This window comes from Vibrio sp. YT-15 (assembly GCF_033337445.1).
GTDB classification, from domain to species: Bacteria; Pseudomonadota; Gammaproteobacteria; order Enterobacterales; family Vibrionaceae; genus Vibrio; species Vibrio alginolyticus.
The window spans coordinates 115,343-230,685 of record NZ_JAWOQR010000003.1; the positions used below are offsets into that span (position 1 = coordinate 115,343).

General features: G+C 44.5%; 111 protein-coding genes, 1 tRNA gene, 1 riboswitch and 1 other annotated feature (2 of these 114 running past the window's edge). Of the genes, 77 read left to right on the forward strand and 35 right to left on the reverse strand.

From position 1 onward, the window contains the following. The 21 genes from aspS to R7D93_RS07600 all read left to right on the forward strand — a co-directional run. Positions 1 to 1,401: the 3' portion of an aspartate--tRNA ligase gene (aspS, locus tag R7D93_RS07500; RefSeq protein ID WP_225495529.1), read on the forward strand. 378 nt of this gene lie to the left of the window's left edge; only the last 1,401 of its 1,779 coding nucleotides appear in the window; the start codon falls outside the window, past its left edge; it ends in the stop codon at positions 1,399 to 1,401. 143 nt (positions 1,402 to 1,544) lie between these two features. Next, positions 1,545 to 2,291: a YebC/PmpR family DNA-binding transcriptional regulator gene (locus R7D93_RS07505; protein WP_005378402.1), complete on the forward strand. Its 747-nt coding sequence runs from the start codon at positions 1,545 to 1,547 to the stop codon at positions 2,289 to 2,291. A gap of 92 nt (positions 2,292 to 2,383) precedes the next feature. Next, on the forward strand, positions 2,384 to 2,905 hold the full coding sequence (gene ruvC, locus R7D93_RS07510; protein ID WP_005387909.1) for a crossover junction endodeoxyribonuclease RuvC: 522 nt from the start codon (positions 2,384 to 2,386) through the stop codon (positions 2,903 to 2,905). Between the two features lie 67 nt (positions 2,906 to 2,972). Continuing rightward, positions 2,973 to 3,584, forward strand: a complete 612-nt coding sequence (gene ruvA / locus R7D93_RS07515; protein WP_017820041.1) for a Holliday junction branch migration protein RuvA — start codon at positions 2,973 to 2,975, stop codon at positions 3,582 to 3,584. A gap of 287 nt (positions 3,585 to 3,871) precedes the next feature. After that, positions 3,872 to 4,876: a Holliday junction branch migration DNA helicase RuvB gene (gene ruvB / locus R7D93_RS07520; protein WP_005378312.1), complete on the forward strand. Its 1,005-nt coding sequence runs from the start codon at positions 3,872 to 3,874 to the stop codon at positions 4,874 to 4,876. A 461-nt stretch (positions 4,877 to 5,337) separates the two neighbouring features. Next, positions 5,338 to 6,924 carry a cytochrome ubiquinol oxidase subunit I gene (gene cydA, locus R7D93_RS07525; protein ID WP_213868327.1) on the forward strand — a complete coding sequence of 529 codons (1,587 nt, stop codon included), beginning with the start codon at positions 5,338 to 5,340 and terminating at the stop codon, positions 6,922 to 6,924. Positions 6,925 to 6,941: 17 nt separating this feature from the next. Continuing rightward, positions 6,942 to 8,078 carry a cytochrome d ubiquinol oxidase subunit II gene (gene cydB / locus R7D93_RS07530; RefSeq protein WP_005387923.1) on the forward strand — a complete coding sequence of 379 codons (1,137 nt, stop codon included), beginning with the start codon at positions 6,942 to 6,944 and terminating at the stop codon, positions 8,076 to 8,078. Between the two features lie 12 nt (positions 8,079 to 8,090). Continuing rightward, positions 8,091 to 8,198, forward strand: coding sequence for a cytochrome bd-I oxidase subunit CydX (cydX, locus tag R7D93_RS07535; protein WP_000270284.1), 108 nt, complete (start codon positions 8,091 to 8,093; stop codon positions 8,196 to 8,198). Then, a complete protein-coding gene (gene ybgE, locus R7D93_RS07540; protein WP_005378304.1) occupies positions 8,191 to 8,493 on the forward strand; it encodes a cyd operon protein YbgE in 303 nt (100 codons plus the stop codon). The genes cydX and ybgE overlap by 8 nt, the downstream gene beginning before the upstream one ends. Before the next feature lie 172 nt (positions 8,494 to 8,665). Further along, complete coding sequence (gene ybgC / locus R7D93_RS07545) at positions 8,666 to 9,085, forward strand: tol-pal system-associated acyl-CoA thioesterase (RefSeq protein ID WP_017820044.1); 420 nt, start codon at positions 8,666 to 8,668, stop codon at positions 9,083 to 9,085. Continuing rightward, positions 9,075 to 9,773, forward strand: a complete 699-nt coding sequence (tolQ, locus tag R7D93_RS07550) for a protein TolQ (protein WP_005378301.1) — start codon at positions 9,075 to 9,077, stop codon at positions 9,771 to 9,773. The genes ybgC and tolQ overlap by 11 nt, the downstream gene beginning before the upstream one ends. Positions 9,774 to 9,776: 3 nt before the next feature. Next, entirely contained in the window at positions 9,777 to 10,220 is a 444-nt protein-coding gene (locus R7D93_RS07555; protein ID WP_005378298.1) for an ExbD/TolR family protein, read from the forward strand. A gap of 13 nt (positions 10,221 to 10,233) precedes the next feature. Then, on the forward strand, positions 10,234 to 11,301 hold the full coding sequence (tolA, locus tag R7D93_RS07560) for a cell envelope integrity protein TolA (protein WP_213868328.1): 1,068 nt from the start codon (positions 10,234 to 10,236) through the stop codon (positions 11,299 to 11,301). Positions 11,302 to 11,313: 12 nt separating this feature from the next. Then, on the forward strand, positions 11,314 to 12,666 hold the full coding sequence (tolB, locus tag R7D93_RS07565; RefSeq protein ID WP_213868329.1) for a Tol-Pal system beta propeller repeat protein TolB: 1,353 nt from the start codon (positions 11,314 to 11,316) through the stop codon (positions 12,664 to 12,666). Between the two features lie 30 nt (positions 12,667 to 12,696). Then, a complete protein-coding gene (gene pal / locus R7D93_RS07570) occupies positions 12,697 to 13,221 on the forward strand; it encodes a peptidoglycan-associated lipoprotein Pal (RefSeq protein ID WP_005378293.1) in 525 nt (174 codons plus the stop codon). Positions 13,222 to 13,236: 15 nt separating this feature from the next. Further along, positions 13,237 to 13,989, forward strand: a complete 753-nt coding sequence (ybgF, locus tag R7D93_RS07575; RefSeq protein ID WP_225495531.1) for a tol-pal system protein YbgF — start codon at positions 13,237 to 13,239, stop codon at positions 13,987 to 13,989. A gap of 251 nt (positions 13,990 to 14,240) precedes the next feature. Then, the gene (gene nadA, locus R7D93_RS07580) at positions 14,241 to 15,302 is read left to right on the forward strand and encodes a quinolinate synthase NadA (protein ID WP_017820046.1); all 1,062 of its coding nucleotides are present in this window, start codon (positions 14,241 to 14,243) and stop codon (positions 15,300 to 15,302) included. Positions 15,303 to 15,420: 118 nt separating this feature from the next. Further along, positions 15,421 to 16,464, forward strand: a complete 1,044-nt coding sequence (locus R7D93_RS07585) for a potassium channel protein (protein ID WP_017820047.1) — start codon at positions 15,421 to 15,423, stop codon at positions 16,462 to 16,464. Further along, complete coding sequence (locus R7D93_RS07590) at positions 16,464 to 16,880, forward strand: DUF350 domain-containing protein (RefSeq protein WP_005378281.1); 417 nt, start codon at positions 16,464 to 16,466, stop codon at positions 16,878 to 16,880. The genes R7D93_RS07585 and R7D93_RS07590 overlap by 1 nt, the downstream gene beginning before the upstream one ends. A gap of 8 nt (positions 16,881 to 16,888) precedes the next feature. Beyond that, complete coding sequence (locus R7D93_RS07595; protein WP_025766906.1) at positions 16,889 to 17,458, forward strand: DUF1190 domain-containing protein; 570 nt, start codon at positions 16,889 to 16,891, stop codon at positions 17,456 to 17,458. 8 nt (positions 17,459 to 17,466) lie between these two features. After that, positions 17,467 to 18,633 carry a glutathionylspermidine synthase family protein gene (locus R7D93_RS07600; protein ID WP_042522104.1) on the forward strand — a complete coding sequence of 389 codons (1,167 nt, stop codon included), beginning with the start codon at positions 17,467 to 17,469 and terminating at the stop codon, positions 18,631 to 18,633. Between the two features lie 73 nt (positions 18,634 to 18,706). Here R7D93_RS07600 and R7D93_RS07605 read toward each other — a convergent pair whose 3' ends face one another. Then, positions 18,707 to 19,318: a YecA family protein gene (locus R7D93_RS07605; RefSeq protein ID WP_005378278.1), complete on the reverse strand. Its 612-nt coding sequence runs from the start codon at positions 19,316 to 19,318 to the stop codon at positions 18,707 to 18,709. A gap of 51 nt (positions 19,319 to 19,369) precedes the next feature. Here R7D93_RS07605 and R7D93_RS07610 point away from each other — a divergent pair, with 51 nt between their 5' ends. The 3 genes from R7D93_RS07610 (at position 19,370) to R7D93_RS07620 (ending at position 22,974) form a co-directional block, all read left to right on the forward strand. Beyond that, the gene (locus tag R7D93_RS07610) at positions 19,370 to 21,790 is read left to right on the forward strand and encodes a hybrid sensor histidine kinase/response regulator (RefSeq protein WP_225495533.1); all 2,421 of its coding nucleotides are present in this window, start codon (positions 19,370 to 19,372) and stop codon (positions 21,788 to 21,790) included. Between the two features lie 502 nt (positions 21,791 to 22,292). Continuing rightward, complete coding sequence (locus R7D93_RS07615) at positions 22,293 to 22,742, forward strand: L-alanine exporter AlaE (RefSeq protein ID WP_005378276.1); 450 nt, start codon at positions 22,293 to 22,295, stop codon at positions 22,740 to 22,742. Positions 22,743 to 22,886: 144 nt separating this feature from the next. Next, positions 22,887 to 22,974, forward strand: a tRNA-Ser gene (locus tag R7D93_RS07620). A gap of 273 nt (positions 22,975 to 23,247) precedes the next feature. Here the strand turns inward: R7D93_RS07620 and R7D93_RS07625 are convergent. The 3 genes from R7D93_RS07625 to R7D93_RS07635 form a co-directional block, all read right to left on the reverse strand. Continuing rightward, complete coding sequence (locus R7D93_RS07625; protein WP_256902832.1) at positions 23,248 to 23,376, reverse strand: hypothetical protein; 129 nt, start codon at positions 23,374 to 23,376, stop codon at positions 23,248 to 23,250. 350 nt (positions 23,377 to 23,726) lie between these two features. Beyond that, the gene (locus R7D93_RS07630) at positions 23,727 to 24,719 is read right to left on the reverse strand and encodes a cytochrome d ubiquinol oxidase subunit II (RefSeq protein WP_132936546.1); all 993 of its coding nucleotides are present in this window, start codon (positions 24,717 to 24,719) and stop codon (positions 23,727 to 23,729) included. A 2-nt stretch (positions 24,720 to 24,721) separates the two neighbouring features. Next, positions 24,722 to 26,053, reverse strand: coding sequence for a cytochrome ubiquinol oxidase subunit I (locus R7D93_RS07635; protein ID WP_225495534.1), 1,332 nt, complete (start codon positions 26,051 to 26,053; stop codon positions 24,722 to 24,724). An 816-nt stretch (positions 26,054 to 26,869) separates the two neighbouring features. Between R7D93_RS07635 and R7D93_RS07640 the strand changes: the two genes are divergently transcribed. Continuing rightward, the gene (locus tag R7D93_RS07640; protein WP_005378271.1) at positions 26,870 to 27,118 is read left to right on the forward strand and encodes a hypothetical protein; all 249 of its coding nucleotides are present in this window, start codon (positions 26,870 to 26,872) and stop codon (positions 27,116 to 27,118) included. A gap of 5 nt (positions 27,119 to 27,123) precedes the next feature. On the opposite strand, the gene R7D93_RS07645 is transcribed toward R7D93_RS07640, so the two are convergent. Further along, on the reverse strand, positions 27,124 to 28,113 hold the full coding sequence (locus R7D93_RS07645) for a Solitary outer membrane autotransporter beta-barrel domain (RefSeq protein WP_167415112.1): 990 nt from the start codon (positions 28,111 to 28,113) through the stop codon (positions 27,124 to 27,126). A 774-nt stretch (positions 28,114 to 28,887) separates the two neighbouring features. Here R7D93_RS07645 and R7D93_RS07650 point away from each other — a divergent pair. The 4 genes from R7D93_RS07650 to R7D93_RS07665 all read left to right on the forward strand — a co-directional run bounded on the left by R7D93_RS07650 (position 28,888) and on the right by R7D93_RS07665 (position 35,938). Next, on the forward strand, positions 28,888 to 30,525 hold the full coding sequence (locus R7D93_RS07650) for a methyl-accepting chemotaxis protein (protein ID WP_225495536.1): 1,638 nt from the start codon (positions 28,888 to 28,890) through the stop codon (positions 30,523 to 30,525). A gap of 466 nt (positions 30,526 to 30,991) precedes the next feature. Next, positions 30,992 to 32,131: an efflux RND transporter periplasmic adaptor subunit gene (locus R7D93_RS07655; RefSeq protein WP_053349487.1), complete on the forward strand. Its 1,140-nt coding sequence runs from the start codon at positions 30,992 to 30,994 to the stop codon at positions 32,129 to 32,131. Between the two features lie 2 nt (positions 32,132 to 32,133). After that, positions 32,134 to 35,295: an efflux RND transporter permease subunit gene (locus R7D93_RS07660; RefSeq protein ID WP_225495537.1), complete on the forward strand. Its 3,162-nt coding sequence runs from the start codon at positions 32,134 to 32,136 to the stop codon at positions 35,293 to 35,295. Positions 35,296 to 35,482: 187 nt separating this feature from the next. Beyond that, a complete protein-coding gene (locus R7D93_RS07665) occupies positions 35,483 to 35,938 on the forward strand; it encodes a MarR family winged helix-turn-helix transcriptional regulator (RefSeq protein ID WP_017635039.1) in 456 nt (151 codons plus the stop codon). 44 nt (positions 35,939 to 35,982) lie between these two features. Here R7D93_RS07665 and R7D93_RS07670 read toward each other — a convergent pair whose 3' ends face one another. Then, the gene (locus R7D93_RS07670) at positions 35,983 to 36,939 is read right to left on the reverse strand and encodes an AEC family transporter (protein ID WP_005388415.1); all 957 of its coding nucleotides are present in this window, start codon (positions 36,937 to 36,939) and stop codon (positions 35,983 to 35,985) included. Between the two features lie 601 nt (positions 36,940 to 37,540). On the opposite strand from R7D93_RS07670, the gene trpS reads away from it, so the two are divergent. After that, positions 37,541 to 38,563: a tryptophan--tRNA ligase gene (gene trpS / locus R7D93_RS07675; RefSeq protein WP_213868359.1), complete on the forward strand. Its 1,023-nt coding sequence runs from the start codon at positions 37,541 to 37,543 to the stop codon at positions 38,561 to 38,563. 84 nt (positions 38,564 to 38,647) lie between these two features. Here trpS and R7D93_RS07680 read toward each other — a convergent pair whose 3' ends face one another. Beyond that, on the reverse strand, positions 38,648 to 39,604 hold the full coding sequence (locus R7D93_RS07680; RefSeq protein WP_225495539.1) for an ATP-dependent dsDNA exonuclease: 957 nt from the start codon (positions 39,602 to 39,604) through the stop codon (positions 38,648 to 38,650). After that, entirely contained in the window at positions 39,601 to 40,929 is a 1,329-nt protein-coding gene (locus R7D93_RS07685) for a sphingomyelin phosphodiesterase (protein WP_213866925.1), read from the reverse strand. Before R7D93_RS07685 ends, R7D93_RS07680 begins: the two co-directional genes overlap by 4 nt. 291 nt (positions 40,930 to 41,220) lie before the next feature. On the opposite strand from R7D93_RS07685, the gene R7D93_RS07690 reads away from it, so the two are divergent. Together R7D93_RS07690 and R7D93_RS07695 are read left to right on the forward strand one after the other, a co-directional pair. Then, a complete protein-coding gene (locus R7D93_RS07690; RefSeq protein ID WP_005388970.1) occupies positions 41,221 to 41,487 on the forward strand; it encodes a hypothetical protein in 267 nt (88 codons plus the stop codon). Positions 41,488 to 41,642: 155 nt separating this feature from the next. After that, positions 41,643 to 43,271, forward strand: coding sequence for a methyl-accepting chemotaxis protein (locus R7D93_RS07695; protein ID WP_017634953.1), 1,629 nt, complete (start codon positions 41,643 to 41,645; stop codon positions 43,269 to 43,271). 125 nt (positions 43,272 to 43,396) lie between these two features. Here R7D93_RS07695 and miaE read toward each other — a convergent pair whose 3' ends face one another. Together miaE and R7D93_RS07705 are read right to left on the reverse strand one after the other, a co-directional pair. Continuing rightward, entirely contained in the window at positions 43,397 to 44,167 is a 771-nt protein-coding gene (gene miaE / locus R7D93_RS07700) for a tRNA isopentenyl-2-thiomethyl-A-37 hydroxylase MiaE (protein ID WP_213866924.1), read from the reverse strand. Positions 44,168 to 44,264: 97 nt separating this feature from the next. Next, a complete protein-coding gene (locus tag R7D93_RS07705; RefSeq protein WP_005378247.1) occupies positions 44,265 to 45,029 on the reverse strand; it encodes a hypothetical protein in 765 nt (254 codons plus the stop codon). A gap of 313 nt (positions 45,030 to 45,342) precedes the next feature. Between R7D93_RS07705 and cysB the strand changes: the two genes are divergently transcribed. Next, positions 45,343 to 46,317, forward strand: a complete 975-nt coding sequence (gene cysB, locus R7D93_RS07710; protein WP_005378244.1) for an HTH-type transcriptional regulator CysB — start codon at positions 45,343 to 45,345, stop codon at positions 46,315 to 46,317. Between the two features lie 53 nt (positions 46,318 to 46,370). Next, positions 46,371 to 47,567, forward strand: coding sequence for a methyltransferase (locus R7D93_RS07715; RefSeq protein WP_213866923.1), 1,197 nt, complete (start codon positions 46,371 to 46,373; stop codon positions 47,565 to 47,567). Between the two features lie 93 nt (positions 47,568 to 47,660). Here the strand turns inward: R7D93_RS07715 and ald are convergent, their stop codons facing one another. After that, on the reverse strand, positions 47,661 to 48,785 hold the full coding sequence (ald, locus tag R7D93_RS07720) for an alanine dehydrogenase (protein ID WP_005378241.1): 1,125 nt from the start codon (positions 48,783 to 48,785) through the stop codon (positions 47,661 to 47,663). 156 nt (positions 48,786 to 48,941) lie between these two features. Between ald and lrp the strand changes: the two genes are divergently transcribed. The 9 genes from lrp to R7D93_RS07765 all read left to right on the forward strand — a co-directional run bounded on the left by lrp (position 48,942) and on the right by R7D93_RS07765 (position 58,006). After that, positions 48,942 to 49,436, forward strand: a complete 495-nt coding sequence (gene lrp / locus R7D93_RS07725) for a leucine-responsive transcriptional regulator Lrp (protein ID WP_005378234.1) — start codon at positions 48,942 to 48,944, stop codon at positions 49,434 to 49,436. A gap of 152 nt (positions 49,437 to 49,588) precedes the next feature. Continuing rightward, positions 49,589 to 52,636, forward strand: a complete 3,048-nt coding sequence (locus tag R7D93_RS07730; RefSeq protein ID WP_213868361.1) for a DNA translocase FtsK — start codon at positions 49,589 to 49,591, stop codon at positions 52,634 to 52,636. 61 nt (positions 52,637 to 52,697) lie between these two features. Next, entirely contained in the window at positions 52,698 to 53,324 is a 627-nt protein-coding gene (gene lolA / locus R7D93_RS07735) for an outer membrane lipoprotein chaperone LolA (protein ID WP_005388103.1), read from the forward strand. Then, complete coding sequence (locus R7D93_RS07740) at positions 53,325 to 54,680, forward strand: replication-associated recombination protein A (protein WP_242531367.1); 1,356 nt, start codon at positions 53,325 to 53,327, stop codon at positions 54,678 to 54,680. A gap of 91 nt (positions 54,681 to 54,771) precedes the next feature. Continuing rightward, positions 54,772 to 56,079: a serine--tRNA ligase gene (gene serS, locus R7D93_RS07745; RefSeq protein WP_005378225.1), complete on the forward strand. Its 1,308-nt coding sequence runs from the start codon at positions 54,772 to 54,774 to the stop codon at positions 56,077 to 56,079. A gap of 203 nt (positions 56,080 to 56,282) precedes the next feature. After that, positions 56,283 to 56,513, forward strand: coding sequence for a hypothetical protein (locus R7D93_RS07750; protein ID WP_225495542.1), 231 nt, complete (start codon positions 56,283 to 56,285; stop codon positions 56,511 to 56,513). 2 nt (positions 56,514 to 56,515) lie between these two features. Beyond that, the gene (locus tag R7D93_RS07755) at positions 56,516 to 57,184 is read left to right on the forward strand and encodes an N-acetylmuramidase family protein (protein WP_225495544.1); all 669 of its coding nucleotides are present in this window, start codon (positions 56,516 to 56,518) and stop codon (positions 57,182 to 57,184) included. Beyond that, on the forward strand, positions 57,159 to 57,602 hold the full coding sequence (locus tag R7D93_RS07760; protein ID WP_225495546.1) for a hypothetical protein: 444 nt from the start codon (positions 57,159 to 57,161) through the stop codon (positions 57,600 to 57,602). Before R7D93_RS07755 ends, R7D93_RS07760 begins: the two co-directional genes overlap by 26 nt. A gap of 137 nt (positions 57,603 to 57,739) precedes the next feature. After that, positions 57,740 to 58,006: a DksA/TraR family C4-type zinc finger protein gene (locus tag R7D93_RS07765; RefSeq protein WP_213868364.1), complete on the forward strand. Its 267-nt coding sequence runs from the start codon at positions 57,740 to 57,742 to the stop codon at positions 58,004 to 58,006. Positions 58,007 to 58,070: 64 nt separating this feature from the next. On the opposite strand, the gene bioA is transcribed toward R7D93_RS07765, so the two are convergent. Next, positions 58,071 to 59,351, reverse strand: a complete 1,281-nt coding sequence (gene bioA, locus R7D93_RS07770; RefSeq protein ID WP_225495548.1) for an adenosylmethionine--8-amino-7-oxononanoate transaminase — start codon at positions 59,349 to 59,351, stop codon at positions 58,071 to 58,073. Between the two features lie 130 nt (positions 59,352 to 59,481). Here bioA and bioB point away from each other — a divergent pair, with 130 nt between their 5' ends. Genes bioB through bioD form a run of 4 tightly spaced genes read left to right on the forward strand, consistent with a single transcriptional unit; the run spans position 59,482 to position 63,176 of the window. Further along, the gene (bioB, locus tag R7D93_RS07775; RefSeq protein ID WP_005378222.1) at positions 59,482 to 60,534 is read left to right on the forward strand and encodes a biotin synthase BioB; all 1,053 of its coding nucleotides are present in this window, start codon (positions 59,482 to 59,484) and stop codon (positions 60,532 to 60,534) included. Further along, positions 60,521 to 61,672 carry an 8-amino-7-oxononanoate synthase gene (gene bioF, locus R7D93_RS07780; RefSeq protein WP_213868366.1) on the forward strand — a complete coding sequence of 384 codons (1,152 nt, stop codon included), beginning with the start codon at positions 60,521 to 60,523 and terminating at the stop codon, positions 61,670 to 61,672. The genes bioB and bioF overlap by 14 nt, the downstream gene beginning before the upstream one ends. Then, positions 61,672 to 62,493: a malonyl-ACP O-methyltransferase BioC gene (bioC, locus tag R7D93_RS07785; RefSeq protein WP_054575126.1), complete on the forward strand. Its 822-nt coding sequence runs from the start codon at positions 61,672 to 61,674 to the stop codon at positions 62,491 to 62,493. The genes bioF and bioC overlap by 1 nt, the downstream gene beginning before the upstream one ends. Further along, complete coding sequence (gene bioD / locus R7D93_RS07790) at positions 62,490 to 63,176, forward strand: dethiobiotin synthase (protein WP_005378217.1); 687 nt, start codon at positions 62,490 to 62,492, stop codon at positions 63,174 to 63,176. Before bioC ends, bioD begins: the two co-directional genes overlap by 4 nt. Before the next feature lie 82 nt (positions 63,177 to 63,258). On the opposite strand, the gene R7D93_RS07795 is transcribed toward bioD, so the two are convergent. After that, positions 63,259 to 63,426 carry a hypothetical protein gene (locus R7D93_RS07795; RefSeq protein WP_005378215.1) on the reverse strand — a complete coding sequence of 56 codons (168 nt, stop codon included), beginning with the start codon at positions 63,424 to 63,426 and terminating at the stop codon, positions 63,259 to 63,261. A 509-nt stretch (positions 63,427 to 63,935) separates the two neighbouring features. Here R7D93_RS07795 and htpX point away from each other — a divergent pair. From htpX to R7D93_RS07840, 9 genes are all read left to right on the forward strand, one after another. Further along, entirely contained in the window at positions 63,936 to 64,805 is an 870-nt protein-coding gene (gene htpX / locus R7D93_RS07800) for a protease HtpX (protein WP_005388085.1), read from the forward strand. A 210-nt stretch (positions 64,806 to 65,015) separates the two neighbouring features. Beyond that, a complete protein-coding gene (locus R7D93_RS07805; protein ID WP_005378211.1) occupies positions 65,016 to 65,435 on the forward strand; it encodes a nuclear transport factor 2 family protein in 420 nt (139 codons plus the stop codon). Then, positions 65,432 to 66,157: an SDR family oxidoreductase gene (locus R7D93_RS07810; RefSeq protein WP_130546650.1), complete on the forward strand. Its 726-nt coding sequence runs from the start codon at positions 65,432 to 65,434 to the stop codon at positions 66,155 to 66,157. The genes R7D93_RS07805 and R7D93_RS07810 overlap by 4 nt, the downstream gene beginning before the upstream one ends. 12 nt (positions 66,158 to 66,169) lie before the next feature. Then, positions 66,170 to 67,480, forward strand: a complete 1,311-nt coding sequence (locus tag R7D93_RS07815; RefSeq protein WP_130546651.1) for an NAD(P)/FAD-dependent oxidoreductase — start codon at positions 66,170 to 66,172, stop codon at positions 67,478 to 67,480. A gap of 1 nt (position 67,481) precedes the next feature. Beyond that, the gene (locus R7D93_RS07820) at positions 67,482 to 68,300 is read left to right on the forward strand and encodes a DUF1365 domain-containing protein (protein WP_025766884.1); all 819 of its coding nucleotides are present in this window, start codon (positions 67,482 to 67,484) and stop codon (positions 68,298 to 68,300) included. Beyond that, a complete protein-coding gene (locus R7D93_RS07825; RefSeq protein ID WP_213868367.1) occupies positions 68,294 to 69,550 on the forward strand; it encodes an SAM-dependent methyltransferase in 1,257 nt (418 codons plus the stop codon). The genes R7D93_RS07820 and R7D93_RS07825 overlap by 7 nt, the downstream gene beginning before the upstream one ends. 6 nt (positions 69,551 to 69,556) lie before the next feature. Then, positions 69,557 to 70,069 carry a DUF2878 domain-containing protein gene (locus tag R7D93_RS07830; protein ID WP_005378203.1) on the forward strand — a complete coding sequence of 171 codons (513 nt, stop codon included), beginning with the start codon at positions 69,557 to 69,559 and terminating at the stop codon, positions 70,067 to 70,069. Further along, positions 70,029 to 70,622 (forward strand): chalcone isomerase family protein, encoded by a 594-nt coding sequence (locus tag R7D93_RS07835; RefSeq protein WP_017821712.1) that lies wholly within the window; start codon positions 70,029 to 70,031, stop codon positions 70,620 to 70,622. Before R7D93_RS07830 ends, R7D93_RS07835 begins: the two co-directional genes overlap by 41 nt. Beyond that, positions 70,622 to 71,155, forward strand: coding sequence for a DUF3833 domain-containing protein (locus R7D93_RS07840; protein WP_137281853.1), 534 nt, complete (start codon positions 70,622 to 70,624; stop codon positions 71,153 to 71,155). The genes R7D93_RS07835 and R7D93_RS07840 overlap by 1 nt, the downstream gene beginning before the upstream one ends. Before the next feature lie 133 nt (positions 71,156 to 71,288). On the opposite strand, the gene purB is transcribed toward R7D93_RS07840, so the two are convergent. The 3 genes from purB to mnmA form a co-directional block, all read right to left on the reverse strand. After that, positions 71,289 to 72,659 carry an adenylosuccinate lyase gene (gene purB, locus R7D93_RS07845; protein WP_005378198.1) on the reverse strand — a complete coding sequence of 457 codons (1,371 nt, stop codon included), beginning with the start codon at positions 72,657 to 72,659 and terminating at the stop codon, positions 71,289 to 71,291. 153 nt (positions 72,660 to 72,812) lie between these two features. Next, on the reverse strand, positions 72,813 to 73,430 hold the full coding sequence (hflD, locus tag R7D93_RS07850; protein WP_005378194.1) for a high frequency lysogenization protein HflD: 618 nt from the start codon (positions 73,428 to 73,430) through the stop codon (positions 72,813 to 72,815). A gap of 10 nt (positions 73,431 to 73,440) precedes the next feature. Next, the gene (gene mnmA, locus R7D93_RS07855; protein ID WP_005378192.1) at positions 73,441 to 74,565 is read right to left on the reverse strand and encodes a tRNA 2-thiouridine(34) synthase MnmA; all 1,125 of its coding nucleotides are present in this window, start codon (positions 74,563 to 74,565) and stop codon (positions 73,441 to 73,443) included. Between the two features lie 188 nt (positions 74,566 to 74,753). Here mnmA and R7D93_RS07860 point away from each other — a divergent pair, with 188 nt between their 5' ends. Both R7D93_RS07860 and R7D93_RS07865 read left to right on the forward strand, forming a co-directional pair. Next, positions 74,754 to 75,023 carry a hypothetical protein gene (locus tag R7D93_RS07860; protein ID WP_005378190.1) on the forward strand — a complete coding sequence of 90 codons (270 nt, stop codon included), beginning with the start codon at positions 74,754 to 74,756 and terminating at the stop codon, positions 75,021 to 75,023. Positions 75,024 to 75,140: 117 nt separating this feature from the next. Then, the gene (locus R7D93_RS07865) at positions 75,141 to 76,445 is read left to right on the forward strand and encodes an inosine/guanosine kinase (protein WP_005378187.1); all 1,305 of its coding nucleotides are present in this window, start codon (positions 75,141 to 75,143) and stop codon (positions 76,443 to 76,445) included. A gap of 127 nt (positions 76,446 to 76,572) precedes the next feature. On the opposite strand, the gene R7D93_RS07870 is transcribed toward R7D93_RS07865, so the two are convergent. After that, entirely contained in the window at positions 76,573 to 76,980 is a 408-nt protein-coding gene (locus tag R7D93_RS07870) for an H-NS family nucleoid-associated regulatory protein (protein ID WP_005378185.1), read from the reverse strand. 583 nt (positions 76,981 to 77,563) lie between these two features. Continuing rightward, a riboswitch (Lysine riboswitch) is annotated at positions 77,564 to 77,746 on the forward strand. A gap of 109 nt (positions 77,747 to 77,855) precedes the next feature. On the opposite strand from R7D93_RS07870, the gene tet(35) reads away from it, so the two are divergent. Then, positions 77,856 to 79,457, forward strand: coding sequence for a tetracycline efflux Na+/H+ antiporter family transporter Tet(35) (tet(35), locus tag R7D93_RS07875; RefSeq protein ID WP_005378182.1), 1,602 nt, complete (start codon positions 77,856 to 77,858; stop codon positions 79,455 to 79,457). 324 nt (positions 79,458 to 79,781) lie between these two features. Here tet(35) and R7D93_RS07880 read toward each other — a convergent pair whose 3' ends face one another. Then, the gene (locus R7D93_RS07880; protein WP_005388056.1) at positions 79,782 to 80,735 is read right to left on the reverse strand and encodes a sigma-54 interaction domain-containing protein; all 954 of its coding nucleotides are present in this window, start codon (positions 80,733 to 80,735) and stop codon (positions 79,782 to 79,784) included. Between the two features lie 369 nt (positions 80,736 to 81,104). Then, positions 81,105 to 81,242 (forward strand) — a sequence feature (His leader region). A gap of 53 nt (positions 81,243 to 81,295) precedes the next feature. On the opposite strand from R7D93_RS07880, the gene hisG reads away from it, so the two are divergent. The 8 genes from hisG to hisIE all read left to right on the forward strand — a co-directional run bounded on the left by hisG (position 81,296) and on the right by hisIE (position 88,470). Next, positions 81,296 to 82,192 (forward strand): ATP phosphoribosyltransferase, encoded by an 897-nt coding sequence (gene hisG / locus R7D93_RS07885; RefSeq protein ID WP_005378180.1) that lies wholly within the window; start codon positions 81,296 to 81,298, stop codon positions 82,190 to 82,192. Positions 82,193 to 82,197: 5 nt separating this feature from the next. Then, positions 82,198 to 83,496 carry a histidinol dehydrogenase gene (gene hisD / locus R7D93_RS07890; RefSeq protein WP_054575132.1) on the forward strand — a complete coding sequence of 433 codons (1,299 nt, stop codon included), beginning with the start codon at positions 82,198 to 82,200 and terminating at the stop codon, positions 83,494 to 83,496. Positions 83,497 to 83,508: 12 nt separating this feature from the next. After that, positions 83,509 to 84,549: a histidinol-phosphate transaminase gene (hisC, locus tag R7D93_RS07895; RefSeq protein WP_042522058.1), complete on the forward strand. Its 1,041-nt coding sequence runs from the start codon at positions 83,509 to 83,511 to the stop codon at positions 84,547 to 84,549. Positions 84,550 to 84,618: 69 nt separating this feature from the next. Beyond that, entirely contained in the window at positions 84,619 to 85,692 is a 1,074-nt protein-coding gene (gene hisB, locus R7D93_RS07900) for a bifunctional histidinol-phosphatase/imidazoleglycerol-phosphate dehydratase HisB (protein WP_005389832.1), read from the forward strand. A 26-nt stretch (positions 85,693 to 85,718) separates the two neighbouring features. Beyond that, positions 85,719 to 86,333, forward strand: coding sequence for an imidazole glycerol phosphate synthase subunit HisH (gene hisH, locus R7D93_RS07905; protein WP_005389830.1), 615 nt, complete (start codon positions 85,719 to 85,721; stop codon positions 86,331 to 86,333). A 12-nt stretch (positions 86,334 to 86,345) separates the two neighbouring features. Next, a complete protein-coding gene (gene hisA, locus R7D93_RS07910) occupies positions 86,346 to 87,083 on the forward strand; it encodes a 1-(5-phosphoribosyl)-5-[(5-phosphoribosylamino)methylideneamino]imidazole-4-carboxamide isomerase (protein ID WP_213868368.1) in 738 nt (245 codons plus the stop codon). After that, complete coding sequence (gene hisF / locus R7D93_RS07915; RefSeq protein WP_004749837.1) at positions 87,065 to 87,838, forward strand: imidazole glycerol phosphate synthase subunit HisF; 774 nt, start codon at positions 87,065 to 87,067, stop codon at positions 87,836 to 87,838. The genes hisA and hisF overlap by 19 nt, the downstream gene beginning before the upstream one ends. Further along, positions 87,835 to 88,470 (forward strand): bifunctional phosphoribosyl-AMP cyclohydrolase/phosphoribosyl-ATP diphosphatase HisIE, encoded by a 636-nt coding sequence (gene hisIE / locus R7D93_RS07920; protein ID WP_005533681.1) that lies wholly within the window; start codon positions 87,835 to 87,837, stop codon positions 88,468 to 88,470. The genes hisF and hisIE overlap by 4 nt, the downstream gene beginning before the upstream one ends. Before the next feature lie 275 nt (positions 88,471 to 88,745). Here the strand turns inward: hisIE and R7D93_RS07925 are convergent, their stop codons facing one another. The 4 genes from R7D93_RS07925 to R7D93_RS07940 form a co-directional block, all read right to left on the reverse strand. Beyond that, positions 88,746 to 89,261: a YchJ family protein gene (locus tag R7D93_RS07925; protein ID WP_033905094.1), complete on the reverse strand. Its 516-nt coding sequence runs from the start codon at positions 89,259 to 89,261 to the stop codon at positions 88,746 to 88,748. Between the two features lie 80 nt (positions 89,262 to 89,341). Further along, positions 89,342 to 90,556 (reverse strand): EAL and HDOD domain-containing protein, encoded by a 1,215-nt coding sequence (locus tag R7D93_RS07930; protein WP_005378158.1) that lies wholly within the window; start codon positions 90,554 to 90,556, stop codon positions 89,342 to 89,344. Between the two features lie 98 nt (positions 90,557 to 90,654). Further along, entirely contained in the window at positions 90,655 to 91,392 is a 738-nt protein-coding gene (lpxH, locus tag R7D93_RS07935) for a UDP-2,3-diacylglucosamine diphosphatase (protein WP_005389817.1), read from the reverse strand. 60 nt (positions 91,393 to 91,452) lie between these two features. Further along, positions 91,453 to 91,947, reverse strand: a complete 495-nt coding sequence (locus tag R7D93_RS07940; protein ID WP_005378156.1) for a peptidylprolyl isomerase — start codon at positions 91,945 to 91,947, stop codon at positions 91,453 to 91,455. A gap of 202 nt (positions 91,948 to 92,149) precedes the next feature. On the opposite strand from R7D93_RS07940, the gene cysS reads away from it, so the two are divergent. Together cysS and R7D93_RS07950 are read left to right on the forward strand one after the other, a co-directional pair. Beyond that, the gene (gene cysS, locus R7D93_RS07945; RefSeq protein WP_005378155.1) at positions 92,150 to 93,532 is read left to right on the forward strand and encodes a cysteine--tRNA ligase; all 1,383 of its coding nucleotides are present in this window, start codon (positions 92,150 to 92,152) and stop codon (positions 93,530 to 93,532) included. A gap of 87 nt (positions 93,533 to 93,619) precedes the next feature. Then, positions 93,620 to 94,198 carry a thymidine kinase gene (locus R7D93_RS07950; RefSeq protein WP_005378154.1) on the forward strand — a complete coding sequence of 193 codons (579 nt, stop codon included), beginning with the start codon at positions 93,620 to 93,622 and terminating at the stop codon, positions 94,196 to 94,198. 60 nt (positions 94,199 to 94,258) lie between these two features. On the opposite strand, the gene R7D93_RS07955 is transcribed toward R7D93_RS07950, so the two are convergent. The 3 genes from R7D93_RS07955 to R7D93_RS07965 are packed head-to-tail and all read right to left on the reverse strand — an operon-like array spanning position 94,259 to position 96,618. Beyond that, positions 94,259 to 94,897 (reverse strand): YdcF family protein, encoded by a 639-nt coding sequence (locus R7D93_RS07955; protein ID WP_017821723.1) that lies wholly within the window; start codon positions 94,895 to 94,897, stop codon positions 94,259 to 94,261. Next, a complete protein-coding gene (locus R7D93_RS07960) occupies positions 94,894 to 95,721 on the reverse strand; it encodes an NAD-dependent epimerase/dehydratase family protein (RefSeq protein WP_213868369.1) in 828 nt (275 codons plus the stop codon). The genes R7D93_RS07955 and R7D93_RS07960 overlap by 4 nt, the downstream gene beginning before the upstream one ends. Positions 95,722 to 95,739: 18 nt before the next feature. Then, on the reverse strand, positions 95,740 to 96,618 hold the full coding sequence (locus tag R7D93_RS07965) for a LysR family transcriptional regulator (RefSeq protein WP_213868370.1): 879 nt from the start codon (positions 96,616 to 96,618) through the stop codon (positions 95,740 to 95,742). A gap of 89 nt (positions 96,619 to 96,707) precedes the next feature. Here R7D93_RS07965 and R7D93_RS07970 point away from each other — a divergent pair, with 89 nt between their 5' ends. Continuing rightward, positions 96,708 to 97,154 carry a PACE efflux transporter gene (locus tag R7D93_RS07970; RefSeq protein WP_154204695.1) on the forward strand — a complete coding sequence of 149 codons (447 nt, stop codon included), beginning with the start codon at positions 96,708 to 96,710 and terminating at the stop codon, positions 97,152 to 97,154. Between the two features lie 43 nt (positions 97,155 to 97,197). On the opposite strand, the gene R7D93_RS07975 is transcribed toward R7D93_RS07970, so the two are convergent. Then, positions 97,198 to 97,431: a TIGR02647 family protein gene (locus R7D93_RS07975; RefSeq protein ID WP_005387662.1), complete on the reverse strand. Its 234-nt coding sequence runs from the start codon at positions 97,429 to 97,431 to the stop codon at positions 97,198 to 97,200. Between the two features lie 300 nt (positions 97,432 to 97,731). On the opposite strand from R7D93_RS07975, the gene focA reads away from it, so the two are divergent. Further along, positions 97,732 to 98,592: a formate transporter FocA gene (focA, locus tag R7D93_RS07980; RefSeq protein ID WP_005378146.1), complete on the forward strand. Its 861-nt coding sequence runs from the start codon at positions 97,732 to 97,734 to the stop codon at positions 98,590 to 98,592. 85 nt (positions 98,593 to 98,677) lie between these two features. On the opposite strand, the gene R7D93_RS07985 is transcribed toward focA, so the two are convergent. Together R7D93_RS07985 and R7D93_RS07990 are read right to left on the reverse strand one after the other, a co-directional pair. Next, on the reverse strand, positions 98,678 to 98,815 hold the full coding sequence (locus R7D93_RS07985; protein WP_005378145.1) for a hypothetical protein: 138 nt from the start codon (positions 98,813 to 98,815) through the stop codon (positions 98,678 to 98,680). Positions 98,816 to 99,146: 331 nt separating this feature from the next. Then, positions 99,147 to 99,959 (reverse strand): ABC transporter permease, encoded by an 813-nt coding sequence (locus tag R7D93_RS07990; RefSeq protein ID WP_047100766.1) that lies wholly within the window; start codon positions 99,957 to 99,959, stop codon positions 99,147 to 99,149. A gap of 462 nt (positions 99,960 to 100,421) precedes the next feature. Between R7D93_RS07990 and torE the strand changes: the two genes are divergently transcribed. The 4 genes from torE (at position 100,422) to R7D93_RS08010 (ending at position 106,263) form a co-directional block, all read left to right on the forward strand. Continuing rightward, on the forward strand, positions 100,422 to 100,601 hold the full coding sequence (gene torE / locus R7D93_RS07995; protein ID WP_005378141.1) for a trimethylamine N-oxide reductase system protein TorE: 180 nt from the start codon (positions 100,422 to 100,424) through the stop codon (positions 100,599 to 100,601). Between the two features lie 50 nt (positions 100,602 to 100,651). Then, positions 100,652 to 101,836, forward strand: a complete 1,185-nt coding sequence (gene torC / locus R7D93_RS08000) for a pentaheme c-type cytochrome TorC (protein ID WP_005378139.1) — start codon at positions 100,652 to 100,654, stop codon at positions 101,834 to 101,836. Positions 101,837 to 101,862: 26 nt separating this feature from the next. Beyond that, positions 101,863 to 104,325 (forward strand): trimethylamine-N-oxide reductase TorA, encoded by a 2,463-nt coding sequence (gene torA, locus R7D93_RS08005; protein ID WP_005378138.1) that lies wholly within the window; start codon positions 101,863 to 101,865, stop codon positions 104,323 to 104,325. 198 nt (positions 104,326 to 104,523) lie between these two features. Further along, entirely contained in the window at positions 104,524 to 106,263 is a 1,740-nt protein-coding gene (locus tag R7D93_RS08010; protein WP_225495550.1) for a glycoside hydrolase family 36 protein, read from the forward strand. A 76-nt stretch (positions 106,264 to 106,339) separates the two neighbouring features. Here the strand turns inward: R7D93_RS08010 and R7D93_RS08015 are convergent, their stop codons facing one another. Beyond that, a complete protein-coding gene (locus R7D93_RS08015; RefSeq protein WP_171344588.1) occupies positions 106,340 to 107,554 on the reverse strand; it encodes a putative manganese transporter in 1,215 nt (404 codons plus the stop codon). A 186-nt stretch (positions 107,555 to 107,740) separates the two neighbouring features. On the opposite strand from R7D93_RS08015, the gene R7D93_RS08020 reads away from it, so the two are divergent. Both R7D93_RS08020 and R7D93_RS08025 read left to right on the forward strand, forming a co-directional pair. Next, positions 107,741 to 108,646 (forward strand): manganese-dependent inorganic pyrophosphatase, encoded by a 906-nt coding sequence (locus tag R7D93_RS08020; protein ID WP_005387655.1) that lies wholly within the window; start codon positions 107,741 to 107,743, stop codon positions 108,644 to 108,646. A 68-nt stretch (positions 108,647 to 108,714) separates the two neighbouring features. Continuing rightward, positions 108,715 to 109,104: a DUF2750 domain-containing protein gene (locus R7D93_RS08025; protein ID WP_005378129.1), complete on the forward strand. Its 390-nt coding sequence runs from the start codon at positions 108,715 to 108,717 to the stop codon at positions 109,102 to 109,104. A gap of 82 nt (positions 109,105 to 109,186) precedes the next feature. Here R7D93_RS08025 and R7D93_RS08030 read toward each other — a convergent pair whose 3' ends face one another. The 6 genes from R7D93_RS08030 to pspF all read right to left on the reverse strand — a co-directional run. Beyond that, complete coding sequence (locus tag R7D93_RS08030; RefSeq protein WP_005393308.1) at positions 109,187 to 109,978, reverse strand: ATP-binding cassette domain-containing protein; 792 nt, start codon at positions 109,976 to 109,978, stop codon at positions 109,187 to 109,189. Next, positions 109,975 to 110,970 (reverse strand): oligopeptide/dipeptide ABC transporter ATP-binding protein, encoded by a 996-nt coding sequence (locus R7D93_RS08035; protein ID WP_005378126.1) that lies wholly within the window; start codon positions 110,968 to 110,970, stop codon positions 109,975 to 109,977. Before R7D93_RS08035 ends, R7D93_RS08030 begins: the two co-directional genes overlap by 4 nt. After that, the gene (locus tag R7D93_RS08040) at positions 110,970 to 111,857 is read right to left on the reverse strand and encodes an ABC transporter permease subunit (RefSeq protein ID WP_005378123.1); all 888 of its coding nucleotides are present in this window, start codon (positions 111,855 to 111,857) and stop codon (positions 110,970 to 110,972) included. Before R7D93_RS08040 ends, R7D93_RS08035 begins: the two co-directional genes overlap by 1 nt. Further along, positions 111,844 to 112,806 carry an ABC transporter permease gene (locus tag R7D93_RS08045; RefSeq protein WP_005378122.1) on the reverse strand — a complete coding sequence of 321 codons (963 nt, stop codon included), beginning with the start codon at positions 112,804 to 112,806 and terminating at the stop codon, positions 111,844 to 111,846. Before R7D93_RS08045 ends, R7D93_RS08040 begins: the two co-directional genes overlap by 14 nt. Continuing rightward, positions 112,806 to 114,425, reverse strand: coding sequence for an ABC transporter substrate-binding protein SapA (sapA, locus tag R7D93_RS08050; RefSeq protein WP_017820870.1), 1,620 nt, complete (start codon positions 114,423 to 114,425; stop codon positions 112,806 to 112,808). The genes R7D93_RS08045 and sapA overlap by 1 nt, the downstream gene beginning before the upstream one ends. Positions 114,426 to 114,630: 205 nt before the next feature. Continuing rightward, a protein-coding gene (gene pspF, locus R7D93_RS08055) for a phage shock protein operon transcriptional activator (RefSeq protein ID WP_017820869.1) crosses the window boundary here: on the reverse strand, positions 114,631 to 115,343 show its 3' portion. Its footprint extends 295 nt past the window's final position; 713 of the gene's 1,008 nt are visible here — the last part of the coding sequence; its start codon lies beyond the right edge, outside the window — the gene reads right to left on this strand; it ends in the stop codon at positions 114,631 to 114,633.

Genomic DNA, 115,343 nt, shown 5'->3' on the forward strand with positions numbered 1-115,343 from the left:
CTAGATCTACGTCGTCCAGAAATGAGCGACCGCATCAAGCTACGAGCTAAAGCGTCTAGCTTTGTTCGTCGTTTCCTAGATGACAACGGTTTCCTAGACATCGAAACGCCAGTACTAACAAAAGCGACTCCAGAAGGCGCTCGTGACTACCTAGTACCTAGCCGTGTTCACAAAGGCAGCTTCTACGCGCTTCCTCAGTCTCCACAGCTATTCAAACAGCTTCTAATGATGTCTGGTTTTGACCGTTACTACCAAATCGTTAAGTGTTTCCGTGATGAAGACTTGCGTGCTGACCGTCAACCAGAATTCACTCAGATCGATATCGAAACGTCATTCATGACGGCTGACCAAGTTCGTGCAACGACTGAGAAAATGGTTCGTGAAATGTGGCAAGAGCTACTAAACGTTGACCTAGGTGAATTCCCAGTAATGCCGTTCAGCGAAGCGATTCGTCGTTTCGGTTCTGACAAGCCAGACCTACGTAACCCACTGGAACTAGTAGACGTTGCTGACCTAGTGAAAGACGTTGAGTTCAAAGTATTCTCAGGTCCAGCAAACGACGAAAAAGGCCGAGTTGCCGTTATTCGCGTTCCAGGTGGCGCTTCTCTGACTCGTAAGCAAATTGATGGCTACGGTGAATTCGTTGGTATCTACGGTGCGAAAGGTCTAGCTTGGATGAAGGTTAACGACCGTGCAGCGGGCATGGAAGGTATCCAATCTCCAGTCGCTAAGTTCCTAAATGAAGACGTGATCAACGGCATTCTAGATCGTACTCAAGCGGAATCTGGTGACATTATCCTATTTGGCGCTGATAAAGCGGGCATCGTTGCAGAAGCAATGGGTGCGCTACGTTTGAAACTAGGTAAAGACCTAGAGCTAACGGATGAGTCTGCATGGGCTCCACTATGGGTTGTTGACTTCCCAATGTTCGAAGAAGATGACGAAGGCAACCTACACGCGATGCACCACCCATTCACATCGCCTCTAGGTGTGACTGCAGAAGAGCTAAAAGCAAACCCTGCTGCGGCAAATTCTAACGCTTACGATATGGTTCTAAATGGCTACGAAGTGGGCGGCGGCTCTGTTCGTATCCACAACGCAGATATGCAAGAAGCCGTATTTGATATTCTAGGTATCACACCTGAAGAGCAACAGCTTAAGTTCGGTTTCCTGCTTGATGCGCTGAAATTCGGTACGCCTCCACATGCTGGTCTTGCATTTGGTCTAGACCGTCTAGTAATGCTGCTATGTGGTACAGAGAACATCCGTGATGTTATCGCGTTCCCTAAAACAACAGCAGCGGCGTGTCTACTAACAGACGCACCAAGTATTGCGAACCCAGCAGCGCTAGAAGAGCTAGCAATCGCAGTAACTGCAGCGAAAGAAAAAGACGCAGAATAAGCGCACAACATTTGAAGAAAACTCCCGCAACTGCGGGAGTTTTTGTTTAAATAAACCCAAGAAACTTCCAAAGCAATTTCCCAAGCAACGCTTTTTAGAACATGTTTTGTTATTAAGCGTCAAAATACATTAAAAGGTGAATTATGGCTGGTCATAGTAAATGGGCGAATATTCGTCACCGTAAAGCAGCGCAAGATGCGAAGCGCGGCAAAATCTTTACTAAATTAATTCGTGAAATCGTTGTTGCGGCAAAAGAGGGGGGCGGTGAGCCAGAAAATAACCCACGTTTGCGAGCAGCAATTGATAAAGCACTGTCTAACAACATGACACGTGACACTGTCAACCGCGCTGTCAGCCGAGGTGCTGGTGGTGAAGGCGACGACAACATGGAAACCGTGATCTATGAAGGTTATGGTCCAGGTGGTACGGCGGTCATGGTCGAATGTATGACGGATAACCGAAATCGTACGGTATCTGGCGTACGCCATGCATTCTCAAAGTCAGGCGGTAATCTGGGGACGGATGGTAGCGTCAACTATCTTTTCGACAAGAAAGGCGTGATTTCATATGGCCCAGGTTTAGATGAGGATGCGGTAATGGAAGTGGCATTAGAAAGTGGTGCTGATGACATTGAAACGGCAGAAGATGGCTCGATTGATGTCTACACGGCCCCAGGTGACTTTGGACTCGTAAAAGATGCCCTTGATGCCGCAGGTTTTGAGGCAGAGAACGCGGAGGTGTCGCTGATCCCATCTACGAAAGCAGATTTGGACGCGGATACTGCGCCAAAACTACTTCGTTTGATTGACGCTTTGGAAGATCTGGACGACGTTCAAGAGGTTTATCACAATGGTGATATCTCTGACGACGTTGCGGCTACGCTAGATTAAACTCAAGGTGTCGGGAGCGGTATTTGCTCCGAAGTTAGCAAGTAATAATAAAAAGACTGAGGCCGAATTAGGCCTCATTTTTAGGAACATTCATGTCAATTATTTTGGGCATTGACCCAGGTTCGCGCATTACCGGCTATGGGGTCATTCGTCAAAATGGACGCCACTTGCAATACCTTGGTAGTGGCTGCATTCGTACTTCAGAAAAAGAACTTCCGGGTCGGCTTAAACAGATTTATGCAGGCGTCACGGAAATCATTACCCAGTTTCAACCGGACGTTTTCGCGATCGAGCAAGTGTTTATGGCCAAAAACGCGGATTCAGCGCTAAAACTTGGCCAAGCTCGTGGCAGTGCAATTGTTGCTGCGGTGAATGCGGAGTTGCCGGTATTTGAATACGCGGCTCGTCTTATTAAGCAAGCTGTCGTAGGCACTGGTGGCGCGGACAAAGCGCAAGTTCAGCATATGGTTCAGCAGATGCTTAAATTGCCCGCCAAGCCTCAAGCGGATGCGGCCGATGCTTTAGGTGTGGCGATTTGTCATGCCAATACTAACAAGACTCTCGTTGCCTTAGCGGGCAAAGCAACCAGTGCCAGAAAAGGGCGCTATCGATAAAATTAACTGGATGTCTATCCAGTTCTTTATTATCCTGTCGCAAATTCATTTCCAAAGAGTATTTATAGTGATTGGACGTCTTCGTGGCATACTGATTGAAAAGCAACCACCTGAAGTATTAATTGAAGTTAATGGCATTGGCTATGAAGTCCAGATGCCAATGAGCTGTTTTTACGAACTGCCAAATGTTGGCGAAGAAGCCATTATTTATACTCACTTTGTTGTCCGTGAAGATGCGCAATTGCTATATGGTTTCAACACGGTAAAAGAACGAGCACTTTTCCGTGAAGTGATCAAAGCCAATGGCGTTGGTCCTAAACTCGGTCTTGGTATTCTCTCTGGTATGACAGCAACGCAATTTGTTACTTGTGTGGAACATGAAGACGTTTCTACGCTGGTTAAGCTTCCAGGCGTTGGCAAGAAAACCGCAGAGCGATTGGTTGTTGAAATGAAAGACCGCTTGAAAGGGTGGGGCGCAGGCGATCTATTTACACCATTTACGGATGCTGCTCCTGCGGATTCTAGTGCGACATCCAACAACGCGGAAGAAGAGGCAATCAGTGCGCTTCTAGCTCTAGGTTACAAGCCGACTCAAGCGTCGAAAGTGGTATCTCAGATCGCTAAACCGGACATGAGCAGTGAGCAAATGATCCGTGAAGCTCTAAAATCAATGGTGTAACGCTGGTTGCACAGTGAACATTTGTTCAAGATAACTCATTCTCTAAGGTTAATGCCAATCGCTTAACGATGTTTTTTTGTGTCATTTCAGCGAGCCTGGCGAGACTGGGAATCTAATAGCAGCACGCTGAGCGGTTAATGAAACAATTTGACCATAAATCGCTCGGATAGAAGATCCTGTATCACGCTCCTTCGTCGCTGTACAGGATGACGAGATATAGAAATATGCCACTTGCTGTTAAACGAGCGGCATTATTCTCTCAGGTAACCATTTTTCAAGGTAAAAAGATGATTGAAGCCGATCGTTTAATCGCGCCAGAAAACCCTGCCTTTCGTGATGAAGATGTCATTGATCGTGCTATTCGGCCAAAAAAATTAGCGGATTACCAAGGTCAGGACCATGTCCGTGACCAAATGGAGATCTTCATTAAAGCTGCTCAGTTACGTAGCGAAGCACTTGATCACCTTTTGATTTTTGGTCCCCCAGGTTTGGGTAAAACCACACTTGCGAATATCGTTGCCAATGAAATGGAAGTGAACATTCGCACTACTTCAGGCCCTGTACTTGAGAAAGCAGGCGATTTGGCCGCGCTGTTAACCAACCTTGAAGAAAACGATGTGTTGTTCATCGATGAGATTCACCGCTTGAGTCCGATGGTTGAAGAGGTGCTGTATCCGGCGATGGAAGATTATCAACTGGATATTATGATCGGTGAAGGTCCGGCCGCTCGTTCTATTAAGATCGATTTACCACCGTTTACGTTAATTGGTGCGACGACCCGAGCGGGCTCTTTAACGTCACCATTGCGCGACCGCTTTGGTATTACTCAGCGCCTTGAGTTTTATAAGATAAAAGACCTCCAAGATATCGTGCAGCGAAGCGCGGATTGTTTAGGTTTATCAATGGAACCTGAAGGTGCATTGGAAGTGGCAAGACGTGCGCGTGGCACACCACGTATTGCTAACCGTTTGCTACGTCGTGTTCGTGATTATGCGGAAGTAAAAGGCAATGGTCACATTTGTGCCGATGTTGCCGATAAGGCGTTGAATATGCTTGATGTGGACGCCGAAGGCTTCGATTACATGGACCGTAAGCTACTACTCGCGATTATGGAAAAATTTGGTGGTGGTCCGGTCGGGCTCGACAACATGGCAGCGGCGATAGGTGAAGAAAAGGACACTATTGAAGACGTTCTTGAACCTTATCTTATTCAGCAAGGTTATTTACAACGCACTCCGCGTGGAAGAATCGCGACAGATCGTGCGTATTTGCATTTCGGAATTGAAAAATAAGATTCCCTCGCTGGGCCTTTGTTGCCCAGCGCTTCATTAAAGTTGACCAAACTCACATTTTTTGAATTTTTTCTCATACTGGTTTAGTAAGTAAAAAGCATTGATTGTTAACTCGATGTTTGCTTGCAACTGGTTAATTTCTCTCCTGATTACTCTCTCTTAACATCCGTATCCAATACTGGTTGATCTAGATCAATGTGATGGATTTTTGTGCAAATTCCGCGCATAAACATTGATGTATATCAAAGCGCGTTACGGCTATAAACCTTTTGAAACAATCTGTTTTTACAAGTAATATTAGCCCCAGCTATATTAGCTGATGCTTAACAATTAACTAACCAATGAAGCACATTTTTGCAACAATGAGTTGTGATAATTCAACATTTTTCAAGTGTAAATAACACCTGAATATGGATTGCAATATGTAGAGAGTGTCATTCAGCCGACACATAGGAGTTACCATGATTGACGTAGTTGATCTATCGCGGTTGCAGTTTGCACTGACAGCGATGTATCACTTCCTATTCGTACCATTGACCCTTGGTATGGCCTTCCTTCTGGCCATTATGGAATCGATGTACGTAATGACGAACAAGCAAATCTATAAGGACATGACCAAGTTCTGGGGTAAGCTATTCGGTATTAACTTTGCACTTGGTGTGGCGACAGGCCTTACCATGGAGTTCCAGTTTGGTACGAACTGGTCTTACTACTCCCACTATGTAGGTGATATCTTCGGTGCACCGCTAGCGATCGAAGCACTTGTCGCATTCTTCCTGGAGTCAACTTTTGTTGGTCTATTCTTCTTCGGGTGGGATCGTCTATCTAAACGCCAACACTTAGCGGTTACCTGGCTTGTGGCACTAGGCTCTAACTTCTCTGCTCTTTGGATTCTTATCGCAAACGGCTGGATGCAAAACCCAGTAGGCGCAGATTTCAACTTCGAAACCATGCGAATGGAAATGGTGAGCTTCTCTGAGGTTGTACTAAACCCAGTTGCTCAGGTTAAGTTCGTGCATACGGTTGCTTCTGGTTACACTTGTGGCGCAATGTTTATTCTAGGCATCAGTTCATACTACCTATTAAAAGGTCGTGACATTGCGTTTGCTCGTCGTTCGTTTGCTATTGCTGCTTCTTTCGGTATTGCAGCTATCTTATCTACCATCGTTCTTGGTGACGAATCTGGCTACGAGCTTGGTGAAGTTCAAAAAGTGAAACTCGCTGCAATTGAAGCAGAGTGGCACACTGAACCTGCACCTGCCGCATTTACGTTATTTGGTGTTCCTAACCAGGAAACGATGCATACCGATTACGCAATTAAGATCCCTTACGTAATGGGTATTATCGCGACACGCTCTTTTGATGAGCAAGTAACAGGTCTTCGTGATTTACGTGATGAACACGTCGATCGTATTCGTGACGGCATGTACGCTTATGAACTTCTAGAGAAGCTTCGTGCGGGCGACAAGTCAGAAGAAAACATGACTGCGTTTGATGAAGTGAAAGGTGACCTAGGTTACGGTCTACTTCTAAAACGCTACACAGACAATGTTGTTGATGCAACAGAAGAGCAAATCCAAGCTGCTGCGGACGACTCAATCCCAACAGTATGGCCGCTATTCTGGTCATTCCGTATCATGGTTGCTTGTGGCTTCATCATGTTGTTTGTCTTTGGTGCGGCGTTTATCCAAACGTGTCGTCAGAAGATTGAGCAGAAACCATGGATTCTAAAAGCTGCACTATTTAGCATTCCACTACCTTGGATTGCAATTGAAGCGGGTTGGTTCGTCGCTGAGTACGGCCGTCAACCTTGGGCTGTAGGTGAAATTTTACCAGTGCATGTTGCAGCTTCTGCACTAACTGCAGGTGAAATCTGGACTTCACTCTTCGCAATTCTGGCGCTATACACGGTATTCCTGATTGCAGAAGTCTACCTAATGTTGAAATTCGCTCGTAAAGGCCCAAGTAGCCTGAAAACGGGTCGCTACCACTTCGAGCAAAATGCTGACTCTGTTGAAGACAAAGTTAGTCGCCAAGTAGAAGCGTAAGGTAAGGAGATAACAAGATGTTTGATTACGAAATCTTGCGACTCATCTGGTGGGTACTAATCGGTGTTCTACTAGTTGGTTTTGCAGTAACAGACGGCTTCGATATGGGTGTAGGCGCGCTTGTACCTATCATCGGTAAAAACGACACGCAACGCCGTGTCATGATTAACTCAATTGCTCCTCACTGGGATGGTAACCAAGTTTGGCTTATCACTGCTGGTGGTGCACTGTTCGCAGCTTGGCCTTTGGTTTACGCAACGTCATTTTCAGGCTTCTACTTAGCGATGATTTTGACACTAGCAGCGCTATGGCTTCGTCCTCTTGGCCTAGACTACCGCTCTAAAATCGAAGATCCAAAATGGCGCAATAGCTGGGATATCTGTATCTCAATCAGTGGTTTTGTTCCGCCAATCATCTTTGGTGTAGCGTTTGGCAACCTTCTACAAGGTGTACCATTCCAATTGAGTGAGTTCTTGATGCCAACATACCATGGCTCATTCTTTGGTCTACTAAACCCATTTGCACTGTTGTGTGGTCTAGTAAGCTTGTTCATGATTTTGATGCAAGGTTCTACTTGGCTACAAATGAAAACAACAGGCGAAGTGCATGTGCGTGCGCGCAACGTTGCTCAGTTGGCTGGTTTACTGACGGTTGCTGCGTTTGTAGCGGCTGGTTTCTGGATCCAAAATATCGATGGCTACGTCATTGTTGGCGGTATCGACACTAACGCAGCTTCTAACCCTCTAAACAAAGAGGTTATCCGTGAAGCTGGTGCGTGGATGAAGAATTTTGAAAACTACCCATTACTATGGGCTGCTCCTGTACTAGGTGTTGCAATGCCGCTTCTCGCTGTATTGGCATCTCGTCTTGAAAAATGTGCGATTTCGTTCATTACTTCAAGCTTGGGTGTTGCTGGTGTTATCTTTACTGCAGGTTTTGCGATGTTCCCATTCATCATGCCTTCAGACTTAATGCCAAGCCACAGCTTAACAATGTGGGATGCAACGTCATCTGAGCTGACTCTGAACCTAATGACAGGCGTTGCGTTTGTTATGGTGCCAATCATCCTTGGCTACACATCTTGGACTTACTACAAGATGTTTGGTCGCCTTGATGACCAGTACATTGAAGACAACAAAAACTCACTTTACTAAGGAGCATTTACTATGTGGTATTTCGCATGGATTCTAGGTGTACTACTTGCTTGTGCATTCGGTATCATCAACGCTCTTTGGCTAGAGCACTCAGAAATGATGGATAAAGACAGTGAGTAACCTCGCTGATAAGGTAGCGAAACTTCACGCACCAATGGATAAGACTCTGCTACGAGTCTTATCTCTCATCCTTGGCTTTATGCACGTAGGATTGGTGATGTGGGACCCTGAAGCTTACCATCAAGCAATTGGTGGTTTTAACTCAATCATCGCACCAGCACTGATTTGGTCTGTATGTTCAAGCATGGTGTATGGGGTGGGCTTCAAGCCAAGAAACTGGTACTGGCAAGTTTTGTTTAGTCCTTATTTCTCGTTAGCTATCTTAATTTATCTAACGGCACTTTATTTCATTTAGGCTGAAATATGCTGTAATAAAGTCGGTTACTAAATCATCGAATAAAAGCTAGGTATCTCGCCTAGCTTTTATTTTTTCTACAAATTTCAAAAATATTTCCTTAGCTCGGTACCAATTGCTGTCGCTTCAGTTATAGTAATTACTTTAAAGAATTGAATATATTGGTACTCCCTTGCAAGGCACATCAAATCTCTTTCACTGGCCGATCACCGTGTACTATGAAGACACTGATGCGGGCGGTGTTGTATATCATTCTAATTATCTAAAATTCTTTGAGCGCGCACGGACAGAGATGTTACGTGCTAAAGGCATTTCTCAACATGTGTTACTGGAACAAAATATCGGCTTTGTTGTCCGACACATGGATATCGATTTCAACCAAGGGGCTAGGCTGGACGAGCATCTGACAGTCGTAACCCGAGTGTCAGAAATAAAACGTGCTTCTCTGCAATTCTGTCAAGAGTTGGTCAATGATCAAGGCAAGATATTGTGCAAGGCCTCGGTTAAGGTAGCATGTATCGATAATAAGAAAATGAAACCAATAGCTATTCCAACCTTTATAAATTCGGAGCTAACAAATAGTGACTGCTGATATTTCCATTTTAGATCTCTTTCTTCAGGCCAGTCTGTTGGTAAAGCTTGTGATGCTGACGTTGCTTGGCATGTCAATTGTGTCATGGGCAATGATCATCAAGCGCAGCAAAGTGCTTTCTCAAGCATCAAAAAATGCAGAGCAGTTTGAAGACAAATTTTGGTCGGGTACTGATCTTTCTCAGCTTTACCAAAAAGTAAAAGCGCGTAAAGACGAAATTGAAGGCACAGAAGAAATCTTCTACGCAGGTTTTACAGAGTTTGCTCGCCTACGTAAGAGCAACGCAAATTCACCAGCTTACATCATGGAAGGCACTGGCCGCGCAATGCGCGTTGCTGTTTCTCGTGAAGTAGATGAGCTAGAAACAAGCTTACCGTTTTTGGCAACAGTCGGTTCTATAAGCCCTTATATCGGCCTATTTGGTACCGTTTGGGGCATCATGCACGCCTTTATTGCGCTGGGTGAAGTAAAGCAAGCTACGTTGTCTATGGTTGCACCGGGTATCGCCGAGGCACTTATCGCGACAGCGATGGGGCTATTTGCGGCTATTCCGGCAGTAATGGCGTACAACCGCCTAAGCAATAAAGTGAGTAAACTAGAGCACACTTACGCAACATTTTCTGAAGAATTCCACAGCATCCTTCATCGTCAAGCGATGGCTGGCCGAGACAGCGCGGATAAGGAATAAAGCATGGCGGGTTATCAACCTAAAAAGCGAAAAATGACAGCGGAGATCAACGTTGTTCCGTATATCGACGTAATGCTCGTACTGTTGATCATTTTTATGGCGACCGCTCCATTTGTGACTCAAGGCGTCGACGTTGATCTTCCGAAAACATCGACCGCAGAATCTATGCAAGACCTTGCTGGCGAGACTGACAGTAGCTTTATTATCATCGAAATTGATAGCGAGGGTAATTTAGGCCTAAGCGTAAATGATGAAGAAGTTCAGCGAGGTTTGTCGTTGCAAGATGTTATTGTGCGAGTGAAAGCGGAGCGAGAGGTTAAGCCGGACTCACCAGTTGCGGTAGGTGGCGACGCGGCAACACCATATGCCGATGTTGTTCTATTGCTTGATGAACTAAGTCGAGCTGGTATCCCTAAGGTAGGTCTAATGACCGATATCAGGGAATAGACATCAATTATCTATGAAAGATCACAAGAAGAAACCCAACCAATACGCCAAACCGATAGCAATATCGGTTGGTTTGCATGCAATTCTAGTTGCAGCCCTGCTTTGGGGGACGGACTTCAACATGTCTAAACCAGAGCCTACAGGGCAAATGGTTCAAGCTGTTGTCATCGATCCAAAACTTGTGCAGCAACAAGCGAAAGAAATTCGCCAGCAACGCGAAAAGGCAGCGAAAAAAGAACAAGAGCGTCTTGATAAACTGAGACGCGAAGCAGAGCAGCTAGAAAAAAACCGCAAAGCTGAAGAAGAGCAAATTCGCAAGTTGAAAGAGCAGCAAGCGAAAGATGCTCAAGCGGCGCGAGAAGCAGAAGCTGCACGTAAGAAAAAAGAGCAAGAGCGCAAGCAGGAAGAAGAACGTGTTCGCAAAGAAAAAGAGCGAGCTGCTAAGCTAGAAAAAGAGCGCAAGGAAAAAGAAGAAGCCGTGCGTAAAGCTGAGCAGGAGCGTTTAGCAAAAGAAGCGGCTATAGCAAAAGCTGAGCAAGAACGTTTGGCTCGTGAAAAAGCAGCAAAAGAAGCGGAAGAAAAAGCACGTAGTGAGCGTGAAGCTGCTGAAAAAGCTGAACAAGAGCGCATTGCAAAAGAGAAAGCGGCAAAAGAGGCAGCGGAGCGAGAGCGTAAAGCGAGAGAAGCAGCTGAGCGTGCCGAGCGTGAGCGTAAAGCTCAAGAAGCCGCGTTAGATGATATTTTTGCGGGTCTCGAGGATGAGGTCAGTAAAAACAGTGCTGCGCGCAATCAATTTATTGACGACGAACTTTCTCGTATGTCATCCATCTATACTCAAAATATTCAGCAAAAGCTGATTAAGGATGACTACTTGCTGGGAAAGGAGTGTAGGGTAAACATCAAATTGATTCCGACAGGAACTGATATGATGGTCTCTGGTGTTACCGTTTTGAGTGGCGATACTCGAGTATGTGCTGCGGCGAAGCGAGCAATAGCTCAGGTAGGGACGTTCCCTAAATCTTCAGAATCAGCGGTCAATGAAAGACTAAAAGACATCAACATAACTGTTGCTTTGGACTAAAAGGAATAAGACGTGATTAGACGCCTTTTACTAGGAATGTTTGTACTGTTTAGCAGTATGACAAATGTGGCGAATGCCGCATTAGAGTTGGTCATTACCGATGGTATTGATTCAGCACGACCAATTGCTGTTGTTCCGTTTAAGTGGGAGGGCACACAAGCGCTTCCAACGGATGTTTCTGCTGTTATCGCCTCGGATTTACAACGTAGTGGTAAATTCAGCCCAGTTCCAACGAGCAAAATGCCACAAACACCGTTCAGTGAATCAGAAGTTAATTTTGATGCTTGGACCAATTTAGGTGTGGATGCGCTATTGACTGGTTCAATCAAGCAAAACGACCAAGGTGACTACGTTATCAACTATCAACTTGTTGATATTGTGCGTGGTCAGTTAACAGGTGGGAAGAGTAAGGCGCTTGGTAGTGACGGTGAATTAGTCCTGTCAAAAGATCATGTGCTGTTCAATAAAGTAGCCACTGTTCAAGGGCCTCGTATGCGTGAGTACGCTCACCGTATCTCTGATTTGGTGTATGAGCAGTTAACTGGCGACCGTGGCGCTTTCATGACTCGTATCGCATATGTGGTAGTGAACGATAAAGACCGTTTCCCTTACCAACTTCGAGTCGCTGATTACGATGGCTACAATGAGCGTCTGGTTTTACGCTCTAAGCAACCATTAATGTCACCAGCGTGGTCACCCGATGGTAAAAAGCTTGCATATGTTAGCTTCCAAAATGGCCAAGCAGAAATCTTCATCATGAACATCTACACCGGTGAACGTGAGAAAATTACTTCATACCCACGTCACAATGGTGCGCCAAGATTTTCGCCAGATGGCAATAATTTAGCGATTGTTCTTTCTAAAACAGGCTCGCTTCATGTTTATACGTTTGACCTTAACACTCGTAAGCTGACGCAAATTACGCGTGGCAGATCAAATAATACGGAACCGTTCTGGCATCCGGATGGAAAATCGTTGATTTTCACATCGGATAGGGGTGGTAAACCACAGATTTATCAAGTAAATTTGGGCAGCGGTTCTATTGACCGTTTGACTTGGCAAGGCAGCCAAAATTTGGGTGGTCAGATTACTCCTGATGGGCGATTCCTAGTTATGGTGAACCGCAGCAACGCAGGATTTAATTTGGCGAAACAAGATTTGGAAACTGGTGCTCTTCAAGTCTTAACTAAGACCTTGCTTGATGAGTCTCCTAGTATTGCCCCAAACGGTGGCATGGTTGTGTATAGCTCGATTTACAACAAGAAAAACGTACTATCGATGGTGTCAATTGATGGTCGATTCAAAGCTAGATTACCGGCAACAAATGGGCGTGTTCGAGCGCCTGCATGGTCACCGTTTTTGTAGTAATAAGTTTGATTAATAAAGGAAAATAAGATGCAACTGAACAAGGTTCTAAAAGGGCTACTAATCGCGCTTCCTGTAATGGCTGTTACAGCGTGTAGTTCAAGCGACGACGCTGCTTCTAACACTGGTGCAGCAACAAACAACAATGGCGCAGTGGAAACAACAGTAGCTACGCCAATTGATCAAAGCGGTCAGTTGACAGAGCAAGAGCTAAAAGAGCAAGCGCTACGTGAAACTCAAACAATCTACTTTGCTTTTGACAACTCAACAATTGCAGCAGATTACGAAGAGATGCTAGCGGCTCACGCTTCTTACCTAAGCAAGAACCCAGCACTTAACGTAACTATCGAAGGTCACGCTGATGAGCGTGGTACTCCTGAGTACAACATCGCTCTAGGTGAGCGTCGTGCACAAGCAGTAGCGAACTACCTACAAGCACTAGGTGTTCAAGCTGACCAAATCTCAATCGTTAGCTACGGTGAAGAGAAGCCACTTCTTCTAGGTCAATCAGATGAAGTTTACGCTAAGAACCGTCGCGCGGTTCTAGTATACTAATTCGAGGTAATCCTCATGTTCAGTAACACTAAGCGCGCTGTTGCGCTTACGTTACTGGCAAGTGCAGCGAACTTTGCGTTCGCTGCACCAGCTCCAGTATCCGATCTCAACAGCACATCATCCGTCTCTAAGAGCCGTTCATCTGAAACGGAAGTAGAGCGTCTAGAGCGCTTGCTACAAAACCGCAATCGCGTTCAGCTCCAAATGCAACAGCAAATTGACCAAATGTCACAAGAGATCAGTGAATTGCGTGGTCAATTAGAGCGAAATGGCTACGAAATGAAGCAAATGTTGCAACGTCAACGTGAGTTGTTTGTCGAGCTGGATCGTGTTCGTGGAGAGATAAAATCCGCGCCTGCGCAAGAAGCGAAACCGGCTAAAACAGGTGGTCAGTACACACCAAATGTTGATGAGCAAACGGCATACCAAAATGCAGTCGACCTCATCCTTAAGAAACGTGACTACACTGGCGCAATTGCAGCGTTCCAGCAGTTCCAGAAAGATTATCCTGATTCTACATATTCAGCGAATTCTCACTACTGGCTAGGTCAGTTGTACTTCGCTAAAAAGCAGGATGAGGATGCAGTGAAAAGTTTTGCCGCTGTGGTGTCTTACAAAGACTCCAATAAGCGAGCCGATGCGTTGCTTAAATTAGGCGAAATCGCTGAGCGTAATAACAATGCAGCTCAAGCGAAAAAGTACTACCAACAAGTGGTTGATGAATACCCAGGTAGTGCATCTGCAAAACTTGCCAGCTCTAAGCTGTAAGACGTTATGTTTTGAAAAGGAAGCCTCGGCTTCCTTTTTCTTTTCCATTTTCTGTTGGTGCAGAACGGCTAAGTCGATAGCAATGATGCAGAGCCTCTGACCTTGTGTTGCACCGAATTTCGCTACTCGGAAATGCTACCTGTAACAAAGATATACGGCTAGACCGCTAGAAATCCCCGCGACAAGTTGGTTTTTGAAAATTAACGAGGTTACAATACTCGGATTAAAGGAAGTTGCGTAGAGCAAGAGCAATGAGCCATATATTAGATAAAATCGACACTGTTTACCCATTCCCACCGAAACCAGTTCCATTAAGCGAAGAAGAAAAAGCATCTTACATTGAGCGTATTAAAAAGTTACTCAAAGAAAAAGATGCGGTACTTATCGCGCACTACTATACCGACCCTGAGATTCAAGCCCTAGCTGAAGACACTGGCGGGTTTGTTGGTGACTCGTTGGAAATGGCGAAGTTTGGTAATCGTCACCCTGCAAGTACATTGATTATTGGTGGTGTTCGCTTTATGGGCGAGTCGGCCAAAATTCTGACACCAGAAAAGCGCATTCTAATGCCAACGTTGGAAGCGGAATGTTCGCTTGACCTTGGCTGTCCTGCGGATAAGTTCAGCGAGTTTTGTGATGCTCACCCTGATCATACGGTTGTAGTTTACGCAAATACTTCAGCAGCGGTTAAAGCCCGTGCCGACTGGGTCGTTACATCGAGCATTGCGCTTGAAATCGTGGAACACTTAGACGCTGAAGATAAGCCAATTATTTGGGGACCAGACCGTCACCTAGGATCGTACATCGCTAACAAAACTGGCGCAGATATGCTGCTTTGGCAGGGTGAGTGTGTGGTTCATGATGAGTTCTCTGCTGATGCGCTACGAAAAATGAAGAGCGTGTATCCAGATGCGGCTATTTTGGTTCACCCTGAGTCACCAGCAAGCGTCGTAGAACTTGCCGATGCCGTTGGATCAACGAGTCAGCTGATCAAAGCAGCGAAAGAGCTTCCTCACAAACAAATGATCGTTGCGACAGACAAAGGCATTTTCTTTAAAATGCAGCAACTTGTGCCAGAGAAAGAACTTATCGAAGCGCCAACCGCAGGTGCAGGCGCAACATGTCGCAGCTGTGCACACTGTCCTTGGATGGCAATGAACGGTTTGAAAGCAATTGAGAAAGCGCTTAGTGAAGGTGGTGAAGAGCACGAAATTTTTGTTGATGAAGCGCTACGTGTGAAATCACTTATCCCACTGAACCGCATGCTAGATTTTGCTGAGCAGCTAAATATGCAAGTGAAAGGTAATGCTTAAAAAGTAGGCGTAACTGAAAGTAAATCTCAAAAACCAGCCGAATATGGCTGGTTTTTTTGTGTCTTACTATCAATGAGTTACTATTGATGCAATCAATGAATATCGAGGTCATAAATTTATGGCGGTGTGGTTAGTAGTTAAAAAGTGGCTTAGTTCCCACCTTTTTAAATTGAGCAACCGAAGCCTTCTCATCTTTAGTGGCTTATATGTGAGCCTTTCATGGTGGCTGCTGGTTCTCGCTGGTGAAACAGCATTAACAGACAGTTTCGCTAACTTTATCTATTACCTCATGGTTACGGCGAGTACGGTGGGTTATGGCGACCATTCTCCAGTAACAGATATGGGTAAATGGGTTGTCGTACTATTTGTAATCCCCGGCGGTTTGAGCTTATTCGCCGCATTATTGGGGCGTGTCGCTGGAGCAGCGATGGACTATTGGCGAGCGGGTATTTTAGGAAAACGGAGAGTAAGAGTGGAAAACCATATTGTATTGTTGGGCTGGAATGGATCGAGAACGATGCACCTTATTCGCATGTTACAACATGAAGAAGAGGGAAAGCGTCCGATTGTTTTATGCAGCCGTTCAGAAATAGAGAACCCGTTACCTGGCGAAATCAGTTTTATCAAAGTGACCAGTTATACCGATTCGCAAGAAATGAAAAACGCCAATATTGCCGAAGCCGCTTGCATTATTGTGGATAATCTCTCGGACGACATTACCTTGTCAGCCGCTCTATACTGCGCATCTGTAAACCCTTCCGCTCATTTGGTCGCTTACTTTAAAGATGAAGCGCTAGGCCGACTTCTAAGTCAGCATTGCCCGAAAGCGGAATGCATACCTGCTGTTGGCGCAGAAATGTTGGCAAAAGCGGCGGTTGACCCGGGCTCAAGTGCGCTTCATCAGGAGCTTTTGGCTTCAACACGAGGTATGACGCAATACTCAGTTATTTATCCCGAGGGTCAGTCTGCCACCACTATTGAGAATCTCTTCGTTTTTCTCAAAAGACGCCATCATGCCACGCTGATTGCTTTTGATATTGGCGATGGTATTCAACTCAACCCAGATTTAGATGCTGAAGTACCCGCGAGTACCAAGCTGTTTTACATTGCAGATGAACGTATTGAAGATTTTGCCTGGAAAGAAATGAACAAGGAACAATAATGCACATGATTGCTGGCCTGTTAGCAGGCTTCCCAAACTTTTTACTCTATTTCTCTGTTTCTATTATTTTTGTATTGGCGTTTAAGTTCATCTACGTCAAGTTGACGCCATACGATGAGTGGCATCTGATCAAAGAAAAACAAAATACAGCAGCAGCGATTGCGCTAAGTGGGGCCTTCCTTGGTTACTGTCTCGCGATTTCGGGGGCGGCAAAAAACTCAGTCAATATCGTCGATTTTATGGTATGGGGCGTTGTTGCAATGCTTGCTCAAATTATTGCATTTGCAATTGTACGCTTTATTTTACTTCCGAAAGTGGCAGAGCGTATCGAAAAAGATGAACTGCCAGCCGGTATTGTATTAGCAGCAGTTTCTGTTTCCGTTGGCGTATTGAATGCCGCGTGCATGACCTACTAGGAGGAACGATGAAGCGGAGTTCTAACGTTAAACGTTCTTCCATGGACAAAAGCTTAAAGCTTGGGAAAATTCTTCCCTTTGCTGCCTTTGGTGGTATTTTCTTCTTTGCTACGTACGAGTCAAAAACAGAAGGGTACATTTTTTCTGATGCTGATGAGTGTAAATCTAACTCGCCTGAGTTTAGTGAACAGTGTGACATTGCATACCAAGAAGCTTTAGCTCGTGCCGAACAAAATGCCCCTCGCTACCGCAGCGAGTTCGAATGCGAGAATGATTTCTACGAGGATGATTGTTACTACAGTTCCAGTTCCCGAGCTTATGTACCTAACTTTGGCGGTTTTTTTTACAGTCGCTCATTAAGCGGGTTGAAAGGTTATAACAAGAGCTATTACTCAGAGCCGATGTACCGTTATAAATCCAAATTCTATAATGGAGCAGGACAATTCTTTGGCTCCTACCGAAATCAGCCGACCAAAGTTGCGACGAATAGCCTTAATAAACGTGGTGGCGGCACCATTGGCAGGGCGATGTCTCGAGGCGGGTTTGGTAAAGCGGTGTCGGTCAGTCGAGGCGGTTAAAAAGCACTATGTTTCGACGAGAAATACAAGAGCGCGAAAACTGGCGTGAATTAGCACGCCAGTTTGGTTTTGGTTTCCATACCATGTATGACCAACCGTATTGGGATGAGAGTGCTTACTATCAATTCACGCTGGAGCAAATTGAGCGCGATATAGAAGCGCCCACTGAAGAGCTGCATCAGATGTGCCTGGCTATTGTGGATGAAGTCGTTCGGAGTGAGCGGTTGCTGACGCAATGTGCGATCCCTGAATCTATGTGGGAGCAGGTCGCTTCTTCATGGAGACGAAGCGAACCTTCGCTTTATTCGCGGCTGGATTTCGCGTACAACGGGACCTCGCCAGCAAAATTACTGGAAAACAATGCGGATACGCCAACCAGCTTGTTTGAAACTGGCTTTTGGCAGTGGGTGTGGCTAGAAGATGTTGTAAATAAAGGTCGAGTTCACCAGAGCGCGGATCAATTCAATATTCTTCAAGACTTTTTGATCGAGCGCTTTGCCGAAATAGCAAAATACCAACCAGGACAAACACTTCACTTTAGCTGCTGCAAGTACACTGAAGAAGATAAAGGGACTGTCCAGTATTTAGAGGATTGCGCGCGAGAGGCAGGGTTAGCAACGGCATTCGTGCATGTCGAAGATATTGGAGTGACGGAAGATGGTCTGTTTGTGGATGCTGACGACAGAGCGATTCGTTGGATGTTTAAGCTTTACCCTTGGGAGTTTATGTTTGAAGAGGAATATGCGAAGTACTTAGCGACTGCGAACGTAAACTGGTTAGAACCGATGTGGAAGTCGATTCTATCCAATAAAGCACTTTTACCGTTATTGTGGGAGCGCTTTCCTAATCACCCGAACCTTTTGCCCGCTTATTTTGCTAACGATTCAAAAGCGAACACTATGAGAGATTATGTCATCAAGCCACTATTTTCTCGAGAGGGCGCGAACATCGAGATCGTCATCGATGGAAAACGTTTTGTTAAAACGTCAGGGCCTTATGAATCTAAATTCAATATCGTCCAGCAATACCATCCACTACCTAAGTTTGGGCACAACCATACGTTAATTGGCAGTTGGTTGGTCAATGATAGAGCTGCCGGTATTTCGATTAGGGAAGACAGTAGCTTAGTGACTCAAGATATGGCGCGGTATATTCCACATGTAATTTTAACATGATCAAAAAAGCTCTCCATTTGGAGAGCTTTTTGTCTATTCAGCCGTTCAATCTTGATGGTCGACAGCGTTGCGTCTATTGTTCTTCAGCTAATGCAACACCGCGCTGGGTAAGACCACATAACATCACTGGCATTGCATTGAAGATCTCTTCAAACTGCTCTAAGCCTTCCATACCTTGTTCGGCCAATGTTTCAATGGTTGTTTCTGGGTCGTAAAGCATAGTAAGAGAAAGTAAAACACCACCGAGTAGGGCATTATCTTCGCTATCCTCAGGCATCAACGTTTCCCAGTCATCACGCGCAAGTTGCCAGCCTTGTAATACACCTTCACAGAAATCGCGAGCCTGACTTGTTACAATGTCTTGCTCATCTAGCGCGCACCCTGCAGGCCACTGCCAAGTGCCTTCTAGGAGAGCGGGACGAGTTTGGTTCCACATTTGTACAATCTCGTCAATGTACTGCTCTAGTTGTTCACCGTCAGTAAATGGCGCTGTTTCTTCTCCACCCCATAAGAATGGCAACCACTCTTGAGGCATTAATACGTTTGGCGCTGCAGCCATCGCTGTTACAAAGCCTTGAGTTTTTGCTAGGTTTAGTAGTTTACCGTCAAGTTCTGGGAGAGAAAGGATGTCTTGTAGTTTCAAAATAGAATACCATTTGTTAATGGGCTGGTTGATTGCGCTCATCTTACCAATCAATTAGTGATAAATCGATATTAGGGAATGATTCACACATCTATGGAAATTCGCTCATCACTTAGAAAAAAAAGCATTCTCGCCCTAACACTTTACCTGTGCTTCTTTATCGCCACTATCGGTTCTGTCGCCTATTTGGTTGTTGAGCCACCGGTTAGACAAAAGCTAGAGCAAAACCTAGAGTTACGTACCCAACTCCTGGCTCTTGAGATAAAAGAGCCCCTCCTCAGTTCTACAGGTGTATTGAGCAGCTTAGTAGGGCTAGCCCAAGGGACTGAAAATATTCAATCTCTCAACACAATAATTCCACATATTCTTCAATTGAGTGACAAGATGCTTGTTAGTGGTGGCGTATGGCCTAAACCCGAACTCAAAGCAGAACAATGGAGATATAAAAGTCTATTCTTCAATAAAAACAGTGATAGTGGTATTGACCAAATTCACTCCTACAATAACCCCGAATCTGGCGGTTATGATAATGAACCCTGGTATGTCGCTGCCGCCGATGCTCCGGTAGGTTCTGTTAGTTGGTCTACGGTTTACATCGATACCTTTACTCAGGTCCAGATGATTACCGCGTCTTCTCCGTACTACCAAAACGGTCGATTCGCTGGAGTTGTAACGGTAGACCTATCACTTGATGCACTTTTTCAGTTTATTCGAGAGCACACGAACCAGCATTCTTTGGGGGTAGTGGTTCGCGATGCTGACTCAAACGTGATTATTGAACACAACTTTCAACTGACGGACGAAATTTATGTCAGCGAGCTTGATTTCGGAGAGTTCGACTGGCGCATGGAAGTTGTCAATGCAAAAGCTAAAGTCGCCGATCAAGTGTTTGAACAAGTGATGAGCGTTGAGGGGAGGATCATTCCATTTTTGCTCTTGTGTGTCTTGGTCGGTTACTACTTACTGAATCGCTATATTGTTGAACCAATTGTTCGCATTGCCGCTAAGATTGATGACTCGAAAACTGGTGGGATCATAGATATTGACTACGATAGCGATGACGAAATCGGACAGCTTATCGAGAAGTTCAATGAAAAGACGATCTATTTAGAGCAGGAGAGAATAAAAGCTCAGGCTTCGACAAACGCTAAAACGGCATTCTTAGCCACATTGTCCCACGAGATTCGCACACCAATGAACGGTGTACTAGGAACTGCCCAGATACTGTTAAAAACACCACTTACCGATGAGCAGCGTAAGCACCTGAGAACACTTTATGATTCAGGTGATCACATGATGACATTACTCAATGAGATTTTAGATTACTCAAAAATTGAACAAGGGCATGTTGAGTTTGAAAATAAGCCTTTCCCAATTGAGTCGATTATCGGCAGTATCAAGAGTGTTTATCAAACTCTATGTGCAGAAAAAGGTCTTCGCTTTAGAGTCGTCTCGCATTTACCAACGGGTCGTTGGTACAACAATGACAAAGCCCGTTTGCGTCAAGTACTGTTCAATCTACTCAATAACGCTGTTAAGTTCACCGATCGTGGCATCGTAGAGGTAGAGCTAGCCGAGAAATCGAGTAAGGCAGGCACCAAGCTGATACTAAAGGTAAAAGATACAGGAATTGGTATTTCAAAAGAGGCACAAAAACGCATTTTTCGTCCTTTTGAGCAAGCGGAGTCATCAACGACTAGACGGTTTGGTGGTACAGGGCTTGGTTTAGCAATAGTCAAAGAAATCGCGGAACATATGGGTGGGCAAGTGGTTGTAGAGAGTCAGAAGGACGCTGGAACGACTTTTACTGTCGAAATTGCCCTTACACCTTGCAAGCCAGGTAAAGTAGAGTCAATCAATACACATAAATTGAACTGTAAAGGGTTGAAAGCACTCATTGTTGAAGACAACCGAACAAATGCGATCATTATGGAAACTTTCCTCCGAGCCAAGGGCTTTGAGTGCACAAGTGTCGAAAATGGTCAGCTTGCAGTCGATGAGGTTGCGATCAAACCATTTGATTTGATACTGATGGATAATCATATGCCTGTTCTAGATGGCGTTGGGGCCATATCAGCCATTCGAGCAATGAGTTCACCTGCTAAGTCGGTACTGATTTTTGGCTGTACAGCGGATGTGTTCAAAGAAACACAAGAGCGTATGATTAATGTAGGAGCAGATCACATAATAGCGAAACCAATAGTGGAGTCTGAATTAAATGATGCACTGTATCTTCATGCGACACAGTTATATCAGTACCAATCGGACTTTGATGGAAATGCAGCAGATAGCTTTAATGCTGAAAAGTGGTTACTCAACTTCTATGTCGCTCTAGATAATGGACATCTTAATGAAGCACTTGAGGCTATTTCAGCGATCATTGCGGAGGCTCCCCTTGAACTCAGTGGCGACGTTTCTTCAGTCGCCGAACGGATAAGAAGTAACTTAAAGCGTCAGCAATCCCCAGACCAAGATGATATCGATACATTAACGATTTTGCTGGCCTCACCATAATTTAATCAATATGGCGCAACTGTGAATTGTTCTTACTATTCATACGTCATCCAGCTTCGTGACAAACTCTTCTAACCCGCAATGAACACGCTTGCAGTTTTACTTTTACGAGTAAAACTGCAAGACCTTCTACTGTGATTATATCGGTAATACTCTGAATTTTCGCAGCTTGGTAGCATAAGCTATAGGAGTGACTGTTTTCGGTCCGAGTTTTGTTCTAACTTTACGTCGAAATAATTATCGTAACCCCTTTTTATGTAAGTGAAATCCGTGTTTTTGTACCATTTTTACGTGATTTTAGGCGTTTTTACTCGCCATTGGTGAAAAAAACTACTTTTACTTTAAAAGTTGGTTATAAATTTACAACTTAATTTTAAATACAGAACCATAAGCTAGTTTTTGTGTGCTCTAATTGCATCATTAACTGGCTTGGTGTCTTTTTAGTGGTTAATAGTTTTATTATTTTTATTAATTGCAGTGTTTGATTTTAAGGGTTTTGTAAATGAAGTCTCGTGGACCATTTTGTATTCGTCACGCCGCAGCGGATACCTTTGCTATGGTTGTTTTTTGCTTTATCACAGGGATGATTGTCGAGATTTTGATTTCAGGGATGACATTTGAGCAATCTCTAGCATCGCGTACGCTATCGATTCCAGTGAATATCGCCATTGCTTGGCCGTATGGGGTTTTTCGTGATTGGGTGCTGCATCAAGGTAGTAAGGTGTCGCCGTCTTCCTTTATGAAGAACATCTCTGATCTGGTCGCTTATGTACTATTTCAATCTCCAGTTTATGCGGGTATTTTATTCGCAGTTGGCGCGTCTACAGATCAAATTGTGACCGCAGTGGCAAGTAACGCTGTTATTTCTTGTGGCATGGGTGTGTTGTATGGGTACTTCTTGGACATGTGCCGCCGTTGGTTCCGTGTTCCCGGTTATTCTCAAAGCATGTAAATGCCCCGGTTTTGCTCAATTTAGTTACTTAGTGAGCAATCGATTCGAAAAGGGCGCTTTTTTTTATGTTTAGCCTTGACCATCAGGCACATAATCATTAAATTAGCGCCTCGTTAGCCAATGATGCTAACCAAAATTTGATTCGGTGAGTTGTCCGAGTGGCTGAAGGAGCACGCCTGGAAAGTGTGTATACGGCAACGTATCGAGAGTTCGAATCTCTCACTCACCGCCACATTCTAAAAGGTCTGATTTATCAGGCCTTTTTTCATATCTGCACTAAAGTAATGCGTCATTGAAAGTACATAAGAGTACTCAGAGTGCAAACGCAACTCTATCTACAAGCCAACTGTTCATATCTCACCTCGATACAACGCCAAAATTGAAGAAGCTATACAGAGGCAGCCATAATCTGATTGGTGCGGGTTAGCCCATCCGCTTTAATCTAGAATTTAGCACCCATATCACATGAGGTATGAATACGGCCACAAGAATGAACGTATTGCTACTAGATGCTAAGCAAAACAGCCATGAACACGAATACAACAGCAATCATAACAAAGAGATCTGTGTTTGGATTGAGGTCATCTGGGTTAAATTTTTCAATGCTTTGCGTCGTTTTGCATCTTATCTTCATGTTCTTGTCCTTATTTCATGTACTATTTCAACAGCAACATAACATGCAATTGAGTGTTCACAAGTCATAAAAAGCATAAGTATACTTGCACCTCATTGAGCGCAAAAAAAATACTCAAAGCGTTTTAAAGTGGCGGTCTACCTTTTGTAACATCAAATGTTCTTTCTGTTTTTGTGCCTGTATCGCTATAGTTGAGAAACGGTTATCTCGTTCTAGTTAGGAATAAACTACTGGCTGCCGCTACATTCTCTCAGCGTTCCCACTCAGTCGCTTTGGGTAGATACTTTTGTCGTGAGTACTGCAAAAAAAACGCCGCATGAGCAGCGGCGCTTCGTTGAGGAATTCCCTTCCTACTTGTAGCTAAGTTCTGTCGCTTTGCCTTTGAAGATCCGGTATACCACAAAGGTGTAAAGCAATATCACCGGCATAACAATCATTACACCGTAGCCCACGATTATTAATGTCGCAGGTGAGGAGGCCGCTTGTTGTGCGGTCATCAACCCCGGCACAACTTCTGGGAAGAAGCTGTACGCAAGACCTAGAAAGCTCAACGCGAAAATGACGGTGACACCAAAGAAAGGCCAGCGCACACCCAGATCATTCACCATTGGAACCTGACGCAAATAGCGATCAACTAGGAAGATGGTTGCCAATACAATTAACGGAACTGGGGCAAGCAACAAGATTTCTGGGAAGCTGAACCAACGCAAGGCAACTTGTTGATTTACAATTGGGTTTACAACACTCACTACCAAGATACCCAGAGCCGCTAACCAACCAGCACGGCGAGACCAACGCGCCGAGCGTATTTGCAAATCACCTTCCGTTTTCAGTACCAACCATGCGCCACCGATGTAAACGTACGCCGCTGTTACACAAAGTGCGCTTAACCATGCAAAGCCAAATGCTTCGGTTGATTGCTCAAACCCCATGATGTAACGACCCACCATGTAACCCTGAGTTAGTGCGGTGATTAGCGAGCCAATTCGGAAGCACCAATCCCAATGAGGCTTATGATCCGAGTTGGCTTTGGCTCGGAAGTCGAATGCCACGCCACGCATGATCAGTGCGATAAGCATGATGGCGGTCGGCATATAAAGCTCCGTCAAAATCAAGCTATGAGCGGTAGGAAAGGCAATCAGCAGAATACCGACGGCTAACACCAACCACGTTTCATTCGCGTCCCAGAAAGGGCCGATAGATGCTATCATTCGGTCACGTTGCGCTTCATTATCACTTGGCAACAGGATACCGACGCCAAGGTCGTAGCCGTCGAGCACGGCATACATAAAGACCGAGAAGCCAAGCAGCAGAAGATAAATTTCTGGTAGATAGTCGAGCATGATTAGGCCTCTTGTTGTGTCAGTGGGACTTCATGGGCAGCAACGTCTTTGCGCGCCAAATAGAACAGGGTATGGATGTACGCAACCAGTAATGCAGCGTAAATGGCTAAGTACATAATGAGCGAAGTCATCACACTGCTGCTCGCTACCGTGGTGACTGCTTCTGATGTACGCAATACACCGCTGACTAGCCAAGGCTGTCGACCAATCTCAGTAACATACCAACCCGCAAGTGTGGCAATCCAACCAGAGAACGTCATGGCTAATACCGTGTACAGGTAAGGTTTAGGTAGCGTTTTTTTGCGTGCTAGTTTCACCGCGCCATACCAGCTAACCAGCAGCATAAGAACACCCACACCGACCATCACGCGGAAACCAAAGAACAAGGGCTTCACTGGCGGGTGATCAGGTGCAAACTCGTTAAGTCCTTGGATTTCCCCGTCTAAGTCATGCGTCAGAATCAAACTCGCTAACTTCGGGATGCCCACTTCAAAATCATTGCTGCGAGTTTCTTCATTTGGCATCGCAAACAGAAGAAGAGGCGCGCCTTGCTCGGTCTCCCACACGCCTTCCATCGCTGCGATTTTTGCAGGTTGATGTTCAAGCGTGTTTAACCCGTGAAGGTCACCGACAAAGATTTGTACCGGGATGAACCCAGCCGCCACGAACAGCGCGACTTTTAGGCCAAGTTTGGCTGAGCGGTGATCTGACTTTTTCATTATTTGATAAGCCGAGATACCTGCAATCAAGAAGCTGGCAGTCAGCGCCGATGCTAATAGCGTGTGTAGAAGACGGTACGGTAAAGAAGGATTGAAAATAACTTCCTTCCAACTGGTTACATGCACAATACCGTCAATCACTTCATAGCCACTTGGTGTGTGCATCCAGCTGTTAAGCACCAGAATCCAAAATGCGGACATACTTGTCCCAACAGCAACCAGAACGGTGGCGAGAGTATGAACCCATTCCGGTACTCGTCCTCGTCCAAAAAGCATTACACCCAGGAAGGTGGCTTCCATAAAGAAGGCGGTCATCACTTCGTATCCGAGCAATGGTCCAGCTACGTTTCCGACTCGTTCCATAAAGCCTGGCCAGTTGGTACCAAACTGGAAACTCATCGTAATGCCGGATACCACACCCAAGGCGAAAGTGAGAGCGAATATCTTGACCCAGAAGTAATAAACATCGAGCCATACGGGGGCTTGTGTGCGGTTATATCGCCATTTGAAAAACACCAACATCCATGCCAACGCAATGGTGATGGTCGGGAAGAGAATGTGAAAGCTGATATTGGCCGCGAATTGGATCCGCGACAGCATGAGGGTATCTAACATCTTGGTTCCTCAAAAACGTGCCATACTAAAAATCGTGTCTATCTGTAATTTAGTTACGAAAAGTCGGGCAGTTTGGATTCATGTATCGAGAAATACAGGTGATTCTGTTTTCTTCTAACCATGATTTATATCAACTAAGACAAAGAAAGGAGTGTAGGAAATTGTCTCAAAATGCCACTAATAGTCGCGAGAAGTGAGTAAAAGAAAGCAAATGTAACTGAAGGAGCATGGATTAAGATTAGTTCGAATTATCCTTATGATGGTTTCGATAATACTGAAATAAAATTACAGAAACAATATTTTTAGTAAGGAAATTTGCCTTGCCTTCTCTTTGAACCTCCATACTATTTATACACTAGTCATGTCGAGATCATCTCAAACACAGCAAGCTTACTGACAGTTAAGGTGGGAAACTTTAGCTAATTGATAAACTCAAAATTGCGCCGTTAATGACATATGCATCATAAGTTCGTTAGCACTCGACCAGAAGTGCGATAGGCTACATTTTTATACTAGCGAACGATTTAGCACTAGGTAATTCGGCTTTCACTAAATCAACAAGTCGACTGCGGACCATTTTCGATTCCTGATGAGTTTCAATCCAAACTGACACTTACTTTTCAGCAAGTGTGCTAGTGTCTTTCTTGTTATTTATTAAATAATTAATAAATGCCGATATGGTAAAGAGAGTTGTGGACAGCTATCTCGAGCAGTAGACTGACGCTAGCCAGAGAGTCTGACTTTGAGGGGGGCATTCTACATGAATCTTGGATTCTGCCACCGCAAATCTGATATTGAATTTGATGGAGATGGATAATGAACGACAGTTGGGCTAATTTCTTTCCTTACTTTGCTGGAGCTTTTAAGCTTATTGTATTAGGGATAGGAGCCTACTTAGCCATTAAATGGCATTTTGACGAAGAGCGAAGGGTAAGAGAAGCGGAAGGTGTGGTGTTTGATAACCCAAGTCTCATGAAAAAGTTTGCGAAGACGCTAACTCTGCCATTCCTTTTGTGTCTTCTAGTTCTTCTTGTTATATATGCTACCAACTGGTTCCTGTACTGACGGCTTTATTGTTTGTTGTAGTAAAGTTGAATGCTGCCACCTCTGAGAGTCGAGCCGTAGTTGAAGTTAACGCCTATGCCGAAATTGTCCAACCAATCAAAGGGCTTTGGTGCATAAAATAGCCATCCTATAGAAGCTTCGTAGTAATGCGGACTTCCAAGTTCGTCGCTTAAATCATGCGAAAGGTCGACTCTTTTAATCCCAGTAAATAAAGCTTGCTCACCGTGATAAATATTGTAGTAACCGGTGATTTCATTAGATAGGTACCAACCTTTAGGGTTGCCTATATTGCCGTTATTTGCGCTTCCCCAGCTGTGCCCAATGAATGAATTCAATGTCGAACTGGCATGCCATTTCCCCCAACTTGTGGGAGACGTGTATTTGGCTTTAATGGATGGTTGAACTATTGCCGCCCATGCTGAAACGTTAACGGCACGGCCGTCTAGGATTCTTCCAATGATGGATGAAAGTTTATTATCGGTAGAGAATGAGTTTTTATAACGCATAAGGTGAGTCGTCGTTCTGGTGCTAAGGGTGACGTTTTCACTTGCTTTGTATAGATACCCATAACCAATCGATGCACCGTATGTCCTTTCCTTGAGAAGATCCTTACTTGTGCCGAATAGTTTGAGATCATTCTCTGTTTGTATCGTAAATGCCTTAAACGACAGCTCATGTAAGTCCTCGCTGCCCTCTATGTCAAAGTTAGTCGTGTAAGGGAGAACATATACGGATTTGCTTCGACGTTCATTGATTGACTCGTCAGTCCCGAACTCTGGGTTGGCGGTATCAAATAATGCATTCGGATCAAAGTCGCCAATACCAAACGCAATTGCGTCAGTGTCGGACAGCAACACCGCGATAGAAAAACGTTGTTGGAGAAGGTTGCTAATTTCCTTATCTAGTGGATCCGCTTGAGCAGTGTGAGGAAGAGAGAGTAGGAGAGCGAGCGAAACGACTCGCCACTCCACTGAGGCGAAGTTGGGTTGGAACATTTTGGCTCTTTCAAATGGTTCATGCATGGAGTTTTCGGACGTACCGGTACGCTAACATTAGTTTAATCGTTGAATGGTCGGTGTAACTTTGAGAAATCTATGTTTTCTCATATTGATATGAAAAAGTTCCTTAAACGAGTTTAGCTTCAATGTGTATGCTGCACCAGATTTGTTTAGCAACATCATTCTTTTCTGAAGATGTAGCAAGACTTTGTGACTAGGTTGCATTATTTTCTTTAATGTGTCTCTTGAGAGGAAAATAGCAAACTTTTTTATTGCCTTGGCGCTCAAGAAAATCTGAATCGTTCACTGTGCTACTGGTTAACTTCGAAAACTTGTAAGCATCCTGTCTGCCAACATCACGACTAACATCATCAAGGAGTACCCTTAAATACGTCAGATAAACAATGGTTTTTTTGAGCTTTAGAAGAAATGTTCGGACCTTTGCATATTCCGCGGTGGTGCTCAATCCAAGAACTGTGTTTTGTATGTGTCCTCAGTAAATCATTGAGTCGATCTATTCTTCAAAATGTGGTCCCTTTAAATTCACTTTCTGTTACATATTTTTCGTTTTGAAAGAGCATTTTAATTTGCATCTTTTGAAAAGATCTATTTGTTAAATTTTGTATAAAATCAACTAATTGTTGAAATTAGAACCCTTGTCAAAAAGTCATTAGATTTCATGTTGAATAGCCTCTTTTACCTAATGGTATACTCTATTTGTTTGATATAATTTCCGGCAGTTTGTATACCATAAATAAAGAGAGTCTATTCATGTTCCAGAACTTAACGATCAAGCAGAAGATAGTGATTCCGCTGTCATTGATTATTGGATTGTTTATTGTGAGCTCTGTATTAAACGTTATGACAAGTTGGAAGCAATCTGAATTGAGTGAGACACTCAACGAACAGATCGTGCCGAACTTGTTAACGATTGAGGATGCTTATCGCGATCTTTACCAAGCAACATCTGCAATCCAAGGTGTTGCACTTTCTGATACTCAAAACGATATTGATCATCACATCGGTGAATACAAAGACAACGCCTACAAAGCACTGCCACGTATGGAACGAATGATTGAGCTATCACAAGCCGGTGTGATGCCTTCTACACATGGTAATGAAGTTCGAACGCTTGTCTCTTTGGGTGAAAAGTGGTTAGCAAGTTATGAGGCGATGCTACGTTTACCTCAATCTCAATGGCGTGGTTACTACAATGAGCACAAACATACCTTTGAAGACCAATTTATCGAGGTTAGAGCGCAGCTTAACGTTGTAAAAGATGCAATAGAAGAAAAGCAAAGCCAATTGAAGGACGAAATATCAGCGGCTGCAACAAGAGCAGAACTCATTCTTGAGGCTGGCATTGTGATTGTTATTTTTGCCGCTATCGCGATGGCTTTTTTGTTGTTACAAACGGTTGTGAAGCCTATCAATGATATTAAAAATGCGATGACAGAAATTGCGTCCGGTGAAGGTGATCTAAGTCAGCGAATCGATGTAAAAACACAAGACGAAATTGGCAATTTAGCAGACGCATTTAACCAGTTTGTGTCCAAAATTCAAATGACAGTCGCTCAGGTAATTGAAAGCTCAAATACCTTACGTAACGAAATGGCAAATCTTAGCTCGTTGACCACGACCATCGCGAACTCGACCGTTTCTCAGCAAAAAGATAGCGAGGCGGTAGCGGCGGCAGTGCATGAAATGCAAGTCACCAGCAGAAATGTAAGCGATAGCGCTAACGAAGCTGCGGTTGCGAGCCAAACAGCGAATGATGAACTTACCAATACCAATGTTATTTTGGATCAAACGGTTAGCTCAATTCGTAGCCTCGCAAGTGAAATCGAAAGCGCAAGCCACGTCATTAACACATTGGATCATGATGTGAGTAACATTGCGTCCGTACTGGATGTAATTCGTGGTATTGCCGAGCAAACAAACTTATTAGCGCTTAACGCAGCCATTGAAGCGGCTCGCGCTGGAGAGCAAGGGCGAGGCTTTGCTGTGGTAGCGGACGAGGTTCGTTCTTTAGCCAGTCGTACGCAACAGAGTACGGGAGAAATCCAAACCATGATTGAAAAGCTACAATCTGGTGCAGGACAAGCTGTAGAAGTGATGCGCGGTAGCCAAAATAGCAGTGATGAAACGATCAAGTCCGCTGGCCGAGCGAGTGAATCCCTTTCTGAAATCTTGAACGCGATTTCACGTATGAACGAGATGAATACACACATTGCAACGGCTGCGAGCCAGCAAAGTACAGTAAGTGACGAAGTAAATAGCAACGTACAAGGCATTGCAGACAGTAGCACTTCAATTGTGGAAATCGTAAACCAAGCGCAAGCTTCTTTAGCCATGTTGTCAGAGCAAACTCAACGTTTAGATCATCAGGTCAGTCAGTTCAAAGTATAAGCTTGAGAACAGCAATCTCACTGACGAAATAACCCGCTTCTTAGCGGGTTATTTTTTAGATAAGTGGCGAACCTGACTTGTGAAATTTCGACTATATTTACATTCCTTTCTCACTTTAGTTCGTATACCAGAGTGGGCAAATAACCCTAGACAGCGGTAACAAACTCTGTACAGCGTGATGATGTTTTTATCATCACTTTTGCTGCTTTTTAACCATTGCAATTGCACACAGGAAAATGTGATTTCCAACCCAAAATCTTCAAATTTGAGAACTTCATAACACCTTTACCATAAACGTTTTTCGTAAGCGTATAGAACTGTAAATTTTGTTGTATGTACAACACTGGGTATTTATCATCCTAATTAATTTGTTCTGGATATACATCCGTTAGTCATTATTAAGTCATTCTAGAAGCTTTTAATAAGGAATCTTGAAGGCTTGTCGGTAGATAAGAGAGAAAAATTCATGAGACGTAAAACCACGCTATCTCTGCTGATTGCGTCGAGCCTTTTTGTGGTTGGATGTCAACCTAGCGAAGAAGGATCGAGCCAAGGTGGTGGTCCTGCGCCCGCAACCGAAGTAGAAGTGTTAACAGTGCAGCCAACGCGCCAAGCATTGACAGTAGAGTTGCCGGGTCGTAGCCGAGCATTCAAAGAAGCAGAAGTTCGTCCGCAAGTTACTGGCATTATTTCGGAACGAAATTTTGTTGAAGGTGGATTTGTTGAACAAGGACAGTCGCTATATCAAATTGATGATTCGTCATTTCAGGCGGATTTGCTGAGCGCTGAAGCGGAATTAATCCGTGCGCAAGCTGCGGCAGAGTCGACCTATGCCACGGTGAAGCGTTACAGAACCTTGATCACCAAAAAATCCATCAGCCAACAAGACTTGGATGAAGCAGAAGCGGCATACAAAGAAGCGAAAGCGCAGGTCCTAGTCGCAAAAGCCAAGATCAACACAGCAAAAATCAACTTAGATTATACGCAAGTCAAAGCTCCGATTAGCGGGGTGATCGGTAAATCGAGTGTGACAGCGGGTGCGTTGGTTACGGCTAACCAAGCTGCCAAATTAGCGACCATTCAGCAGCTTGACCCTATCAATGTTGATATTGTGCAATCATCCGCGCAACTGCTGCGTTTGAAAGCATCACTCTCCCAAGGCCATATGCAAGAAGATGACTCTGCGCAAGTTACATTGATGCTTGAAGATGGCAGCACTTACGAACACAAAGGCACAATGAAATTTACTGAGGTCAATGTGAACGAAAGTACGGGCAGCGTGACGCTTCGTGCCGAATTCCCAAACCCTGACGGTTTGTTGCTACCTGGAATGTTTGTTCGTGCGACGGTCATTACTGGTGTCGACCCTGATGCGATTCTAATACCACAAAATACGGTATCTCGTGATGCGACAGGTAAAGCGACAGTGATGACGGTTAATGGCGAGAACAAAGTGGAAGCGAAACCAGTGAAGACTGCTGAAGCGATCAATAGCCAATGGCGCATTATTGATGGTTTGAACGCGGGTGATAAAGTCATTACCGCCGGTTTACAAAAGGTAGGGCCAGGCAGTTCGGTAACTATCCAAAACGGTGAACAGGAGTAATCATGGCACGATTTTTTATCGATCGTCCGGTATTTGCTTGGGTTCTCGCGATTCTAACGATGTTGGCGGGGGTAATGTCATTATTCAATTTACCCGTCTCGCAATACCCAACGATTTCACCGACGACGATCACCATCAGTGCTCGCTATCCAGGTGCATCAGCAAAAACCGTTGAAGACTCGGTAACGCAAGTTATCGAGCAAAACATGACGGGATTAGATTACCTTCGCTACCTATCATCGAGCAGTGATGCATTTGGTAATGCGACAATTACCCTGACGTTTGATAGCGAAGCTGATCCTGATATCGCGCAAGTACAGGTGCAGAACAAACTGCAATTGGCATTGACTTCATTGCCGATGGAGGTACAAAACCAAGGTATTGTCGTCAATAAATCCAATACGGCATTTCTCATGGTTGTCGCAGTTTATTCTGAAGATCCTGGCTTTACAGAAAACGATATCGGCGACTTTGTTGTAACGAATATTCAAGACCCGATAAGTCGTGTAACTGGCGTAGGACAAGTGCAGGCGTTTGGTGCGCAGTATGCGATGCGAGTTTGGCTGGATCCATTTAAGCTTACGCAGTTCAACTTGACCGCAATCGATGTAGCGAACGCGATCAGTGAACAGAACGCGCAAGTTTCTTCAGGTCAACTTGGTGCGGCACCTGCGCAGGAAGGTCAGTTGTTGAATGCTACGATTTCTTCTGCAAGTCGTTTGAGCAGTGTAGAAGAGTTCCAAGACATCATTCTTAAGTCCGACGCCAGTGGTTCGAATGTTTATTTGAAAGATGTAGCTCGCGTTGAGCGTGGTGCAGAAAGTTATGATATTCGAGGCCAATATAATGGCTTCCCAGCGTCGGGGTTAGGTATTTCATTAGGTACTGGCGCAAACGCGCTTGAGACAGCCAATGCGGTAAAAGAGCGCTTAGAACAACTGAGTGCAACGTTCCCAGAAGGGTTGCAGATTGCGTACCCATTTGAAACAACGCCATTCGTCAAAGCCTCGATTCAAGAAGTGGTTAAAACGCTATTAGAAGCTATTCTTCTTGTGTTCTTAATCATGTACCTGTTCTTGCAGAACTTCCGTGCGACGATCATTCCAACGATCGCAGTGCCTGTCGTATTGCTCGGAACCTTCGCTATTTTGTACGCGACTGGATTTAGCGTAAACACGTTAACCATGTTCGCGATGGTTCTGGCTATCGGTTTGCTGGTGGATGATGCCATCGTTGTGGTGGAAAACGTCGAGCGTGTGATGCATGAAGATGGGTTGGAGCCCAAAGAAGCGACCAAAAAATCGATGGGGCAGATCACTGGTGCCCTGATTGGTGTGGGGTTGACGCTTTCAGCGGTATTCGTCCCTATGGCGTTTATGTCTGGTTCTACCGGGGTTATTTACCGTCAGTTTTCAATAACTATTGTGGCGGCTATGACGCTTTCCGTTTTGGTTGCGATAATTCTGACTCCAGCATTATGTGCAACATTACTGAAAAAAGGCGATGCTGAGCTTCTAGAAAAGAAAGGCTTCTTTGGCTGGTTTAACCGCAAGTTTGATGCGATGACAGCTGGCTATGAAACCGGTGTTGCTAAACTTTTAAAACGCACAGGTCGCATGTTGGTTGTATTTTTGGCAATGAGTGCAGGTGCTGGCTGGTTATTTATGAACCTTCCAACGTCATTTTTGCCAGATGAAGACCAAGGCACAGTATTCTCAATGGCTATTTTGCCGCCTAACTCAACACAAGAGCAGACGGAAAAAACACTTGAGAAAATGCGTGACTTTTATCTAGTAGACGAAAAAGACAATGTAAAATCTGTCTTCTCCGTTGCTGGATTTAGTTTCGCAGGCCAAGGCCAAAATATGGGTATGGCATTTATCGGCCTGAAAGATTGGTCTGAGCGTGAAGCGCCAGGCGCCGATGCCGCTTCCATTACGGGCCGAGCGATGGGGTACTTCTCTACTATTAAAGAAGCTTTGGTGTTTGCGTTCGCCCCTCCAGCGATTCAAGAGCTAGGTAACTCGACAGGTTTCGATTTCTATCTCCAAGACTCGTTGAATAAAGGGCACGATGCATTAGTTGCGGCTCAAGGGCAACTTCTGGGCATGGCAGCACAAAACCCGAAACTTGTTGGTGTTCGTCCAAACGGTCAGGCAGATGCGCCAATGTACAAAGTGAACATTGACCACGTCAAACTTCGTGCTTTGGATGTCAGTATCAATGACGTAAACCAAATCCTGTCAGCTGCATGGGGCGGGGCTTACATTAACGATTATATTGACCGCGGTCGTGTGAAGAAAGTGATGGTACAAAGTGATGCGGAATACCGCATGCAGCCAAAAGACTTCGATTCATGGTACGTACGCAACGCTAAAGGAGAGATGGTGCCTTTCTCTGCTTTTGCGAGTGGCGAGTGGACCTATGGTTCTCCTCTTTTGCAGCGCTTTGATGGTTTGCCAGCAATGAATATTCAAGGCGATGCAGCTCCTGGTGTAAGTACTGGTGAAGCCATGGAAGAAATTGAAGCAATGGTAGAAAAGCTACCGGAAGGCTTCACGGTGAACTGGAATGGTATTTCGTATGAAGAGCGCCTTTCCGGAAACCAAGCGCCGATGCTATATGCGCTATCTATCCTCGTCGTATTCTTAGTTCTTGCCGCTTTGTATGAAAGTTGGTCAGTACCTTTCGCCGTGGTGTTAGTTGTTCCTCTTGGTGTGCTTGGTGCTGTGCTTGCGGTAATGACGCGCAGTATGGATAACGATGTGTTCTTCCAGGTGAGCTTATTAACGACGGTCGGCTTGGCAACCAAAAACGCCATTCTGATTGTTGAGTTTGCAAAGGACTACTATGAGAAAGGCGCTGGGCTTATCGAAGCAACCTTACATGCTGTTCGCGTTCGTCTGCGCCCAATTATCATGACATCGCTTGCTTTTGGTTTGGGTGTGGTACCACTTGCTATCAGTTCAGGTGTGGGATCGGCAGGTCAAAACGCAGTGGGTACCGGCGTACTTGGTGGCATGATCAGTGCCACGATATTGGGTATATTCTTCGTCCCAATCTTCTTTGTAGTGGTTGAGCGATTGTTTGATCGACGTGCGAGAAAAGAGTCGGAGGCAGAGTTGTCTGAGACCAGCACTAAACCCACTCAGCAAAGCGAGTAGGACTTGGTTGTGTTAACTGAGTTATACTAGTGATAATAAACACAATAAAAGGGCGCTTCGGCGCTCTTTATTTTATGTTTTCACTTGGTGGTTACCGTCTATGACGCGAGCCTGAAAGACGGCGTGTTGTGTGCAGTATCAGCACAGCCTTTTCGACCGAATGAAAGCCTAAAGAAGAAAAACGACGATGAAAGATCAGAAAATTTCTCCAATTTCCGTTTTGGATCAAAGCCCTATGTTTGTCTGCGGTGTGATGCAGCGCATGTACCGCAATCGTGCCCAAGCCGAGCTCTCTCGGCAAAATTTGATGACACTAGAAATGGCAAGTGCACTGGCCGCTTTAGAAGAATTTCAACCTATGAGCCAGCAAGCGTTGGCTGATGCGGTTCGAACTGAGCGAAGTGTAGCAAAGCGGATGGTGGACAATCTGGAAAAGAGAGGGTTTGTTCAAGTTTCTAAAAGTAAATCGAATCAGCGCCTTAAAATGCTAAGCATGACAAAAGAGGGAGCAAATGCTTTAAAGCAAGTTCATCAAATCATGACGAATTTACAGAAAGAGTTTTTTTCTTGTTTGTCGGAATCTGAAGCGAGTGAATTTTTTCGTCTGGTAAGAAAGCTCACTTTTGCGAATCACGACCAGTAACTGACATCAATGCCGTTTAGCGTCTTTATTTTATCGCGGACCAATTATATTAAGTTGTAGAACTTAAGAAATAGGATGCCCAACGTACAGGTCACGGTAGAAAGCACCGTAGTGAGTGCGATGATATTTGCAGCTAACGTGGCATTGCCTCCCATGGAACGCGCCATGACATAGCTGGCAGCAGCGACTGGAGAGGCGTTCATAAAGAAAAGAATACCTAGCTCAATTCCTCGAAATCCTACTAAGTAAGCTCCCATGGTGATGATGACTGGCGCTACGATGAGCTTGTAACTGCTCGCAAACCAAGATGGACCTTTCTCTTTTCTCATCAAGCTAAAGTCAAGTGAGCCACCCGTACACAACAGCGCCAAAGGCAATGTCATTTTGGACAAGTAGTCTCCTGCGTCAATAACCACATTCGGTACTGGAATAGCGAGTAAATAAAAAGCCATTCCTAGAACAATGGAGATTATGAGCGGATTCCTAGTCAGTGTTCGGCCCATCATCTTTGCTGCTTGCGAGGCAGACGTTGCCCCCTTGGGCGATAAGCAAATTACCGCTTGGACGTTATAAATAAATGTGGTGACCGCGACATAGAGCGCTGCTAGCGCCACACCTTGAGAACCATACGCATTGGCAACGTAAGCGATACCAATAATACCTGTATTTGCTCGGAACCCACCTTGGATAAGAACGCCTTGGTCAGGCGATGCTTTGAACAGAAGTTTGACGGAAAGGTAGGTGAAAATGAAAAACGAAATACTAGCGATGACGCCGAAATTGACGAATCCACTTGCCGCGGAAAAGTCGTGTTCTGAAGCCACAATGCTGACAAATAACATTGCAGGCAAGGTAACTTGAAACACCAGTTTAGAGCCTACTTCGATAAAATTATCGTTGATTAGACCAAAGCGCTTAAAAAGAACGCCAAGTACCAACATCAAACAGATAGGTCCGGTTATCGACAAAGAGAATTGCAACTGATGTAAAACAGCTTCCATGTAAGTATCCGCAGCAAAAGAAAAAAGTGTTCCTGTTGCCTATTAAGCCACAAACCCGGAGGGTAGGACAGTAACGTGATGAAATTTTCTTCTGTTGTAGGTTCCGGAGTCATTTACACTCCAAGTTATGGACGAGGTCCCAATTTAACAAAGCGGTACTGGTCCTACGTGAGATATGTTGGTTAACTCGTTGTCGTGATGCATCCACATGCGTATTAGATGTGAGGGCTGGTCATCGTAGTTATGGATAGGAGTTCATCAATGAAAAGGAAACACAACAAAACTGTACTGTGTGCGTTTGTCTCTGGTTCGGTATTTGGTGCGGTTTTGGTCATTGCGATGTCTTTACCAATGTAATCCTCTTAATTGGCTGTTGGAACACTCACTCTAATTCAGTACAAAACAGATTGAGTTCTGCGGTATGTGCTGTTAGTTTAAAAAACATGAAAATACACGTTCGCCCTTCATTAACAACCTTCTCTTGGTGGCGCTCTAAATAGAGCGGCGCGGAATACTTACATTCTTAAGCTGCTGGATGGTAGCTAAGAGTGTTTGATCTTTTTATCTCCAGTAGCGATCTATTAAATACTTGGAGACAAATATGAATACCCATAAAAATACATCTCAGCGTGAAATTATACTTACCGGAGATCGAGCAACAGGTCCATTACACCTCGGGCACTATATTGGTTCATTGCAACAACGAGTCAAATTGCAAACGGAGCACGAGCAAACGATCTTGGTCGCGGACATGCAAGGGTTGACGGATAACGCGCATAATCCATCAAAGGTATCCTCTAATATTCTCAATGTCGTTGCAGATTATTTGGCTGTTGGTATCAACCCCGCTCAAACTACGATCACGTTGCAGTCCCAAATTCCAGCGTTAGCCGAGTTGACAATGTATTACAGTAATCTTGTTTCTATCGCACGATTAGAGCGAAACCCCACGGTTAAAAATGAGATTCAAAGTAAAGGCTTTGAACGCTCTATTCCCGCAGGCTTTTTAACGTATCCAATTTCTCAAGCTGCTGATATTACGGGGTTTCATGCGACGCTAGTACCAGTGGGTGATGACCAGCTGCCGATGTTGGAGCAAACTAATGAAATCGTGAGAAAAATAAACCATCTGGGTGGAAAAGAGGTTCTTAGAGAATGCCGTCCATTACTCAGCGATGCACCTCGTTTGCCGAGTACTGACGGTAAAAATAAGATGTCTAAAAGCATGGGGAACGCAATCAACTTAGGGGCCTCCGAAAAGGAGATTTCTTTGGCAGTGAAATCTATGTATACCGATCCCAATCATCTGAAAATTGAGGACCCTGGCCAAGTCGAAGGGAATATTGTATTCATCTACCTCGATGCTTTTCATCCTGATAAAAATTATGTCGAACAGCTAAAAGACCATTATCGACGAGGTGGATTAGGTGATGGTTTGACCAAGAAAGTGTTAGAAGAATGCTTACAAGAGATGCTTCGCCCTATTCGAGAAAAGCGCGCTATGTATTTGAATGATAAAGCGCAGCTGATTGATATTTTAAAACAAGGTAGTGAGCGTTCTCGCGAGAAAACCGAAAAAGTGCTATTTGATGTGAAAGATGTATTTGGTTTAAATTTGTTCTGAATTAAAAGTAGAGAGTTGAACATAAGGCACGACGGCTGGTTAGCAACGTGCCTTTTTAAGTTCCCAGTCAGTCAAAGCGCATTGTTAAGAAGAAAAAAATTCACGACGAAAATCCGCGACTTCTTGTTGGTAATAGCTTTGCCATTCCGGTTCTGACAAATTTGAATGGCTAGAAGCTCTTTGCGTTCTTAGCTTGGACTCAAGTTGTTGTAATGCTTGTTGGTAATCTTTGACTTGTTTTTTTTGTTCTGTAATTTGCTGCTGACGAGCATGAATGTTTTTAGTTTCTTCTTTCGTTAAGTAAGTTCGTTCTAGCTCTGCGATGAGCGCCAAGCGATCTGGTAGGCTTATACTATTAGGAATCAGGGTGACCGCACGCTCATATTTTTCCTGGTCGCTTGTTAGCCCGATAGCACCTGCATGTTCTTGCCAGTCAATGGTGAGTTGCTCGAAAGCTCGCAAAAAGTTATCTGGGCTTTGAGTGTCCAGCTTTTGGGCTTCTAAGTTGAAATCGTACAGCGCGAACTCATCCGCGAAAACAATATCAGCCAATTCTCCCCAGATGCTTCTTGCTTCGTTCTTCAGCTGTGCAATACGCGATGCCAGTGATTGTTGCTCATCAAATAACAAATTTCCTACACTCTCTTGCCATTGGCTGCTGAGCTGAGGGTAGTTCGCCAAAAGCTGGAATCGAGCTAAAGATAAATGCGCCTCAAACAAGGCGATCTGCTCTTCACAACTACGGTTCAACATACACTCATGCCAAAACGTCTCAAGTTCAGCGACAAGTTTCCTGCCTTTGAGTTGAGTTAATCGCTCAGTCGTTATTTGAACTGTGGAAGGGAGCTTAGCTGTTTGTGGTGAAGTATCTGTATCGGGAACGATGCTGCTTGTTTGTGGTGATGTACTGGAGACACTCTGATTTTTTGTCTTAGGGGAAGGAGAGGAAGCGAGCTCTTCTTTTTGAACATCGTGACTGAAAGTTAAAAATATCATGCCCGCCATAATGGCGGACATTATTATCAAAGCGATTTTCTTCATGGCTTGATTGTTGCGCTTACTGGGAAATGGTCAGAAAGGTTATAGTGTTTCCATAAACTCTCTGCGGTTGTGCGCGGCACGTCTACACGGTTGTCATTGAATGATTTCACCCCGTATTCACTACTCACCATAACATAGTCAAGGTATTCCACGTTTTCGCCACCTGATAACGCTTCACCTGCGAAGTTATTGATACGGGGATCAAAGGTTGACTCCGTGTAACCAGAGTACTGAGGCTCTATGGCACTTAAGTTAGCGATCATTTGTTGGTAGTCACCAGGGAACTTTCTTTTGTTTACGTTAAAGTCGCCGCTGTATACCACAGTTTCGCTTGAAGGAATGTCAAGAGATTGGGCGAGTGCGCGGATTTGTTTGAACTGGCGCTGACGATACTCACGGGCGGTGTCTGTATCGAAAGATGCGGTATGGGTAGCAAACACATGGTAAGCCTGACCACCTTTAATTATTTCCGCATAATTTACGCCTTTATCGGCAAAGCAGTCTGTACCAGAGCAATCGGGAAAGACATATTGCGCTTCATTCACGATAGGGTAGCGACTAACTATGATTACGCCACCATCATGAATATTAACGCCTTCTTTATCTAACATCTTTGTTTGGTAAGGATATTCCTTGGCTAACTCACGTAAGAATGCTTCACGGCCGCTGGCAAACACCTCTTGCAGCGCCAAAACATCGTAACCTTTTACATGTTGAGGAATCAGTTCGTAACGATCTCTAATGTGCGATGCAATAGCCGTCAACGCCCAGATGTTATAAGTCATCAACTTAAGGTTTTGTTCTTCGTTGTCGACAGACTCCGCTACCTTGCTTGGCGTGATGGTGTAGTAAAGATCATCATATCGAGCGGTACTGTCTGACTTAAATGCCAGTTCGGTTTCTCTCGTACCAAAAGCGTTAGTGTTGGCACGATGAATGTTACGATCATCTTTGAGAGATAACTCGACATCGGCTGCGGATAAGCCGTATTCAATGGTCGAATTGTACCAATGGCCTTCCATTATTTGATTGAGTGTTATGCTTTCACCTTCGGGGCTAGAAACCACAGTTTCAAAACGGTAAGTTTGATTTGATTTCACGCCCTCCCAGCGGTTGAAGCTTAATATAGATTTAGTTTCCCACGGACCAAGTACCTGCACATGTTGTTGCCATTCTTCCCCGTATTGAAGCAAATCACTGCCTTCATGTTTTACTTGAATAGTTAACGGTTGATCAGAGTTATTCGTTAGGTAAACGTCGGTATCTGCAATGCTGGGTAACGCTATCAAGCTACTTAATAAAAGGCTCCACTGCGAAAATTTCATCTTATTTTTCCATCATTTGAACTAGAGCAATCATTCTTGTTTATAAATGTTACTTGCACGTTAAATATGGATGACATCTAAGCCAGCGCTGAAAATTGTTATCAGAATGTGATCTTTATTCAATGGTGAGAATGGGGATATTGAGTGTGTGGCCGTTAAAGCGGTGGAAAATAGTACCAACAGTCAACGAATTGCATTCACTGCAATCAAGCTGTCATCTTTGCTCTATAAGTTGTGCGGCGTCATTCATCTAGCTATATGGCTAGAACTCAAATTGATAGATGGAGCACCATGGCTAGAGCAGTAAATCCAACCGATGAAACCATCATTAAATTGTTACAAGAGCAAGGTTTGATTAGAAGTGAAGCAGAAGCGCGTTTAAAGAAAGAGGTGTACCGCTTGCAACCTAATGAGATAGCAAAAGTAAAAAATTATGCCCAGCATTTTGGGATAAATGCGAAAGAAAAGCTCATCGATGAGATCTTGGATCTGCGCCGAGAAGCGCTCATGAAAAGATGTAGACACAATACGGAGCATACGAGCCTATCTCTAAAATAGCATGTGATAAAACTATCAATTACTGGTCAAGATTTGATCTCTCAAGCCGATGTATATAAGAGCGTTCAATGATATCGAGCGCAAAAAACAGTGTGTTTTAGAGGTTAAGCTTTCACTTAAGTGAGAGGTTTGGAAAGGCTGCGGGGAGAAAGTGCATGCGTATTAAAGACTTAAGTGTCGTAAAGAAAATATCGGTTAGTTATTTAACCGTTTTTGCCGTGTTTGGTTTAGTGTCAGTAATGTTGGTGCAAGGTTTGTTAACACTGAATAAAGACATCTCAGTGTTAACAGATAAAAGTTTACCTTCTGTTGCGATTTTGAAAGGTATCCAAGTTGATATTACTAAAGTGCGTAAAGATGAGTTCTCTTTATTGCCAAACGCAAATCACCCCAAAATTGGTGAGTGGTTAAAAGGCCTCGACCAATGGCGTTCTGATGTGCAGGCTGGTATTGCAGAATACGAAAAGCTCGACCTTAATAAGCGTGAAACGCAGTCCTTTAGCGTTTTTAAAGAAACTTGGAATCAATACATCAAAGAAACGAAGACTTACAACGTATTGCTAAGCCAAGGCGATGCTGAAAGTGCAAATGATGTAATTTTATCAAGTTTCGATACCTACTCAAAAGCGTTGAGCAGCTTGGATGATACCCTCGCGTTGAACGATGAGTTGGTGAATTTGATTGGCGAAGAAGTACAAAGTGAAGCGGCATTTACACAATACAGCGCTGCTGTTGGTGCGCTTGTCGTCGCATTGGTCATGGTAATGTCTGCCATGTTGCTTTCTCGAGTCATCTGCGGGCCTGTTGATCGAGCACTGGAATTCGCTTCCAAAATCGCCAAGGGTCAATTGAATAATCAAATCGACGAAAGCGAATTGAGCAAAGACGAGTTAGGAACGCTGCTCAAAGAGCTTGTCGGTATGCAAACAAACTTACATTCGTTGGTTTCTGAGATTAATGACTCAACGATTCAGCTAACGGCAGCAGTAGAGGAAGTGAGTGCTATTTCTTCTCAGACCGCTTCTGGTATGCAAAATCAACAAATTGAACTTAGCTCGGTGGCTTCTGCGATGACAGAAATGCAAGCTGCTGTAAGTGAAGTGGCACAAAATACCGAAGTTGGCGCAACCTCTGCTTATTCGGCTGCGGAAGTGGCAAAGCAAGGAACGGTGACGTTACAACAAACTATCGCAGTAATTGAGCGTGTATCACATACGATCCAAGAATCAGATGAACTGGCACGTGAGCTTGAATCGAGCTCAAACAATATCAATGTGGTCGTAGATGTGATCCGCGGGATTGCCGAGCAAACAAACTTGTTAGCACTGAACGCCGCAATTGAAGCCGCTCGGGCTGGTGAACAAGGACGTGGGTTTGCTGTTGTGGCAGATGAGGTTCGTTCTCTGGCGCAACGCACTCAAGACTCCACTTCACAAATTGTGGAAATTGTTAATCAGCTACAAGAGAGCAGCAGTAAAATAGGGCATTCAAGCCGTGATTGTCAGGAGGGTATTTCTCAGTGTGTTGAGCAAGTTAATGATGCTGATAGCCAGATAAAAGAAATTGAACATTCTGTCGATAACATAGCGCAAATGAGCACACAAATCGCAACGGCGTGCAGTGAGCAGAATTCTGTATCCGAAGAGCTGAATCGCAGTGTGGAGCATATTAATAGTGCTTCAACAGAGATGGCTGAGGGAGCTTCACAAACGGCTGTGGCTTGTCAGCAGATTAGTAGCCTAGCGCACAACTTGAAAACTCGAATGGGTTCATTCCAGCTCTAGTTGTTGTGTTTCAGCTTTATTCCTAACCTCATTGCTACAATAAATAAGCCGGACGAAATGTCCGGCTTATTTATTCTCTGTCTATATAAGTTGAGAGTATGCTCAACCTTGGGAGAATATGCTCGCTAGGCTGGAATACCACTGTGAAACTTAAAATCTGTATCTGGCGTAGAAACTAAATCTGCCTCTATACGTCCAAAGTAGGCGATGCGCTCGCTGATATCTTTGCCTGCGATTTGCTCCGCTAATACAAGATAATCCTGGTAATGGCGTGCTTCAGAACGTAATAAAGAAATGTAGAACTTTGCGATATCGTCATCCATATGTGGTGCTAGTTTGGCAAAACGCTCACAAGATCGGGCTTCGATGTACGCACCAATGATGAGTTTATCGATCAGCGTTTCCGGCTCATGAGTCTTCATATGCGAAATCAGTCCTTTAGCATAGCGACTTGCTGGAATATTTTTATACTCAATTCCACGACTTTCCATGATCTCTAAAACTTGATAAAAGTGGTGTAACTCCTCTTTTATCAAAAGCACCATCTTATCGATCAAATCTTGGCTGTATGGTGAGTCGGACTTAGCCATGATTGACTTAGAAATATTGCTCTTGCCTTTTAAAGTTTCCAATGAGCCTACGTTACGGTAAGCAAAATCTTCGTAGGGCTTAAACCAGTCAAGTAGAGCATGTGAACTGGATTGGTCAACGGCATACTTACGAATTAAAAACATGGCAGATTGGCCAGCTTTTAGTTCGCACAGTAGGTGGTCTAACAAAATGGTTTGAAGGTTCTCTGGTTTCTTTGCTTCCTCTACCCATTCATCAGGTGTACTGCATTGCAGAAATTGGTTAATGGGAGCAAGAAGATCTTGATAGGCGTCTAGATTCATCATTTTAGTTTTAGTACTTCACATTTTTATTGGGCATATCCGTTGTCTTGCGGATAGAAAAAAGGCTGCAATTGCAGCCTTTCTTGACCTGAAGTGAATGTTACCACTTTTTCTTCTCGCCGAAGAGTGCTTCCATGTCATTGTCACGCTCTTTGTCAGCAATCTGCTGCATTTCGGCATCGCTTTTATCTTGGCGCTTTTTATCTAAGTCACCCAACATCTCTTCAAGCTTTTGTTTCGCTTGAATAGAATAAGGATCGCTCTTAGTGCTCAAAGCATCGATACCTTTACGCAGCAGTTGAAGCGCGGTGCCTGGTTGGCCACGAGCGATAGAGTCGTTTGCTCTTTTGATGACATTTTCAATGTTGATGCGAATTTGCATCGTTTCCAAGCGCGCATTTTCAGTGACGTAAGTCTGGGTATCCAATCGGCCTTTGTTGTGCTCGTTACGGATAGTGTCGCGAAGTCGTTTAACCAGCTTAAGCATGACGATAGCTTGTTTATCACTACTCGGCATCTTGAAAGTGGTACTCTCGCCAGTAGGACCATTCTCTTTTAGCTGCGTAATCTGCTGCTTCATATTTTCGATACGTTGAGCAAGTTGCTTGTTCTTCGGGTCCAGCTCATGCATGCTCTCTAGCGCGTCAAGAATACGATTGTTTAGACACAGCAACAGCTCTTTACTAAAAGGGATATGGTGTGCATGACCAATCAACTCTTCAGTACCATCTATCAAGGCTACATATCGCGCTGATTCCTGCCTTTTTGCGGTTTCAACTTTAACCTTATATTGCAACATAATGTTATAGCCTAGGATTAACACCAGTAGGATGGCTACCAAAGCGATTATTAAACCAATATTCATATCTTTGCGTCTGCTTTACTTTTCTGCGGCTAGCGTTAAAGAATACATGAATCTTATCTTACTCGGCACCTTATTTGTTTGATTATTTTGTCTCTCCCACGTTTTAGTTACTGATAGAAGTCACATCATAGAACTTCGGTCATTTATTGGCTCAACTTTGTGCATATTGTTTCTTGCTTGAAGATTATTAGTATGTGATTGAGGTATAAGTTAGAAATTGCTGTTCATTTCGATTTGAACGCGTTATAACTAATTATTATATCGCTCGCTTGAGTGGCCAATAAACTCTCTCATGAATAAGTAAGGGATTACGATGAAACTGCAGCAGCTGAAGTATATTGTTGAGGTTGTAAACCATAATCTGAATGTATCTGCAACGGCGGAAAGCTTATATACCTCTCAGCCAGGTATCAGTAAACAGGTTCGGTTGCTGGAAGACGAGTTAGGCATTCAGATTTTTGAACGTAGCGGTAAGCACTTAACGCAAGTGACGCCAGCTGGAGAAGAAATTGTACGTATCTCTCAAGAAATTCTCGCTCGTGTAGAAAGTATCAAAGCGGTGGCTGGAGAGCACACCCATCCAGAAATGGGGACGCTGAATATCACCACGACACATACGCAGGCTCGTTATGCACTGCCAGATGTCATCAAAGGTTTTACTTCTCGTTATCCAAAAGTGTCGTTACACATGCACCAAGGTACACCGTCACAAATGTCTGAGGCGATAGCTAAAGGCACAGCGAATTTTGCGATTGCGACAGAAGCGCTTCACTTATATCAAGATGCCATCATGTTGCCTTGTTATCACTGGAATCGTTCAATAGTTGTGCCTAAAGACCACCCACTAGCGAAGAAAGACAAAGTAACGATCAGTGATCTTGCCGCTTACCCATTAGTCACTTACGTGTTCGGTTTTACTGGCCGTTCAGAGCTGGATACAGCATTCAACCGCGAAGGTTTAACCCCGCGAGTGGTGTTCACTGCAACTGATGCAGACGTCATTAAAACTTACGTTCGTATGGGTATTGGTGTGGGTGTGATTGCAAGCATGGCTGTGGATGAAGAGCAGGACGGTGACTTGATTGCAATAGATGCGAGCCATTTGTTTGGCGCGAGCACCACGAGCATCGGCTTCCGCCGTGGTACATTCTTACGCTCTTACATGTTCGATTTTATGGAGCGTTTTGCACCGCACTTGACGCGTCCAGTGGTTGAGCAGGCGATTTCGTTGAAGTCTAATGCAGAAATCGAAGAGATGTTTAAAGACATCGATCTTCCGGTCAGATAACACTTCATTGATGTTTCGATTCCCTCTACAATGCGCTCGTTGTAGGGGGAGCTATGAAAACGCAATTTCAATTTATTAATGACTGCTTAATCGAAAACCAATCTTTGTGGCGATTCGAGCCTTTTAAAAGCAGCATTCACACATCATTACCTTGGCAGGAGCAACATCCTCGACTGTGCCAATGGCTAGCGTCTCTTACTCCCTCTCAAATCGAAGAATACAAAGCAGCACCAGAACTCGCGTTAAAAGCACTTAGTCCGTTTTTGGCTGAGCTTGAACAACTCGCAGAACTGACTCACTTAGAGCTTTTGTCGTTGAACGGCTTGGAACTCGCTCGTGGTTTAGATAACGGTATTCCGGGACGTAAGTTGGAGCAAATTAGCTCGATGGGTGAAGCTGCAATTCAACAACACTGTGGCGAAGAATGGCTAGAATGGTGCTCAGGTAAAGGTTACTTGGGGCGAATCCTGACAACGCAAACCGATCAGCCTGTAACCAGCTTTGAATACCAACAAGCACTGTGCGATTCGGGGCAACAAGCAGCCAATGAACATCATTGGAAGATGACGTTTATTCAAGGCGACGCGTTTGATAGCAAAGCGAAAGCCGTGTTTAAGCCAACGCAACACGCAGTAGCACTGCATGCATGCGGTGACCTTCACGTTCGTCTAATGCAGTACGGCAGTGAAAATGGGATTGCTGCGATGACCATATCACCTTGTTGTTACCACTTGATTCAGTCGGAACAATACCAGCCGATGTCGGAATCGGGCAGGGCTTCTTCTCTCTCATTGTCTAAGCAAGAACTGCGTATCCCATTACAACAAACGGTGACGGGAGGAGAGCGCGTGCGTCGTCATCGTCAGCAGGAAATGATGTTTCGTCTTGGGTTTGATTTGATCACGCGACAAGCTTTGGGAATGGCAGAGTATCAGCCTGTGCCGAGTATCCGTAAGTCGCAATTAAGTGATGGTTTTGAAGCCTTATGTCGCTGGGCAGCGGAGCAAAAAGGCATTGTTCTTCCTCAAGAAATCGATTTCTCTCATTTTGAAAAGTTAAGCGAACAACGCTTCTGGCAAATGGAGAGAATGAGCTTAGTGCAACTTGTTTTTCAACGTCCGTTGGAGATCTGGCTCGCATTAGACAAAGTGCTTTATCTTGAAGAACGTGGTTACCGTGTTAGATTGTCAGAGTTTTGCCCTAAATCGGTCACGCCTAGAAATATTTTAATTTGTGCATATAAGATTTAGTTATTCTTTATAGCCAAACGCTCTATATGAAAAAGCCCACTTATGAGTGGGCTTTTGTAAACAAAACGTGACAAGTTATGTTTTATTTTGTCATTAATTAAACATAGCGATAGCTTGAGTTGGTTCAACGTATTCCAAGTCAAAGCTTTCTGCTACTTCTTTACACGTTACTTTTCCGTGAATAACGTTTAGACCTTCAAGGAAGCCTTTATCTTCTAGAAGTGCTTCGCGGTAGCCTTTATTTGCTAACTTCACGATGTATGGAAGTGTAGCGTTGTTGAGTGCAAATGTTGAAGTGCGAGCAACTGCGCCAGGCATATTTGCTACACAGTAGTGAACCACTTCATCAACGATGTAAGTTGGATCTGCGTGAGTTGTCGCGTGTGAAGTTTCGAAACAACCGCCTTGGTCAATTGCCACGTCAACCACTGCTGCACCAGGCTTCATCTTAGCAATGTGCTCTTTAGTGACCAGTTTAGGTGCTGCTGCGCCAGGAATTAGAACGGCACCGATAACCAGGTCCGCTTCTAGAACATGCTTCTCGATAGCGTCTTCAGTAGAATAAACCACTTTTGCGCGACCTTGGAATTCTTCGTCAAGCTTACGAAGTGTGTCTACGTTACGGTCTAGAATAGTGACGTCAGCGCGAAGGCCAACCGCCATACGAGCAGCGTTTGCACCAACAACGCCACCACCAACGATAACGACTTTTGCAGGTTCAACACCAGGTACGCCGCCTAGGAGCAGACCACGACCGCCGTGCGATTTTTCCAACGTTTGCGCACCAGCTTGGATAGACATCCGACCTGCCACTTCTGACATTGGTGCTAACAGTGGCAAACGACCCATATTATCTGTTACAGTCTCATAGGCTATACAGACAGCTTTGCTCTTGATTAGCTCATCAGTTTGTGGAAAATCTGGTGCTAGGTGTAAATAAGTAAATAAAATTTGCCCTTCGCGGAGCATTGCTCTCTCTACTGCTTGGGGTTCTTTTACTTTTACAATCATGTCTGCTTGCGCAAATACGTCAGCAGCATGAGGGAGAATGGATGCGCCGACAGCGATGTAATCATCGTCTGAAAAACCAATGCCGGCACCTGCATTGGTCTCAACTAAAACTTGGTGACCATGTGAGATGAGTTCTCTCACGCTAGCTGGGATCATACCAACACGATATTCGTGATTCTTGATTTCCTTAGGTACGCCAATGATCATCCTGTATCCTCTTTCTATAATGGTTGTATTAACTGTTAGTAGGGTGTTATTGTCGAATTAATAACTAGTATAGTTATAGATTTGTAAAATTTGGCACCAAATATTAAAAAGTTGTAGTATATTTTTTTGCAAGGAAGTAATAAGGTGGAATAAAAAATGGCAGACAACTATAAAAAGCCGTCCAAGGAACTAGACCGTATCGACCGCAACATTCTTAATGAGCTGCAGAAAGACGGTCGTATTTCAAACGTTGAGCTTTCAAAACGTGTGGGACTTTCTCCAACGCCATGTTTGGAGCGTGTACGTCGCTTAGAGCGTCAGGGTTATATCACAGGGTATACTGCATTATTGAATCCGCAGTTCCTGGATGCATCACTATTAGTATTCGTTGAGATTACGCTAAACCGTGGTGCGCCGGATGTGTTTGAGCAGTTTAACTCAGCTGTTCAAAAGCTAGACGACATACAAGAGTGTCATCTTGTTTCAGGTGACTTTGACTATCTTCTTAAAACCCGTGTATCAGATATGGGTGCTTACCGCCGACTATTGGGCGATACGTTACTACGTCTACCTGGCGTAAATGACACTCGCACATACGTTGTTATGGAAGAAGTGAAACAATCTAACCAGCTTGTGATCAAAACTCGTTAATTTCTTGCAAAGAAAGCGGTATATGCTTCCGCTTTCGCCAGAGAGTAATTGGGTTTTTCTCCTTGATATGGTTAAATCAATTTACCGAGCGGCTTGATGCCGCTCGGAATGTTTTGCAATTTCCTATTTCATTTCCATATTCAAGTTGATTTATGTTCAAAGAGAACGCAAAGAAAGTCGAAACCATTATCAAAACCAGTGAAGAGCCCCAGTCTTCACGCTTAAATGGCTTCCAACGCTTAAAAGAGTGCTGCTTTATCGTTGGCGTTCTTAGCTCGGTATTGCTTGCGGTTGCACTATTTACCTTCAGTCCGGCCGATCCTTCTTGGTCCCAAACCGCATGGGGAGGGGATATCGATAATGCTGGTGGCCTTTTCGGCGCTTGGCTAGCCGATACTCTATTCTTCACATTTGGCTCTCTCGCTTACCCAATCCCTTTCTTGCTAGCGGCGGCTGCATGGGTGATTTGCCGTAAACGAGGAGAAGATGAGCCAATTGATTTCATGCTATGGGGTACAAGGCTGCTCGGTCTTGTCGTCCTTATTATGACCAGTTGCGGTCTTGCCGATATTAATTTTGATGACATTTGGTATTTTTCATCCGGAGGTGTGGTCGGGGATGTGTTGTCTAGCCTCGCTTTACCTACATTGAATGTACTCGGTACCACATTGGTACTGCTGTTCTTGTGGGGAGCGGGCTTTACGCTCTTCAGTGGCATCTCATGGCTTAACATCGTGGAATGGCTTGGTGATCGTGCGTTAGCACTAATTGCCGCGCTTGCAAATAAGGCAAGAGGTTCAGAGCAGGAAGTTTTAGAACCTCAGCTTGATGAGTTTGTAGAAGACAAAGTCTCTACGCCTAAACATAATGTAGACCATGAAATTGATGATGAGCCGCTTCCTCATTTAACGGCGTACGATGTCGATGAACCGAAAGAGTCGGCGCCAGCGCATGAGTATCCTATTTATATGCCGCAAGCTAAACCTGATAAGCCTGCGGAACAGGCGATGGTAGAACCGACGCCACCACAACGCAAGGCTACGGTTAATGCTGCGCCAGTTTATTCTGAACCTGAGCCTCAAATACAACCTATCCATACGGTTAACACTGATAACGTTGATCCGCTCTTGGAACGCACCAAGCAACTGAATGTTACGATAGAAGAGCTTGAAGCAGCGGCGCAACAAGCAGATGACTGGGGAACTGAAGAACAGGCAGCTCCATCATTTGCAGATACTTACTCTTCCTATGTAGGGCAACATACAGCAACAGAAGAACCGATCAGCGTTGAACCAGATTATGCGGAGTACGAACAATTTGAAGCAGAGCAAGTACAGCAGCCAAGTATTGAGCATCCTGTACATGAAGAGCCTGCGATTGATTCTGCTGTATTAGATAGCATCACGGCGCAAACGGAATCGAGCCAACATATTGAGCCTACGATCTCTGACTTTGATGTGTTAGATGATGAAGACGAAGAGGAGTCTCAGCCTGCACAGCAAGTACAGCCAACAACGCCTCATCAGCAAGTTGCAACACCTTCAACAACATTTGAACCTGCACCTCAAAAAGTGGAGGTGGAAGAGGTCCAAGACAACGACCAAGATGTTACCGCATTCCAAGATATGGTTTCCAATGCGCAAGCCAAAGTCGCTGCAACACAGAACCCATTTTTGGTACAGAAAGAAGAAAACTTGCCAGTTCCGGAAGAGCCACTCCCAACGCTCGAGTTGCTTTATCATCCAGAAAAACGTGAAAACTTTATCGACCGTGATGCGCTAGAGCAGGTCGCTCGATTGGTAGAGAGCAAACTCGCTGACTACAAAATCAAAGCCGATGTGGTTGGTATTTATCCTGGTCCAGTGATCACTCGTTTTGAGCTTGATTTGGCGCCGGGGGTGAAAGTAAGTCGTATTTCTGGTCTTTCAACTGACTTAGCGCGTGCATTGTCTGCGATGGCGGTACGTGTTGTGGAAGTAATCCCTGGCAAGCCTTACATCGGTTTGGAACTGCCAAACATGAGTCGTCAGACGGTCTATTTATCTGATGTCATCAGTAGCCCTCAGTTTGAGCAAGCAACGTCACCAACAACGGTTGTGTTAGGTCAAGACATTGCGGGCGAAGCTGTGGTGGCAGATCTTGCGAAGATGCCACACGTACTAGTAGCAGGTACAACAGGTTCTGGTAAGTCGGTGGGTGTGAACGTGATGATTTTGAGCATGCTGTATAAAGCAGGCCCAGAAGATGTACGCTTCATCATGATTGACCCGAAAATGCTAGAGCTTTCTATTTATGAAGGTATCCCTCATCTTCTTTCTGAAGTTGTGACTGATATGAAAGACGCATCAAATGCTCTACGTTGGTGTGTGGGCGAGATGGAACGTCGTTACAAATTGATGTCGGCATTAGGTGTACGTAATGTGAAGGGCTTCAACGAAAAATTGAAGATGGCAGCAGAAGCGGGCCACCCAATTCATGACCCGTTCTGGCAAGAAGGCGACAGCATGGATACTGAACCGCCATTGCTAGAAAAGCTGCCTTACATCGTCGTTGTTGTTGACGAATTTGCTGACCTAATGATGGTGGTAGGTAAGAAAGTTGAAGAACTGATTGCTCGCTTGGCGCAAAAAGCGCGTGCGGCAGGTATTCACTTAATTCTTGCGACTCAGCGTCCATCGGTTGATGTTATTACCGGTCTAATTAAAGCGAACATTCCAACTCGTGTTGCGTTTACGGTATCGACTAAAACGGACTCTCGTACAATCCTAGATCAAGGCGGCGCAGAATCACTACTTGGTATGGGTGATATGTTGTATCTACCGCCGGGGTCAAGTCATACAACTCGTGTTCACGGTGCATTTGCATCAGATGATGATGTTCATGCTGTTGTAAACAACTGGAAAGCGCGTGGTAAACCGAACTACATTGAAGAGATCATCAGTGGAGATCAAACTCCAGAAAGTCTATTGCCAGGTGAGCAAATGGAAGCGGATGAAGATGTAGACCCGCTCTTCGATCAAGTTGTTGAGCACGTGGTTCAATCACGTCGAGGTTCGGTTTCCGGTGTTCAGCGCCGATTTAAGATAGGTTACAACCGTGCCGCCCGTATTGTAGAGCAGCTTGAAGCGCAGGGCATCGTAAGTGCTCCGGGTCATAACGGTAACCGTGAAGTACTGGCACCTGCGCCACCAAAAGATTAATGAACTTGTGTTACTCACCTCAGTCCAACTGAGGTGAGTGGTTCTAATAATAGGTATCTGAATGAAAAAACTATTTTCAGCGAAACTTTTCTCCGCGCTTGTTTTAAGCTTTTCCCTCTTCTCTACTGCACACGCAGCGTCTCCTAAAGATGAATTAAACAAACGCCTTTCTATGAATGATGGCTTTAGTGCAGATTTCTCTCAGCAGGTTATCAGCCCTGAAGGCGAAACGGTGATGGAAGGAGAAGGTACGGTTGAAATTGCCCGTCCAAGCCTGTTCCGTTGGAGTACAACATTCCCTGATGAGAACCTATTGGTCTCTGACGGTAAGACATTGTGGTACTACAGCCCATTCATCGAGCAAGTGAGCATCTACTGGCAAGAGCAAGCAACAGAGCAAACGCCATTTGTTTTGCTAACGCGTAACCGAGCAAGTGATTGGAATAACTACAAAATATCTCAAAAAGGTGACCAGTTCACTCTCATTCCTACTGCAGTAGACTCCACACAAGGTCAATTCCAGATTAATATTGATGCCAAAGGTGTGGTGAAAGGCTTCAATGTGGTTGAGCAAGACGGCCAAAAAGGTTTGTTCACCTTTAACAACGTGAAGCTGGGTAAACCAAAAGCAGACAGATTCACATTCACAATTCCAAAAGGTGTGGAAGTGGATGACCAAAGGAATTAATTGGTAGTGAGTAATTACACATTAGATTTCTCGGGGGACGAAGATTTTCGTCCCCTTGCTGCTCGTATGAGACCGGAAACGATCGAGCAATATATTGGACAGCAGCACATTTTAGGCCCTGGTAAGCCACTGCGCCGTGCGCTAGAGGCGGGTCACATTCACTCTATGATCCTTTGGGGACCACCAGGCACAGGCAAAACGACATTAGCGGAAGTGGCTGCAAACTACGCCAATGCTGAAGTAGAGCGTGTGTCTGCCGTAACGTCTGGTGTGAAAGAAATCCGTGCTGCAATCGAGAAAGCACGTGAGAACAAAATGGCGGGCCGCCGCACCATCTTATTTGTGGATGAGGTGCATCGCTTCAACAAATCTCAACAAGACGCTTTTTTGCCGCATATCGAAGATGGCACGGTTACCTTTATTGGTGCGACGACAGAAAACCCATCGTTTGAGTTAAACAACGCATTGCTGTCACGTGCACGTGTCTACAAGCTAACGTCTCTCGATAAAGATGAAATCTCACTGGCGCTGAATCAAGCGATCAGTGACAAAGAGCGTGGCTTGGGCAATACACCCGCACACTTCGCTGATAACGTATTAGACCGCCTAGCAGAACTGGTAAACGGTGATGCTCGCATGTCTCTCAATTATCTTGAGCTGCTCTACGACATGGCAGAAGACAATGCGCAAGGTGAAAAAGAGATCACGCTTAAGTTGCTTGCGGAAGTAGCAGGGGAGAAAGTCTCTCGCTTTGATAACAAAGGTGATATCTGGTACGACTTAATCTCTGCGGTCCACAAATCCATTCGTGGTTCAAACCCGGATGCGGCGCTTTACTGGGCTGCACGTATGATTGCAGCGGGATGTGATCCTCTTTACATTGCCCGTCGATTACTTGCGATAGCATCGGAAGATGTCGGCAATGCGGACCCTAGAGCCATGCAAGTGGCACTCTCCGCGTGGGACTGTTTTACGCGCGTTGGTCCAGCAGAAGGTGAACGTGCGATTGCACAGGCGATCGTGTACTTAGCGTGTGCGCCAAAAAGTAATGCGGTATACGTGGCGTGGAAACAAGCGCTCACGGACGCTCATAACTTACCTGAATATGAAGTGCCGCATCACCTTCGAAATGCACCAACCAGTTTGATGAAAGACATGGGTTACGGTGCAGATTATCGTTATGCTCACGATGAGCCTGGCGCTTACGCTGCGGGTGAGCAATATTTGCCACCTGAAATGGGCGATCGTAGGTACTATCAGCCTACAAATCGTGGTCTAGAGACCAAAATCGGCGAAAAGTTAGATTACTTGGCTACTTTAGACGCAAATAGCCCACAAAAGCGCTATGAAAAGTAGGCGTTTTTGGATACATTTGTGCAGTAAATTTTTTTAACGCGTACGCTTGGAAAGTGCGCGTGATTTCACAACAAAAAGCATAGGATTAACAATGCTGGATTCTAAATTACTTCGTACAGAGCTGGATGAAACAGCTGCTAAACTGGCGCGTCGTGGCTTTAAGCTAGACGTAGATACTATTCGTAAACTTGAAGAACAACGTAAGTCCATTCAAGTAGAAGTAGAAAATTTACAATCCACGCGTAACTCCATCTCCAAGCAAATCGGCCAAAAAATGGCGGCTGGCGACAAAGAAGGCGCAGAAGAGATCAAGAAACAAATCGGTACGCTAGGTAGCGATCTTGATGCGAAGAAAGTTGAACTTGAGCAAGTAATGGCTCAACTAGACGAATTCACGCTTTCTGTACCAAACATCCCAGCAGACGAAGTGCCAGATGGCAAAGATGAAAACGACAACGTTGAAATCTCTCGTTGGGGTGAGCCAAAGTCTTACGACTTCGAACTGAAAGATCACGTTGACCTAGGTGAAATGGGCGACGGTCTAGACTTCGCCAGTGCAGTTAAGATCACTGGCGCACGTTTCATCGTGATGAAAGGCCAATTCGCTCGTCTACACCGTGCAATCGCTCAGTTTATGCTAGATCTTCACACTGAAGAGCACGGCTACACAGAAATGTACGTACCTTACCTAGTAAACTCTGACAGCCTATTCGGTACTGGTCAGCTTCCTAAGTTCGGTAAAGATCTTTTCCACACTGAGCCTTTAGCGGAAAAAGTAAACGACGAAGAGCCTCGTAAACTGTCTCTAATCCCTACTGCAGAAGTACCTGTAACGAACCTAGTTCGTGACACGATTTCTGACGAAGCGGATCTACCAATTAAGATGACAGCGCACACGCCATGTTTCCGCTCAGAAGCAGGTTCTTACGGTCGTGATACTCGTGGTCTGATCCGTATGCACCAGTTCGACAAAGTTGAGCTAGTACAAATCACTAAGCCAGAAGATTCAATGAACGCACTAGAAGAGCTAACAGGTCATGCTGAGAAAGTTCTACAACTTCTTGAGCTTCCTTACCGTAAAGTGGTTCTATGTACAGGTGACATGGGCTTTGGCGCTCGTAAGACTTACGACCTAGAAGTTTGGGTTCCTGCTCAAGAAACTTACCGTGAAATCTCTTCATGTTCTAACATGTGGGACTTCCAAGCTCGTCGTATGCAAGCGCGTTTCCGTCGTAAAGGCGAGAAGAAACCTGAGCTTGTACACACGCTTAACGGTTCTGGTCTTGCTGTAGGTCGTACAATGGTTGCTATCCTAGAAAACAACCAAGAAGCAGACGGCCGCATTGCAATCCCTACAGTACTTCAGAAGTACATGGCGGGCGCAACGCACATCGGTTAATTCATTAACCACTAGAACACCAAAACCCAGCCTTAGTGCTGGGTTTTTTGTTATCTGCGTCGAGTGAAAATACGTTGTTATGTAAATGTAGGATGAGGTATTGCATAGTTAGCCTAAATTATAAAAACCAGTCCCTAATGATATTTTTCTAAGCTTCATTGAGCATGACAAGCTCCTCCAAAATATTAAGAGGAGGTACTTTCATGGCTTCAATAAGAATAAGCGGCTCTGTTGGTTTAGGTGGTAAAAATGTGGATGCTGATATTCGTACGGTACAAAGGTCTATTAACCAATTGCTTGGTTCTTTAAAAGGAGTAAAGGAGCTTAAAGTGGATGGGAAACTAGGCTCTAGACCGGAAAACTCCAAGACTGTCGCCGCAATTAAAGCTTTCAGAAAAACCTTGTTGGGATGGCTCGGCCAGATGGAAGGATAGATGTGAATGGAAGAAGCCATCGTAAGCTAAATGAGTATTTAAAACGAACGCCTGAGACTGCGGTGGCATATACGTTACCCTTGGTTGGCTCAAGAGATGCGTTGACGGACTTGGATTATAGCAAAGTAGCTGAAACTCTTGGATGCGAAGTCGCTGCTATTAAAGCTGTAGCTGAAGTTGAGAGCCGAGGAGAAGCCTACTTTAGCAATGGTAAGCCAAAGATTTTGTTTGAGGCTCATATATTTTCGAGACTCACTTCAAGAGCCTACGATAACAGTCATCCAAGTATTTCAAGTCGGCATTGGAATCGAAGTCTTTATGTTGGTGGTATCTCAGAATACGTACGTTTAAATAAAGCGATTGAACTGAATTCAAATGCAGCAATCCGCTCCGCATCTTGGGGACGTTTCCAAATTATGGGCTTTAATTTCAAGTTAGCTGGTCATGTTACCGCTGAATCATTTGTTAAAGCTGTATTCGAGTCGGAGAAGAAACAACTTGAGGCTTTTGTTACGTTTATCCAAAAGTCTGGCTTAGGTGAGCATATAAGAGATAAAAATTGGGCTGCCTTTGCTCGTGGTTACAATGGTTCTGAGTATCAGAAAAATCAATACGATGTCAAATTAGAAAAGGCTTACAAAAAATATGCTTCGATTAAAAATGCTGCGTAACATTTCTTTGCTTGGACTTATTTTTAGTTCATCTGCTTGTGCTTCCAGCCACACTAATACTGCGCTATTTAAGTGTGATGCTTCACATCCTAACCGTCTAGAAATATCAATAGAAAACATAAACAGTCAGGTTCTACTGTCGGAGCTTAGCTTAGGGGGGAGCAGTATTGAAAGATCCTTAGTTATAAAGGACTTTAAATTAGACCAGTATCATCGAGCGTTGGTAGATGAGAAGTCACTGGAATTTAGTATTGGTGAGCGCGTCATATTAGTCAGTGAGTACTTTAGCGAGGAGTTTGATGAGGTAGAGAAGATACTCAGTGTTACTTTGATAGAGCCTGAGCAAACGCAGTATTTTGAATGCGAGGAAGGGAGTAGGAGTAACCTTGCATTGCTTTTCCGTGAGAGTACCGAATAATCGATTACAGAGTAATTATTACTAAAACGTAATAGTGTTTTCGAATTTATCCTAATTATCTTGCTATTTGTAATCGATATAATCATCCACCTTACCACGGTAAGTAGATTTTCTCATTCAAGTAACGAGGAGGGCTTATGGCCGTAGGGTGGGCAAATGACGATAGCGTCAGCCAACAAATTCAAAACACAATAGACGACGAGATTTCCCGTGTTCGTGGCAGTATCACAAGGGGTGAAAGCGCCCATTATTGCGATGAGTGTGGTGATGAGATCCCAGAAGCACGTCGTTTTGCTATGAAAGGCGTTCGTTTGTGTATCGAATGTCAGTCAACAATCGAATTGGTGTCTCAACGCCAAGTATTATTCAATCGACGGGCGAGTAAAGACAGTCAACTTCGATAGCTTTACTGTTCTAATAAATAAAGAGACGGTTTGAGTTTCATACTCAAACCGTTTTCGTATTGAACTATGAAGCGAAGCAATCTTTACGTTGCAACGCTGCATCAATCGCGTTAACTAGTTTCTCAATATCTTCTGGCTTGCTGATGAACGGCGGCATCATATAAATCAGTTTGCCAAATGGACGAATCCACACTCCGTGTTCAACAAACAAGGCTTGGATGGTTTCCATATTCACAGGGCGAAGCGTCTCCACTACGCCAATAGCACCCAACCAACGGGTGTTTTTCACCAAGTCGTATTCTTCAAGTTTTGGTAGTAACTCAGAAAACAGCGTTTCAATTTGTTGGGTTTGTTGCTTCCAATCACCTTGCTCGATCAATTCCAAACTTGCAGTAGCTACGGCACAAGCGAGTGGATTCCCCATAAAGGTTGGACCGTGCATAAAACAACCAGCATCACCACCACAAACAGTGTCTGCTACGTGTTTGCTCGCGAGGGTCGCAGAGAGGGTCATGTAGCCGCCAGTAAGTGCTTTCCCGACACACAGAATGTCTGGTTGAATATCTGCATGTTCGCAGGCAAACAATTTACCTGTGCGTCCAAAACCGGTAGCGATCTCATCTGCAATCAATAACAGACCGTATTTGTCGCAAAGTCTACGCACGCCTTTGAGAAATTCTGGATGGTAGATACGCATGCCACCTGCGCCTTGAACGATAGGCTCAAGGATCACCGCAGCAAGTTCTTTATGGTGAGTCTCAATCTTGTGCTCGAAGTCGGTAAGGTCTTCTGGCTTCCATTCATCCCAATAACCACAAGTTGGTGACTCCGCAAAGATATGCTCAGGCAAAAAGCCTTTGTAGAGAGAGTGCATTGAGTTATCAGGATCGGTAACCGACATCGCCGCAAACGTATCGCCGTGATAACCGTGTCGTAAAGTAAGAAACTTCGGTCGGCGTTCGCCTTTTGCATGCCAATATTGCAGTGCCATTTTTAAGCTGACTTCTACGGCAACGGAGCCTGAATCGGCAAGGAATACATGTTCAAGATTACTTGGGGCTAGGGATAGCAACTTTTTACACAAACTGATTGCTGGCTGGTGGGTAATCCCGCCAAACATCACGTGAGAGACCTGATCGATTTGCTTGTGCGCGGCTTGATTTAAGTGCGGATGGTTGTAGCCGTGGATCGTCGACCACCAAGAAGACATGCCATCGACAAGCTCAGTATCATCTTCCAGTTTAATGTGAACACCATTTGCCGATGCCACTGGGTAGCAGGTCAGAGGTGTCAATGTCGAAGTGTAAGGATGCCAGATACACTGGCGGTCGAAGGCGAGATCCATGTGCGATTCCAATAATAATTTAGATTAAAAAATAAACAGATGTGAACTTTGTTCTTTTGTGTTGTGTTGACAGTTTATCGAGACTCAGTAGACTGTCAACACAACAACAAAAGTGACTAAAGGAATACACGTGGAAGTTCGTCATAACTGGACGCATGCTGAAGTGCGCGATCTCATGGAAAAACCATTCATGGATCTCCTATTCGAAGCGCAGCTTGTACATCGTCAATATCAACAAACCAACCATGTTCAAGTAAGCACGCTTCTGTCGATTAAGACAGGTGCTTGTCCAGAAGATTGTAAATACTGTCCTCAGAGTGCTCGTTACACCACAGACATCGAAAAAGAGCGTCTGATGGAAGTAGAACGCGTACTCGATGCTGCGCAAAAAGCCAAAAATGCTGGTTCTACTCGATTCTGTATGGGCGCCGCATGGAAAAACCCGAAAGAGCGTGACATGCCGCATTTGACCGACATGATCAAAGGTGTGAAGGGCATGGGTTTAGAAACGTGTATGACATTAGGTATGTTGACACCAGATCAAGCAAAGCAATTGGCAACCGCAGGTCTGGATTACTACAACCACAACCTAGATACCTCACCTGAGTTCTACGGCAACATCATTACCACACGGACTTACCAAGACCGTTTAGATACTTTGTCTCACGTGCGTGATGCTGGCATGAAGATCTGTTCCGGTGGCATCATCGGCATGGGTGAAAGTGCAAACGACCGAGCTGGTTTGTTGGTTGAACTGGCTAACTTGCCGGTACACCCTGAAAGCGTTCCAATCAACATGCTCGTGAAGGTGAAGGGCACACCACTGGAAGAAGTGGATGATGTTGAGCCATTCGATTTCATTCGCCTGATTGCGATTGCACGAATCATGATGCCTCAATCAGCCGTTCGTTTATCCGCTGGTCGTGAAAACATGAACGAACAAATGCAAGCGCTGTGCTTTATGGCGGGTGCAAACTCCGTCTTCTACGGCTGCAAGCTTCTGACAACGCCAAACCCTTCAGAAGACAAAGACATGATGTTGTTCAATAAGCTTGGCATTAACAGCCAAGAGGTGTCTCAAAAACCTGATGAAATCGAAGAAAACGAGTTACTCGATCGCGTCGTAGAGCGTGTTGCTGCTCGTCCAACAAAAGACGACCTTTTCTACGATGCCAGCGTTTAAATCTCGTATCGAGTCGGCCCTTGCTGAGCGTAAAACGCAAGGGTTGAATCGTTCTATGAATGTGGTGTTTGCCGGTAACCAGTCCGTTTTGGAACACGAAGGTAGACGCCACATTAATTTCTCAAGTAATGACTATTTGGGATTGGCCAATGACCAAGCGCTTGTTCGTGCTTGGCAGCAAGGTTTAAGCGTATATGGCAGTGGCAGTGGAGCATCACCGATGGTGACTGGCTTTAGTGCCGCGCACTGCAATTTAGAAGCCGCACTGACCGAATGGCTGGGTTACGACAGAGCAATTCTGTTTGGTTCTGGATTCAGTGCTAATCAAGCCTTGTTGTTCACCTTGTTAGAAAAGTCAGACGTATTGATCCAAGACCGTTTGAATCATGCTTCATTGATGGAAGCGGGGGCGTTGTCACCAGCTAAAATGAAGCGCTTTAAACATAACGACATCGAGCACCTAAAATCGCTGTTGAATAGCGAAGACAACCATCTAGTTGTGACTGAAGGGGTATTCAGCATGGACGGTGATTGTGCGCCGCTCAGCGATATAGCTGAAGCCACCCGCAGTCATGATGCTTGGTTTGCTGTCGATGACGCTCATGGAATTGGTGTTCTCGGTCAATCCGGTGGTGGTTCTTGCGAGTTGGCAACGGTTAAGCCTGAGTTATTGGTCATTACCTTCGGTAAAGCGTTTGGTATGTCTGGCGCGGCTATTTTATGTGACCACGCAACGGGGGACTTTTTAACTCAGTTTGCTCGTCACCATGTGTATTCCACGGCGATACCGCCAGCACAAGCGTATGCGTTGACTCATGCAGTCTCGATGGTTCAAGAGCAGTCTTGGCGACGTGAAAAGCTCTCTGAGCTTAGTGAAGTGTATCGAGATAGCCTTAGCGACCTTGAGGGGTTTGTTGAGACTCAAACTTCGATTAAGCCCTTTTTGATTGGTGAATCTGAATTGGCTTTGCGAGTAGCAGGTGCTTGTCGCCAAAACGGTATTTGGGTGACTGCTATTCGCCCTCCGACGGTGCCTAAAGGAACGTCTCGTCTTCGAATCACACTCACTGCCAATCACACTAATGAACAAGTTAAAACGCTTTCAATCGCATTGAAGCAAGCATTAGGAGCGCTGTAATGGATAATGCAACTACCGCATTAGCGCAAACGCTCGCGTTAGAGAGTTTCCATCAAGATAAAGACGCGATTGCCTCTTCGTTTGGTAAAGCAGCAGAAACATACGATAAACATGCGGCTTTTCAACGTGATGTCGGGTATCAGCTGCTTGATAAACTTCCTGAAAACTTGACGGGAAAACGTGTATTGGATTTAGGTTGTGGCACGGGTTATTTCTCCCAACTACTTCAACAACGCGGTGCGGAAGTAGTCTGCGGCGATATCTCTCAAGCCATGTTAGATAAAGCAGAGCAGCGTTGTGGTGCAGTACGAATGCATTACCAAGTTGCTGATGCTGAAAACTTACCATTTGATGATGATAGCTTCGATTACGTGTTTTCAAGTTTAGCGCTGCAATGGTGTACAGATTTAAGTTACCCACTAAAAGAAGTGCGCCGCGTGCTAAAAAATGGTGGGAAAGCGTGGTTCTCTACACTGGTTGATGGATCACTGTATGAGCTGCGTGCATCATGGGAAAAAATTGATGCATATCAACACGTCAATAACTTTCTAACGCTCAATCAGGTAAAAATTGCGTTAGCGCAATCTCGATGTGACAGCCATCAACTAGACTTGACCACCATCACAGTTTGGTACGACTCTGCATTTTCAGTTATGCGTGACCTCAAAGGTATAGGTGCAAATCACGTAAGCGGGCGCTCACACGGTTTAACTAGTCGCGAGACTTTGTTAAAAGTTGAGCATGCGTACCAAGCGTTTAAAAACGATCAAGGTCTTCTACCTGCAAGTTATCAGGTTTGTTTTGGAGTAATACATCTATGATTGATGCTTTTTTTATTGCTGGTACGGATACTGATGTTGGAAAGACGGTAGCGTCTAAAGCCATTTTGCAAGCGATCGCAGCAAAAGGACTAAACACTATTGGTTATAAGCCAGTGGCAGCAGGGAGTGACAAGACTGAAGCGGGATGGCGTAACTCTGATGCTTTACACTTACAAGACGCCGCAACACTCGATGTGGCCTATGATGATGTGAACCCATACGCTTTAGAGTTGCCTGCTTCTCCCCACATTGCAGCGAAGCATGAACATGTCGAAATAAGTTACGATGTTCTGAGTCAAAAACTGGCTCAACATAAGCAGCAAGCCGATGTTGTTCTCGTTGAAGGTGCTGGAGGTTGGCGTGTGCCAGTATCCGATACGGACTGTTTATCTACATGGGTAAAAGAAGAGCAGTTACCTGTTGTACTGGTGGTTGGCATTAAATTAGGCTGTTTGAGCCACGCTTTACTCACAGCGGAGAGTATTAAAGCGGATGGTTTGAATCTTGTTGGCTGGGTGGCAAACCGCGTCAACCCAGGCACAGAGCACTACGCTGACATTATCGAGATGCTAGAAGCACGTATCGATGCACCTAAGCTTGGGGAAATTCCATATATTCCAAGTGCTAAACGCAAAGAGCTAGGCAAGTACATTAATGTAGAGCCGTTGCTAAACACTGACTAATGGTGTTTAGGATAAAAGACTAAAAAAACCAAAGGGCTGCGCAATGCAGCCCTTTCTTGTTGGTGTAACCTAAAAAGTCAGATTACTTATCTTGGCTGAGCCCCATCAATGCTTGTTGTGTTTCTGCAACACGCTGAGACATATGATGATCGGTTGAAATACCAAGTTGTTGCTTTGCCTCGTCCTCTGAGATGCCTAGGTGACAACGTAGTAAATCAATAGCCATTTGATAGTCGTTAGTTTCTACCATGGTTTTTCCCTCAATACATGGAGTTTTTGAACTCACCCAATGCACTTTTTGCAATGTACTTAGAGTGGCTCTGTTTTGTTCATCTCATTCGAATTTAGCATGTCCATGTGGCCGCACAATAAGACCAAAGTCTATAGCAGAGCTAACGTACTGTTTTTGGTCTATTAAAAAATTTCTAGCTAAGTTGCTAAGAGGTGATAGATTTGACACCAAGATCATCTATCAATAGATGATGAGTAGCTCAGAGCTTATTTCATCATTTTGATAAATGTATATGAACGGAGGTTCCTGCTCCTACCAAAGCATGTTTTGAAATCGCTTGAATCAAATATTTCAGTCCCGAAAACAAATGTTGCAATTTATTGCTTAACCTTGTTTTTATCGAGGATAGACTATATCTATAACGCACGGAACATGAAAATCAACGGAATTGGCTTTTATAGCGATTACCATTTGTTCCTTATAACAATCCGTTTTAAAAAAACGATAAGCTTCCTCGGAGAAAAGTAATGAAGCGAATTATGTTATTCCTAGCAACTAACCTAGCTGTCGTGCTAGTGCTTAGTGTTGTTCTGAATATTGTTTACGCTGTAACTGGAATGCAACCAGGCAGTCTGTCAGGTTTACTTGTAATGGCTGCTGTATTTGGTTTTGGTGGCGCATTTATTTCGTTGATGATGTCAAAGGGTATGGCGCTACGCTCGGTTGGTGGTATGGTCATTGAAAGCCCGCGCAACGAAACGGAGCATTGGTTAGTCGAAACTGTGGGTCGTCAAGCTCAACAAGTGGGTATTGGCATGCCAACGGTGGCTATTTATGATTCACCAGATATCAATGCATTTGCGACAGGTGCAAAACGAGATGACTCTCTTGTCGCAGTTTCTACCGGTCTTTTACACAATATGACTCGTGATGAGGCAGAGGCAGTACTTGCACACGAAGTGAGCCATATTGCAAATGGTGATATGGTCACGATGACGTTGATGCAAGGTGTCGTGAACACGTTTGTTATCTTCCTATCACGCTTTATTGCCAATATCGTGGCATCGAACGATGATGAAGAAGGCCAAGGTACAAACATGATGGTTTACTTTGGCGTATCCATGGTGCTTGAACTGGTATTTGGTTTCCTAGCTAGCTTCTTGACTATGTGGTATAGCCGTCATCGCGAATTCCACGCGGACGCAGGTGCTGCGCGCCTCGTTGGCAAAGAAAAAATGATTGCGGCTCTAGAGCGTTTGAAGGTGAGTCATGAATCTCAACTGGATGGCACCATGATGGCGTTTGGTATCAATGGCAAGCAGTCGCTGACTGAGCTACTAATGAGCCACCCTCCGCTAGATAAACGTATTGCAGCGTTGCGAGGCCAGCAATACTAATTGTTCCTACTTAAATAATTGTTAATCTGCTGAAAAGGCTTGGTTTTGACCAAGCCTTTTTTTTTCGCCGATTGATCGCGTGCGAACTTCATCACGTACTACTTACAGAAATAAAGTTATACAAAATTATTTTTGTACAACTTTGGTGGAATGAACTATCTTATACATATAATAATTTTGTACAACTTAATGGGCGTGTAGGAGTAAAAAATGGACATACAGTCTGTTGGCAATATCTATCAAAAGCTCAACAAAGCGAACTTACATCTGCTTAAGGATATATATCACCAAGATGTAGTATTTGAGGACGCAGCGCATCGTTTAGAAGGATGGCCAGCACTTTCGGATTATTTCACCTCATTATATGCCAACGTCATCAGTTGTGATTTTGTAATCCATGAGCATCAACAAGTCGGAGATACAGGCTTCCTAACTTGGACAATGGACCTTCAGCATCCCAAACTTCAGAAGGGTGCGCCTATTCTCGTCAATGGTGTTTCGCACCTCAAATTTAGCGAAGGTCAGGTCATTTATCACCGAGACTATTTTGATCTCGGAGAGATGCTCTATGAGCATTTACCGTTACTTGGTTCAGTCGTTAAAACCATCAAGCAGAGGTTAGGACAATGAACAACACCATCTTGATCACAGGCGCCACCTCCGGAATAGGAAGACAGCTTGCCCTAGATTACGCGAACTCAGAATGGAATGTGATTGCTTGTGGTCGGAATCAAGATGTTCTTGCAGAACTGGAGGCAGTTTCCTCCAAAATTCATACATTGCAGTTTGATGTGACAAATTATGAGGAAACTCAGCAGGCGCTCTCTAATTTGCCCTTTACGCCAAACACATGGGTTTTTAACGCAGGCGATTGTGAGTACATGGATGAGGGAGTGGTCGACGCGAAACTCATGGCGCGTGTGATGAACGTAAATGTTGTCGGTGTTGCTAACTGCGTCGAAGGCTGCCAAGTGCATTTAGAGAGAGGGCACCGCATTGTTATTGTTGGCTCTATCGCATCAGAAGTGGCACTGCCTCGTGCTGAAGCTTACGGCGCATCCAAAGCGGCAGTCAGTTATTTTGCACGCACGCTCGCCGTCGACTTGAAAAAGAAAGGGATCAAAGTGGTAACGGTGTTTCCTGGTTTTGTTGAAACGCCGTTGACTGACAAAAACGACTTCGAAATGCCAATGATCATTTCTACTCAGCAAGCGTCGAACTCTATCAGGAATCAGTTAGCCGCCAACAAGACCTATATCTATTTCCCAGCGAGATTTACCAGTATTTTACGTTTTATCTCGTTACTTCCATACAGTTGGCAAGCTCGCCTAACTGCTAAACTCGTATCATAAGAAGGAATAAAAATGAAAACAGCAGGAAGAAAGAAGATAGCGATTGTGGGAACGGGAATCTCTGGCCTTACTTGTGGTTATTACTTGCATAAAGAACATGATGTAACGCTGTTTGAAGCGAACGATTACATCGGTGGCCATACTGCAACCGTTGATGTGATCCTTGATGGTAGAGAATACGCGATAGACACCGGGTTCATCGTCTATAACGATCGTACGTACCCTAATTTCATTAAAATGATGAGCGAGATTGGCGTTGAAGGTCTGCCTACTCAAATGAGCTTCAGTGTCAGAAACGATGGGAACGGACTAGAGTACAACGGCCACACAGTGTCGACATTGTTTGCTCAAAAACGCAACTGGGCAAACCCCAAATTTTATCGATTTATCTTCGAGATACTTCGTTTCAATAAACTTGCCAAGCGCTTCGCTAGCGAGCAATCCTCGCACTCTCAGACGTTAGGTGAGTTCCTTGACGAACACAAATTCAGTGCTTTCTTTACCGATAACTACATTTTACCGATGGGTGCTGCGATTTGGTCGTCGACTTTAGCTGACATGCGCGCATTCCCTCTTATGTTCTTCTTACGTTTCTTCCTCAACCACGGTCTGCTAGATGTGACTAACCGACCACAATGGTATGTGATTAAAGGTGGTTCACGTTCATACATTCCACCATTGACCAAAGGCTTTGCCGAGAATATTCGTCTTAATAGTCCTGTCGAAAAAGTGGTTCGCAACGAAAAAGGGGTTGGCGTTCAAGTTCGCGGAGAAACGCATTGGTTTGATGACGTTATCTTCGCTTGTCACAGTGATCAAGCAATGAGAATGCTAGAGGATATCAGCCCAATTGAGCAGGAAATCTTGGGGGATATGACATACCAAGCAAATGAAGTTGTTCTTCATACCGATTCTGCCGTACTACCAAAACGTAAGGCAGCATGGGCATCATGGAACTACCTATTGGAAGGAAGTGAAGAGGAGCAGCAACGCCTCCCTTCGCTCACTTATAACATGAACATTCTTCAGCATATTCAATCAGAACACACGTTTTGTGTAACGTTGAATAGCACTGAGCAAATTAACTCAAATAAAGTCTTGCGTTCGTTCACTTATCATCATCCAGTATTCACCACTGAGTCTATTGCAGCGCAGCAGCGCAAAAACGAGATACAGGGTAAACAAAGTACCTGGTTCTGCGGCGCTTATTGGTACAACGGTTTTCATGAAGATGGCGTGCGTAGCGCGCTTGATGTTGTGAAAGAACTAGAAGAAAAGTACCGCGAACAAAATGTGGTTCCTTTCGAAAAAGGCGCAGCGTGATATGGATAGCCAAATGAACAGCCGATTGTTTATAGGCAACGTTCGTCACCGTCGATTCACGCCGGTGAATCATGAGTTGAACTACTCTTTATTTATGCCCGCCATTGATGTAGACGAGATCGATGCTTTAGAGAAAAAAGTATGGGGTTTTGGTTCGCGTTGGTGGCATTGGGCTCGCTTCAAACGCAGTGATTACATTGGTGAAGGTAGCGTCAAGTCGGCAGTGCACAGCAAAATTGAAGAACTGACAGGTGTTCGCTGTACCGGCAAGGTAATCGCAGTCTGTCACTTGCGTTATCTAGGACTTTATTTCAGTCCCGTTAATTTCTACTACGTTTATAACGCGGAAGGAGAATGGAAGTATCTCCTCGCAGAGGTGAGTAACACTCCTTGGAATGAACGACATTACTACGTGGTGTCAGCAGATAAAGAAGAAGAAAAGTTTGGTTGGGAACAAGTTAAAGCATTCCATGTTTCACCATTCAACCCGATTGACCAACTCTACCGTTGGAGAATTAAACCTTTGACAGACAAGTTGAATATTCATCTTGAATGTCACAAAGGAGAGAAACACTTTGATGCCACCATGGTTATGAAAGCCAAGCCACTTTCAAGCAAAACCTTATTGAGGTGTTTGATCGTTACACCAATACAAACGGTAAAAGTAATGGTTGGTATTTATTGGCACGCATTAAAACTTTGGGTGAAAGGCGCACCTTTTTATTCTCATCCTAAATATTCAACGCATGAAGAAATAGAAGCCGATACTGAAAAAACAGACAAAAAAAATAAAAAGCACAAGGAGAATTCTGCATGTTAAATACTAGTTCTATGACATTGCCGCGTAAATTGACGACAACGCAAAAAGCGGCTCGCGGAGTTATTTTTCAATGTCTGCAAAAAATGGAAATCGGCTGCTTAACAGTTATTGAAAGTTTTAAGACGGAAACGACAGAGCGAAGCGAGCGTTTTAGTGCGCCAAATGGGGAGTACAGTGGTCAACCTGTTGTCGCTACTATAGAGGTAAAACATCCAGGCTTTTATTCACGGATCTTGCAGGGCGGCAGTATTGCTGCTGGTGAGGCTTATATGGATGGGTGGTGGGATAGCCCCGATTTAACCTCATTAATGAAACTGATGGCCCTTAACATGCGTGCTCTAGATAAACTCGAAGAGCAAGGCAGTTGGTTGACTAAAATACTGTACAAGTTCAGTCATTGGTCAAACAGAAACTCTGAAGAGAACTCACGTAAAAATATCCATGCGCATTACGACTTGGGTAACAACCTATACGAAGCGTTCCTTGACACCAATATGCTGTACTCGTCGGCGCTTTACAATCATGCGGACGACTCTCTAGAGCAGGCTCAAATCAACAAAATGGATCGTCTATGTCAGCAACTTGAGCTGAAATCTACCGATCATGTTGTTGAAATTGGCACTGGGTGGGGCGCTATGGCGATTTACATGGCTGAACAATACGGTTGTCAGGTCACCACAACAACGATATCTGAAGAGCAACACGCGTACGCGGAGCAAAAAATCAAAGAGCGTGGCTTAGAAGACAAAATCACTCTACTCAAAGAAGATTACCGAAACCTAACCGGCACTTATGACAAGCTCGTTTCTATTGAAATGATTGAAGCTGTGGGCAAACAATTCCTGCCTTCGTACATTAAGGTCTGTGAGTCTTTATTGAAGTCTGGTGGCTTGATGGCGATTCAAGCGATTACGATTGCCGATCAGCGTTACGATTACTACAGTAACAACGTCGACTTTATCCAAAAGTACATTTTCCCGGGTGGTTTTTTACCGTCGGTAACCTCACTAACCCAAGCAACAACAAAGTACAGTGACTTAGTGACGCGAGACTTGTTCGATATTGGTTTGGACTACGCCAAGACGCTGAACGAATGGCACTTACGTTTTAATCGAGCAGAGGGTGAAGTGCGCTCATTTGGCTACGACGACCGCTTTGTGCGTATGTGGCGCTACTATTTGAGCTACTGTGAAGGTGGCTTTTTGGCTCGCACGATCAGTGCAGTTCACATGACGTTTCAACGCCCGTAGTTCGTTATGAAGGTATTTCTTGCTTCGACATGGTTCCAACTCTGCTGGTTTGCAGCGGTGCTTGGAACCTATCAATGGCAATGGGTGACGTTATTCCTTACTTTGGCAACCCTACTATACTGTCTGAAAAGCGATGCATCTTCGCTCAAAAGTATTGGTGTGATCGTCACGAGCGGGCTCGTGCTTGATACGCTCAATCAACAACTATCGGTCTTTGTCTTTCCAACCCCATGGCTGCCAGTCTGGTTATTATGCTTGTGGGTTTTGTTTTCTTGGTATGCCTATCAACTTAAGTCAATTTTGTACCGTTTCCCAAAAACCTACGTATCAATAATAGGCGGACTCGGAGGAACAGCGAGCTACTTTGCTGGCTATAAGCTCCAAGCCGTTGAATTTGGATTCAGCACTGGCGCTACACTGGCAATGTTGTTTGTCGAATGGTGCGTCATGATGCTCTTGATACTCAAGGTGTACGGAAATGAAAAGCTTGAAGAGAGACTTAACTCAGAGACTGACTAGGCTGCTTGCGTTGGTAATAGTAACTGGCTCTTTTGCTCTGCAAGCTCAACCTGTTGGAAACAGCGAAGCCGCAAGCAACATTGCGAATTGGAAGGGATGGAAAACTGTTGGAGAAGCCCAACTTACTTGGTTCATCTTCGATATTTATCACTCAAGATTAAAAGCGCCTGATGGAAAGTTTATCGTAAGCGATGACGTATCGCCACATCCCCTTGCGTTGGAAATTAATTACAAGAGAGACATCAGTAAGCAACAGCTGCTTGATGTGACGGATGAGCAGTGGGCGAAATTGGGTTTTACGGACTCATATCGAAAAGCTTGGATCAGCGAGCTCGATCGTATGTTTCCTGATATTCAAAAAGGTGACGAGCTTACTTATCTAACAGATGGAAAATCTGGTCAGCTTTTTTATAAGCAGGTTGGGGACGTGCAAGTAAAGAACGTTGGCATCATTGAAGACGAACGAATGAACGATGCATTTTTGGCTATATGGTTATCACCCAACACAGAATTTCCGAAACTCCGAAAACAATTGATAGGGCAGGTTAGATAGTGTTTAAACGAATTTTTAAAGCAGCGACTTTAGTGGCAGCTGTTTTTCTTTCGGCATGTTCCGCAGACATTGATAATTACCGCTCTTCTACACCGACTTTTGACGTATTCGGTTATTTCGAAGGCGACATAAAGGCGTGGGGGATGGTGCAAGATTATACCGGACAGCAAACGCGTCGCTTTGAGGTCGATATAGTGGGTACTGTAGCGGGTGATACGCTGACGCTGGTGGAAGACTTCGTGTTTGATGACGGAGAGGTGGACCAGCGAATTTGGGTTATCACTAGATTAGAAGACGGTCGTTATGAAGGTAAGGCAGACGATATTATAGGTGTAGCAACAGGGGAAGAGCAGGGCAATGCGCTACAGTGGCAATATGACTTTGAGCTACAAATGGAGGATTCATCAGTGACGGTTGCTTTTGATGATTGGCTTTATCGTCAGGATGACAGACACGTTTTCAATCTAACGAAAATAAAAAAGTTTGGTGTGGAAGTAGGAACAATAACCTTGTTCTTCCAAAAGCAGCCATAACAAATGGGGCTGATCTTCAATTAATAATCCATTCCATATAACTAAAATTATTTTCTCCCGACCTAACTCTCCTAACTAAAAAAGGTTGACGCTTTCGCGTCAACCTTTTAAGTATCTGGTCGTTACAGGAGTATTACAGCTTATCTGTCAGCTCGATTGCTTGACCGATATAGTTCGCTGGCGTCATCTCTTTCAGACGTGCTTTCTCGTGCTCAGGAAGCTCAAGACCGTCGATGAAGTTACGCATTGCTTCGCCGTCTACACGCTTACCACGAGTTAGCTCTTTCAGCTTCTCGTATGGCTTCTCGATGCCGTAACGACGCATAACTGTTTGTACTGGCTCAGCTAGTACTTCCCAGTTCTTGTCTAGTTCAGCAAGAAGCGCTTCACGGTTTACTTCTAGCTTGCTGATGCCTTTAAGCGTAGAAGTGTAAGCGATGATAGCGTAGCCAACACCAACACCAAGGTTACGTAGAACCGTTGAGTCAGTTAGGTCACGTTGCCAACGAGAGATAGGCAGTTTCTGTGCTAGGTGGCCGAATACAGCGTTCGCAAGACCTAGGTTGCCTTCTGAGTTTTCAAAGTCGATTGGGTTAACTTTGTGAGGCATTGTTGAAGAACCAATCTCACCAGCAATAGTTTTTTGCTTGAAGTGGCCTAGTGCAATGTAACCCCAAACGTCACGGTCGAAGTCAATCAGGATAGTGTTGAAACGAGCGATAGCGTCGAACAGCTCAGCGATGTAATCGTGCGGTTCGATTTGAGTTGTGTAAGGGTTCCAAGTTACGCCTAGAGACTCTGTGATGAACTCTTCAGAGAACTTGTGCCAATCTAGTTCTGGGTAAGCAGAAAGGTGTGCGTTGTAGTTACCTACTGCACCGTTGATTTTCGCTAGGATCTCAACGTTTTCGATTTGCTTGAATTGACGCTCCATACGGTACGCCACGTTTGCCATTTCTTTACCCATAGTAGATGGAGAAGCAGGCTGACCGTGTGTACGAGATAGAAGAGGAATGTCGCGGTATTCCACTGCTAGTGCTTTGATAGCGTCGATTAGGTTACGGATTTCTGGAAGAATCACGTTCTCACGCGCTTCTTTAAGCATTAGAGCGTGTGATGTGTTGTTGATGTCTTCAGAAGTACATGCGAAGTGGAAGAACTCGTTTACTGCGTGCAGTTCAGGAACGTCTGCTACTTTCTCTTTTAGGAAGTACTCAACCGCTTTTACGTCGTGGTTAGTTGTACGCTCGATCTCTTTGATACGGCGTGCATCTTCTTCAGAGAAGTTTGCAGCAAGGTCGTCTAGGAATTGGTTTGCTTCTGCGCTAAACGCTGGCACTTCTGCAATTTCAGCAGTAGCAGCAAGCTTTTGTAGCCAGCGGATTTCAACGATAGTACGGTACTTTAGTAGACCGTATTCACTGAAAATTTCGCGTAACGCAATTGTCTTGCTTCCGTAACGGCCGTCTACTGGTGAAACAGCAGTCAATGCTGACAGTTCCATGATGTTCTCCTGAATTGGGTTTCTAAATTTCGTGAGCTTTATACCAATAACTGTGGCAATTGTCACGAATATTGCGCAAACGTTTGCGCGAGATTTGTTTTAGTCGAAAAAAATGAGCTCGCGATAAACGCGAGCTGCTTATTTGATATTTTACTACAGACGAGCAAGAAGGATTTGTGCTTGCTCTACCATCTTCTTGCGCCCGAAGATTAGGTGGCGACGCTTACCACCAACTTGACGCCAAAGAACTGCACTACGAATGCCAGATAACAACAGCGCACGAACTTTGTGTTGGCTTGCCGTCTGCTGCAGTACAGATGGCGTGCCCGTTACTTGAATGCGTGGGCCAATAGGGCTAACGACATCCAGATAGATGCTCGCTAAATTGCTGATCATTTGATCGTCTAGTAGCTCAAAGTGCTCTGACTGACGCTTGGCCATTTGAATACGATCACCAAGCTGAGACATAGCATCGTTACGAGAGCTTAACTTACGTTCTAACGCCATTAAACTAATAATGTAACGAGTAATTTCACTGCCTGATGGTGTGCTATCAATCCCTTTAACCAAGCATTCTAGGCCGAGCTTTAGATCGGCTTCGCGACCGAATACGCCAACTGTGTTAGCAGGGTTCGTGCTCAAAATAGCGTTGATTGATGTTTCAAAAGCATCTTGATCACAATGTCCGTTTCTCGCTACCTGTTGAACTAAAGCAACAGCTTGGCAAATCCCAGCGAAAGCGATAGTACGGTCATAAAGTGTATTCGCCACGTAACGACTCCTAAGCTTGAGAATATTTAATGCGTTGCTCGATGATGCCGCCACCTAGGCACACGTCACCTTTGTAGAACACTGCTGATTGACCTGGAGTTACAGCAATTTGTGGCTCGTCAAAGATAACTTTAATGTTTTCATCATCGATAGGGATGATTGTACAAGGAATATCTTCCTGACGGTAACGAGTTTTCACTGTGCACTTCATAACATCGCGAATTGGCTCACGATCTACCCAATGAAGTTGTGATGCAAGTAGACCTTCTGATTTCAACATTGGATGGTCTTTACCTTGAACAGCAATCAAAACGTTACGTTCTAGATCTTTCTCACCAACGAACCATGGGTCCTCGTTACCACCGCCGCCTTTACGGCCACCAATGTGTAGACCTTTACGCTGACCAAGTGTGTGGTACATCAGGCCTTGGTGTTGACCAATCACTTCGCCTTCTGGAGTCTCGATATTACCAGGCTGAGCTGGAAGGTAGCGACCCAGGAATTCCGTAAACTTACGTTCACCGATGAAACAAATACCAGTAGAGTCTTTCTTCTTCGCCGTGATTAGATCTTGCTCTTCCGCAATGCGGCGTACTTCTGGCTTCTCTAGGTCACCAACAGGGAATAGGCTACGTGCGATTTGCTCGTTGCTTAATGTGTACAGGAAGTAGCTTTGATCTTTGTTGCCATCTAGACCACGTAGCATCTGTGGTTTTTCACCGTTTTCTGGGAAAGAGCGACGCACATAGTGGCCCATTGCAATGTAATCAGCATCAAGTACTTCATCAGCGAATTCTAGGAATGCTTTGAACTTGATTTCTTTGTTACAAAGAATGTCAGGGTTCGGAGTACGGCCCGCTTTGTATTCAGCAAGGAAGTACTCAAATACGTTATCCCAGTATTCGGCAGCAAAGTTGATAGTGTGTAGGTGGATGCCTAGCTTGTCACATACTGCCTGAGCGTCAGCAAGATCTTCTGCCGCTGTACAATATTCTTCGTTGTCATCTTCTTCCCAGTTCTTCATGAAAAGGCCTTCTACTTGGTAGCCTTGCTGTTTTAGAAGATACGCGGAAACAGATGAATCAACGCCGCCGGACATACCGACGATGACTTTCTTTTGGCTGTTATCAGACATTACTAAACACCACTTAAATAAACGGGATGCAGATTCTATCAGAATCCACAGACCGGTGACAGATCCGAGATCGAAATCACAATTCGTTTCGCTGAATTTTTCTTCAACAAAGATTCGAACGAGTAATTTCGCAAGTATAGAAGAGGTATATATGGCATAGTTGGCCAAAATCCAAGAGGAAACATCAAATGACAGAAGAAAACCAATTTATGCAAGAAAGTGAGTTGATTGAAATTGTTGAAAATCAGCTCGAAGATGGTAACCCGCTTAAAGTAAAAGAAACCCTTATGCGTTTAATGATGACTGGCACACCACGTGAAGATGCGGTTGCGATGATGGCATGTGCGATGTCAATTGAGATTTTTGATGTAATGAAGAATGAGGGTGAGTTCAACCTAAAGCGTTATAGCGAGCACCTTGAGCAACTACCAGATCTCAGCTTTATGGAAGGTGAATAAGCCACCTAAAAGAAAAAAGTAGTCAGCAAACGTTTGCTATAATCGCTTTTATTGCTGCTTTATTATTAGCGGTATAGAATCCGCTCTCCTTTTCATCCCCTTACTCAGACAGACAATATGAAATTTCCTGGACAACGCAAATCGAAGCACTATTTTCCTGTTCATGCTCGTGACCCGCTGGTGAGCCAAGCACAAGAAAGCAAGAAGATGACGCGCACTCACATCATTGGTATTGACCAAACCTTGGTTGATATTGAAGCAAAAGTTACAACGGATGTGATTGAAAAGTACGGTCTGAGTAAAGGTCACTCTTTGGTTATCGATGACGAAAGAGCAGAAGAGTTATACCAGCAACTGAAAGAAGAGAACTTGATTACCAATGAGTATGCGGGCGGTACAATTGGTAACACGCTACATAACTACTCCGTGCTAGCGGATGACCGCTCCACACTACTTGGAGTGATGAGCCAGGATATTAAGATTGGCAGCTACGGTTACCGTTATCTTTGTAATACATCAAGCCGCATGGATTTGAACTACCTACAAGGTGTAGATGGTGCAATTGGCCGTTGTTTTGCTCTTATCACAGAAGACGGTGAACGTACTTTTGCTATCAGCGAAGGGCAAATGAACCAACTCCATCCTGATAGCATTCCAGAGAAAATCTTTAAAAATGCATCAGCACTTGTACTGACGTCATATCTAGTACGTTGCAAAGACGGCGACCCAATGCCGGAAGCAACAATGAAAGCGATTGAGTACGCGAAAAAGAATGATGTGCCTGTTGTTCTGACTTTAGGCACAAAGTTTGTTATTCAAGATGACCCTAAATATTGGCAAGAATTCATTAGAGATAACGTTTCAGTCGTTGCGATGAATGAAGATGAAGCAGAAGCTCTGACGGGGGAATCTGATCCACTTGCTGCGTCTGATAAAACATTGGAGTGGGCTGATCTAGTATTGTGCACGGCGGGTCCTGTAGGTCTATTTATGGCTGGGTATACAGAAGATAGCGCGAAGCGCGAAACTTCTTTGCCATTGCTGCCAGGGTCAATTGCTGAATTTAATCGTTATGAATTTAGTCGTCCGGCGAAAAAAGACTCATGCGAGACGCCAATAAAAGTGTACTCGCATATCTCGCCATATATGGGTGGCCCAGAAAAAATTAAGAATACAAATGGCGCAGGTGATGCCGCGTTATCTGCTGTTCTTCATGATATGGCAGCAAATAAATACCATAAAGAAAATGTGCCTAATTCAAGCAAGCACAGTAACGAGTATTTAACTTACTCTTCTTTTTCTCAAGTCTGCAAATACGCAAACCGTGCTAGCTACGAAGTTCTCGTGCAACATTCACCACGATTGTCGCGCGGACTTCCTGAGCGAGAAGATAGCCTAGAAGAAGCATACTGGGAACGTTAATACGAAGCGGTTTAATTAACTATTCTGTAACTAAAGTAAAAGGCACATTAAGAAATGTGCCTTTTTTATTTGTAATGGTTTAAATAAAAAAGGCTCCCTATGGGAGCCTTTTAAAAATAGCACGGATCTAGATTAGGAACTCATCCAGAGATTTACCTGCATCAAGTTGCTCTTGAATCGCCGAAGGTGTACGACCTTGGCCAGTCCAAGTTTTCTCATTACCGTTTGAATCTGTGTATTTGTATTTAGCAGGGCGAGGTGCGCGCTTCGCTTTGCCTTTCGTCTTAGTTTCGCCAGATAGCGCAGTAATAAGTGCTTCTACGTCAATACCGTCTTGAGCGATTTTCTCAGCAATCTCTGCAAGCTTAGCTTCTTGCTCTGCTTGTGCTGCGCGTTCTGCTTCTTCTGCTTCACGACGCTCATCTACGACAGTAGTGAGTTTATCTAGAGCTTCTTCCAATTGTTCTAGAGTCAGCTCACGAGAAAATGCACGAAGGCTACGGATATTTAGAAGGGTTTTAGTCAGCTCTGACATAACGATTCCTATTAAAAGGTTAATGTGTTGGGCACTTTTTATCGTTACGATTAAATAATGCCAATCTATAAATAAACAAAGAGTCCTTATATTTAACTTTATCTTTTCCTTATGTGCAAATGCTAAATCAAGATTTTGTTTAAATTTGACTATTTTTTAAAGCAATTAATATTATTACACTCGAAATAAATCATTATTAGATGAGAACTAAAATCAACAATCATTATTGTATAGAGAGAGCGACAGCTTGGTTTTTTTATAAAAAAATTTGAGTTATTACTTAAAAATATGAAGCATCCATCTTTAATGGTGTGTCATATATCCTTAATTTATTGATATAAGATAAACCATGATATTTCTAAGGTAGTAATAATGTTTCATAAATAACATGATTGATGTGATTTCAGTTGCACAAAACTTATGGAAGTAGACAAGGTTTATAAATTATCTCAGTCATTATTTATTTGTTTAATTTAGTTTGATGTGTTGCATTGACTCTCATCATAAGTACAATGGCTGCCACCTGATGCAATATTGCAGACAATTTGTTGTTAATTTGTACAGTTAGTGGTTAATTGTTTGTTGTTGCCGTAGAGGCGCGGTCTCGAAGAGTAGCTATTATTGGGGTGATGCCAATGAATAATAGTGGAAGGCGAAGATTGCCGAAGTAAGTAACTCATCAAAGTTACTTGCTGGGGTTGTATCTGAAAGGAACAACACTGCCATAGTATATATTCACATTAAACTATGGAGCGCTACTGTAGGGTTGGGTGGAGTGTTCGCTTCCCTGTCGCTAAGTTCAACATGAGCACGTATCGTATGCTACGTGACTTGTCTGCAGTAGATCTCTAGCCAAACTTTGGTTTTTGAAGATCATGAATTTAATAGATTTTTCTAGTTCTCCTGTTTCATTATTGCCACCTATTGTCGCTTTGACTTTGGCGATTTTGACTCGACGTGTATTAGTTTCCTTGGGTGTAGGTATCGTGCTAGGTGCGGTGCTACTTAATAGCTGGTCTATCAGCGACACCGCAGGTTACGTCAGTTCTCAAGTTTCTTCTGTCTTTATTGAAGATGGCGGAATTAACACTTGGAACATGAGCATTGTTGGTTTCCTAATCTTATTAGGTATGACAACAGCTTTATTAACGCTATCTGGCGGTACTCGTGCTTTTGCTGAATGGGCACAATCTCGAGTGAAGAGTAAACGCGGCTCCAAACTTCTTGCCGCCTTTTTAGGCGTATTCATTTTTGTCGATGATTACTTTAATAGCCTTGCTGTTGGTGCGATCTCTCGCCCAGTAACCGATCGCTTTTATGTGTCTCGCGCTAAGCTTGCGTACATTCTAGACTCAACCGCTGCTCCAATGTGTGTAATTATGCCTGCTTCTAGCTGGGGTGCTTACATTATTACTATTATTGGCGGAATCTTAGTCTCACATGGGATCACAGAGTATTCGGCTCTTGGCGCATATGTTCGTCTTATCCCAATGAACTTCTACGCCGTTTTTGCGCTGCTAATGGTGTTCGCTGTTGCGTGGTTTGGTCTTGATATTGGTAAAATGCGTGAGCATGAAATCTCTGCATCGCAAGGTCGTGGCTTTGATAAAGACAAAGAAAATGACTCGCAAGAAGCGCATGACCTAAACGAAGAGCTAGATATCCGTGAAAGTGAAAAGGGTAAAGTGTCAGATTTGATACTTCCTATCGTAACGCTGATTATCGCGACTATCGCTTCAATGCTTTACACGGGTGGCCAAGCATTGGCTGCTGATGGTAAGGAGTTTGCGCTTCTTGGTGCTTTTGAAAATACAGATGTAGGTACATCACTAATCTACGGTAGCTTGCTTGGCTTAGCTGTTGCACTGTTTACTGTTGTGAAGCAAGGTCTACCAATGGCTGAGATCGCACGTACACTTTGGATTGGTGCTAAGTCTATGTTTGGTGCGATTCTAATCTTAGTATTTGCCTGGACCATTGGTTCTGTTATCGGTGATATGAAGACTGGTACTTACCTTTCGACAATGGCGCAGGGCAACATTAACCCGCACTGGCTACCAGTTATCCTATTCTTGTTGTCTGGCCTAATGGCGTTCTCAACAGGTACTTCATGGGGTACGTTCGGCATCATGCTTCCAATCGCCGGAGACATGGCTGGTGCAACAGACGTAGCACTAATGCTACCGATGTTGAGTGCGGTTTTAGCTGGTGCGGTATTCGGTGACCATTGTTCACCAATCTCAGATACGACTATCCTGTCATCGACGGGTGCACGTTGTAACCACATTGATCACGTATCAACACAGCTACCTTATGCATTATCAGTCGCGCTTGTTTCATGCGTCGGCTTTATTGCCCTTGGTATGACTGCTTCAATTGCGTTCTCGTTCATTGCAGCGTCGATAACATTCGTTATCGTTTGCGCTATTTTGTCATGGCTTTCAAAGTCTAAAATAGCGTCTTGCCAGAGTGCGTAAGTTGTTTTGGATAGATTCGTTACAGAGGGAAGCTCCGCTAATTTAGCGGAGCTTTTTTTTAACGCGACTTAGGTGAGGGGGGCAATCGCGTTTTTGGGGATAAAAGTCTCGTGTTATGAGCGAATTGTTTGTGTACCGAGCTCTCCTTGATGGGCTGTAATGGAAAAGCAATCCATCTTCTTCTTAGTTCTTAGCAAAGACTATGCCCATTTTAAGCTTTTGATTTTTAATACAGCAAAATACGCATGGTTGCGATGCAGAGTTAACTAAATGATATCTAAAGAGTTACCTGTTACACAGTGTTACGTTACACCTATACAGTATTTAAACATTTAAGTTGTATTTCTTTATTAATCGATAAAGCGTTGTTCTTGAAATGCCGAGATGACGTGCAGCCGCACTCATATTGTGTTTATTTTCTTCGATAGCTTGCAGTAGGTAGTCGAGATCAATTTGGTCCACAGAAGGGAGCAATTGCCTCTCGTTGTTATCAAGGCCCAAGTCAGCGACGAGAAGCGTGTGATCTTCACACATGACAATTGCTCGTTGGATGACATTCCGCAGTTCTCTTACGTTGCCTGGCCAACGATGTTTGAGGAGCTTGGCTTTTACCTTATCAGACATTTTTTGTACCTGACCATGAGACAGATCTGCTAGGAAGTGTTCAGATAAAATAATAATGTCTTTTCCACGCTTTCTCAGTGGAGGGATAGTTAATGGCAATATATTAAGCCGATAGAATAGATCTTCACGAAATCCTCCTTGTACGACCTCATTTTTCAAATCCACGTGGCTTGCTGCAATGACCCTACAGTCCACGTCAATGAATTTATCCGCTCCGACTTTATGGATTTGTTTACTCTCCAAAAAGTGAAGGAGATGGATTTGTAGGTCTGGTGGCATGTCACCAATTTCATCAAGAAATAGGGTGCCTTTATGTGCCTTTTGAATAAAACCTATACGCTCTGAGATTGCGCCTGTAAATGCTCCTTTTTCATGGCCGAAAAGCTCGGATGCAATAAGACCACTTGGAATGGCTCCACAGTTGACTTCCACAAAAGGTGCTGAGTGTCTGTTCGACAATTGATGAATAAGGCGAGCGCAAAGACCTTTCCCAACACCAGTTTCACCCTGAATGAGGACTTCAGCATCACATTGAGCGTACTTTTGTATTGCAGTACGAAGTTCTTGGATACAGGCACTATTGCCGATCAACGGGTATAGTGCCGTATCGTCGAAATCTACAGCTTGTTTATTACTACCGTTACGCAGTTTCATTGTTAATCACTATTTTTTGCCCCGCTCTAATAATAGTTTTGAATGACTTGTCTCAAACGTGAGTTGCTGTCTCTTTATTGAGAAAAATGTCAATTAATGGGTTGGGTACGGTCTAAATAGTTGATTTGGTGGATATTCATACTATTCTTCGCTTTCTTCGTCAGAGTAGAGCTGATTGGAGGTGTTCTTTCCACCAGAGTATTCAATATGGAAAAGAATTTAATTTCATTTAAATCAATGTCTTGTGAAAAATATTTAGAAAATATTCAATTGAGTATTGAAAAATATAGAATCCTTAGTTAGTGTGGTTACTAACAAAGCAACTCAAAAAGAGCCTTAAATAAGTATGCGTAATTTTGTAATGAACATTCATCACCATCATCACCCAATCTAGTCTTTCGGGCGATGTACGCATACCCGGGAGGCAGGAAACTCCCGGAGGTAAAATCAAAGTAAAAGCAGATTTTAAACCCTCGGGAGACTTCAATCTCCCGAGGGTTTTTTAGTTTTATTAGTTTGAAAAATACTTAGATATCAAAATCTTGCATAGGGACAAAGCAATGCAAACACAACGTTTAAGAATCGCAATTCAGAAAAAAGGTCGTCTTAGCAAAGAGAGTCAAGCTCTACTAAAACAGTGCGGCGTAAAGTTCAACGTAATGGGCGAGCGTTTAGTTGTCCATTCTGAAAATATGCCAATTGATTTACTCTTGGTTCGTGACGACGACATCCCAGGTTTAATTATGGATGGCGTGGTTGACCTTGGCTTTATTGGCGAAAATGAGCTAGAAGAAGTTCGCCTTGACCGCAAAGCATTAGGTGAACCCTGCGAGTTTGTTCAGCTTCGTCGACTTGATTTTGGTGGCTGTCGTTTATCTATCGCAATCGACAAGGACGAAGAGTACAACGGTCCACAAGACTTAGCTGGCAAGCGTATTGCTACAACGTATCCTCAACTTCTAAAAGCGTACATGGATGAAGCCGGCGTTCCATTCTCTACATGTATGCTGACAGGCTCTGTAGAAGTTGCGCCTCGCGCGGGTCTCGCTGATGCTATCGCTGATTTGGTTTCTACAGGTGCAACACTGGAAGCGAACGGCCTTAAAGAAGCTGAAATTATCTTCAAATCAAAAGCGACATTGATTCAACGCACAGGTGAGTTCGACGCAGACAAAGTGGCGCTAATCGAAAAGCTGTTAACTCGCATGCAAGGCGTGCAGCAAGCGAAAGAATCTAAGTACATTATGCTTCACGCCCCAGCAGAGAAGTTAGATCAAATTAAAGCACTACTGCCAGGTGCTGAAGACCCAACTGTTCTTCCTCTTTCTGCAGATAAGCAGAAAATGGCTGTTCACTTAGTGAGTTCTGAAAACCTGTTCTGGGAAACAATGGAACAGCTGAAAGAGTTGGGCGCAAGTTCAATTCTCGTTCTACCAATTGAAAAAATGATGGAGTAAGCATCATGAGAACAGTCGTTTGGCAATCATTAAGTGAGAATCAGCAAGACTCTATTTTGGAGCGCCCTGCTATTGCAGAAGGTGCCAATATCACCACTGCTGTGGCCGAAGTTATTGCTAAAGTTCGAGAAGAAGGTGACTCTGCTCTTATTGAGCTGACCGAAAAGTTTGACCGTGTTAAGCCTGAATCCATTCGTGTTTCTTCTCAGGAAATTAAGGCAGCGTCAGAGCGTTTGTCAGAGTCAATGAAGAGCGCATTAGAGCAAGCTTACGCCAATATTTCTAAGTTCCACAAAGCGCAAAAGCCGCAACCGATCAAGGTGGAAACCCAGCCAGGTGTCCTTTGTGAACAAGTAACACGCCCAATTCAAAAAGTGGGTTTGTACATTCCGGGTGGCAGTGCGCCTTTGCCATCGACTGTTTTGATGCTCGGCGTTCCTGCAAAAATTGCAGGTTGTCGTAAAGTCGTTCTTTGTTCTCCACCGCCAATCGCTGATGAGATCCTTTATGTCGCGAAACTGTGTGGCATTGATGAAGTGTACAACGTCGGTGGTGGCCAAGCAGTTGCTGCAATGGCTTATGGCACCGAGACGGTATCGAAAGTAGATAAGATCTTTGGTCCGGGCAACGCTTACGTGACCGAAGCAAAACGACAGGTTAGCAATGATTTCCGCGGTGCTGCGATTGATATGCCAGCAGGGCCATCAGAAGTGTTAGTGATTGCAGATGAAACCGCAGATGCAGACTTTATCGCTGCGGATCTTTTGAGCCAAGCGGAACACGGTCCTGATTCTCAAGTGGTATTGGTGACTCCTTCTCCTGTGATTGCTGATCAAGTGACGGATGCGGTTCAACGTCAGCTTAAGGAGCTATCTCGTGCAGACATCGCAGAAAAGGCTCTGGCATCAAGCTTGATCATTATTTCCGAGTCGATGACGCAGTCAGTTTCTATTTCCAATTACTACGGTCCTGAGCACTTGATTGTTCAGACTAAGAACCCTCGTGAGCTTCTACCTCTACTTGATAATGCAGGCTCTATCTTCCTTGGGGATTGGTCGCCTGAATCTGCGGGAGATTACGCATCGGGGACTAACCACGTCCTTCCTACTTACGGTTACACACGTACTTATTCAAGCTTAGGTTTGGCGGATTTCTCTAAACGAATGACGGTTCAGGAGCTTTCTGCTGATGGTTTAAAGAACCTTGCACCAACGGTAGTCACGATGGCTGAAGCAGAAGGTCTGGACGCTCACAAACGTGCTGTTACTATCCGCGTAGAAAAATTAGCAAGTAAGAAAGAATAAGAGAGTAATGAGATGGAAAAGCTAGCGCGTAAACAAGTCCAACAGCTTACCCCTTATATGTCGGCTCGCCGAATCGGTGGTACGGGTGACGTATGGCTAAATGCCAACGAATCACCATTTAACAATGAATACAAAACAGACTTTGCTCGTCTTAATCGTTACAGCGAATGCCAACCGAAAGAACTGATTTCCGCTTACGCAGCGTATGCGGCTGTGAAACCAGAACAAACACTGACTTCTCGCGGCGCAGACGAAGGTATTGAGTTATTAATTCGTGCATTCTGTGAGCCGGGTGAAGATGCGATTCTTTACTGCCCACCAACTTACGGTATGTACGCCATCAGTGCAGAAACCATCGGTGTAGAGCGCAAAACCGTGCCGCTAACGTCAGATTGGCAACTAGACCTTGCTGGCATCGAAGCTAATCTGGATAACGTGAAGCTGGTTTTTGTATGTTCGCCAAACAACCCAACGGGTAACTTGGTTAAGCGTGAGGACATTGTGTCTCTGCTTGAGATGACAAAAGACCGTGCAATCGTGGTGATGGATGAAGCGTACATCGATTTTTGTCCAGAAGCGTCAACGGTAGACCTACTGGCGCAATACCCGAACCTTGCAATTCTGCGTACTCTGTCGAAAGCTTTTGCGCTTGCAGGTCTACGTTGTGGATTTACGCTTGCGAACGAAGAGCTGATTAATGTACTTCTTAAAGTTATCGCACCTTACCCAGTCCCAGTTCCAGTGGCAGAAATTGCGACTCAGGCACTTTCGGAAGCTGGTTTAGCGCGAGCGAAGTTTCAAGTTCTCGATTTGAATGCAAACCGTGCTTACTTGCAAGTTGGCCTTTCAATGATTCCGGGCTTGGAAGTGTTTGAAGGGTGGGGAAACTACCTATTGGTGAAATTCCCAGATGGCGATGACCTTTTCAAAGCGGCTTGGGATACGGGCATTATTTTGCGTAACTCGCCAATTGAAAACTGTGTGCGTATCAGTGTGGGTAACCGTGACGAGTGCGAAAAAACGCTTGGATTTATCAGAAACTACTACGCATAAATAGAGACAGAATTTATCGCTCTCGCTCAATAGCGGGAGCGCCAAAAGAATAGCAATAAGGAAGTTCGAGTGAGCAAACAACAAAAAATCCTTTTTATCGACCGTGATGGCACCTTAATTGTTGAGCCGCCGATTGATTTTCAAGTAGACCGTTTAGATAAGCTAAAACTAGAACCATTTGTTATCCCAAGCCTGCTGTCGTTGCAGGATGCAGGATACCGCCTAGTGATGGTCACGAACCAAGATGGTTTGGGTACCGACAGCTACCCACAAGCTGATTTTGATGCACCACACAACATGATGATGGAGATCTTTGAATCTCAAGGTGTGAAGTTTGATGATGTGCTGATTTGTCCTCACTTCGATGAAGATAACTGCTCTTGCCGTAAGCCTAAATTGGGCTTGGTAAAAGAGTACCTTCAAGGTGGCAAAGTGGATTTCCAAAACTCTGTTGTGATTGGCGATCGTCAAACCGATCTTCAACTTGCAGAAAACATGGCAATTCGTGGCATTCAATACAACCCAGAAACCATGGGTTGGAAACAGATCCTGAAAGATCTAACGGTGAAGGCTCGCGTTGCTGAAGTGGTTCGCACCACAAAAGAAACAGATATTAAAGTATTCGTTAATCTTGATGAGCAAGGTGGTAACGACATTTCTACAGGTCTTGGCTTCTTTGACCACATGCTGGATCAAATTGCGACGCACGGTGGATTCCAAATGGTGTGCAAAGTGGAAGGTGACCTGCACATTGACGATCACCACACAGTAGAAGATACCGCTCTTGCGTTAGGTCAAGCCTTGAAAGAAGCACTGGGTGACAAACGTGGTATTGGTCGCTTTGGCTTTAGCTTGCCAATGGATGAGTGTTTGGCGCAATGCGCACTAGACCTATCAGGTCGTCCTTACCTTAAGTTCGACGCGCAATTCAGCCGTGAGCAAGTGGGTGATCTTTCAACAGAGATGGTGGTTCACTTCTTCCGCTCTCTGACTGACACATTAGCGTGTACGCTGCACCTGTCTTCAGCGGGCAACAATGATCACCACATCATTGAAAGCTTGTTTAAAGCGTTTGGTCGTACTTTGCGCCAAGCAATCAAAGTAGAAGGCACTGAGCTACCAAGTAGTAAAGGCGTGCTTTAAGGCTAACCTTAGCAAGGAGAAAAACAGTGACAGAACAGAAAGTTGTCATTATCGATACTGGCTGTGCCAACGTCTCTTCGGTGAAGTTTGCTATTGAACGCCTAGGCTATGACGTAACGATTTCAAAAGATCCGCAAGTTGTGTTATCGGCAGATAAGCTATTCCTACCAGGTGTGGGAACTGCCAGCGAAGCGATGAAGAACCTAGAAGAGCGCGATCTTATCAGCTTGGTAAAACAGGTAGAAAAGCCGCTGTTAGGTATCTGTTTAGGCATGCAACTGCTGGGCAAAGTGTCTCAAGAGAAAGGGCAGAAAGCCGACGAGTTGGTCGAGTGTCTTGGACTTTGTGATGGCGAAGTGAAGCTACTACAAACTGGCGATTTGCCGCTGCCGCATATGGGGTGGAACACGGTCTCTGCAAAAGCAGGTAATCCACTTTTCAAAGGTATTGAAGAAGGAGAGTATTTCTACTTCGTGCACAGCTTTGCGATGCCAGTTGGGGATTACACGATTGCGGAATGTGAATACGGCAACCCGTTCACAGCAGCAGTACAAAGCGGTAACTATTACGGCGTGCAATTCCACCCTGAGCGTTCTTCAAAAGCGGGCGCGAAGCTTATTCAAAACTTCTTAGAATTATAAAAGGGATTTAGTGTGATTATTCCAGCTCTTGATTTAATTGAAGGACAGGTGGTTCGCCTTTATCAAGGTGATTACGGCCAAGTAACCGAGTACAAAGTCGACCCAGCAGAGCAGTTCAACTTGTACCACCAAGCGGGTGCTAACTGGCTGCACTTGGTGGATTTAACTGGCGCGAAAGACACGACAGCACGCCAGCTTGATTTGATTGCAAAGCTACTAGCAAGTACACCAGCAAACATCCAAATCGGTGGTGGTGTGCGTACAGAGCAAGACGTTATTGATCTGTTAGAAGCCGGTGCTCAGCGTGTTGTTGTTGGTTCTACAGCAGTAAAACAGCCAGAGCTTGTGAAAGGTTGGATGGAAAAATACGGCGCAGAGAAAATCGTTCTCGCGCTAGATATCAACATCGATCAAGACGGCACACGTAAAGTGGCGATCTCTGGTTGGCAAGAAGATTCAGGCGTGACCATCGAAGCTCTAATCAACGATTACCTAACGATAGGTTTGCAGCACGTGCTTTGTACGGACATTTCTCGTGACGGTACGCTAGAAGGCTCAAACGTAGAGCTTTACGTTGACCTATGCAAACAGTACCCACAAGTGCAGTTTCAATCTTCAGGTGGCATTGGCTCATTAGCAGATATCGAAGTGCTAAAAGGCAGCGGTGTGGCTGGCGTGATTGTTGGTCGTGCGCTGTTAGATGGTAAGTTCACAGCAGAGGAGGCGTTTGCATGTTGGCAAAGCGAATAATTCCATGTCTTGATGTACGTGATGGACAAGTGGTCAAGGGCGTCCAGTTCCGTAACCATGAAATCATTGGCGACATCGTTCCTCTGGCACAGCGTTATGCGGAAGAGGGCGCTGACGAGCTCGTGTTCTACGATATTACCGCTTCAAGTGATGGTCGTGTCGTCGATAAAAGTTGGGTCGCTCGCGTTGCAGAAGTTATTGATATTCCTTTCTGTGTGGCTGGTGGTATTAAATCAGCGGAAGACGCAGCGCGCATTCTTGAGTTTGGTGCAGACAAAGTGTCTATCAACTCACCTGCATTGGCGAACCCTCAGTTGATTACTGACCTTGCTGATAAGTTTGGTGTGCAATGTATCGTCGTTGGTATCGATTCATACTACGACAAAGAGACGGGCAAGTATCAGGTTTACCAGTTTACTGGTGATGAAGAACGCACCAAAGCGACCCAATGGGAAACGCGTGATTGGGTGCAAGAAGTACAAAAACGCGGCGCTGGTGAAATCGTACTGAACATGATGAACCAAGACGGTGTGCGTAACGGCTACGATATCGAACAACTGAATATGGTGCGCGAAGTATGTAATGTACCGCTGATTGCATCGGGTGGCGCGGGTGCTATGGAGCACTTTGCGGAAGCCTACCAAAAAGCAAATGTGGATGGCGCGCTTGCCGCATCGGTATTCCACAAACAAGTCATCAATATTGGTGAACTAAAGCAGTATTTGAAACAACAAGGCATTGAGGTACGACTATGAGTGTGAAAGCCGCCGAAGTAAGTTCGCTAGCTGAGCGAATCAACTGGGAAAAGGTGGATGGTCTGGTACCTGCTATCGTACAAGATTTCCAATCAAGCCAAGTGCTGATGATGGGTTATATGAACCAAGATGCGTTGGCAAAAACGGGCGAAACAGGTCAAGTGACGTTTTTCTCTCGTACCAAGCAGCGTCTTTGGACGAAAGGTGAGACTTCTGGCAACGTATTGCAATTGGTGAACATGCAGCTCGATTGCGATAACGATACGCTGCTGGTGAAAGTGAATCCCATTGGTCCTACGTGTCACTTGGGTAACACAACTTGCTGGGATGTGGACCCTCAAGAGGAGTCACAAATGGTGTGGCTTCATCAACTTGAGCAGCTATTGGCTGCCCGCAAGAGTGCCGACCCAGATTCCTCTTATACTGCCAGTCTTTATGCCCGTGGCACCAAGCGTATTTCGCAAAAAGTGGGCGAAGAAGGCGTTGAAGTCGCGCTTGCGGCGACGTCGGGCGATAAGGCGGAGTTAGTGTGTGAATCTGCAGATTTGATTTATCACTTAATGGTATTGCTTCAAGACCAAGGCTTATCGATGAATGACGTAGTGAACAAACTGAAAGAGCGTCATAAGTAAGCTTGCGATAAGTGAAAGCCCCTATGCTCTCGAGCCTAGGGGCTTTTTACTTTAGTGTTCTTGATTCGGGGCAAAAACCGGCAACAGTGCTGGTGGCGATTAGATTCTGAATCACGCTCGTCCCTCGCTGTTCAGAATGACGGTATATTTTCTAATGGTACTTGCAGTAGAGTTATTTACTTCAAATAGGTACATATATTAACGTCACTCCAACGAACCTAGGCGAAGTCAAGAATCCAATTAAATCGAGCTCAATAAGCTAGGAGTGGATGATCTTACCCACAACACTTCTTAAATTTCTTACCGCTTCCACAGATACACGGGTCGTTACGACCTACTTTTAGGCTACTCACTGGTTGGTTTAGGCGAGGATCTTGTTCTGGTTCTTCTTCTAGCTCTTCTTCTGGAAACGTGCCGTCAATGTAGTACCAAAGCCCATTTTCTTTTACAAAGCGAGAACGCTCTGTCATGCAGTAGCGTTTGCCGTCTTCATCAAAATAAGCGCTAAACTCTACAAAGCCTTCATTGTCATTACTGCCAGCTTCTGTTTTTACAACTTCAAGTTTGCACCAATCGCTGTCGATAGATTGGGCAATGTCTTCACGTTGCTCTTCTGCATTACAGCTTGGGTGGTACGTGTTCACCACGTAATCGACTAGACCTAACACATGCGCACTGTAACGAGAGCGCATTAACTGCTCTGGAGTGGTGACGTCAGCGTGGTTATTGTGGGCAATTTCACAACACTGTTGGTAGGTGCGGTTAGATCCGCAAGGGCAAGAAGAAGCCATAAAATGAAATCTCGATTAATTAAGCGGTAAAAACAAACAACCTCACAATTGCGAGGCTGGAGGTGAGGCATTATAGCGATTTAGGGCGTTTGAGACAGCAGTTCTTGAGCCCATTCCGTCGATTGATTAAAAGCGTCTGCTAATTGAGGTTCGGTTAATTTAAGAACGGTGCAATATCGCTCGGCTAACTCCCAGTCCGCTTGTTCGTAGGCGATCGTCATCGAAAGTAAGTGACCAAGTACGCCTTTTCGACTGGTTAATGCGAGTTTTATATCTTCGTCAACGGGGATATCTTCAATGACATCCGAGAGCGGTTGATCGAGCAAAGATCCGAGTAAAGAAAACATGCCTGTCAAAAAAGCCTGCCCAGGGTCATACCTAGTGTTCATTTGACTAAGTAACAGTTCACACATTCGTGCACGCTGAATCGCTAAAGAGTAAAGAGAGTCAGGTTTATCTTCTTGAACGGACGCAATTGCAACTAAGGAAATAAAGCGTCGTAGTCGCTCTTCACCCAGATAAATAAGCGCCTGTCTGAACGATTTGATCTTAGTCGTTAATGTATATCCTGAATTTACGTAAGTAAGCAGCTTGTATGACAGCGTCACATCAATCGAAAACAGACGTTCAACCTCATTGAAGTCGATGGGCTTATCAGCAATCTCTTTACAAAGTTGGATGACGGTAAGAAACGCGGGGTTCAACCGTTTTTTCTGGATCATCTCAGGTTTGCTAAAAAAATACCCTTGAAAATAGTTAAAACCGGCTTCTAGAGCTTGCTCAAACTCTTCATAGGTCTCTACCTTTTCCGCAAGAAAGTCGATTTTAAATGGGCTCAACGCCTGAATAAAAATGGCAGCTTTCTTGATCGGCACAAGTCTAATATCAAACTTGATCATGGAAACGTATGGAAGAAAACGCTTCCAAGCTTTCGTCGGAACAAAATCATCCAGAGCAATTTTGTATCCGCACTCATGAAGGTGCTTGATGGCTTCTAACAGTTCTTCTGTCGGTTCGCAGTCTTCAAGGACTTCAATGACGAGAGATTCTTTAGGGAACAAAGTTGGGACCAAGTTCACCAAGCTTTGATGCGGAAAGTTAACAAAGCCAAGTTTGTTTCCTAATGTGTTGTAATGCGTCGATAAAAAATGATCGGATAGCAGTCGACTAGTAGCCAGCTCTGGTTCTACTTCAGGGAAGGTATTTTTAGGGCCGTCTCGAAAGAGGAGTTCGTAACCTATGGTTCGTTTTTCTCTATCCAGAATCGGTTGGCGAGCTACGTAAGAATACTTCAATTAGGTACTTCGTTCTGTTTAACTTAGTATTATGATAATAGCGATTTTTTACAAAATATCTACGACTTGAGCGTGAATCTTCTACACGCTCTACATGCTTAACGCAAATTCTGTATGAACGGTCTCGTTTGTAGGTCAAAACTATCAGAATTTACTTTTAAAACTGAGCCTTGCGTATACCAATCCCCTAAAACAATTCGGGTCTTTTTAACGCCATCGACGTCAAAAAAATGTGTGTTCGGGCGATGTGTGTGACCATGAATCATTAAGTTGACGCAGTTCTGAGACATCACTTTCTCGACCTCATTTTGGTTGACGTCCATGATATCTAATGACTTGCTCATTTTATCATCACGAATATCGGATTGAACTTTTGAGACAATTTTCTTCTTAATGAACCAAGGAATACGGTTAAACAACCATTGTAGCCATGGCTTGTGAACGGTTTTTCTAAACTCTTGGTATTTCACATCGTCAATGCAGAGCGTATCGCCATGTAGGATTACGGCTTTTTGACCATAAAGATCAATCGTGCAGACATCGTCGAGTAATGTCATACCGGTTTCTTTGCAAAAGCGTTTGCCGAGTAAAAAATCTCGATTGCCTTGGATGAAAAAAGTTGGCACACCCGCATCCGTCAGTGCTTTAAATTCTGCACGGATTTGGTCTGCAAAAGGGGTGTTGTCATCGTCACCAATCCAGAACTCAAACAGATCGCCGAGTACATAAAGTGCATCAGCTTTTGTTGCTTCTGTTCGCATGAACGTCACAAAACATTCCGTGATATCAGGACGTGATGGGGTAAGGTGAAGATCGGAAATAAATAATGTCGTCATAGAAATAAGGGGAAGCTATGCCTCCCCATTAACTTATCTTTTAAAAATAATTCCTAAGAATTACTCTTCAATTGTTGTACCAGTGATTACTACGTCTTCTAGAGGTACGTCTTGGTGCATGCCGTAAGAACCAGTGCTAACGCCTTTGATCTTATTTACGATGTCCATGCCTTCGATTACTTCACCGAACACACAGTAACCCCAACCATCTAGGCTTTCGCTACGGAAGTCTAGGAATGTGTTGTTGTTTACGTTGATGAAGAACTGAGAGCTTGCTGAATGCGGCTCCATAGTACGTGCCATAGCAAGTGTACCCACTTTGTTGCTAAGGCCATTGTTTGCTTCGTTCTTGATAGGTGCACGAGTCGCTTTTTCACGTAGACCAGACTCCATACCACCACCTTGGATCATGAAGCCGTCAATAACACGGTGGAAAAGCGTGTTGTCGTAGAAACCGTCGCGGCAGTACTGAAGGAAGTTTGCGCTTGTCTCTGGCGCTTTCTCTTCGTTTAGTTGAATCTTGATGTCACCAAAATTAGTGTGAAGGGTGATCATGCTACTTTCCTTTACTGTGTTGTGTTGAGCCCGAGATTCTAGCCTAAGTTCTAGTGCTTTAAAAACTCAGGAAGAGGAAATTCTTCGTTTTGTGCTTGAAGTTTAGCCGATTATCGTTTTATCGGTTAATTGCTATTACCTAACTAGGTTGGAGTTGATATACTCATCTTCTTTTATTCATTCACAATCATAGATAGAGATCATGTTAAAGATATATAACACACTCACAAGACAGAAAGAGGAATTCAAACCAATTACAGCTGGCAAAGTCGGTATGTATGTCTGTGGAGTTACCATCTACGATCTCTGTCACATTGGTCACGGTCGTACTTTCGTCTCTTTTGACGTTGTATCACGTTACCTTCGCTACTTGGGCTATGATCTGACGTTTGTACGTAACATCACAGATATCGACGATAAGATCATCAAACGTGCCGCAGAAAATGGTGAGTCTTGCGATTCATTGACTGAGCGTTTGATTGGTGAAATGCACGCTGATTTTGATGCGCTGAACATGAAACGTCCGGACGTTGAACCTCGTGCGACACAGTTTATTGCTGAAATCATCGAATTGGTTGAGAAGCTAATCGAGCGCGGTTTTGCATACGTTGCAGATAACGGTGACGTAATGTTTGAAGTGGGTAAATTCAACGAATACGGCAAGCTTTCTAAGCAAGACCTTGATCAGCTTCAAGCTGGCGCGCGCGTTGATATCGAAACAGCAAAACGCAGCCCTCTAGACTTTGTACTTTGGAAGATGTCTAAGCCGGGTGAACCAACGTGGGAGTCACCATGGGGTCCAGGTCGTCCAGGTTGGCACATAGAGTGTTCAGCAATGAACTCTTCAATCCTAGGTAACCACTTCGACATTCACGGCGGCGGTTCTGACCTTCAGTTCCCACACCATGAAAATGAAATCGCGCAATCATGCTGTGCACACGATACACAATACGTGAACACATGGATGCACAGCGGCATGGTAATGGTAGACCGTGAGAAGATGTCTAAATCTCTAGGTAACTTCTTTACTATCCGTGACGTTCTTGGTCACTACGATGCTGAAACAGTGCGTTACTTCCTAATGTCTGGTCACTACCGTAGCCAGTTAAACTACAGCGAAGATAACCTAAACCAAGCACGTGCTTCGCTTGAGCGCCTGTACACATCTCTACGTGGTTTAGACCTAAACGCGGCGCCTGCTGGTGGTGAAGAATACGTATCTCGCTTCACTGCAGCGATGAATGATGACTTCAACACACCAGAAGCTTACTCAGTACTGTTCGACATGGCGCGAGAAGTTAACCGCCTGAAGACAGAAAACCTAGAGAAAGCGAGCGAACTCGGTGCGCTAATGCGTGAACTAGCTGACGTGATCGGTATTCTTCACCAAGATCCTGAAGCCTTCCTAAAAGGTGATGCGGGTAACGATGATGAAGTGGCTGAAATCGAAGCTCTGATCAAGCTGCGTAACGACTCTCGTGCTGCGAAAGATTGGGCGAATGCAGATATGGCTCGTGACAAGCTGACCGAAATGGGCATTGTTCTGGAAGATGGTCCAGAAGGCACAACGTGGCGTCGTAAGTAATTGAATTTTCATTTTTAAAGGGCTGATAATTCAGCCCTTTTATTTTCCATTTCCATAAATTAAAACTTTAACTTTAGGTAATGCTCTGTGGCTCAGATGTATTTCTATTACTCAGCAATGAATGCGGGTAAATCAACAACGCTTCTTCAATCCTCTTTCAACTACCAAGAACGCGGCATGACGCCAGTTATTTTTACGGCTGCGCTAGATGATCGTTTTGGTGTCGGTAAAGTGAGCTCTCGTATTGGTCTTCAATCTGACGCACATTTATTTCGTCAGGATACCAATTTGTATCAAGAGATCGCAGCTCTGAATGAGGTTGAAAAACGTCACTGTATTCTTGTTGATGAGTGTCAGTTCTTGTCGAAAGAACAAGTTTATCAACTTACTGAAGTTGTTGATAAGTTGCATATTCCAGTATTGTGTTACGGCCTTCGCACCGATTTTCTAGGCGAACTTTTTGAAGGCAGTAAGTATCTATTATCTTGGGCAGACAAGCTGGTTGAGCTCAAAACAATCTGCCATTGTGGCCGCAAAGCGAATATGGTTATTCGTACCGATGAACACGGCGTGGCAATTAAAGAAGGCGATCAAGTTGCGATCGGCGGTAACGATAAGTATGTCTCCGTATGCCGCCAACATTACAAAGAAGCACTCGGTAAATAAGCCGTATTGATACAGAAAAGCCACCGAACTTGGTGGCTTTTTGTTGTCGGTTAGAAAAAATTAGACTAAGTCAAAACCAAACCGCTCGAGTAAAACCTGGTAAGAAGATTCGACTTGCTGAGGGATGTTCTGCTCGGTTTGAAATCCTTTCTCTGGATAGCTTTTTACGCGAGAGAAATCTTCCATTAGTGCTTCTAGCACCATCATTAATGGCATGTCTTCATTAATGTATTCAAAAAATGGAAGAGCCGCAGAGCTTACTTGGAGCTGAGTGTAGGGTGACTGCCACTGTTTTTCAAATGTCGCGATTGCTCTACGCTCCATAAACGGTTTTTGTACCAGAATAAACGAGGAACATTGTTTTCCTTCCTCTTTTAATCGTTGCTCAGTAAAGCGGACGTTTTCTCCGCTGTTTGTGGATTTAGTCTCGAGCAAAATTGCTTTGCTTGGAACGCCCGACAACTTTGCAATCTCGGCAAAGGTTTCTGCTTCGCTTTTTTCAAACAGTCCATCTGTGAAGCGACCTTCACCCCCTGAAAATACAATCAAAGGTGCCAACTTTTGGTGGTAGAGCTTGGCAGCGTGCTCCGCTACACGCACATCATTGCTGCACATCACAAACAAACAGTCCGCAGGCTTCAGTTCATGTTTAAGTTGCATGTAATCCCAAAGCGTTTCTATATGTCTATAGAGTCTCATAGCGCATCCAAAGTTGAATTGAAGTGAAATCGATAACCAAGTGAGAGTAGTTTGTCAGCAAGAATACGCTTGTCAGCTTGCTCTGTGACGGGTGGAAGAGGTATCTCACTTCCGATTTTGTTTATGGCAGCTTGGTAGAACTCAGCCTTGCTGACAGTATGAGGTGTCGTAACATTAATGACTTGGTTGCTTAAATTGCCTAAGGCAAATTTCGCAGCCGAGACAGCATCATCTTGATGAAGCATATTAGCTGGTGCTTTACGACTAACTTGTTGAAGCCTTGCTGCAAAGCGAGATGGGTGTCTATCTGGCCCGATTAATCCGCTACAACGTAGAATAACAAAGCTAATATTCGAGTCGATAACATGCTGCTCTGCTTGAAGCATAATACGTGCATTGTCAGAGAAATAAGGGCTTTCGGCTGCTAAAGAGATTGACGCGTCAGCTTCTTCCATATCGGAAGCAAGGTTAGGGTAAACCGTTGTAGAGCTGATCATGAGAAGTTTTTCAACGTTGTTTTGCTTAGCTGCGTTGGCAAGTATTTGCCATTGCTGTGCATATTCTTGACCGCGTCCTTTACGAAATCCTGGAGGAAAAGCACCGATAACGTGCGTAATTTGATGCTGTTTGAGCAGCTCATCTAGCCGTGCTGTGGCGTTCAATTGATTGAAATCGAACAATGCGGAGTGAGTTAATGAGGTGGGTAACTCTTTTAATCGAGTTTGGCTACGACGAGTGACGACAACATAGTGTCCATCTTTCATCAATTTTTCTGCTAGCGGAGTTCCGAGCCAGCCTGCACCTACGATCAATGTATTTGCCATTTGGGTCTTCCTACTTACTTATGTCTGCCCGAATAGGTTGAGCAGTTCTGCTTTGGCTTGTTGATGGAGGGGATCTGAATGCCATTTCTGGTGCTGAATAAGGTCAACATTGACTTGCCAAGCCAGTTTTGTGAAATCATCCCCAACTTTTTTTAATGTATTAGGTGAATACACGACTAAATGCTGTGGTAGAAAGCACCAACCAAACCCTTTATTCGCCAATTCCAACAAAATATAGTAGTTATCAGCGTACCAGATATCTGGGCTAAATGCTTGATTGAGGCCACATGGCTCTGCACTTTTGGATCGTATGACCAATTGACGATGTTGTTTTAGTTGATCAATGTGAGTGATTTGCTGCTTTGCTAAAGGATGTGTTGAAGAGACATAGACATCAAATGCAATATTGCCAAGATTGGTGAAATCGATGTGCCTTGGCATTTGTAAATCACTCAAAATAATCCCAGTCGTGGCGCGTTCCGACTTAACCAATTCAATGATATCAGGGCTTGATGCCGTTAAGCATTCAACTTGTAAGTGTGGAAAGCGTTGCTCTAACTTCTTTAGCACATCCGGCAAGCGAGTCAGAGGAATCCCTTCATCAATAGCTAAGACTAATTTGTTCGTTGGCGTGGAAAAGAGCTGTGATGCCCTATTGTTTAGGCGGTCGAGTTGGCTGATTGTTGCTTGTGCATAAGGTATGAGCGCGAGGCCATTCTCAGTTAATTTAGGGTACCTGCCTGATCGATCGAAAAGCTCAACGCCACAGTCGATCTCCATATTCATGATGTGCTGGCTCACTACAGATTGAGCTCGCCCCAGTTTTCTAGCTGCTCCTGAAAATGATCCTGCTTCTGATGTAGCAATGAAAGCTTGCAGTTGTTCGATGGTAAACATATCGCTTAAACCGATGGTATCTAACTTTTGGTTATCTAAATAGTAGATAAAATTCTAAGCATTGAGTAGAACTATTTGGACAGAGAAATATGACTCGTAACGAACGAATTTTTCATGCAGTACTTTTTGAGTTAATCGCACTCGCGATTATTGTACCAGCGGCTTCATTGATCACTGGAAAGGGTTCTAGTGATCTCGCGTTGGTTGGGGTCGGGTTGAGCATGTATACCGTGATATGGAACTACATCTACAACTTGTATTTTGATAAGTGGTTTGGTGACAATCGAGCTGAGCGAAGTTTAGCGATGCGGCTTGGACACACTGTTGGTTTCGAGGGAGGATTGATCTTTATCTCTCTACCTGTGATTGCCTGGTTCTTAGAAATTACACTTCTTCAAGCTCTGATGCTGGAAGCCGGCTTCCTCGTTTTCTTCCTATTTTATGCCACTGGTTTTAACTGGTTGTATGACAAGGTTCAACCATTTAGCAAAATGAAAAAGCGATTATTGCCACAGGCATCGACAGGAAAAATATAGGACTAAAAAACGCCACCGAGTTCGGTGGCGTTTTTTGTTCAAATTACACAGACAAAACTCTTAAAATCTTATCTGCATGTTCTGCAACTTCAATGCCTTCGTCTGTGAGATAACCACCGTCAGGCTGTGTACAAAGTTGCTTCTTATATAGACGAGCAACGGCTGCCTGCATTTCTTCTGACGCGTCTGTATGAACTTTAATACCAGTTGCAGCACTACTTAGGTCGAACTGAAGAAGTAGATTCAATTCGGCGATATGTTCAGCTGAATATTTCATAAATGATTCCTTTGCGCTTTTTTTTACCAAGCTAGTCTGAAAAGTAGCGTTGGGCAACATTCAACGACAAGAAGTGTTAAGTATGGCGCTATCAGGCTGATATAACGCAGGATCTTTGTTCGAAAGGCCGAATACTTGTTAAGTATCATTGATACTTACGGTAGCGAATGATAGGCGCCATTTATTGCTTGTTCTCCCAATAACAACGATTTTAGTAAACACGCCAAATAGCACTTGAAAAAATAGGGAAATAGAGCGATTATCCGCGCCTCTTTAAATGTTTCTAAATGTTACGCCAGAATGAACTTTAATCAGTTTGACTCACTATTACCGCCACAAGCTGCGGAACGCGCGGCTGAAGTGGGGGTAGGCAAAGCAACGAAAGCTCCAATCAAATCTTTTCTGCTCGCCATTTCTGCGGGGCTTCATATTGGTATTGCTTTCATCTTCTATACCACGGTAACGACAGGCGCAGGCGAGCTGCCTTGGGGCATTACACGACTCATTGGTGGTCTGGCATTTAGCCTTGGTTTGATTTTGGTGGTGGTTACTGGCGGCGAGCTTTTCACTAGCTCTGTGCTGACACTAGTTGCGCGTGCGAGTGGAAAAATCTCTTGGCAAGCACTTATCAAAAACTGGTTGGTGGTTTACTTTGGCAATATGGTTGGGGCCATTTTGCTCGTGGCCTGTATGCTAGTTACCAAGCAATATATGTTTGATCATGGCCAAGTTGGTCTTAACGCGATGGCGATCTCCCAACACAAATTACATCATGGTTTCTTTGCTGCTGTTGCGCTTGGCATTATGTGTAACGTATTAGTTTGTATTGCAGTTTGGATGACGTTTAGTGGGCGAACATTGACAGATAAAATAGCGGTCATGATTTTGCCTGTGGCTATGTTCGTGTCGGCAGGTTTTGAGCACTGTATTGCGAACATGTTCCAAGTACCTATGGCGATTGGTATTAAGTACTTTGCGCCAGAAGCGTTTTGGCAAATGACAGGGGCAGATATTGCAAACTACGCGGACTTAAACATGATGGGGTTCATCGTAAACAACCTAATTCCTGTTACGATAGGAAACATTATTGGTGGTGGCGTATTTGTTGGCATGTGGTATTGGATGATTTATCTACGCGATGAAGATAACCATTTGCGATAAGTTTAGAAGATCACAAGAAAGGCGAACCAGATGGTTCGCCTTTCTTTTTATTTGTCTCTGCAAATGTCAAATAAGTCGAGTCATGCTAAATCAACTCTTCGTTGATGCCAAAATCAGTTGGGAGCCAATGAGAAGTTACTTCCTTTGGTTCTTGAACGAGCCAATCCAGAGGTGCATCGGACAGGAGTTCATCGTAATTTTCTTTGATCATTAAGACATCCATGTACGTCTCTCCAAGTTTGTGGTCACTGCCTTTACTATAAAATTAGAACATGTCAGTCACGTGATCAATGCATGACGATTCGATTGATCACTTATGTTGCTATGTTTCTGGTTGCGTATGGGTTTTGGGGGCTTATCCACATTTTCTGTGGATAACCTGTATCAAAGGTCGTGCGTATCTAAACTTGCAAAGAAAATTTCATAAAATTAGAGGCTTATATCAAAAAGAATTCTGCCTGACTTTTCATCTGAAAGCGTCTTGATGAGTGCTCGAAGAGTACGTTCGACTTGGCACCATAAGTTGTTTAACGGGCTTTACCCACAAGCGCCAACTAACCGTGAGTTTTGGTCGATTCGGGTTGCTCGATTTTTATCTTGATTCGGCCTTCTTTGGTTTGTACCCAGCGCAATGTCATTTCTAACGTTATGGTTACGGAGGCACTCAACATGACGAAAATAGCCAGCATAATTACTAACTGGTATTTAATCGCAACCATCGGGCTCGCGCCACCTAGAATTTGACCGGTCATCATACCCGGTAAGGTAACCAGTCCTGTAGTGGCCATAGAAGCTAAAGTCGGGGCAAGGGACTTTCTAAGAGCCTCTTGAATGAAGGGGAAGGATGCGTAGCGAGGAGAGGCTCCAAGTGAGATTGCAGCCTCATATTCTGCTTGTCTCTGCTCAAAAGCCGTAAACAAATTCTGAAGAGCGATGATATTACTACTCAAGCTGTTACCCAATAACATACCAGCAAGTGGGATCATGTACTGCGCATTGTAAATAGGGGATGGTTGCACTAAGCCTGCTGTAATTGCTATCAGAAGTGGTATTAGACCACAGGTAAGGCCCGTTAGTAGCGGAAGCATAAGTGGCTTTTTAGGTAAGCGAGCTTTTCCCGCAATTGAGCTGGCACCAATCAGTAGCATGATGGCAAGCCAAAGTATATTGACAAGTAAGCTGTTTAATTGAAAAAGATATTCTAAATACACGCCAATCAATATGAGCTGAAGTGTCATTCGGATAACACTGATTATGGTGTCTTTTGCTATCCCTAATTTGTAGCGGGCATTGATAAAGAAGGGGACCAATAAAATCAAACCAAACAGTGCCAGTTTGACCCAGCTTATATCCACCACGTTATCCATAATCGCTCCTTGAAAGTACGCGAATAATTGTATCTAAGCCTCTCCTTTATATGAACCACTACGTGCACTTTTTGCTGTTCTTAAAGTAAATCTTGAGTGCTATTTTAGACATTAATACGCAGCATTTTGTTTACAAACGGTTATCTTTTTCGGAGTTTTTAAGTCGATTTATGGCATGGTAATTACGATTTAAATGTGATAGATGTTTCTTAAATGTTGATTATTTAACAACTCCTTAAAAGACTTATTTTGTCACATCTGTTCATGTTTTTTAATAAATAACATCAATCCATCATATCTCTGGATGAGCTCAAAAAAGTGTTGAATTACAAGGTCTGAGGTCGCTTATTTGATTGAACCCTACTATTAGTATGGTCTAACATTTTCCATTAGAGATTGTAAAAAACTTAAGCTTGGTTACGCGGGCTTTTCAATAACACTAGATACAAAATAGGCAAATGTATGAGTGATGTTAATAAAATTGAGAGTGGTGAAAAACGCTCCCTGGAGTGGAAGTCGTTCCTCTTCATTGCAGTTGTTCTCTTCCCAATTCTGAGTGTGGCCTTTGTTGGCGGCTACGGGTTCATCGTTTGGATGTTGCAAGTCTTCTTCTTTGGGCCTCCAGGCGCGCACGGCATGTAAGCCAGTGAGCTCATAACCACACTTTTGAAAAGATTTTAAGAGAGCAAATAATGAAATCATTAATCATTAAACTGTGGCGTACTATGACGCGCCCAGCTGTACATATCAGCCTAGGTGTGCTGACTATGGGCGGCTTTATTGCTGGTGTTATCTTTTGGGGTGGCTTTAACACCGCTCTAGAAGCAACCAACACAGAAGAATTCTGTATTAGTTGTCACACAATGCGTGACAACGTGTACGTTGAGCTACAAGAAACGGTGCACTGGAAAAACCACTCTGGTGTTCGTGCTACCTGTCCTGATTGTCACGTTCCACATAACTGGACAGATAAGATCGCTCGTAAGATGCAAGCTTCTAAAGAAGTATTTGCACAAGTATTTGGCAACTACGACGAACCGGGTGTGTTCGAAGAGCGTCGTATCGAACTTGCTAAACACGAATGGGATCGTTTCTCGGCAAACAAATCTCTGGAGTGTAAAAACTGTCACAACTACGAATCGATGGATTTCGAGCAAATGTCTCCTACGGCTCGTATCCAAATGAAGCAAGCCGCTGAGAAAGATCAAAGCTGTGTTGACTGTCACAAGGGTATTGCGCACAACCTACCAGCAGGCATGGACAGCATTGGCGGTATCGTGGGTGATCTAGAGGGTATGACTTCTAACACGGATTACGGCGTTGGTCAGCAACTCGTGAGCGTTCGTCACCTACCAATTTACTTTGATGCGCAAGGCAGTAAAGAAGCTGGTCTTCTTAATCCTGCATCGACCGTTAAAGTTCTTGAAGACAAAGGCGAGTTTGTTGAGATCGAAATTGACGGTTGGCGCAAAGCAAAAGGTTTTGGTCGTGTAATTCAAGAAGACTTCGGTAAGAACATTGCGACTGCGTCTCTGATGAAAGAAGCAGCAACAGACAGCAACATTGTGACGACTGGTGAGAAAAAAGTGGATGAGCTAACAGGCCTTCCTTGGGAAAAAGTAGCGGCGAAAGTATGGATTAAGAAAGAGTCTATGCTGAACGACATCAATCCTGTTTGGGAAAAATCTCGTGAAGCCTACAAGACCAATTGTTCTGTATGTCACACTCAACCTGCGGAAGCGCACTTCGACGCGAACACCTGGCCAGGTATGTTCGACGGTATGTTGGCGTTCGTTAACCTAGATACAGACAGTGAAGCACTGATCTTGAAGTATCTACAGAAACACTCTTCAGATTATGCTGAAGGTCACCACTAATAAGCGTCGGATTGGAGTAATTTTAAATGGCTATTACACGAAGAAGTTTTCTTAAAGGTGTAGCAACCACAAGTGCAGCGTCAGTAATTGGTCCTAGCTTATTGGCGTCCGCCTCTGCAAATGCCGTTGAGACGACAGGTACTTGGAAAGTAACCGGTTCTCACTGGGGCGCGTTCCGCGCCCACATCTACGCGGGTAAAGTTCAAGAGATCAAGCCGCTAGAGCTAGACAAAAACCCAACAGAAATGTTGAACGGCATTAAGGGTATTATCTACAGCCCTTCACGTGTTCGTTACCCAATGGTTCGTCTAGATTGGTTGAAGAAACACAAATACAGCGCAGATACTCGCGGTAACAACCGTTTCATCCGAGTAACTTGGGATGAAGCGCTAGATTTGTTTTATCGCGAACTAGAACGTATTCAAAAAGACTACGGCCCATGGGCGCTGCATGCAGGTCAAACAGGTTGGAACCAAACGGGTTCATTTAACAACTGTACAGCGCACATGCAACGTGCAGTAGGTATGCACGGCAACTTCATCACGAAAGTAGGTGACTACTCGACGGGTGCAGGTCAAACCATTATGCCGTACGTGCTAGGTTCAACCGAAGTGTACGCACAAGGTACGTCTTGGTCTGAGATCCTAGAAAACTCTGACAACATCGTTCTTTGGGCTAACGACCCAGTGAAAAACCTTCAAGTAGGTTGGAACTGTGAAACGCATGAGTCGTTTAAGTACCTTGCACAACTAAAAGAAAAAGTGGCGAAAGGTGAGATCAACGTTCTATCTGTAGACCCAGTGAAGAACAAAACTCAGCGCTACTTAGAGAACGATCACTTGTACATCAACCCGCTGACAGACGTAGCGTTCATGCTCGCTGTGGCACACGTGTTGTACAACGAAAACCTGTACGATAAGAAATTCATTGATACTTACTGTCTAGGCTTTGAAGAGTTCATTCAATACGTTCAAGGTAAGACAAAAGACAAAGTAGAGAAGACGCCTGAATGGGCAGCAGCGATTTGTGGCGTGAAAGCGGACAAGATCCGTGAATTCGCACGCATGCTAGTCAGCGGTCGTACACAGATCCTGATGGGTTGGTGTATCCAGCGTCAAGAGCACGGTGAGCAGCCATACTGGGCAGCGGCTGTGGTTGCTGCAATGGTTGGTCAAATCGGTCTACCTGGCGGTGGTATCTCTTACGGTCACCATTACTCAAGTATCGGTGTGCCTTCTACTGGTTTCGCGGGCCCTGGTGGTTTCCCTCGTAACCTTGACCAAGGTATGAAACCGAAGTGGGACAACAACGACTTTAACGGTTACAGTCGTACTATCCCAGTTGCACGTTGGATCGACTGTCTGCTAGAACCTGGCAAAGAGATCAACTACAACGGCGGTAAAGTGAAACTGCCAGACTTCAAGATGATGGTTATCTCGGGTTGTAACCCATGGCACCACCATCAAGATCGTAACCGCATGAAGAAAGCGTTCCGCAAACTTCAAACGGTTGTAACGATCGAGTTTGCTTGGACTGCAACATGTCGTTTCTCTGACATCGTTCTACCTGCGTGTACGCAATGGGAACGTAACGACATCGACGTGTACGGTTCATACTCGAACAAAGGTCTGATCGCGATGCATCGTCTCGTCGATCCATTGTTCCAATCTAAGCCTGACTTCCAAATCATGAGTGAACTAACTCAGCGTTTTGGTCGCCGCGAAGAATACACTCGTGGTATGAGCGAGATGGAGTGGATCGAAAGCCTATACAACGATTGTAAGAAAGCGAACGAAGGTAAGTTCGAAATGCCAGAATTCAATGAGTTCTGGGAGAAGAGCGTACTAGACTTCGGTGAAGGTAAACCTTGGGTTCGTCACGCGGACTTCCGTAAAGACCCTGAGCTTAACCCTCTAGGTACACCGTCTGGCTTCATCGAGATTACATCACGTAAGATCGGCCGTTACGGTTACGAACACTGTCAAGAGCACCCAATGTGGTTCGAAAAATCAGAGCGTTCACACGGTGGCCCTGGTTCAGACAAATACCCATTCTGGTTGCAGTCTTGTCACCCAGACAAGCGTCTGCACTCTCAAATGTGTGAGTCTGAAGAGTTCCGCGCGACATACGCGGTGCAAGGTCGTGAGCCTGTTTACATCAACCCAGCGGATGCCAAAGCAAAAGGTATCAAAGATGGTGATTTGGTACGTGTATTCAACGGTCGTGGTCAGCTGTTAGCCGGTGCTGTTTTGACTGACAGCTACCCACGTGGCGTTATTCGTATCGAAGAAGGTGCATGGTACGGTCCTCTAAACGAGAAAGAAGGCGCAATCTGTACTTACGGTGATCCTAACACGCTAACGCAAGACATCGGTTCTTCTGAGCTTGCACAGGCGACTTCTGCGAACACATGTATCGTAGACTTCGAGAAGTTCACAGGTAAAGTGCCGCCAGTCACTTCATTTGGTGGTCCGATCGAAGTTGCTTAATTAGTGCAGTTTGCATAAATCGAAATACCAGCCTCAGGGCTGGTATTTTTTTATCAAAATTTCAGTGAGCGTTGTCTCAATAGTAACTTCATAACGTTAAACGAGACTGGTATTCGTGATGATGGTAACGAATTGGGTGAGACAAGCAGGAGATAATGCGCCAAGCTAAACAATAATAATTAAGTGAGTAGACCCTTTATGGCTCAGAGCATTCAATTAGCAAATCACACTGAGATCACTGTGAATAACAATGACTTCCAAGTTGAAGTCGAGGGTAATCAATTACATTTTTCTTTTGCTGGTCTCCACAATAAAACCTTTACCGACCGTGAAGTGTTGCTCGAAATGCCGTTTTTGTACGAGCACGAGGCCAACGTAATTGGGGATGGTTTTCAAATGTTGGCGCAAACGGCGGGAACGATCAATCACCCCGTTGATATTGGTCGCTGCCCAGACAATAATCCTTCTTATCGAATCTACCCTAAAGATGCCCCTAAGCGTTATTACAACTATTTAGTGGTGGAAGGTTCAGCGGGCTACACATTATTTGGCTTCACATCATGTCATCGCTTTGCAGGCTATTTTGATGTTGTGCTGCGTGATGGGCATTGGGTTTTATCAGCCGCAATTGATGGTGAGTTGACTCAAGTGGCGGATTGGGAAAGTAATCAACTTGAGTCCGTGGCGGTACTCTGCGGTCAATCACTGTCCGAGCTTTATCAAACCTATGGCGAGATGATTGCAGAGCATCATCCTGTTCGCCAAGGTGTGACACAAGATGCGCCTGTTGGTTGGTGTTCGTGGTACGCGTACTACGCAGACGTGACAGAGCAAAACATCATGCAGAACGTAGATTGCATGCAAGATAAGCTCGAAGACCTAGAGTGGGTACTTCTGGATGATGGCTATCAAGCCTTTATGGGCGATTGGTTAACCCCATCAGATAAGTTTTCTGGTGGCGTAAAAGAGCTCATTCATAACATCCGTGCAAAAGGCAAAAAGCCGGCGATTTGGATGGCGCCCTTTATTGCTCAACCTGAGTCGGAGATCTTCAAACAGCATCCAGATTGGTTTGTTCGCCACAAGGGTGGTGGCTTACTTAAAGCAGAAGATGTCACATATGGTGGTTGGCGATGCACGCCTTGGTACATACTCGATACCTCAAATCCAGAAGTGCAAGACCATCTGACGCATGTAGTCTCTGTCATGAGACAAGAGTGGGGCGTTGAGTTGTTCAAGCTAGACGCGAACTATTGGGGCACCTTAAAAGGTGTTCGTAAACAATCAGGTATTACAGGCGTTGAGGCGTATCGCTTAGGAATGGAAGCGATTGCCAAAGGCGCTGGTGATGCGTGGCTTTTAGGTTGCAACGCGCCAATGTGGCCATCTCTGGGGCTTGTGGATGCAATGCGTGTTTCTGACGATGTAGAGCGTCATAGTCATCGATTCGAGCAGATAGCCAGAGAAACCTTTTACCGTAGTTGGCAGCACCGAAAACTGTGGCAAATTGACCCGGATTGCGCGACATTCACTTCACTAGCTAACCAAGCCGCATCCAGAGAAGAGTATGAATTTCATCGCACGGTGTTATTAGCGAGTGGTGGTTTGCTGCTGTCTGGTGACCCGCTCCCTGAGATTACGCCGTTTGCTAAGAAGACACTGTCTAAGCTCATGTTACGTCAACAACGTAACCAACAATCTGCAAAGTTTACCGCTTTGAGTTTAAATCACGCGTTTTTAAAACTAACGACGAAGAATGACCTCCATTGTTTGTTTAATTATGCGAGTTACGGAGCGATGGAATTTACGCTGACGTCTGATCAACCGGTGGACTGGTATGATTACTGGACAGGGGAAAAGCTAAACCAAGAACCTTGCCAGTTGTTAATGGTGAGCGTGGATAAAGGGCTCAATGCGAAAGCGATCGTTACAGCATAACGTGAAGTAAATCGCCCAATACTAAGAACAAGAAAGGAGCCTATTGCGGCTCCTTTCTCGTTTGATGCCCTGAGCGTTAGAACTCGAATAAAAAGTAATACCCGTATCCAACAATAAACGCAGGAATGGACGAGTAAATAGTCGCGACCAAAGCAGCTTTCGGTGCCATTGCAATAGCGGGGAATAGGGCGTCACCATCGTTAGAAATCGCATTGGCCAGTTGCGCAGAAAGTGGCGCTGCACCAGAAATGTATAGGCTAGTGACTAAAATTTGCGGTCCACAACCAGGCAACATACCAATGGCTAGGCCAGCTAATGGCATCCAAATTCCCCAATGAGAAAAGGTTTCTACAAGGTCGAGTCCAGAAAAATAGGTCGTCAGTTCAAACGCCAGAAACGCCACGATCACCCAAGCACTGACGAAGTTTGTGTCTTGAGCCGCTTTTTGAATTGGGTGCGAGTCCACAATTTTTTCATCTTCAGAGACTGTTGACTGATAATCGCCGAGCTCTTTTGTCATCGCCCACAACGACATTGTGATCACCGCGAAGATAGCGCCTAGCCATTCAATGGTATTGGTCTGCAAAGACAACAGCTGATTAATATCGATTTGGAAAGACATTAACACAGCAACGACACTAGCAGGCACAATAAGCCATTTCCAAAATGCGCCTTGTAGATTGATTGCACGTTGTTCAAGAGGTGTGTGTCGGTCTGTCTGGTGTTGGCAACAAGCATGTGTCTGAGGTGCTTCTTTTGGTTCTGGTCGCAGAAAGTTATCAGCATGAAAAGCATTAACGACCAGTCCTGAAAGAGTACCCACGATAATGCCTAATCCAACCACGCCTAATCCTACACTTGGCTTGGCGGCAAGAAGTAAAAAGGCAGCGTCACCCATTGTTGAAGTAAGTACCGCGACAATCGCACCAAATCCCACTCGGCCACTAATAAATTGCGTTGTCACAACAATAGCGCCACCACAGCCAGGCAATGCGCCCAATAAAGAAGCAAAGAAAACCTGATGATTACGCGAGCGATGGTATAGCTCGGTAATTCGATTGGTTTTCGACATAAAGTTTGAAAGATAATGATAAATAGCCAATGTGGCAGCAACATAGCATGACACCGCCCAGAATGAGTCGGATAGCGTCTGTACGGCAACGTCACGTGTATTTTCATTGCCTAGCAAAATGAGCATGACGATAGGGATCAGCAATCGCTTATAAGCTAAACGAAACTGAGTAGGCTGAAACAACTGTTGTGCAGAGTGTAATAATTGGGTCGCGTTCATCGTTTACTCAAATGCAAATAGGAATAATTATCATTATATGTAAATGAGATTTATTCGCAATAGCATTGTGAACTTTTCTTCGTGTCAAACTCTCTGAAATCAGGTAAAGTATCGGCCTTTGTGAGCAAACACGCCCTAATTAACTGTATTAGGCGGCGTATAAAATTGACTTGAATAGGAAGAAACATGATTCTAGTTGTAGGTCATAAGAACCCAGACAGTGACAGTATTTGTAGTGCACTCGTTGCAACTGAACTTCTAAAAGCGCGTGGTGTTGAAGCTATGCCAATTCGCCAAGGCGAAATCAACCGTGAAACTCAGCACATCCTAGAAGTTGCTGGCGCTGAAGTTCCTGAGCTTCGCACATCAGTTGCGGGTGAGACCGTTTGGCTAGTAGATTACTCAGATCTAGCACAAGCACCAGACGATATCGCAGAAGCTGAAATTGCGGGTATTGTTGACCACCACCGCCTAGGTGACGTGATGACAGTAAACCCAATGGAAGCATGGATCTGGCCTGTTGGTTGTACCAACACTGTTCTATTCAACATGTTCAAGATTGAAGGTCACGCGATTACTCCACAAATCGCTAAGCTAATGATGTCAGCAATTCTATCTGACACAGTAGGCTTCGCTTCTCCAACTTGTACACAAAAAGACAAAGATGCCGTTGCTGAGCTAGCGGTAATCGCAGACGTACAAGATGTTGACGCATTCACTAAAGATCTTCTAATTGCTAAGACAAACATCGAAGGTCTATCTGCGGCTGAGCTTGTTGAGAAAGACCTTAAAGGTTACCCATTCAACGGTCGTGACGTAGTGGTTGGTCAGGTTGAACTTGCAACTCTTGAGCAAGTTGACGGTATGATCGAAGCACTAGAAGCAGACCTAGAATCTCGTTGTGAGAAAGATAACCTAGCGTTCGCTGCTGTAATGCTAACAGACATCACGACTGCTCAAACTCGTCTTCTATACAAAGGTGAGTGGGCTGAGAAGCTTGTTAAGCACGAAAAAGACGGCATGCTAATGATGGAAAACACGCTAAGCCGTAAGAAGCAAGGTTGGCCTTGGCTTCAAACTGAGCTAGCTTAATTTTCTAGCATATACTTTAAATGCCCGCCTAGCTGCGGGCATTTTTCTATGGGAAATAGGAGACGAATATGTCTGAGCAACTGACCCAAGAGCAGATGGATACCATTAATCGCTACAATGAAGAGCAACGTTTAAAGTACTGCGTAAAAGAGATTGTGGCGAATCGTAAGGTTTGGATTCTGAAAGACGAACATGGCTGTGTCATGTTAAATACAGAAGATGATGATTGTGTACCAGTATGGCCAAACGAAGAGTTTGCTTTGCAATGGGCGAATGGTGATTGGGAAGATTGCGAGCCAGAAGCGATCTCTTTAAACAAGTGGCACAGCCGTTGGACCTCTGGTCTAGAGGATGACGAGCTATCGATTGTTGTATTCCCAAATCAAAATGAAGAAGGGGTCGTATTGTTTCCTGACGAGTTTGATTTTGAACTACGCAAACAAGCGAGCCGCCGTTAGTTTTTTGATTAGTCCCCATGCAATAAAGAAGCCTGCGTTAAAGCAGGCTTCTTTACATTTGCACGATTACATTTTTGATAAGCTATTTTGTTTGATGGCTTGGCGCTTTATAAAAGTGGCTTTCGACTAGTCTTTGAGTAATAGGATGCTCGGGATGAGTCAGTACTTGGTTGGTCTCGCCAAACTCGACCACTTCACCTTCATGCATCACCATCACTTTATCAGTAATATGCTTAACAATGCCAATGTGCTGAGACACGTACACAAATGACAATCCCATCTCTTCTTGCAACTCGAGGAATAAGTTAATGATCTGCGAGCGCATTGCCATATCCAAACCGTTTAACGCCTCATCAGCGACAATGATGGAAGGTTGAAGAATAAGTGCACGAGCCAAACATACGCGCTGTTTTTGACCGGCAGCTAGCATTTGTGGATAAAAATAGGCGTGCTCAGGCAGCAATCCTACGCGGAGCAGGGTGTTCTTTACACGCTGCATGCGCGCATCTGGCGGCATGTTGGTATTTCGCTTTAGCGGACCTTCTAAAATACGACCAATCTGGATACGTGGGTTTAACGATGTGTTTGGATCTTGGAAAATCATGCGGATGAGCTTGCAGCGTGTCGCGTAATCTTTGTGCTCCAATCGTTCGCCATTCACACGGATCTCTCCGGAGCTTGGTTCAACAACGCCAGCAAGCATACGAGCTAGTGTGGATTTTCCTGACCCGTTTTGACCAATAAAACCAATAGTTTGTCCTGGCTCTAAAGTAAAGCTTACCGGTTTAACTGCCTCATTAACCTGACGTTTGAACAGACGGGAGCGCGTAACAAATTGCTTCGATAAATTATCGACTTCAAGTAACGCACTCATGACTTTTTCTCCGTGTTCAATGGAAAGTGGCAGTTAAATTTATGATTCTTAATTCGTCTGGTGTGTGGAATTTCTACACATTGTTTCTGCGCATATGGGCAACGTGGTCCGAGGCGACAACCGATAGGCAGATGCTGCAATGGCGGAATCGAGCCCGGTAGGGATTGGAGTTTTTGCTTGTGTGGTACCCAATCATTAAAGTCAGGCATCGCTTTAAGCAAGGCATCGGTGTACGGGTGCTTGGGTGCCGCAATGATTTTACTGGTATCGGCAGACTCCACCGACTGACCACAATACATTACCGTAATACGCCCTGCCCACTGTGTTATGGTCGCTAAGTCGTGGCCGATAAGCAGAATGGTTGTGTTATTAAGTTGGTTCATGCGGCTCAACAGACGCAAAATTTGCGATTGGGTAATCGGGTCTAAGTCGTTGGTTGGTTCATCTGCGATCAGCAATTTAGGTTTGGTCGCAATCGCCATGGCAATCATGACCTTTTGACACTCACCATCAGTCAGTTCATAAGGGTAGCTACCCATTAAACGCTTGTGATCTTTAATACCCACTTTATGCAAAAGCGCGATGGCTTGTTTTTTACGCCATTTAAATCGCTCCCACCATTTCCCTTCAAATGCGCGAGATGGAATGGATTCAATCAATTGACGCCCGACTTCCTCTGAAGGGTCAAGACAAGTTGAAGGCTCTTGGAAAATCATCGCAATATCACGGGCAATGACGCGCCGACGCTCTTTTGGCGTAAGCTGAAGCAAGTCAATATTGCCAAGGCGCATACGGTCCGCGGTAATGCGCCAGTTATCTTTACTTACCCCAACAATCGCTTTTGCAACCAAGCTTTTCCCTGAACCAGACTCACCTACAAGACCACGAATTTCGCCTTCGTTCAAAGTTAGGCTCATTCGGTCAACGGCTTTGACCAACCCTTGAGGTGTTTCGATCTCAATGGTCAAATGTCGAATATCTAACAACGGCATTATTCGATCCCCGCATTAAGCGCTTGACGTACACCTTCACCTACTAAGTTTAGGGTAATAACAGTAAACATGATGGTCAGGCCGGGTAGGGTTACTGTCCAAGGTGCAATATAAATAAGCTCGACAGAGTCACCTAATATTGCTCCCCACTCGGTGCTTGGGGCCTGTGCACCTAGGCCAAGAAAACCCAGTGCCGTAATATCTAAAATCGCAGCAGAGAGCGCGAGTGTGATTTCAGCGGCAATGACCGTCAGAATGTTAGGAAGAATTGAACTCCATAGTAAGTAGAAATCATTAGCGCCATCAAGGCGTGCTGCCATTATGTAGTCTTTTTCAACTTCGGTGTGGACTGCGATATAAACGGAGCGAATAAAACGCGGAATCAAAGCCAAGCAGATTGCGAGTAAAATATTGAACCCACCAAAGCCTAGAAATGCCACAAAAATGATTGCTAATAAGAGCGACGGGATCGACATGACGGTATCGAGCAAGTGGTTGAGAGTACTCGACAGTAAGCCTTTCGTCATACCTGCCAATACGCCAATTAAACAGCCTACAACGGCAGCAATTGCGGTGATGGCGACAGCAGCGCCAAATGTCAGCTGAGAGCCCATAATCAGGCGCGAAAGAATATCTCTACCTAAGTCATCGGTCCCCAAAAAGTAATCAACCGTTCCTGCTGGAGCCCATGATGGCGGCACAAGCAACTCACCTGACTGTGCTTGGGCGTCAAATGGTGCAAGTAGGGGGGCAAAAATGGTAATAAGGACGATAAACACCAAGCACCACAAGCCAAACATGGCTAGTCCGTTGGCGCGGTAGCTTCGCCAAAAACGCTCAAACTGTGTTGGAATGCGCTCTTCCTGATAAACGTTATTTGTTAGCATACCATTCCTTTCGAACTAAAGGGTTAATCATCGCGCCAATCAAATCCGAGAGTATGTTAGCGGTAAGAACCAAAGTCGCAAGTACCATCACGCCAGCTTGGATAGATGCATAGTCTTGGCTTGCTAGCGCATCTAAAAGCCAACGACCAATACCTGGCCAGTTAAAAATAGACTCCGTGATGATAGCTAAGGTAATCATACTCGAGAGTTGAACACCAACTTTGGGAATGATAGGCGGTATCGCATTCCGCAATACATGTTGAGTTACGATTTCGCGGTTAGAAAGACCTTTGATTCTCGCTGCACGGATGTAGTTTTGGCTCATCACTTCCGCTACCGAGGAGCGCATTAGTCCGACAACCTGGGTGGTTGGAGCCAAAGCGAGCACCAAACATGGCAGCACCATATGCTCAATAACGCTTTGCAGTGCGTGAGCGCGGTATTCGCCTTTCGCCATGAATGCGTCGATAATGGCAAACCCGGTTACATGATCAATTTCGTAAAGTAAATCATACCGTCCCGCAACGGGAAATAGTTGGTATTCCAATGAAAAGACCATGATAAGTAGCAGAGCTACCCAAAAGATTGGGGCGGAATAACCAGACATTGACATGAATGAAATGCTGGTATCGAGCCATTTACCTTGCTTCATCCCAGCCACGGTTCCAAGAGGAATGCCGATCAAAAGGGACACCAAAAAGGCAAAAAAGCACAGTTCCAAAGTGGCTGGGAATACAACGGCGAGCTCGTCGTAAATCGCATTGCCGTTTTTACTTATGCCAAAATCGAGTTGAGAAAGGTTGATTAAGTAAGTTTGCCAGCCAGACCAAAAATCAACGTTTGCCCAGTGCGAGAGAGGGTCAAGGCGAAGCAGAGAAAAACCTACTAATGTAAGGATCATCAAAGTGATGATAAATAGGTTAAAGCGTCGAACGGTATACCAAAACATCAGTGAATTCTCTCAACTCTATCAAACGGTTGGGCATTGAAAGGGCTTGATTTGAAGCCTGTCAGCGATTTGTCGTGCACACGGAACTGCACGCCATGCGCCAGAGGAATAACCGGGAACTCTTGATTCAAAATGTTCTGTGCTTGGCGATATAGGTTCAAACGGTAACGCGGTTCTTGAGTTTCTAACGCCAAATCGAGCAAGAAATCGAAGTCATCGTTACACCACATGGACACGTTAAGGCCAACGCGGTCAGACTCGCAAGATAATAAAGGGCGGAAAAAGTTGTCAGGATCCCCGGTATCACCAATCCAACCTGTTAAAAGTAAATCGATATCGTTGATGTTCTCCAAATCCACACGTTCAAACCTATCATCGGTCAGTAGCGTTAATTTAACCCCAATATCGGCAAAATTCGCTTGGATTAACTCCGCAGTCTTGCGAGGGCTTGGGTTAAAAGCACGTGGTTCAAGTGGTACCCACATGGTCAATTCTAGGCCGTCTTCGTAGCCTGCATCTCGAAGTAGTGCCAATGCATAATTCCGGTCATAACGAATTTTTACGCTGTCTTTTTGATAAGCCCATGAATTTGGTGGTAGCAAGGTATAAGCTTGGGAGCCAGTTCCGTAGTAAACCGAATCTAAAATATTTTGACGGTTGATCGCTAAGTTAAGAGCTTGGCGAACTCGAGCATCACTCAGCGCGGTGGTTTCTGTGTTTATCGCAATAAAGGAAACGTTGTTAGCTGGTGTAGCCGTCAGCTCAAGGTTGTCATTTTCTTGAATGACAGGTATTTGGCTCGAAATAGGTGAAGAGAGTACGTCACACTCGTTTCTTAAAAGTTTAGCTAATGTACCCGTGCCTCTGTGAGAGATATCGAACACCACTTGTTCCATTTTTGCTGGTGACTTCCAGTAATTAGAATGACGCTCTAATCGAATCAAATCGTTCACTTGGTACTCTTTTAATTGATAAGGGCCGGTACCGATAGGAAGTTGGTCGATTTCTTCTTTATGATCTTTTGCTGCCAATTGCTGTCCATACTCCGCAGACAAGATAACCGCATGGCTGGTGGCAATATTGGCCAAGAAAGAAAAGTTTGGCTGAGATAACGTAAACCTTACCGTATGCTCATCTATTGCAACCACGTCTTGGAGTAGGTTTTGAAAATCTAACCCTGCAAACCATGGATAAAAACCACCACCTACTTGGTGAAAAGGATGGTCTACATCGATGATTCGCTTGAAGCTAAATACCACATCTTTTGCATTCAATGGGCGAGTGGGTGTGAACCAAGGCGTGGTTTGGAATTTAACACCACGTTTAAGCTTAAACGTGTATTCCGTCCCTGATTCATTTACTGACCAACTCTCGGCGATGCTTGCCACGGGCTGATGTGATTTAGGATCGAGCGTGAGCAGCGTATCGTACAGCTGCGGGCTAAGAGCCTCTGCGGTAATACCGCTATCAATAAGCTGAGGGTTAAACGTGGTCGGCTTACCTTGTCCGCAAAACACAAAGCCAGCTTTGCGAATATCATTGTGGTCAATTTCATCGCCACAAGCGGTCAGTAGGCTAATCCCAATAAGGCTCAGCGATAATCTTATAAAAGCATTCATAATATGAAATGTTCATTGGATCTTGCTCGTTTCGTTTGATCTTACTCTTTCAAAGCTAACAAGCGAAAATGATCTCGCTAATTTATCACCTTTGTGAACTCGCTCCAAACATAAAATCCATACACTGTAAGGTGTTATGCCATAAATGCATGCGAATTAGAGCGCAGTCACGAGCTCGTGTATTGATTGAGTACTCTCGGTCAAGTTAGCTTTGTCCGACCAAACCATATTTTCTAACCATCCCTCGTAATTGGTGATAGCTCAAGCCAAGTAGCTCGGCTGCTTGTCGTTGATTAAACTTGGCTTCTTCCAATGCACGATTGAGTAAATGGATATCTTGTTCCTCTTGCCATTGTTTATAGTCTAGAGGGAATTGGATGGTGTTGCTTGATGCTTCCTCTTCTTGTTGTTCTGCTTGTTTTGCACTATGGCCAAGCGCGCTGTGCCAAACCGTTTCAAAAGGATTGAAAACCAGTTCATCAATTGGGTGAGCATTCAGACCATGTTGGTAAATCGCACGTTCAATCACGTTTTTTAGTTCGCGGACGTTACCGGGCCATTCATATTCAATAAGCGACTGCTGCGCTTTTGGGGTAAAACCGACAAAGTATTCCAGTTGCAGTTCACGACACATTTTCATCGCGTAGTGCTCTGCTAAAGAGAGAATGTCTTCTTTGCGCTCGCGAAGAGGCGGTAACATAATGACATCGAAGGCTAGCCTGTCGAGCAGATCCGCACGAAAATCACCTTGCTCTGCCAATTTTGGTAGGTCGGCATTGGTTGCACAAACAAGTCGAACATCCGCATTGAGAGCGGTATGACCGCCAACTCGCTCATATTCACCATATTCAATGACACGTAATAGCTTTTCTTGAACCAAAAGTGGTGCGGTTGCCAGTTCGTCAAGAAACAAAGTAC

Bases quoted from the DNA above. Each gene is read 5' to 3' on its own strand.
- R7D93_RS07505 (WP_005378402.1), top strand. From the start codon at position 1,545: ATGGCTGGTCATAGTAAATGGGCGAATATTCGTCACCGTAAAGCAGCG.
- ruvC (WP_005387909.1), top strand. From the start codon at position 2,384: ATGTCAATTATTTTGGGCATTGACCCAGGTTCGCGCATTACCGGCTAT.
- ruvB (WP_005378312.1), top strand. From the start codon at position 3,872: ATGATTGAAGCCGATCGTTTAATCGCGCCAGAAAACCCTGCCTTTCGT.
- cydA (WP_213868327.1), top strand. From the start codon at position 5,338: ATGATTGACGTAGTTGATCTATCGCGGTTGCAGTTTGCACTGACAGCG.
- cydB (WP_005387923.1), top strand. From the start codon at position 6,942: ATGTTTGATTACGAAATCTTGCGACTCATCTGGTGGGTACTAATCGGT.
- cydX (WP_000270284.1), top strand. From the start codon at position 8,091: ATGTGGTATTTCGCATGGATTCTAGGTGTACTACTTGCTTGTGCATTC.
- R7D93_RS07555 (WP_005378298.1), top strand. From the start codon at position 9,777: ATGGCGGGTTATCAACCTAAAAAGCGAAAAATGACAGCGGAGATCAAC.
- tolA (WP_213868328.1), top strand. From the start codon at position 10,234: ATGAAAGATCACAAGAAGAAACCCAACCAATACGCCAAACCGATAGCA.
- pal (WP_005378293.1), top strand. From the start codon at position 12,697: ATGCAACTGAACAAGGTTCTAAAAGGGCTACTAATCGCGCTTCCTGTA.
- ybgF (WP_225495531.1), top strand. From the start codon at position 13,237: ATGTTCAGTAACACTAAGCGCGCTGTTGCGCTTACGTTACTGGCAAGT.
- nadA (WP_017820046.1), top strand. From the start codon at position 14,241: ATGAGCCATATATTAGATAAAATCGACACTGTTTACCCATTCCCACCG.
- R7D93_RS07585 (WP_017820047.1), top strand. From the start codon at position 15,421: ATGGCGGTGTGGTTAGTAGTTAAAAAGTGGCTTAGTTCCCACCTTTTT.
- R7D93_RS07590 (WP_005378281.1), top strand. From the start codon at position 16,464: ATGCACATGATTGCTGGCCTGTTAGCAGGCTTCCCAAACTTTTTACTC.
- R7D93_RS07595 (WP_025766906.1), top strand. From the start codon at position 16,889: ATGAAGCGGAGTTCTAACGTTAAACGTTCTTCCATGGACAAAAGCTTA.
- R7D93_RS07600 (WP_042522104.1), top strand. From the start codon at position 17,467: ATGTTTCGACGAGAAATACAAGAGCGCGAAAACTGGCGTGAATTAGCA.
- R7D93_RS07605 (WP_005378278.1), bottom strand. From the start codon at position 19,318: ATGAGCGCAATCAACCAGCCCATTAACAAATGGTATTCTATTTTGAAA.
- R7D93_RS07610 (WP_225495533.1), top strand. From the start codon at position 19,370: ATGGAAATTCGCTCATCACTTAGAAAAAAAAGCATTCTCGCCCTAACA.
- R7D93_RS07615 (WP_005378276.1), top strand. From the start codon at position 22,293: ATGAAGTCTCGTGGACCATTTTGTATTCGTCACGCCGCAGCGGATACC.
- R7D93_RS07625 (WP_256902832.1), bottom strand. From the start codon at position 23,376: ATGAAGATAAGATGCAAAACGACGCAAAGCATTGAAAAATTTAACCCA.
- R7D93_RS07630 (WP_132936546.1), bottom strand. From the start codon at position 24,719: ATGCTCGACTATCTACCAGAAATTTATCTTCTGCTGCTTGGCTTCTCG.
- R7D93_RS07635 (WP_225495534.1), bottom strand. From the start codon at position 26,053: ATGTTAGATACCCTCATGCTGTCGCGGATCCAATTCGCGGCCAATATC.
- R7D93_RS07640 (WP_005378271.1), top strand. From the start codon at position 26,870: ATGAACGACAGTTGGGCTAATTTCTTTCCTTACTTTGCTGGAGCTTTT.
- R7D93_RS07645 (WP_167415112.1), bottom strand. From the start codon at position 28,113: ATGTTCCAACCCAACTTCGCCTCAGTGGAGTGGCGAGTCGTTTCGCTC.
- R7D93_RS07650 (WP_225495536.1), top strand. From the start codon at position 28,888: ATGTTCCAGAACTTAACGATCAAGCAGAAGATAGTGATTCCGCTGTCA.
- R7D93_RS07655 (WP_053349487.1), top strand. From the start codon at position 30,992: ATGAGACGTAAAACCACGCTATCTCTGCTGATTGCGTCGAGCCTTTTT.
- R7D93_RS07660 (WP_225495537.1), top strand. From the start codon at position 32,134: ATGGCACGATTTTTTATCGATCGTCCGGTATTTGCTTGGGTTCTCGCG.
- R7D93_RS07665 (WP_017635039.1), top strand. From the start codon at position 35,483: ATGAAAGATCAGAAAATTTCTCCAATTTCCGTTTTGGATCAAAGCCCT.
- R7D93_RS07670 (WP_005388415.1), bottom strand. From the start codon at position 36,939: ATGGAAGCTGTTTTACATCAGTTGCAATTCTCTTTGTCGATAACCGGA.
- trpS (WP_213868359.1), top strand. From the start codon at position 37,541: ATGAATACCCATAAAAATACATCTCAGCGTGAAATTATACTTACCGGA.
- R7D93_RS07680 (WP_225495539.1), bottom strand. From the start codon at position 39,604: ATGAAGAAAATCGCTTTGATAATAATGTCCGCCATTATGGCGGGCATG.
- R7D93_RS07685 (WP_213866925.1), bottom strand. From the start codon at position 40,929: ATGAAATTTTCGCAGTGGAGCCTTTTATTAAGTAGCTTGATAGCGTTA.
- R7D93_RS07690 (WP_005388970.1), top strand. From the start codon at position 41,221: ATGGCTAGAGCAGTAAATCCAACCGATGAAACCATCATTAAATTGTTA.
- R7D93_RS07695 (WP_017634953.1), top strand. From the start codon at position 41,643: ATGCGTATTAAAGACTTAAGTGTCGTAAAGAAAATATCGGTTAGTTAT.
- miaE (WP_213866924.1), bottom strand. From the start codon at position 44,167: ATGATGAATCTAGACGCCTATCAAGATCTTCTTGCTCCCATTAACCAA.
- R7D93_RS07705 (WP_005378247.1), bottom strand. From the start codon at position 45,029: ATGAATATTGGTTTAATAATCGCTTTGGTAGCCATCCTACTGGTGTTA.
- cysB (WP_005378244.1), top strand. From the start codon at position 45,343: ATGAAACTGCAGCAGCTGAAGTATATTGTTGAGGTTGTAAACCATAAT.
- R7D93_RS07715 (WP_213866923.1), top strand. From the start codon at position 46,371: ATGAAAACGCAATTTCAATTTATTAATGACTGCTTAATCGAAAACCAA.
- ald (WP_005378241.1), bottom strand. From the start codon at position 48,785: ATGATCATTGGCGTACCTAAGGAAATCAAGAATCACGAATATCGTGTT.
- lrp (WP_005378234.1), top strand. From the start codon at position 48,942: ATGGCAGACAACTATAAAAAGCCGTCCAAGGAACTAGACCGTATCGAC.
- R7D93_RS07730 (WP_213868361.1), top strand. From the start codon at position 49,589: ATGTTCAAAGAGAACGCAAAGAAAGTCGAAACCATTATCAAAACCAGT.
- lolA (WP_005388103.1), top strand. From the start codon at position 52,698: ATGAAAAAACTATTTTCAGCGAAACTTTTCTCCGCGCTTGTTTTAAGC.
- serS (WP_005378225.1), top strand. From the start codon at position 54,772: ATGCTGGATTCTAAATTACTTCGTACAGAGCTGGATGAAACAGCTGCT.
- R7D93_RS07750 (WP_225495542.1), top strand. From the start codon at position 56,283: ATGGCTTCAATAAGAATAAGCGGCTCTGTTGGTTTAGGTGGTAAAAAT.
- R7D93_RS07760 (WP_225495546.1), top strand. From the start codon at position 57,159: ATGCTTCGATTAAAAATGCTGCGTAACATTTCTTTGCTTGGACTTATT.
- R7D93_RS07765 (WP_213868364.1), top strand. From the start codon at position 57,740: ATGGCCGTAGGGTGGGCAAATGACGATAGCGTCAGCCAACAAATTCAA.
- bioA (WP_225495548.1), bottom strand. From the start codon at position 59,351: ATGGATCTCGCCTTCGACCGCCAGTGTATCTGGCATCCTTACACTTCG.
- bioF (WP_213868366.1), top strand. From the start codon at position 60,521: ATGCCAGCGTTTAAATCTCGTATCGAGTCGGCCCTTGCTGAGCGTAAA.
- bioC (WP_054575126.1), top strand. From the start codon at position 61,672: ATGGATAATGCAACTACCGCATTAGCGCAAACGCTCGCGTTAGAGAGT.
- bioD (WP_005378217.1), top strand. From the start codon at position 62,490: ATGATTGATGCTTTTTTTATTGCTGGTACGGATACTGATGTTGGAAAG.
- R7D93_RS07795 (WP_005378215.1), bottom strand. From the start codon at position 63,426: ATGGTAGAAACTAACGACTATCAAATGGCTATTGATTTACTACGTTGT.
- htpX (WP_005388085.1), top strand. From the start codon at position 63,936: ATGAAGCGAATTATGTTATTCCTAGCAACTAACCTAGCTGTCGTGCTA.
- R7D93_RS07805 (WP_005378211.1), top strand. From the start codon at position 65,016: ATGGACATACAGTCTGTTGGCAATATCTATCAAAAGCTCAACAAAGCG.
- R7D93_RS07810 (WP_130546650.1), top strand. From the start codon at position 65,432: ATGAACAACACCATCTTGATCACAGGCGCCACCTCCGGAATAGGAAGA.
- R7D93_RS07815 (WP_130546651.1), top strand. From the start codon at position 66,170: ATGAAAACAGCAGGAAGAAAGAAGATAGCGATTGTGGGAACGGGAATC.
- R7D93_RS07820 (WP_025766884.1), top strand. From the start codon at position 67,482: ATGGATAGCCAAATGAACAGCCGATTGTTTATAGGCAACGTTCGTCAC.
- R7D93_RS07825 (WP_213868367.1), top strand. From the start codon at position 68,294: ATGTTAAATACTAGTTCTATGACATTGCCGCGTAAATTGACGACAACG.
- R7D93_RS07830 (WP_005378203.1), top strand. From the start codon at position 69,557: ATGAAGGTATTTCTTGCTTCGACATGGTTCCAACTCTGCTGGTTTGCA.
- R7D93_RS07835 (WP_017821712.1), top strand. From the start codon at position 70,029: ATGAAAAGCTTGAAGAGAGACTTAACTCAGAGACTGACTAGGCTGCTT.
- purB (WP_005378198.1), bottom strand. From the start codon at position 72,659: ATGGAACTGTCAGCATTGACTGCTGTTTCACCAGTAGACGGCCGTTAC.
- mnmA (WP_005378192.1), bottom strand. From the start codon at position 74,565: ATGTCTGATAACAGCCAAAAGAAAGTCATCGTCGGTATGTCCGGCGGC.
- R7D93_RS07860 (WP_005378190.1), top strand. From the start codon at position 74,754: ATGACAGAAGAAAACCAATTTATGCAAGAAAGTGAGTTGATTGAAATT.
- R7D93_RS07865 (WP_005378187.1), top strand. From the start codon at position 75,141: ATGAAATTTCCTGGACAACGCAAATCGAAGCACTATTTTCCTGTTCAT.
- R7D93_RS07870 (WP_005378185.1), bottom strand. From the start codon at position 76,980: ATGTCAGAGCTGACTAAAACCCTTCTAAATATCCGTAGCCTTCGTGCA.
- R7D93_RS07880 (WP_005388056.1), bottom strand. From the start codon at position 80,735: ATGAAACTGCGTAACGGTAGTAATAAACAAGCTGTAGATTTCGACGAT.
- hisG (WP_005378180.1), top strand. From the start codon at position 81,296: ATGCAAACACAACGTTTAAGAATCGCAATTCAGAAAAAAGGTCGTCTT.
- hisD (WP_054575132.1), top strand. From the start codon at position 82,198: ATGAGAACAGTCGTTTGGCAATCATTAAGTGAGAATCAGCAAGACTCT.
- hisC (WP_042522058.1), top strand. From the start codon at position 83,509: ATGGAAAAGCTAGCGCGTAAACAAGTCCAACAGCTTACCCCTTATATG.
- hisF (WP_004749837.1), top strand. From the start codon at position 87,065: ATGTTGGCAAAGCGAATAATTCCATGTCTTGATGTACGTGATGGACAA.
- hisIE (WP_005533681.1), top strand. From the start codon at position 87,835: ATGAGTGTGAAAGCCGCCGAAGTAAGTTCGCTAGCTGAGCGAATCAAC.
- R7D93_RS07925 (WP_033905094.1), bottom strand. From the start codon at position 89,261: ATGGCTTCTTCTTGCCCTTGCGGATCTAACCGCACCTACCAACAGTGT.
- lpxH (WP_005389817.1), bottom strand. From the start codon at position 91,392: ATGACGACATTATTTATTTCCGATCTTCACCTTACCCCATCACGTCCT.
- R7D93_RS07940 (WP_005378156.1), bottom strand. From the start codon at position 91,947: ATGATCACCCTTCACACTAATTTTGGTGACATCAAGATTCAACTAAAC.
- cysS (WP_005378155.1), top strand. From the start codon at position 92,150: ATGTTAAAGATATATAACACACTCACAAGACAGAAAGAGGAATTCAAA.
- R7D93_RS07955 (WP_017821723.1), bottom strand. From the start codon at position 94,897: ATGAGACTCTATAGACATATAGAAACGCTTTGGGATTACATGCAACTT.
- R7D93_RS07960 (WP_213868369.1), bottom strand. From the start codon at position 95,721: ATGGCAAATACATTGATCGTAGGTGCAGGCTGGCTCGGAACTCCGCTA.
- R7D93_RS07965 (WP_213868370.1), bottom strand. From the start codon at position 96,618: ATGTTTACCATCGAACAACTGCAAGCTTTCATTGCTACATCAGAAGCA.
- R7D93_RS07970 (WP_154204695.1), top strand. From the start codon at position 96,708: ATGACTCGTAACGAACGAATTTTTCATGCAGTACTTTTTGAGTTAATC.
- R7D93_RS07975 (WP_005387662.1), bottom strand. From the start codon at position 97,431: ATGAAATATTCAGCTGAACATATCGCCGAATTGAATCTACTTCTTCAG.
- focA (WP_005378146.1), top strand. From the start codon at position 97,732: ATGAACTTTAATCAGTTTGACTCACTATTACCGCCACAAGCTGCGGAA.
- R7D93_RS07985 (WP_005378145.1), bottom strand. From the start codon at position 98,815: ATGGATGTCTTAATGATCAAAGAAAATTACGATGAACTCCTGTCCGAT.
- R7D93_RS07990 (WP_047100766.1), bottom strand. From the start codon at position 99,959: ATGGATAACGTGGTGGATATAAGCTGGGTCAAACTGGCACTGTTTGGT.
- torE (WP_005378141.1), top strand. From the start codon at position 100,422: ATGAGTGATGTTAATAAAATTGAGAGTGGTGAAAAACGCTCCCTGGAG.
- torC (WP_005378139.1), top strand. From the start codon at position 100,652: ATGAAATCATTAATCATTAAACTGTGGCGTACTATGACGCGCCCAGCT.
- torA (WP_005378138.1), top strand. From the start codon at position 101,863: ATGGCTATTACACGAAGAAGTTTTCTTAAAGGTGTAGCAACCACAAGT.
- R7D93_RS08010 (WP_225495550.1), top strand. From the start codon at position 104,524: ATGGCTCAGAGCATTCAATTAGCAAATCACACTGAGATCACTGTGAAT.
- R7D93_RS08015 (WP_171344588.1), bottom strand. From the start codon at position 107,554: ATGAACGCGACCCAATTATTACACTCTGCACAACAGTTGTTTCAGCCT.
- R7D93_RS08020 (WP_005387655.1), top strand. From the start codon at position 107,741: ATGATTCTAGTTGTAGGTCATAAGAACCCAGACAGTGACAGTATTTGT.
- R7D93_RS08025 (WP_005378129.1), top strand. From the start codon at position 108,715: ATGTCTGAGCAACTGACCCAAGAGCAGATGGATACCATTAATCGCTAC.
- R7D93_RS08030 (WP_005393308.1), bottom strand. From the start codon at position 109,978: ATGAGTGCGTTACTTGAAGTCGATAATTTATCGAAGCAATTTGTTACG.
- R7D93_RS08035 (WP_005378126.1), bottom strand. From the start codon at position 110,970: ATGCCGTTGTTAGATATTCGACATTTGACCATTGAGATCGAAACACCT.
- R7D93_RS08040 (WP_005378123.1), bottom strand. From the start codon at position 111,857: ATGCTAACAAATAACGTTTATCAGGAAGAGCGCATTCCAACACAGTTT.
- R7D93_RS08045 (WP_005378122.1), bottom strand. From the start codon at position 112,806: ATGTTTTGGTATACCGTTCGACGCTTTAACCTATTTATCATCACTTTG.
- sapA (WP_017820870.1), bottom strand. From the start codon at position 114,425: ATGAATGCTTTTATAAGATTATCGCTGAGCCTTATTGGGATTAGCCTA.